The following is a 98812-nucleotide window of genomic DNA, read 5'->3' as shown; positions in this document are numbered from 1 at the left end:
AGGTCGTCAAATCGTGATTTCCTTCTTGGCGGAATTGTCGCTATCCGAACTCCGCCATAACAGTAATGTAATGCTCACGTAATGGTGGCGATACTTGGAGTCTGGAAGGTTCTGTCGAATGTTTTTTAGTGGGTGAAATAACTTACGTGTCGCGGGTTGTTATTCTGGTTTCTTATTGATTCGGAAATATTGGATTACCAATGTTGAGTTGTTCTTTTGTATGCAAAAGAACCTAATGGCCGCCGAATCCATTTCCAGAGGAATAATGAAATGACTGCTGTTTCCATTCTCGGCGCAGGACACTGTGGCTGTGCCTTTGTCGCAGATCTCTCCCATCGCGATATTGATACGCTGTTATATGCGCATCCACAACACAGTGGCAATCTCGATAGTATCGAGGCCGCAGGTGGATTGACCTCGTCCTTGGCGCCCGATAGTCGTGTTCAGCCGCGGTTGAGCACGTCCATGGCCGAGGCCCTGGCGTTCTCCCGCTATCTTGTTGTTACTGTTCCTGCTTATGGCCATATGACCATCATCGATGAATTGGCTGAATTCGATTTGAGCCGGCATGTTGTCATTTGTATTACCGGCAACTTCTTTAGTCTCGTCGCACGAGGCAAACTGAATGCCAGGGCAATCATTGAAACCAGTACATCTCCCTATGCCTCGCGCTTTGATGGCGGCCATGTGCGTATTACGGGAATAAAGAAGCTTCTTCCCGTCGCTTCCCTGCCGGTGGCGCTTGATGCAACTGTCCGGCGCGATATCGAGGCGTTATTTCCGATGCCACTGGACTGGCGGGACAATGTGCTGGAAATCGGGCTCTCCTGCGTTACCGGTGTCATTCATCCGGTACCGGCGTTAATGAACGCGGGCTGGATCGAAACTTCTGGCGGAAACTTCTACTTCTACCGGGAAGGTATATCGGCCTCGGTCGGCAAGGTGGCCGAACAACTCGATCAGGAGCGGCAAGGTATCGCACGTGGTTTTGGTCTGCACACCCGCTCAGTGGTGGACATTCTCAATGGTTTTTATGGCCGTTCATTCACCAGTTTCAACGAGTTCGCCAGTAATTCGCCTGAGCACAATGCCTTGCACATGGCGCCGGACCATATGCGTCATCGCTTCGTTTCCCAGGATGTTCCCTATGTGCTGGTGCCCTGGTTCGAGTTGGGTCAGCAGATTGGGGTGGACTGTTCGATGATTGGCTCGATCATTCGGCTGGCCTCCGCGGTCAACAACACCGATTACCTGGCCCAAGGCCGTAATCTTCGCGCTCTTGGCCTGGAGAACGTCTCGCGGGACGACATTCTCGCCAGTGTTGGAGCGGAAAGCGCAGCGCTATGAGTGCGGTCAGGCGCGCGATTATCTGCAAGCTGGTTTCAGCGCTGTTGATTGCCGGGATATACGGCTTGATCAAGGGCCTGGGACAGGATTATCCGGTGGGACAGATCCTGTTCGTACGTAATCTGTTCGCCTTGATCCCTATCCTCCTGTTGATCCACTGGCTCGGGGAGTGGGGTGCTCTGCGTACCCGCAATGTCGGGGCACATTTGCGCCGCTGTACCTTCGGCACCGCTTCGCAGGTGCTCTGTTTCGCCGCGGTGGGTTTGTTGCCATTGGCCACGGCCACCGCGCTGACGTACACGGCGCCTCTGTTCATCGGCCTGTTTGCAATGTTGTTTCTCGGCGAGTCGGTCAGCCGTGGCAGATGGCTGTCTTTGCTGTGCGGTTTTCTCGGTGTCTATCTCATCGTGCTGCCGGGCGCGGGCAGTGTCGAGCCGGGTGTGCTGATCGCTCTGGCGGGCGCTGTGGCCACGGCCGCCGCCCTGCTTTCCATCCGCACCATGTCCGGTGAAGAAAAGGGCAGTGCGGTGGCGTTTTACTTCACGGTGTTCGGGGCTGTAGCGGGGGCGTTGTCGCTATGGTTCGACAGCGTCGTGCCTTCCCTGGAGGAGTTGCCGGTGCTGGTGGCGATCGGGTTGCTGGGCGGCGCGGCGCAGATTCTGCTGACGTTCGCCTACCAGAATGCGCCCGCCACACTGATAGCACCCTTCGAGTACTCGACCCTGGTCTTTGCCAGCCTGATCGGATTCCTGGTCTGGGCCGATGTTCCGGCTGGCAATGAGCTGCTGGGCATCGCGGTAATCGTCGGCGCGACGACCTGGCTGACCCTGCGCGAGCGCAAAGTTGGAGCCTGACTGAGTGCGGGAAGACCTCGTTGAAAAACGCCGGTTCACCGAAACCTTGCTTTTCATTCCCCTGTCCGCTGCGATAAATTAGCGCAGCTCCTGTGCTGATGAGGGTTACTCACCGACAAGTCAGCCAGTTGCTGGTCAACGCCGGAATCATGATGTTCCGCTTGATGGAATTACCCATCACCTACATTTTTTGAAAGGATGTAATTAATGTACGCAAAGCTTCTCGCGGCAGCACTCGTCTTCGCCGCTCCTTTGGCGTGTGTGGCTGCTACCTCTGTCACAATCGACGCTAATAGCAATTGCCTTTCCAGTCCGTTTGGCCCGGTAACACATGGCACGCCGGTAAAAATTCAGCTTGCTCCGGGTCGCTATGTTTTTTCGCTGGTATCGAACAGCATGAGTTGTTCAAACGGCGATCTGTCGGGAGGCTGCCTGGCTGATACGGTGTTCTTGCAGGGCTGGGGGAGCGCGCGGTGGGGGGCTTTGGTCACGGCCAACCCGTCTGTGGTCGATGTGCCACAAGCCAACATGACGCTCTATGCCTATATTGGTGATGACGGTTGCTCCAATAACACAGGAACGGCAGTGATATTGATTCAAACGGCCAGCTAACAAGTAATCGGTAATGCCGTTCATGTGCAGGCGGGTGAACATGCTCTGCACATGACGGTTGAGGTTACAGTCCACACTGCGCCGCTCCACGGTGCGTGCCCGCCCAGCATCAGCCAAACATCACTTGGCGTTTGCGCATTGTCCGGCGAATCTCCCCGACTCCACTCCCGTGTATCGCATCGCCTGAGCGGGCGGCGCTGCAGGCCGGCGACTTGTCCAGCCATACCCGGCTACCGTACGTCGATCAGGACGTCGTGATGCTCTGAGCGATCTTCGTCGACAGGAGCGGGGCACCATCGCCCTCGGGTAGCAGATGGTCGTAGTCGCCAAAGTGTTCGTCGACGAAGTCAGCGTCGGCGTAGCAGTCGAGGATGTTCATGTTGAAGCCGGGGCGCAGGCAGTCCATCAGCTGCTGCAATTCGAACGCGCCGCGGAACAGATGGGGCGAGTCCGGGCCGGCGACGGCCTGGTAATCGCGGTGCATCGGTGGAATCACCAGGAGCACCCGGTGACCGCGTTCGGCGGCCAGCATCAGCAACTGAGCCAGGTACTGATTGCCATCTTCCTTGCGGTTGAGCCGCAGGTGATCCTCGACCCGCTGTTGCACGCTGTAGTCTGCTGGCATGAAGCCTTTCTGGTGTTGCGGCAAAAAACCGGACTTCCCGCCGAGTGTGTCGTCGATTGCCTCCAACCTGCCTTCCAGTTGGGCAGCAATCTCCATCAGTTGCGTATCGTCATAGCGTTGCCCAAGCCGGAACACTTCGTTCATCAGCGGTGCCAGGGTCTTTTCGCTGGGTGACTGCTCCAGCACGTTGCCCGGCGAGAAGAGTGAGTAGAAAACGATCAGCGTATCCAGGCTTGGTGCCTGGCTGGCGGCGTACTGGTAAAGCGCGAGGGAGTGGCGAAAATCCTGGGAGCGGCTGCACAGGTTGAACGCGCCGGGGCAATACGCTGGATCGAACGCGAAGTCGCCGTGGGAGGACCCGAGGGCGAGACGGGTGATGCTGTGTTTTTCCTGTTGGAACATCGCCCGCTTGGCGGCGAAATAAGCGATCAGTGCTGGAAAGGGATTGCTGTTGTCCATCAGCTTTTCTCGGTGGAATAGGTATCGCGCACATGTTCGACGCTCGGGAAATGCTCGGTAATGAAACCACGTTGCATCGACTTGTGCTGGGTGAAGGGATACTCGCGCTCGATGAATGTCGGTTCGCTGGCATTCTCGTAGCGGCCGCTGATGGAGATGCGGATCCGCTCGTCACCTTCGCGGGAAGAGCGATGAATGGTGAAATTCGACATCAAGCACACGCCGCCCTTGCCGACACAGACAGGTATGAAGTCTTCGTCGTTGAAATGCCGGTCATCGACCCGCAGCACATGTTGTTCCTGGGTGCCGCTGAGCAGCCCCTGCAAATGGCTTTTCGGAATGACTTCCATGGTGAACAGCCTGGCGTCGATGTCCATGAACGGAATCCAGGTGGTGATAGTGTCCAAGCTGCCTTGTACCGAGGTCCAGTCCTGATGGACATCGAAGCCCTGGTAGCCGCCGGGGATAACCAGTCGTTTCGACATCAGGTGCAACACCGGGGTGGTCTGGAACAACGGGGTGCTGATGCCCAGATCGGCGGTGGCATCGCGCAGACGCTCGGCCGCCATCAGGCGATAGACACCATAGAGTTTCGAGCACATGCGCAGGGTGGCAAGGTACAGCGGAATGCTCGCGCTCAGCAGAGCGGCCATGTTCCGATGCAATGCATCCAGGGTCGGCCCGCTCGCGATGGGCAGCGACAGGCGCTCCAGTTGTTGGGCGAACGAAAGGTTGAAGTGCTCCAGCGTTTCATCGAGGTGCCGCGGGTCGAAAATATCCTCCGCCACCAGATAGCCGTTTTCCTTGTAAAAGCGGATTTGACCTTGATCAAGAATCTTGCCCATCTGCCCGGAGTCCTATCTCGTTACACCAGTGACAATGTTAAGGTGGGCGCAGTATACACAGCCCGTTACACAGGCCCTTTTGACCTGACTCATTTTTGAAGACCTTGGAGACCACGATGCAGAAAGTTGTGATTTTCGGGGTTCTGGATACCGCGCAACTGGCGCACTACTACCTGAAAAAAGACCCTACGGTGGAAGTCGTCGCGTTCACCGTGAATGAGCGCTATATCCCGGAGTCGAAGTTGTTCGAAGGGCTGCCGGTAGTGCCGTTCGAATCCCTCCAGGACTATTTTCCGAGTACCGAATACAAGCTCTTCGCCCCCATGACCGGACGCAAGATGAACCGTCTGCGCGAGTCGGTCTATATCCAGGGCAAGGACAAGGGCTATGACTTCATTTCGTATGTCAGCCCGAATGCCACGGTCAATGACAATGTCATCGGCGAGAACTGCTTCATCCTCGAAGACAACACCCTGCAACCGTTCACGACGATCGGCAACAACGTGGTGATGTGGAGTGGCAACCACATTGGTCACCATGGCGAGATCAAGGACCATGTGTTCTTCGCCTCCCATGTGGTCCTCTCCGGGCACTGTCTGGTCAACGCGTATTCATGGTTCGGGGTCAACGCGACCATCACCAACAACTGCACCATTGGCGAAGGCACCTGTGTCGCCATGGGCGCATTGATTTCCAAAGACACGCAACCCTGGCAGTTGTATATCGGCGCGCCCGCGCGGGCGGTCAAAAGCAGTCAGGAACTGGATTTTTAGAACATGGCCTGGAAAAAACTCGGTAGAACCTTCGATCCCGATATCGACTGGGTCGGCTCCCATGCCCAGGTGCCGACGGCACTGGTGCTGGACGATGTCATACGGGTGTTCATTTCCACCCGCAATGCCGCGGGGAAAAGCCTGTGTTACGCGGTCGACCTGGACAAGCAGGACCCGCGCAAGGTCGTCGCCCGCCACCGCGAGCCGTGCCTCGGTTTCGGCCTGCCCGGCACCTTCGACGACGAAGGGGTGATGCCCAGCTACGCGGTGAAGAAGGACGGTCGTACCTACCTGTACTACAGCGGCTGGAACCAGCGTCTGACGGTGCCGTACCACAATGCCATGGGCGTTGCGGTCTCCGATGACGACGGGCTGCACTTCGAGAAGCTGTTCGAAGGCCCGATCATGGACCGTACCGCCACCGAGCCTTACCTGGCCGTGACGCCCACCGTGCTGTACGACGAGGGGCTGTGGAAGATGTGGTACGTCTCCGGCACCCGCTGGCTGGAGGTCAACGGCAAGTACGAGCCGCTGTACGTGATCAAGTACGCCGAGTCGAAGGACGGTTACGAATACACCCGTTTCCCGCAGCAGTGCCTGGCGTCGCGTTTCGAGACCGAGGCGTTCTCCCGTCCGTGCGTGATCAAGGAAGACGGCCTGTTCAAGATGTGGTTCTGTTCCCGGGCGTCCGAGGACTACCGCAACGGCGCCGGCTCTTACCGAATTCGCTACGCCGAATCCGTCGACGGCAAGACCTGGACCCGCTTCGATGACGATGGCATTCCACCGTCGCAAGAGGGTTGGGACTCGCTGATGACTTGCTACCCGTTCATTTTCGAGACCGGCGGCAACAAATACATGCTGTACAACGGCAACCGTTTCGGCACCAGCGGCTTCGGCCTGGCGCTGTGGAGTGATGATGAGTAATCCGAATATTCAAGACGACGTCTACAAACTCGAATCCACCGCGTCGGACCTGCAGTACGCGTTCCGCGACAAGTTGCGTGACATGTTTCTCAACAGCCCGCTGTCCGATGACGACCTGCTGTTCAATATCGGCTTGTATACCCGCAGTTCGGTGTTGGTGAAGTTCATCGTGCTTAGTGACCTGTACAAGCGCTTCAAGCACATCCCCGGGATGATCTGCGAGTTCGGCACCTGGTACGGCCACAATCTCGTATTGCTGGAAAACCTGCGCGCGATGTACGAGCCATTCAACAAGCAACGGCAGATCGTTGGTTTCGATACGTTCGAAGGCTATTCCGCGCCGGGCGAAAAAGACCGCAAGGAAAGTGGCGTGTGGATCGAGAACTCCTATTCCACCGAGGCCACCTACAAGGATTACCTGAACGAACTGCTGCAGGTACACGAAGGCAATAACGTGCTCGGGCACAAGCGCGGTGTTCATTCGCTGGTCGCCGGCGATGTGTGCCAGACCGCGCCGGAGTACTTCAAGACCAACGCCTCGGCGATCGTTGCTTTCGCCTATTTCGACATGGGCCTGTACGAACCGACCCTGGCCGCGTTGAAGGCGGTCAAGCCGCACCTGGTCTCGGGCAGCGTTCTGTTGATGGACGAACTGACCTGGCCGGAATCGCCGGGCGAGGCCCTGGCTTTCAAGGAAGTGTTCCAGCCCGGTGAATACACGTTAGAGAAGTGTGAGCTTTACCCCTCCAAGTGCATCGTCACGATCAAGTAAGGACAGCCATGATTTCCATTGAGGAGTTCGACCAGCGGATGGCAGAACAGGGTTGGGTCATTTTTGAAAAGGCCATCTCCCTCGCCATCGTTGAGCAGATGAGTGATGACATCCACAAGGCCTACGCCATCTGTCGCGACTACCAGATCAAGAACGGCATCGACCAGGACACCAGCTACACGGTGCACCACCTGGTCGGCCAGTTCGACAGCTTTCTGGATTGCCTGAAGGCCTACCCGATCTACGCTTTCATCGAGCGTCACTTCGGCGGCCAGTTCATCCTCAATTCCTTCGGTGGCGCCATTAACACCCGCGACAGCGTGTCTTACGCGCAGCGGGTGCACCGCGATATCCGCTCCTACTCCGGGGAAACCACGCTGCTGCTGAATACTCTGGTGATGCTCGACGATTTCACCGCCGACAACGGCGCGACGTGGATGCTCTCCGGCTCGCACAAGGCCGAGGCCAAACCGAGCGACGAGTATTTCAAGGCGCATGCCGAGCAGGCCATCGCGCCGGCCGGCAGCATCCTGATGTTCAACTCCAACGTCTGGCATGCCGGTGGCAGCAATGAAACCGATGTGGTGCGTCGCTCGGTCACGCCGATGTTTTCCAAACCGTTCATGAAGCAGCAGTTCGACTACCCGCGAGCGCTGGGTTATGACCGCGGCCCGGACTTCGACGAGACGCTGCGCCAGGTCATCGGCTACAACGCGCGGGTGCCCGCCACGCTGGACGAGTGGTATCAGCCGCCGGCCAAGCGCATGTACCACTCCAACCAGGGCTGACCATGTCACGCGATCTGAACACCGAGTACCAGGACACGGAAAACCGCCTGTACGCCTACGACTTCGACTACATCCACCGCAACTACATGATCAAGGCGCTGGCTTGCCATTTCCGCCCTGGCAATGCGTTGGAGATGGGCTGTTATCACGGCGAGTTCACCAAGAAGCTGCTGCAGGTCTTTGATGACGTCACGGTGATCGAAGGCGCTTCGGACCTGATCGAGATCGCCCGGACCAATGTCGGCGAGCGCGCGACGTTCATTCTCGGCCAGTTCGAAGAGGTCGAACTGGAGCAGCGTTACGACAATATTTTCCTGATCCACACCCTCGAACACCTGACCGAGCCGCAGCCGGTGCTGAAGAAAATCCGCCAGTGGCTGGCGCCGGGTGGCCGGCTGTTCATCGTGGTGCCCAACGCCAACGCGGCGTCGCGGCAGATTGCGGTGGGCATGGGCATGATCGATTTCAACGCCGCGGTCACCGAGGGCGAGCGCACGCACGGCCACCGTTGCACCTACAGCCTCGACACCCTCGAACACGAAGCGCTGCAAGCCGGTTTCCAGGTGCCGCAGCGTGGCGGCATCCTGTTCAAGCCGCTGGCCAACTTCCAGTTCGACGCGGCCTACCGCGCCGGCATCATCGACGATGGGTTCTTCGATGGCTGCTACAAGCTGGGGATGAAGTACCCCGACCTCACCGCGAGTGTCTTCGTGGTCTGTGAGGCCTGAACCTCAGAGGTAATCGAAGGCCGCCAGGTGCGGCCTGATGCCTTCCGGTCCGACTTCCATCAACGCATCGATGATCGACAGGTACGGCGTGAAGCCTTCGCCGCGCTGCCGGTAGGGCAGCGCGCGCATGGCGATGAAGCGCAGGTCGATGCCCGCTTCGGTGAACGCCGCCGGGTCATACAATGCGCGCCCGCCCTGGGCGTTGATATAGGTCGTGGCCTGCTCCTGGCGACAGATATCGAGGATCCGCGCCTGCGCCGCCAACTGGCTGTTTTGGTAGATCTGGCTACTGGACACGATCCGCGTTTCCAGGCCCATGAAGCCGGCGAGGGTGCGCAACTGGTGGGTAAGGAATCCGGCCAGGTTGCTGTCCTCGTGGCTGAGGATCTGCTCGATCAGCGGAAACACCTCGTCGAAACAGGGCGCCTTGCGGTAGGCCATTTCGATGCTGCGCAGCAGGCGCCGTTGCCATTGCCCGGCGGGTGCGATTTCGATGTCGCGGATCTTGCGGTTCTGCGAGGCCTGCAGCAGCGGCAGGGTGATCAGGCCCGGCTCGTCGTTGATGAGGATCCGGTTGCGGTTGATCCAGCCACGGTTGATGTAGTTCACGTCGTCGTAGACCACGAAGCAGTCCGACGCGTGCAGGAGTTGCCAGTAGCCGATGTAGGGAAACAGGTACGGCTGCATGATCGCCAGTGCGGTCATGCAGCGGCTCCGGCGATAAGGCTGACGATGAAGTCCACCGTTTCGTGTTCCAGGTTCGGATAGATCGGCAGGCAGATCACCTGTTCCACCACCCGGTTGGCCACTGGCAGGTTGGCGGGGCTGGCCGAAGGTGCGTCGCAGTACATCGGCAGGCTGCTGATCAGCGGCTGGAAGTAACGCCGGCCATGGATGTTGTGGGCGGCGAGGTGTTCGAACAGGGCGTCCCGCGCCAGCGGATAGGCCGGTTCCACCAGGATCGGGAAATAGGCCTGGTTGCCGGTGTGTTCGCCGACCCCATCGATGCAGCGGATGCCCGGGACACCGGCGAGGCCATTGCGGTAGCGCTGGTCGATCTGCCGGCGCTTGTCCAGCGCCGCGTCCAGATGCTCCAGTTGCAGCAGGCCGAAGGCGGCGTGGATTTCGCTCATCTTGCCGTTGCTGCCGGTGTGTTCCACCGTGCTGCCGTCGCGGGACAGCCCGAAGTTCTTCAACTGGTCGATATAACGTTTGGTCGCCTCGTCGGGGCAGACGATGGCGCCGCCTTCGAAGGTGCTGAAGACCTTGGTGGCGTGGAAACTCAGCACCGACAGGTCGCCGTGCCGCAGCAGGCTGCCGGCATCGTCGCGAACACCGAAGGCGTGGGCGGCGTCGTAGATCACCTTGAGGCCGTGGCGCTCGGCGATCTGGCGAATCGCTCCGCTGTCGCACGGATGGCCGTAGCAGTGCACTGGCATGATCGCCGTGGTCTTGTCGGTAATCGCGGCTTCGATCCGCGCCGGGTCGAGGTTGAGCGTGTCGGGGTCGATATCGACGAACACCGGCTTGAGGTTGTTCCACAGTAGGGAGTGCGCCGTGGCGACGAAGGAGTAGGGCGTGGTGATCACTTCGCCGCTGAGCCCCGCCGCCTGCACCGCGGTAATCAGTGCCTGAGTGCCGTTGCAGAACAACGAGAGGTGCTCGACACCGAGGTACTCGCACAGGGCGGCTTCGAGGCGCTGGTGCACCGGGCCGCCGTTGGTCAGCATGCGCCGGTCCCAGATCTCCCGCAGGTAGGGAATGAAGGCTTCCAGGTCGGGAAGCGCGGGCTGGGTCACGAAAATCGGTTCCCTGTCGCTCATAGGCTGCGCATCGTCATGATGGTTTTCCGTGGTTGCCGGCGTGTGCCGGTCGACCTGTCTTTCGTCAGAGCCGTGCATGGCCCGGGATGTTCAGAGCGCTTTGTCGAATTCATGGCGGGCCCAGAAGCTGCGCATGATTTCCCAGCACCGCCGCGATTCGCCCTGAGCCGCGGCGCCGTACAACACCTGGCACTGCTCGCCGTGAATGCGGAAGCTGCTCAAGGGCTGGGTCAGGTACACCGTGTTGCCCTTCAACGCGAGGTTGAGGAAGATCGCCACGTCCGAGGCCCAGGCGATGGGTTGCTCGTCCACCGACATGAAGTCCGGGGTGACCTCGATCATGTCATCGCGCCTGAACATCACCGTGCTCGGCTCGCCGACGAAGTTGATCTGCGACAGCATCAGCGCGGTGCCCAGCGACAGCCCTTCGATCATCGAGTCAGCGGCCACCGGCGCCTGGGTCGCGGCGATATCCGGCAGTGGCGCGTCGTACTCGTCGATGCGCTGGCGCTTGGAGGTCACCAGGGTGATATCCGGGTAGTCACTGAAGCTCTTGATCATCCGCTCCACGCATTCGGGATCGAGCAGGTCATCGTCGTTGAGGAACTTGATGAACTCGCCGCGGGCCTCGTTCATGCAGAGCACATGGTTGAGGCGGCCGATGTCCTTGCCGGCGTCCGGGTTGCGCACGTAGCGGATGCGCGGGTCGAACTTGCCGTACTCGGCGGTGATGGTTTCGATGGCATCGGTGGGGCAGTCGTCGCAGACGAGGATTTCCAGGTTCCGGTAGGTCTGGTTCAGCGCGCTTTCCAGGGCCTGGTGCAGGTGTTGGGTCTTGTAGGTCGGCATGACGATGCTGACCAGTGGCTCGGCGTCCGCGGCCAACTGGCGCAGTGGCTTGCGGAACTCCAGCACCAGTTGCCCCGGCGCGGCGGATTCCAGGCCGCTGAGGGCCGGGTCGCTGCTCGCGCCTGGCGCGGTAACCGTCAGCGGCTCCAGGCCGACCATCTTGCAGATCCGCGTCAGTTCCGCTTCGTCGTAGGTCCAGGCCTGCTGGCGCAAGGCGTTGTTGAGGCGTTCGCCGCGGCCGATGCCCGGTGCCGAGGGATCGGGGCGGTCGCTGAGGTAATCGTCGATCAGGGCCTTGAGGTCGGTGGTGACCAGGCGGATCACTCCGCCCGGTTGCAGCACCCGGCGGCACTCATGCAGCAGGCGAATGCCCTGGTTGCGGCCGAGGCGTTCGAGCAGATGGGCACTGTAGATACCCGGAACCGTGCCGCGCTCCCACGGCAGGGCCTTGCCCTGTTCGAGGTGCAGGTCCGCGCCCGGTGCGTCCAGGTCGATATTGAAGAAGCCCTGGCGTGGGTGATCGGCGCAACCGAGGTTCAGGTAAATAGGGTGCATAGTCATCGCTTCGAATTTGGGCGTGGTGTTCAAAGGCCTGGACCCGTGGCTGCTTTCACGGGAAGGCGGTAATCACTGTGTCGGCAGCGAGCGCGGGTTCATGACCACGACAGCGGTTGCCGAGAGTATCTGATTTTCCGCCAGGCCTGACAGGCGCGGATCAACGAAGCTGTCGCCGCGACAGGTGATGGCATTTTGCTTGACGGCCGATGCGCCGGCCCTAGACTGGGCCGCATTCCAATGGGAGTCGGGTAGAGGGGCCAGGGTATGGATTCCAGGTTTTCCCGGGATGGCGCCGCGCGCCGCCCCGCGTTCTCACGTTTGCCGGTGCCGATCGACCTGGCGCCTTTGCTGGCGGCGCTGGCGGATCTCGATGAGCAACTGTGGCAAGGGCATTTCAACCAACGCTATTTCGAGGGCGACTGGAGCGGCATTGCGCTGATCTCCCCGGCGGATGCCACGGGTGAACTGACCCACGGCGACGGCCCCGCGGTCGAGCGCCAGCCCTGGGTGCGCGACCCACGCTGGCAGCAAGGCCTGCGCGGGTTGTCGGTGGACATCCGCAATGCCCGGCTGATGCGCCTGGGGCCGGGCGGGCATATTCACGAGCACCGTGACTATGACCTCGGCGGCCCGGACGCCGACATGCGCCTTCACGTGCCGCTGCTGACCCCCGCCGAGGTGGATTTCATGCTCGAAGGCCGGCGGGTGCCGATGCAGGCGGGCGAGTGCTGGTTTCTCGATCTCGACCGTCCGCACAGCGTGCAGAACCACGATTGCAGCCCGCGTATCCACTTGGTCATCGATTGTCGTCCCGGGCCCTGGCTCGACGCGGCGATCGACAGCGGGCTGGCCACCACCCCCGCGGCCGGGGTGGGGCGCTTCGCCCAGGCGTTCGCCGACTTCGCCCGCTGGCTGGAGCAGCACCCGCAGGCGAGCGCGACCTTGCAGGCGCTGCGCGACAAGGACGCCTTCGTCGAGCGGACGCTGACGCTGGCGAGCGAACAGGGCTTCATCTTTGGCCGTGACCAGGTGCGGTCGGCCATGCGCGTAGGACGTGCTCGCTGGAGTGATCAATGGAAAGTCTGAATTTGCAGGGCTGGTTGCCGATCAGCGTCTGGCAGGACGGGCCGGAATGGCGCGTGGACTGGTGCTGGTTTGGCCAGCAGCGGCTGGACCAGCCGTTTTTCCGCGACTCGGTGGACGATGCTTTGTCCCTGCCGTTCAACCAGGCGTTCCGCCGGCAGACGTCCCTTGCCGCGTTGAGCCAATGGCAGGCGGAGTGTCCGGGCGTGGCGCCGAGCGCGTTCGTCTATCACGCGTCGCGGTGTGGCTCGACCCTGATCAGCCAGATGCTCGCGCAACTGGACAGCCACGTGGTGGTGTCCGAGCCGCCCGCGCTGGACATCCTGCTGCGTGCGGAACTGCCCCACGAAACACGCCTGGCGGCGATTCGCGGCCTGCTCTCGGCCTATGGCCAGGTTCGCGGCGGGCAGGAGCGGGCGTTGGTGATCAAGCTCGACGCCTGGAACATCCGTGAGCGGCACTTGTTGCGTGAGTGCTTCCCCGAGGTGCCGTGGCTGTACCTGTACCGTGAGCCGCTGGAGATCGCCGTTTCCCATATGCGTCGGGGCGGGATGCAGATGATTCCCGGCATGCTCGGTTCGGCGTGGCTCGATGGTGACCAGGGCATGGGCGGGCGAGAAGACGAGATCGCCCGGCGCCTCGGCCTGATGCTGGCGGCGGGCCTGGAACACAGCCGTGCCGAGGGCAACCTGCTGGTCAACTACACCGAATTGCCGGGGAGCATGGGCGAGCATCTGGCGGGCTTTTTCGGTCTTGGCCGTGAGGACGCGCAGCTCGCCCTGCGGGCGGCCGGGCTGCACGCCAAGCAGCCGTCGGAAGCGTTCGTGCCGGACAGCCAGCGCAAGCGCGACGAGGCATCGGACGTATTGCGGGAACGGATCGAGTTCTGGACGCGACCGTCTTATGAGGCGCTGGAAGCCTTGCGTCTGGCGTCGCGCTGACGCGGGGAGGAACTCGCCTGCGTCAGCGCCGGGGCGGGTTCAGGGTTTCAGGTGGGCGACGATCTGGTCTTTGATCAGCAGGCGCTCTTTGCGCAATTTGGTGACCTTGTCATCCGGGCTGCCGTCCCGTTCGGCCTCGACCACTTCGCTGTCCTTGCTCAGGTAGTGTTGGTGCAGGCTGCCCAGGTGCGGGTCTTTTTTCTTGTGGTCCTCGAATGCTTCCCGGGTCAGTTGCAGGTCTGCGAGTAAATCGTGCTTAACCGGCATGGTTACGGTTCTCCTGAGGTTGAGGGCGTGAATCTTCAGGATAGTTGCCTTTGTCGGGATGGGTAGCTGGAGTAGGCTGTGGCTCTTTGTCCCGCCTCAGGAAACCGAAATGCCCCAACTGCATCTGGAGTACAGCGCCAACCTGCGCACCCTCGACACCGACAAAGCGCTGTTGCGCCTGAACAGTGCGCTGGTCGCCAGCGGCCAGTTCAGCGACGAGCTGGATATCAAGAGCCGGGCCGTGGCCCATGAGGTGTTCCGGGTCGGCATCGCTCCGCTGGAGCGGGCGTTTGTTCATGTGAAGCTGGCGTTGTTGAGCGGCCGCTCTCCGGAAATCAAACGGCAACTCTCCGCCAGCCTGCTGGAGGCGCTGAAGGATGTGGTTCCGGCCCAGGCGGGTGTGGATATTCAGTTGTGCGTGGAAATTCTCGATATCGATCGCGATTCTTATTCCAAAGTGCGTTTGCCTGCCTGACGTCAGCTAAAAAACAGCCGCTGTTTCTGAACCGCGGCTGAACGCACGGCGAGGATTAACAAAGCTTCATCCAGAACATTGTTTGTTCGCGCTTTTTTCACGGAAAATTGATGAATGGCTGCTTAAAGTTCGCCCGGTAAAAGGCGGGGCCGCAACGGTCTCGGCGGGGAACTCTACATAAGCGAAACGTCATGTTGAAAATAAAGTCGTTGCGTCCCGAGTGGGTGACGCTGTTTGCCAGTGTCTATCTGTTGCTCGGTTTCAACTCGGTCCTGTGGGCGCACGTTTCCACGGTGCTCCAGGGCGACACTCACGGGCTGCTGCTGCGGCTGGCGTTCGGCGTGTTGTTGCTGTGCGCCTTCAACTTCGTACTGACCGTGCTGACGTTTCGCAAAACCCTCAAACCGCTATTGGCGCTGCTGTTTATTGTCAGCGCCGGGGTGGCGTACTTCATGAATCAATACGGCGTGCTGATCGATATCGGCATGTTGCGCAATACCGTGGAAACCAACGTGACGGAAGTGCGCGATCTGCTGTCGCTGAAGTTGCTTGTTTATATTGTTTTATTGGGCGTGGTGCCGACCTTTATTTTGCTCAGGACACCCGTCAACTTCCGCAGTCTGCCCCGCGAGTTGTTGCGCAAGTTATGGGTTGGCCTGGCCAGCCTGTTGATCCTCGCGGCGGTGGCGATGCTCAACTATCAGGGCCTGGCCTCGCTGTTTCGCAATCACCATGAACTGCGCCTGATGGTCGTGCCGAGCAACTACATCGGCGCCTCGGTGAACTATGTACGGGAAAAAGTCGGCGGGGCGACCCAGTCGTTCCGCACGATCGGCGAAGACGCCACGCTGTCGCCGGCCTGGGCTGGCCATCCTCGCAAGTCGCTGACCGTGCTGGTGGTGGGCGAGAGTGCCCGGGCGGAAAACTTCGGCCTGCTCGGCTACAGCCGTGACACCACGCCACAGTTGGCGAAAGAGCAGGGCCTGGTGGCGTTCAGCAATGTCACCTCCTGCGGGACCGAGACGGCGGTGTCGGTGCCCTGCATGTTCTCCGGCATGACCCGCAAGACCTACGACGCCACGACCGCGAAAAACCAGGAAGGCTTGCTCGACATGCTCCAGCGCGCCGGCCTGGCGGTGTACTGGCGGGACAACCAGTCCGGTTGCAAGGGCACCTGTGACCGGGTGCACTTCGAGGATGTCAGCAACCTCAAGGAGCCGGGCCTGTGCGCCGACAGCGAATGCCATGACGAAATCCTCCTCAAGGACCTGGCCGCGCGCATCGACGACCTGAAGGAAGACACCGTGCTGGTCCTGCACCAGATGGGCAGCCATGGCCCGGATTACTACAAGCGCTACCCGGCGCAGTTCGAGCGCTTCACCCCGGTCTGCCACAGCAACGCGCTGAACCAGTGCGACCGGCAGAGCATCATCAACGGCTACGACAACACCCTGGCCTATACCGACCACGTGCTGGCCTCGCTGATCGACCTGCTGCGCAGCAAGCAGGACAAGGTGGACACGGCGATGCTCTACCTGTCCGACCACGGCGAGTCGCTGGGCGAGTACAACCTGTTCCTGCACGGCACGCCCTACATGGTGGCGCCGGAGCAACAGAAACATGTGCCGATGCTGGCCTGGTTCTCCGACAACTACCGCAGCAGCTTCGGCGTGGATGTCGACTGCCTGAAACAGGAGCGTGACCAACCGCTGAGCCAGGACAACCTGTTCCACTCCATGCTCGGCCTGTTGCAGGTGAAAACCGCCCTGTACAACCCGCAACTGGACCTGTTCGCCGGTTGCCGGCCGAAAGGGACTACCTCCTGAGTCGGATGCAAAAAGCCGCTTCGTCTGCTTCTCTTACAAACCATAGGGAGAGGGCTGTCGGGCGGTTTCCCGGCAGTGGCCTGTGCCGTATATACTGCGCGCCATTGTTCGTGGGAGAGCCTTGTGGCCATCGATATTCACTGGATTTCTGACGACCGCAGCCTGGCGGAGCATTGCCAGCAGTGGCGTCAACTGCCCTTCGTGGCACTCGACACCGAGTTCATGCGGGTCGACACCTTCTATCCCAAAGCCGGTTTGATCCAGGTCGGTGATGGGCAACGCGCCTTTCTGATCGACCCGCTGCGGGTCAACGACTGGCAGCCGCTGGCCGAACTGCTCGAAGATCCCGCCGTCACCAAGGTGCTGCACGCCTGCAGCGAAGACCTCGAAGTCCTCCTGCGCCTGACCGGCAGCCTGCCGGCGCCGCTGTTCGACACCCAACTGGCCGCCGGTTACCTCAACCTCGGCTTCTCCATGGGGTACTCGCGGCTGGTTCAGGAAGTGCTGGGCATTGAACTGCCCAAGGGCGAGACCCGCTCCGACTGGCTGCAACGCCCACTCTCCGAAACCCAGATCAGCTACGCTGCGGAAGACGCCGTGCACCTGGCCGAGTTGTACGTGCGCCTGCGTCCGCAGCTGAGCGACGACAAGAACGCCTGGGTGCTGGACGACGGCGCCGAACTGGTGCTGCAACTGCGCCGCGATGTCGATCCCTTTGAGCTGTACCGCGACGCCAAGCTGGCCTGGAAACTGTCCCGCGCCCAGTTGGCGGTGCTGCGCGAACTGTGTGCCTGGCGCGAGCGCGAGGCCCGGGCGCGTGATTTGCCGCGTAACCGCGTGGTGCGTGAGCACGCGCTGTGGCCGATGGCCCGGACCCAGCCGGACAACCTGGCGGCGCTGGCCCGTATCGAAGACATGCACCCGCGCACCCTGCGCCAGGACGGCGAGTTCCTCCTTGACCTGATCAAGCGCACCGGCAGCCTGCCGCCGTCCGAGTGGCCGCCGGCCGTGCCCGAGCCGCTGCCGATCGAAGCCTCGGCGCTGCTGAAACAACTGCGGGCCATCGGCCAGGCCGAAGCCGAGCGCCTGAGCATCGCCCCGGAGCTGATGCTGCGCAAGAAAACCCTCGAGGCGCTGCTCAAGAGCGGTTACCCCGACGGTCCTTACCAATTGCCTGATTCGCTGCGTGGCTGGCGCCGCGAGCGGATGGGCCAGGCGCTGCTGGACTGCCTGGCCACTGCTGGAGAAGTCTCGTGAAACGTATCTGCTCGATCTACAAAAGCCCGCGCAAGAACGAAATGTACCTTTACGTGCTCAAGGCCGATGGCCTGGCGCGCGTGCCCGAAGGGCTGCTGCCCGCCTTCGGCACGCCGCAACTGGCTTTTGACCTGGTGTTGAGCCCGGAGCGCAAGCTGGCCCGCGAAGACATCGCCAAGGTCCTGGAAAACCTCGACCAGCAGGGTTACCACCTGCAGATGCCGCCGCTCGAGGACGAGTACATCGAGCACCTGCCCGAAGAACTGCTGCGCCGCAACGATCCGGTCTGATCCCGTCCCCGTTTTCGTCTCCATGTGGCCAGCCGCCGTACGCTGGCCATCCCGCCGTTTTGCAAGGTTGTAATCGATATGCGCGTATTGATCGCCGAACAGGATCACGCCCTCTACACCCGTCTGCTGCGTGAGGCCCTGCCCGATCTCGAGATCCTCACCAGTGGCGATTCCGCCGAACTGTCGCGTCTGGCCGCGGATTGCCCGGTCTGGCTCGGTCAGCCGGACCTGTTGGCGACCTTGTTGCGCCAGGGGCACCGGCCGGACTGGGTGCAGTCGACCTGGGCCGGAATCACGCCGTTGCTGGCCCATGGCCTGCCCCGTGAATACCGCCTGACCCGCGCCGTGGGTATCTTCGGCCAGGTCATGGCCGAATACGTGCTGACCTACATGCTCGGCCACGAACGTGAAGTGCTGAGCCGGCTGATGAGCCAGGTCGAGCGCAAATGGGATGGCCGCCTCGGGCGCAGCCTGGAAGGGCGCCGGGTGCTGATCGTGGGCACCGGTGACATCGGTTGCCAGGTTGGCGAGTTCCTCGTGCCGTTCGGCGTTCACCTCTATGGCGTCGCCAGCCAGCCGCGTGTGTTGGCGCCGTTTATCGAAGTGGCGGGGCTGGACGATCTCGGCCGTCTGGTGGGCGAGGTGGACTATGTGGTCAACCTGTTGCCGGACACGCCGGCTACCCACGATATCTATGACGCTGCGCTGTTCGCCCGCTTCAACCCCGATGCGCTGTTCATCAATGCCGGTCGTGGCATGGCGGTGGTCGATGGTGACCTGGTCGACGCACTGACCAAAGGCCATCTGGCCGGCGCGGTGATCGATGTCTGCCGCCAGGAGCCGCTGCCGCGCAATCATCCGTTCTGGACGGCCCTGGGCCTGCTGCTGACCGGGCACAGCTCGGCGCCGACCTCGCCGGTGGCGATGGCGCGGTTGTTCGTGGAGAACCTGGGGGCGTATGGCGCGGGAGAGGCGTTGCGCGGGGAAGTGGATTTCGCGCGGGGGTATTGAGATCGGCATCGCTGCGGTTCGGTGCTCCGAACCGCAGCGATAAAGCGCTAATGCCTTACAGCGTAAAATCACCCTCGGCCGCCAGCTCACTCAGCGGGCGACGCGGGCTCGGCACTTCACGGGCTTGCAGGTACTCGGCCAGGGTCGCCTTGTCGCCCAGCTTGCCGATGGCAATGACCGCATGCAGCACGTACTCGTCAGGGATCTTCAGTTCCTTGCGGGTCAGTTCCTGATCGAAACCGGCCATGCCGTGGGTATGCCAGCCGCTCAGGCTGGCCTGCAGGGCCAGGTGACCCCAGGCGGAACCTGTGTCGAAGGTGTGCCACAGCGCCGGGGTTTCTTCGCTGGCGCCGGGGGCGGTGAAGGTGGTCTTGGACAACACGATCACCAGCGCCGAGGCATGCTGCGCCCAGCTACGGTTGAACTCGTTGAGCAGGCCCAGGTAACGCTCCCAGTTCGCGGTGTCGCGACGGGCGAAGAGGAAACGCCACGGTTGCGAGTTGTAGGCCGACGGCGCCCAGCGTGCGGCTTCGAGGAAGCTCAGCAGGGTTTCTTCGGCGATCGGCTCGGCGGTGAAGGCCCGCGGTGACCAGCGCTGGATGAACTGTTCGTTGATGGCGTATTCGGCAACGCGAGGATTGGCGCTCATGCGGGTTCCTGACAGGGGGGGTATGAAATGATTTGCAAAACTACGCCTGTCCTACACACCCTGACAAGCGGTCTGGCAAAGGCGAAGCACTCGTCCTAGACTGGCGCCGCTCGATAGAGCAGAAGAATTTTGAAACAGGATCACCGCGACATGCAGGCAACTCCCGAACCGTTCTGGACCCGCAAGACCCTCGATCAGCTTGATCGTCTGGAATGGGAGTCGCTCTGCGATGGCTGCGGCCTGTGCTGCCTGCAAAAGCTCGAAGACGAAGACGACAACAGCGTCTATTACACGCGGATCGCCTGCAAACTGCTGGACCTGAAGACCTGCCAGTGCAGCGACTACCCCAACCGCTTCGCGCATGTCCCGGACTGCATCCAGCTCACTCCGGGCAAGGCGGATCAGTTCAAGTGGCTGCCGCCGACCTGCGGCTATCGCCTGGTCAGCGAGGGCAAGGACCTGCCGCGCTGGCACCATCTGGTGTGTGGCGACCGCGAGCAGGTGCACAAGCAGCGCATATCACAATCCGGACGCATGCTCAGCGAGGAGAGCGTGGACGAGGATGACTGGGAAGACTATCTGATTTTCCGCGCCAGCTAAGGCTTGCTGTAGAGCCTGCTTTCGCGGTCATCGCATTCAAACAAGGAGTCGGGCGATGTCTGTGCGTCACCATCTGGCGTGGGTCGTGTTGTTGCTGGCGAGCAATGCCGCCTGGGCGAAAAAAGTCGATCTGGACTACCACGTGCGCTTGCTGCCGCAGACCGGGCAGGCCGAAGTGCGCGTGACCCTCGCCGACGGCGCGCAGGTCCGCAGCCTCGACTTCGACCTGGGCAAGGACGGCCTGTACAGCGATTTCAAGGCCGATGGCCCGTGGCAGCAACAGGCCGACAACCAGCGCGGTGTCTGGCGCCCGGCACCGGGCAAGGCCAGCCTGAGCTATCGGGTGCACCTCAACCATCGTTTGAAGAACGGCAGCCATGACAGCCGCCTGTCGTCGGAGTGGGCGCTGTTTCGCGGTGATGATCTGGTGCCGCCCGCGCGCCTCGACCAGCAGGACGGCACCGAACTGGTGGCGCGCCTGACGCTGGAATTGCCCGCTGGCTGGAAAAGCATCGAAACCGCCTGGCCGCGGGTGGGCAAGCAGCGTTTTCGCATCGACAACGTCTCGCGGCTGTTCGACCGCTCCACCGGTTGGATGCTGGCCGGCAACGTCGGCGCCCGGCGTACCCGGCTGGGCGACACCGAGGTCAGCGTCGCCGGACCTTTCGGCCAGGGGCTGCGGCGGATGGATGCGCTGACTCTGCTGACCTTCGTCTGGCCGCAATACCAGGCGGTGTTCCCGCGTACGCCGCCGAAGCTGCTGCTGGTCGGCGCGCGCGAGCACCTGTGGCGCGGGGCGCGGGCGGCGAACAACTCGATTTTCCTCAACAGCGCCACGCCGCTGGTCAGCGAAAACGGCAGCAGCCCGCTGTTGCGCGAGCTGGTGCGGGTGTTCGCGCGGATCAGCGACCGCGAGGGCAGCGACTGGATCACCGAGGGTCTGGCCGAGTACTACTCCATCGAACTGTTGCGTCGTGCTGGCGGTATCAGCGATGACCGCTACCAGGCGCTGCAAGCGCGGCTGAACAAGGAAGGCAAGGCGGTCACCAGCGTGCGTGGCGAACAGATCAGCGGCGCGACTATCTCCCGCGCGGTGCTGCTGTTGCAGGCGCTGGACCGGGAGATACGCTTGCACAGCCAGAACAAACGCTCACTGGACGACCTGACCCGTGCGTTGATGCGGGTGAACAGCGTGAGTACCGCGGAGTTCGTGCAGTTGGCGGAGAGTGTGTTGGGGCGGGAGTCAGAGGTGTTGCAGAGTTCGTTGTTGAAATAGTGTGGGTGTTGTCGGTCTGTGGGGATCTACATACCTAGGTTCTCAGTGCCGGTGCATCGCGAGCAAGCTCGCTCCTACAGGTCCGTGGGCGTTGCGATCGATGGATGATGTAGGAGCGAGCTTGCTCGCGAAGCGCCGTCAGCGATACAGCATTCAAATCACGGCTTGGGATTCACCAGCGACACATTCCCCGTCACCGTCGCTTCCCGCGTAGCCGCCTCGGCGCTTGCCTTCAACGCCTTCAACTCACTGCCGCTGCGCTCGATGCGCGAACGGATCTGGTCGAGGTCGGCGCGGCCGCGCTCCAGCAGGCTCTTGGCCGCGCAATGCCCGGTCACGCCACGGGCCAGCACCGCGCCGCCAATCGCCATCTGGATCAGGCCGAACAGGCCGCCGCGGCGCAAGCCCTTGCCCACCATCAGCACGCCGGTGGCCACGGAGCTTGCGCGCTCCCAGCCGTGGACGTTCTGTTCTGGCGTGCTCTGGAATGGCGTGCTCGGAATCTCGATCTTCTGGGACATGGACGATGCTCCTGTCGGGTACGTGATAGTCAGCAGACCGCCGGTGCGCGACCGGCGTTCCATCGGTGTGGCCGGTTACTTGAAGCGCGGGCCGGAGCGGGTGTTCAACCCCTTGGCCATGCGGTCGTAGAGCACCACGTTGACGGTGGCCGCGAGGTTCATGCAGCCGTTGGTCGGGATGTAGATGGTTTCTTCGCACCAGGCGCGGACGTCGTCGTCCAGCGAACCATCCTCGGGGCCGAAGATGTAGATGGCGCGATCCGGGTGGGTGTATTCCGGCAGCGGGCGAGCGCCGTCCACCAGTTCCACGGCGACCGGGGTGCAGCCCAGGGGAATGATTTTCTGCAGGTCGTCGATGCCGATCAGCGGGATGTCGTAGTGCACCCGCTTGGTGTCGGTGACGAAGTCGCGGGCGCGTTCATAGCGCTTGCCGGTGTAGAACACCGAGTTGACGCCATAGCAGCCGGCGGCGCGCATGACCGAACCGACGTTTTCCGGGGATTTGGGGTTGTACAGGCCAATGCAGCTGTACCGTTTGTTCGCCACGTGCCGGGCCCCTTCGCAAAAAAGCGCGAGTATACGGGGTCACCGGCATGGCTTTGTACGAAAAGTCGGACTTCAGTCCTTCTTCAGCAATCCGGCGAGCCCGGCGAACGGGTTATGGGTGGCCTTGGCGATGCTCGGGGTGCTGGTGGAGCCTTCGCTGAAGTACTGCTGGTCGGTATAGCGGGAGTGTTCGTTGTCGTGGCAGTACAGGCACAGCAATTCCCAGTTGGAACCGTCCTGGGGATTGTTGTCGTGGTTGTGGTCGCGGTGGTGGACCGTCAGTTCGCTCAGGCGCTTGCCGGCGAACTCACGGGCGCAGCGGCCGCAGACGTGGGGATACATTCTCAGGGCTTTCTGGCGATAGCCGCGCTCATCGTCGCGCTTGGCGTCGGCGAGAATGCGATCGAGCCGCGCGGTGGCGGCAGCGGAGGAAGAGGAAGTCATTTTTTATACCTGCTCGGGCTTGTTACGGTTTTGACGCCAGTTTAACGCCACTACTCGCGCCTGGGCAGGCAAACTGCTGCGCGGCGGAGTAGCCTGTAGTGTAGAACCTCGACCAGGAGCCCCCCATGCGTCTGACGAGTATCCTGCTGTGCTGGGCCAGTCTCGCCACGGCCCAGGCCGCCGACCTGCAACCGCGGGTCATCGCACCGGTGCCCGGCGCCCCGGGAACCGCGACCCCGACGCCGTATCCGCAGGTGTCGCCGCCTGTCGTGCCGCGCGCCGGTTCCGGCAAGCCGGGAGCGCCATTGTTACCGCCCGTGCCGCTGCCCGCGCCGCCGAAGGATCAACCCTTGCCCGGGTTGTCCCCGGATGCCGGCAAGGAGCGGGCGAAAGACGGCTAGACCTGTTGCGACAAGCGTTGACCATCGAGCATGCGCAACCGCTTGGACAGGGCCACGGCCAGCGCGCGGATGATTTTCGCGGCGATTTTCGGCGCGTCGTTGAGCATTTTTTCCAGCGAGTCCTTGCCCAGGCTGAGCAACTGGCAATCGCTGGCGGCCAGGCACGAGGCCGAACGCCGCTCGCCGTCCAGCACGGCCATTTCGCCGAAGGCGCGGCCCTTGCGCAGGATGGCGATTTCCACTTCGCGGCCGTCGGCGTCGGTCTTGCGTACCGATACCTGGCCGTGAACGATGATGCACATGAAGGTGCCGGCATCGCCTTCGCGGAATATCTCCTGGCCCGCGTCCATGCTGCTCAGGGCGAAATAGCCGGCGGCGGCGAGGAAGTCGCCGGGCAGGAGCTGGTCGAACAGGCCGCAGTCCATCAACAGGTCGCGGATTTCGTTGGTGAGGAAGGTGGCTTCAGGCATCGCGTTCCGTCTTTCTTGTTGTCGAGTTGTGGTGATCGCACCGCGACTGGCGTCGCGGTGCAAGCTCTGACAACGGAAAACGCGATTTACACCACATCCAGCTCATTCAGGATGAAGGCATATTCCAGCGCCACGTCGCGCAGGCCCTGATAACGCCCGCTCATGCCGCCGTGGCCGGCGCCCAGTTCGGTCTTGAGCAGCAGGGGATTGTCGTCGGTGCGGGTCACCCGCAGCCGCGCCACCCACTTGGCCGCTTCCCAGTACTGCACGCGGCTGTCGTTGTAGCCGGCGATCACCAGCATGGACGGGTAGGCCTGGGCTTTCACGTTTTCGTACGGCGCGTAGGCCTTGATCCGCGCGTAAACCTCCGGTTCCTGCGGGTTGCCCCATTCGTCGTACTCGGTGACGGTCAGCGGCAGCTCGGGGTCGAGCATGGTGTTGAGCACATCGACGAACGGCACTTCGGCGATGGCGACCTTGAACAGTTCCGGGCGCTGGTTGAGCACCGCGCCGATCAACAGGCCACCGGCGCTGCCGCCGCTGATCGCCAGTTGCCCGGCACTGGTCACCTGCTCGGCGATCAGGTGTTCGGCGCAGGCGATGAAGTCGTCGAAGGTGTTCTGCTTGTGTTCCTGCTTGCCGGCGCGATACCAGGCTTCACCCAGCTCGCCGCCGCCGCGCACGTGGGCGATGGCGAAGGCCACGCCACGCTCCAGCAAGCTCAGGCGGGCATGGGAGAACCACGGGTCGAGGCTTTCGCCGTAGGCGCCGTAGCCGTACAGGTACAGCGGCACCGGACGGCCGAGGTCTTCGCGGCGCTGCACCAGGCTGATGGGGATGCGCGTGCCGTCGCCGGCGGTGGCCCAGAGGCGGCGGCTGACGTAGGCGTCGGCATCGAACGGGCCGAGCACCGGAGTCTGCTTGAGCACGGCCTGCTCGCCCGAGGCGAGGACCAGTTGACGCACCTGCGCCGGGCGGTTCAGCGCCTCGTAGCGCAGGCGGATGCGCGGGCTGGTGAATTCCAGGCTGTCCTGCACGTACAGGCTGTAGGCGGCATCCGGCAATTGCACGCGGTAGACCGGCAGCCCCGCCGGATGCACTTCGATGATCGGCAGACCGCCTTCGCGCAGGCTCAGGGTCAGGGCGCTGGCGTTGAGGGTCAGGCCTTCCAGCATGATGTCGTCGCGGTGCGGGACCAGGACCTGCCAGTCGGCGCGGCTCGGTACCGCGCCGCTTGGTGCTTGGAACAACGCGAAGTTGATGCCGTCCTGGTTGCTGCGGATGAACCAGCGCCACTCGCCGTCGAGCTGGCCGTGGTCGGGGTAGTACTCGTGGCCTTCGACCCGCGCTGCCAGGCAGGTGAAGGACTGCTCCGGGGTGTTGGCGTCCAGCACCCAGGCTTCGCTGGTGGTCTTGCTGTTGAGCAGCAGGATCAACTGGCGCTCGGAACTGGCCCGGTAGCAGTGCAGGAAGAAACGCCCGTCGGCTTCTTCGAACACCGCCTCGGCGTCCGCGCTGCCCAAGCGGTGGCGGTACAGGCGGAAGGGCCGGTGGGTGTCGTCCAGTTCAGTGAAGAACAGCGTCTGGCTGTCGTTGGCCCAGGTCATGCTGCCGTCGCAGTCGTCGAACGGCAGTTCGCGGATTTCGCCGCTGGCCAGTTCCTTGACGTACAGGGTGTAGATCTCGTCGCCGCTGGTGTCGAGGCTGTAGGCCAGGCGCTGGTGGTCGGGGCTGACGTTGAAGGCGCCGAGGCTGAGGAAACCGCCGTCGGCGAGGGCGTTGGGGTCGAGCAGCAGTTCTTCGCGGTCCTGGTCGACGCTGTTCGAGTCGTCTGCCGGACGCGGGCAGCGATAGTGCCGCGGGTATTCGTCGCCCGCCGTGGTGCGGGTGTAGTACAGGTACGGGCCCCAGGGCGAGGGCAGCGACAGATCCGTTTCGAGGATGCGGCCCTTGATCTCTTCGAACAATTGCTCGCGCAGTTGCGCCTGGTCGGCCAGTTGCGCCTGCTGATAAGCGTTCTCGGCTTCCAGGTAGGCCATGACCTCCGCGGCGTCGCGCTCCTGTAGCCAGGCGTAGGGATCCGGTCCGTCGCCCTGGCGGGCGATCGGTGCAGGGGAAGCGTTGGCGGTAGCGGACATGGGGTTCTCTTGGCTGGGGGGCGCCTGCGCGCGGAAAAGCCGTTATCATAAGCGCCTGTTTGCCTACCTTTCCACGGACGCCATGACCGAAAACGACTATCTGTTCGCCTGGGGCCTGTACGCCCTGGCCGCCCTGGGCTGCCTGTGGGTGGGTTTCCGCATCACCGGCTGGATGTGGCGCTGGCTGCGCGAGCCGCTGCGGGTGTTGATGGCGGTGCTGCTGCTGACCCCGACCATCATCGACCCGGTCAAGGAGCTGTTCGCCCCGGCCATCGCCATTACCGCCCTGGACATGCTGTTCAAGGTCGGCAACAACGTCTGGCGCGCTGCTTCCGATCTGGCCATGTACGGCATGATCGCCTTCGCCCTTTACCTTATCTTCGTCGCCATCCGCCTGCCGCTGGAGGCCCGCGCCCGTGCCCGTCGCGAGCGCGCCGAAGCCGCCGCCAAGCGTGATGCCGACGAAGTCATGGCCGAGCCTGTTACAAGTGCCAGCCGCTACCGCGAGGAGCCGCCGGAATTGCCGCCGGGCGGCCCGCGCCAACGTCTCGAACCGCGTCTGTAACGCCTGGAGCGACCCGAGCAATGTGTGAACTACTGGGCATGAGCGCCAACGTCCCCACCGATATCGTTTTCAGCTTTACCGGGCTGATGCAGCGCGGCGGCCGCACCGGCCCGCACCGCGATGGTTGGGGCATCGGTTTCTATGAAGGGCGCGGCCTGCGGTTGTTCCAGGACCCGGCCGCGAGCTGCGAGTCGGAAGTCGCCAACCTGGTGCAGCGCTACCCGATCAAGAGTGAAGTGGTCATCGGCCACATCCGCCAGGCCAACGTCGGCAAGGTCTGCCTGTCCAACACCCACCCGTTCGTCCGCGAACTGTGGGGGCGCAACTGGTGCTTCGCGCACAACGGCCAACTGGCCGAGTTCAACGGTCAGACGACTTTCTACCGGCCCATCGGCGACACCGACAGCGAAGCGGCCTTCTGCGACCTGCTCAACCGTATCCGCGAAGCCTTCCCGGAGCCGGTGGAGGTGGAAGAACTGATTCCGGTGCTCGAACAGGCCTGCAACGAATACCGCGGCAAGGGCGTGTTCAACTGCCTGCTCAGTGATGGCGACTGGCTGTTCTGTTTCTGTTCGACCAAGCTGGTACACATCACCCGGCGCGCGCCGTTCGGCCCGGCCCGGCTCAAGGATGTCGACATGATCGTCGACTTCCAGGCCGAAACCACCCCCAACGACGTGGTCACGGTCATCGCCACCGAGGCGCTCACGGAAAACGAAACCTGGCACCGCTACGAGCCCGGCCAATGGGGCCTGTGGCGGCGCGGCGAATGCATCGCACGGGGTCAGGCCCGCTAAGGAAAGGCGTCATGCTCAGAAGCTACCTGCGATTGATCCTGTTTACCTGCGGTTTGCTGCTGGGGGTGCAGATTCCCGGCCTGATCAACGATTACAGCCAGCGGGTCGAGGCGCATCTGCTGGAGTCGCGCGAGGGCCTTAAAGGCTTCGAGCAAACTGCGCAGCGCTTCTTCAAGGGCGATTTGCAGGCGCTGGTGCGGCACTACCGCGCCAGCGACGACCCGGTGTTCCAGAGCGATGCCAACAGCATCGACAGCCTGCTCAGCCGCAACCAGATGCTGGAAAGCGAATGGCAGGCGCTGCAGAGCGGTTGGCTGAGTCGCACCCTGCACGTGCTGACGCGCCCGGACCCGGCGATCCGCGAAGAAACCCTCAAGGGCTACAGCTACCAGATCCTCCTGACTCCCGAAGCCGGGGCCTGGGGCCTGGGCTGCGCGGTGCTGCTGGCGCTGCTGATCGAGAGCCTGTTGCTGCTGGTCGGCTGGGTCATCATGGGCGGCCGGCGGAAAGCTGTGCAGCCAAGCTGGCGTTGAACCGTTAAACCGGAGGCCCGTGTGAGTCGTCTGCTCCTGAACTGCGACATGGGCGAAAGCTTCGGCAACTGGACCATGGGTCTGGATGCCGAGGTCATGCCCTTCATTGATTGCGCCAACATCGCCTGCGGTTTCCACGCCGGCGACCCCGGCATCATGCGCCAGACCGTGGCCCTCGCGGCGGCCAACAAGGTGCTGGTCGGTGCCCATCCCGCCTACCCGGACCTGCAAGGCTTCGGCCGCCGGTCCATGGCCTGCAGCAACGAGGAAATCCGCGACCTGCTGCATTACCAGATCGGTGCGCTGGACGGCATCTGCCGGGTCCAGGGCACCCACGTCGCCTACGTCAAACCCCATGGCGCCTTGTACAACGACATGATGGCCAACCCGGACACCCTGCGCGCCGTGCTCGAAGCCGTCTCCGCCTACGACTCGACCCTGCCGCTGATGCTGATGGCTACTGCTGACGATAGCGCGGCGCAGGCGCTGGGCGACGAACTGGGCGTGACGCTGTGGTTCGAAGCCTTCGCCGACCGCGCCTATGACGCTGCCGGCCGGTTGGTGTCGCGGCGCCTGCCGGGGGCGGTGCATCACGATCCTGCCCTGGTACTGGAACAGGCCCTGCGCCTGGCCCGCGGCGAGCCGCTGACCGCCAGTGATGGCAGCGCGGTGCGGCTGCGGGCCCAGACCCTTTGCGTGCACGGCGACAACCACAGCGCGGTGGCGGCGGTACGGCAGATCCGCGAGGCGCTGGACGCCCTGGCCACGCCATGAAGCTGCGCGTCGAAGTGGTCGCCATCGATTGCCTGATGGTCCGTCTGTTCGATGCCATCGACGAAGCCAACATGCCCTGGATGCTCGCCGCCAGCCAGCGGCTGCGGGCTGTGTTCGGCGAGCGGCTGGTCGACCTGGTGCCGTCGTACACCACGCTGATGTTGCAGTTCGACCTATTGCAGTGCTCGCCGCGAGAGGCGCGCAACCTGATCGACAACGCCCTGCGCGATCTGCAGCCGGACAACGGCGCGGGCGGGCGGCGGCTTGAGATTCCGGTGTGGTACGACGCCAGTGTCGGCCCCGAACTGAGGGTGCTGGCGGCCCGTTGCGGCGTGTCGGAGGACGAGATCATCCGCCGCCACAGCGGTCGCGAGTATCAGGTGTTCGCCCTGGGTTTCGCGCCGGGCTTCGCCTTTATGGGCCTGGTGGAGGAATCCCTGGCCTCGCCACGGCTGCCGACCCCGCGCAAGCGCGTGGCGGCCGGCAGCGTCGGTATCGCCGAGCGCCAGACCGCGGCTTATCCGGCGCTGTCGCCGGGCGGCTGGAACCTGATCGGACGCACCCCCGCGCCGTTGTTCGACCGCCAGCGCGACGGCTACAGCCTGCTGCAGCCCGGCGACCGCGTGCGTTTCGTGGCCATCACCCACGCTGAATTTCTGGCCTTGGGCGGGGACGACACCCCGCTGGAGGAACAGGCATGAGCGTACTGACGGTTGAGGCCAGCACACCGCTGTGCCAGTTGCAGGACAACGGCCGTTTTGGCGTGCGTCACCTGGGCGTGACCCAGGGCGGGGCGCTGGACTGGGTATCGGCGCGCTGGGCCAACTGGCTGCTGGACAACCCGGCGCAGGCGGCCGTCATTGAAATCACCCTCGGCGGCTTTGCTTTGGTGGCCGAGGCGGATTGCTGCCTGGCCCTGACCGGTGCCGATCTGGATGCCCGGCTCGACGAACAACCCCTCAAACCCTGGCGCAGCTTCACCCTGCGTCGGGGTCAGCGCCTGCGCTTCAATCAGCCGCTGCATGGCGCCCGCGCCTATCTTGCCGCGCCGGGCGGCTTCGCGGTGCCGCAGGTGCTGGGCAGTTGCGCGACGGTGGTGCGCGAAGGGCTTGGCGGGCCGGATGGCGAGGGGCGGGCGCTGGTCAAGGGCGACAGACTGGAATATGCCGGGCAGCCGACGGGCCGCGGCGAGGTGCCGCTGGTGTTACGGCCTGCGTTCGATGGCGAGCCGCTGCTGGATCTGGTGATGGGCGCGCAACTGGGCGAGTTCAGCGGGCAGAGCCTGTTCGACGCCTTCAACCGTGACTGGACGCTGGACAGCCGGGCCGACCGCATGGGCATTCGCTTGCTGGGGCCGGCGTTGCAGTATCAGGGCCAGCCGATGATTTCCGAGGGCATTCCGCTGGGCGCAGTGCAGGTGCCGCCGGATGGGCAGCCGATTGTGTTGCTCAATGACCGGCAGACCATTGGCGGGTATCCGCGGCTGGGTGCGCTGACGCCGTTGGCGCTGGCACGGCTGGCGCAGTGCTTGCCGGGGGAGAGGGTGCGGTTTCGGGCGGTGGTGCAGGAACTGGCGTGGGCCGAGATGCGGGATTGGCTCAAGAGGTTTGTTTGAGCTGAGGGCCGCATCGCTGGCTTGCCAGCGATGCGGCCCCAAAGAGCAACAGAAATTACTTGGACAAAAACCTCATCCCTTCCTCCAGCCCCCGCAACGTCAGCGGATACATCCGGTCCTCTACCAGCTCGCGCATGATGTTGGTGGAGGCGGTGTAGTTCCAGGTGTCCTTCGGATACGGATTGATCCAGATGAGCTTCTTGAATTTCTCCATGAAGCGCTGCATCCACACGTAACCCGCTTCTTCGTTCCAGTGCTCGACGCTGCCACCCGGCTGGGTGATTTCGTAGGGCGCCATGGCCGCGTCACCGACGAACACCACTTTGTAGTCGGCGCCGTACTTGTGCAGCAGGTCCAGGGTGGAGGTGCGTTCGGAGGTCCGCCGCAGGTTGTTTTTCCACACCGATTCGTACACGCAGTTGTGGAAGTAGTAGTACTCCAGGTGCTTGAACTCGGTCTTGCAGGCGGAGAACAGTTCCTCGCAGGTTTTCACGTGGGCATCCATCGAGCCGCCGATATCGAACAGCAGCAACAGCTTCACCGTGTTGCGCCGCTCCGGACGCATCTGGATGTTGAGCAAGCCGGCGTCGCGGGCGGTGTGGTCGATGGTGCCGTCGATATCCAGTTCTTCCGCGGCACCCTGGCGCGCGAACTTGCGCAGCCGGCGCAGGGCCAGCTTGATGTTGCGGGTGCCCAGTTCGACCTGGTCGTCGAGGTTCTTGTACTCGCGCTGGTCCCAGACCTTGACCGCTTTGCCCTGGCGCTTGCCGGCGTCGCCGACGCGGATGCCTTCCGGGTTGAAGCCGCCCGAGCCGAACGGGCTGGTGCCGCCGGTGCCGATCCACTTGTTGCCGCCGGCATGGCGTTCCTTCTGTTCTTCCAGGCGCTTCTTGAACTCTTCGATCAGCTTGTCCAGCCCGCCGAGGGACTGGATCTGCGCGCGTTCCTCGTCGGTCAGCGAGCGCTCGAACTCCTTGCGCAGCCAGTCTTCCGGAATCAGCGCTTCCAGATGCCGGTCGAGGTTTTCCAGGCCCTTGAAGTAGGCCGAGAAGGCGCGGTCGAATTTGTCGAAATGGCGTTCGTCCTTCACCAGGATCGCCCGCGACAGGTAATAGAACTCGTCCATGTCGGCGAAGGTGACCCGCGCCTTCAGCGCATTGATCAGGTCGAGCAGTTCACGCACCGACACCGGCACTTTCGCCGCGCGCATTTCATTGAACAGGTTGAGCAGCATGGCATTCGCCCCCGTTGGCTCAGCGGTTGCCGCGACGGCTCATGAAGGCCAGGCGCTCAAGCAACTGCACGTCCTGTTCGTTTTTCACCAGGGCGCCGGCCAGCGGCGGAATGGCCTTGGTCGGATCGCGCTCGCGCAGCACCGCTTCGCCGATGTTGTCGGCCATCAGCAGCTTGAGCCAGTCCACCAGTTCGGAGGTGGACGGCTTTTTCTTCAGGCCCGGCACCTTGCGCACGTCGAAGAACACGTCCAGCGCTTCGCTGACCAGGTCTTTCTTGATGTTCGGGTAGTGGACGTCGACGATCTTCTGCAGGGTGTCGCGGTCGGGGAAGGCGATGTAGTGGAAGAAGCAGCGGCGCAGGAAGGCGTCCGGCAGTTCCTTTTCGTTGTTCGAGGTGATGATGATGATCGGGCGCTGCTTGGCCTTGATCGTCTCGTCGGTCTCGTAAACGTAGAACTCCATCTTGTCCAGTTCCTGCAACAGGTCGTTGGGGAACTCGATGTCGGCCTTGTCGATCTCGTCGATCAGCAGGATCACCCGCTCTTCAGCCTCGAAGGCCTCCCAGAGCTTGCCTTTCTTCAGGTAGTTGCGCACGTCGTGGACCTTGTCCACGCCCAGTTGCGAGTCGCGCAGGCGGCTGACCGCATCGTATTCGTAGAGGCCCTGGTGGGCCTTGGTGGTGGACTTGATGTGCCAGGTGATCAGCCTGGCGCCGAAGGATTCGGCCAGTTGCTCGGCGAGCATGGTCTTGCCGGTGCCCGGCTCGCCCTTGACCAGCAGTGGCCGCTCCAGGGTGATCGCCGCGTTGACCGCCAGTTTCAGGTCGTCTGTGGCGACGTATGCGCTGGTGCCTTCGAACTTCATGTGCCCATCCTCAATTGCGGATGCCAAGGGGCATGGCCCTGGCGGAAAATTGTCATGCGCGACTATAACGTGCGTCCTACGAGACTGGGAACGCAGACGGCCCATTCAGTCTCTGAATGGGCCGTCACTCAATGACTCAGTCAGACTTGGGCGGCGAGCGCTCATATCGTGCGCTGAAGGCCTGGATAAAGCCGTTGCGCAGGATCTGCAAAAACGCCTCGAAGGCGCTGATATCGCTCTGGTGCACGCTGCCGGAAAGCTCGACGCGGGTGGCGAACTGGTTTTTCGGCTGGTTCTTCAGCACCGTTTCGCTGGCGCCGACCAGCGCTTCCCAGATCGAGCGGAAGAAGTTTTTGTCCTTGTTTTCGACGTCCTGCTGCCAGTTGAACACCTCGACATCCCGCAGCAGCGGCTTGATGTAGCCGCTGAGTTTGCCTTTCTGCGCCCGGGCTTCGATCACCAGGTCACCGTGGCCGGCGTTGAAGTCGAACTTGCCGTAGGCGCTGGCGAAGTCATTGAGGCGGCGCAACTGGATATCGGTGGCACGCAGGCGGAATTCGAAGTCTTCGAAATTGCTCAGCGGGTCGAACGTCGCGGTGCTCTCCACGGCGGCGTCGCCCAGCAGCCGGGCCTTGCCTTCGAAACTGGCGTCGCGGCGGCCTTCCTTGTCCACCACGTTGGTCAGGTTGTGGATGCTGGCGTTGAGCTGGGTGGCCTTGAGCGAGACGGGCGGTTTGGAATTGAAGTTGCGGAAGGTCAGGGTGCCGTCCTGGATCAGCACTTCGTTGAGGGTGATCGGCAGGAGTTTTTCCAGTTGCTGGCGCCAGTTGGTGCCGCGACCGGTCTGCGAGGCCTGCTTGTTGCCGCCATCGACGAAGTTGAGCTCGGGCTTGAGGAAGGTCACCTCGGCGACCACCGCATGGTCGTGCCACAGCGAATGCCAGCTCACCGACAGGTCGATCAGTGGCGCGTCGAGCAGCGGCACCGGCACCTTGCCGCTGGTCTTGACGATGGTCAGGCCGTTGATTTTGTAGGCGCCGCGCCACCACGCCAGGTCGACATCGGCGACCTGGCCGCGGTACTCGCCCATGTCGGCGAGCTTGCCATTGAGGTAGTCGCGCACCAGCCAGGGCAGGGACAGGTGCAGGGCGAGCAGCAGCAGGATCAGGCTGGCCAGGCCCACCAAGGGCCAGCGGTAGCGGCGTTTCATCGGCGTCTCCCGGATGCGCATGAAGGGTTGACCGCCGTCAAGGCCGCGGAGTTCGGCCGGGGTAGACGCACCCCCATGGCAGGCTTACCCTTGAGCTTTTCGCTCGGTGCCAAAAGGACCTCCTGCCATGAGCCGTATCTTCGCTGACAACGCCCATTCCATCGGCAATACGCCGCTGGTGCAGATCAACCGCATCGCCCCGCGCGGGGTCACCATCCTGGCCAAGATCGAAGGGCGCAACCCGGGTTATTCGGTCAAATGCCGGATCGGCGCGAACATGGTCTGGGACGCCGAAAGCAGCGGCAAACTCAAGCCGGGCATGACCATCGTCGAGCCGACCTCGGGCAACACCGGTATCGGCCTGGCCTTCGTTGCCGCCGCCCGTGGCTACAAGCTGGTGCTGACCATGCCGGCGTCGATGAGCATCGAGCGCCGCAAGGTGCTCAAGGCCCTGGGCGCCGAACTGGTGCTGACCGAGCCGGCGAAAGGCATGAAGGGCGCCATCGAGAAGGCCAACGAGATCGTTGCCAGCGACCCGTCGACCTACTTCATGCCGGCGCAGTTCGATAACCCGGCCAACCCGGCGATCCACGAGAAGACCACCGGCCCGGAAATCTGGAACGACACCGATGGCGCGGTTGACGTGCTGGTGGCGGGCGTCGGTACTGGCGGCACCATTACTGGCGTATCGCGCTACATCAAGAACACCCAGGGCAAGGCCATCCTCTCGGTGGCCGTGGAGCCGGTGGTTTCGCCGGTGATCACCCAGGCCCTGGCTGGCGAGGAAATCAAGCCGAGCCCGCACAAGATCCAGGGCATCGGCGCCGGGTTCGTGCCGAAGAACCTCGACCTGTCGATCGTCGATCAGGTCGAGTTGGTCAGCGATGACGACGCCAAGGCCATGGCCCTGCGCCTGATGCAGGAAGAAGGGATTCTGTGCGGTATTTCCTGTGGCGCGGCAATGGTTGCTGCGGTGCGCCTGGCCGAGAAGCCGGAAATGCAGGGCAAGACCATCGTGGTGATCCTGCCGGACTCCGGTGAGCGGTATCTGTCCAGCATGCTGTTCAGTGATCTGTTCACCGATCAGGAAAACCTGCAGTAAGCGATGGGCATACCGCTAAATCCTGATCTCCGGCAAATCCACGATCCCGCCGTTGTTACATAATCCTCAAAACTCTCTATCAGGCCCCGGTTGTTTTTACCGGGGCCTGTTCGGTTTATCATGGACGATTTCCGGCGCCGAGCCTGAACGAAAATTCCAGGAGTGATGCATGACTTTTTCCTTCGTCGCCAAGGCTGGCGTACTGCTGTTGTTCTTCGGCAGCGTCCTGTACGTGCACCTGCGCGGCAAGGCACGCCTTCCCGTGCTGCGCCAGTTCGTCAACCATTCGGCCTTGTTCGCGCCTTACAACTCGCTGATGTACCTGTTCTCCGGCGTACCGTCCAAGCCGTACCTGGACCGCGAGCGCTTCCCCGAGCTGGATGTGCTGAAGAACAACTGGGAAACCATCCGCGAAGAGGCCATGCACCTGTTCGACGAGGGTTACATCCGTGCCGCCGAGAAGGACAACGACGCCGGTTTCGGCTCGTTCTTCAAGAAGGGCTGGAAGCGTTTCTACCTGAAGTGGTACGACAAGGCCCTGCCTTCGGCCGAGCTGCTGTGCCCGAAGACCGTCGAGCTGGTCAACAGCATTCCCAATGTGAAAGGCGCGATGTTCGCCCTGCTGCCCGGCGGCAGTCACCTGAACCCGCACCGCGACCCGTTCGCCGGTTCCCTGCGTTATCACCTGGGGCTGTCCACGCCAAACTCCGATAACTGCCGGATCTACGTCGACGGCCAGCCCTACGCCTGGCGCGACGGTGAAGACGTGATGTTCGACGAAACCTACGTGCACTGGGTGAAGAACGAAACCGAAACTACCCGGGTGATCCTGTTCTGCGACGTCGAGCGTCCGCTGAGCAGCCCGTTCATGACCCGCGTCAACCGCAAGGTCAGTGCGTTCCTTGGCCGCGCCACCGCGCCGCAGAACACCGATGACGAGCGCGTCGGCGGGATCAACCAGGCGTATGCCTGGAGCAAGAAATTCAGCAATGTCATCAGCGCCCGGGTGAAGACCTTCAAGCGCGCCAATCCCAAGGCCTACCGCGTGATGCGGCCGGTGCTGGCGGTGGTTGTGGCTTATCTGCTGTATCGCTGGTTGTTCTGATTTCAATCGCTGGCAAGCGGCGCACCGCTTGCCAGCGAGAGTGTCTTGCGCCATTAAATGGCCACGGTTATAGTCCTCAGCACTTCATCTCATCCGAAGACCTCTTCATGTCCTCCACCCCACTCACCACCGTATTCGCTACCGCGCCCGACGCGGTCGTGGTTGTGCGTGCGCCGGCGGTCATCAGCCCTCCTTCACCTGTCAGCAGCGTCGTTGTGGTGGTAGTGGCCTGATCGGCCCATATCCCATCCCGATCTTCTGAGTGCGGCCCCTCCGGCCGTTCGGCTTACTTGCCCGAATACAGGTGGCAAATTCATGTCTGTTCTTTCCAAAGCATCCGTGGCCTCGGCGGCTACCACCAGCCTGTTCGTCCTGCTCTGGAGCAGTGGCGCGATCGTTTCCAAACTGGGATTGGCGCAGGCCACGCCCTTCGCTTTTCTGTTGCTGCGCTTTCTCATCGCCCTCGGCGGTCTGTTGTTGCTCGGGCCGCTGCTCAGGCTGCGCTGGCCCCGTGAACCCGCAGCCATCCGTCAGGCGCTGATCACCGGTGCGGTGCTACTCGGCGCCTACCAGATCTTCTACCTGCTGGCGCTGGACCTGAAGGTCACGCCCGGCGTCATGGCCACGGTCATGGGCGTGCAACCAATCCTCACCGTCGCGCTGATGGAACGGCAACGTTCGTTCCGTCGGCTGTTCGGGTTGTGCCTTGGTCTGGCCGGGCTGGTGCTGGTGGTCTGGCAAGGGCTCGGCCTGGGCGGGATCTCCCTGGCTGGCATGGGCTTCGCCTTGCTGGCGCTGGCGAGCATGACCTTCGGTTCGATCATGCAGAAACGCATCACCCGCGATCCCCTTGGCACGCTGCCGTTGCAGTACCTCGCCGGCCTGTTGCTGTGCGCGTTGTTTGCGCCGTTCCAGCCGCTGGCGGTGCAGCCGGGCGCGCAACTGTGGGGCTCGTTGCTGTGGATGGGCCTGGTGGTTTCGGTGCTGGCGACCCTGTTGCTGTACCGGCTGATTGCCCGGGGCAATCTGGTCAATGTGACCAGCCTGTTCTACCTGGTGCCCGCGGTCACCGCGGTGATGGATTACCTGATCTTCGGTAACCGTCTCGCCGCGCTGAGCCTGCTGGGCATGGGGCTGATCGTTATCGGCTTGTTGTTCGTGTTCCGCCAGCCGGCGCGGGCTTGAGCACCAGCCACAGGGCCAGGCCGATCAGCAGCCCGCCGTAAAGGTGCGCCGTGGAGATCGGCTCGTCCAGCAGCCAGGCGCCCCAGAGCACGCCGAATGCCGGGATCAAGAAGGTCACGGTGGAGGATTTCACCGGACCGATTTCCGTGATCAGGCGGAAGTACAGGATGTAGGCGAAGGCGGTGCACAGCAGGCCCAGGCCCAGCAGTGACAGCCACACCGGCCATCCGCCCCAGCTCGCGGGTGGCTGGGTGGCGACGCTCCAGATGAACAGCGGCGTCAGCAGGAGGGTGGCGCCCATCATGCTGCCCAGCGCGGACAAACGGCTGTCGAGGCCGCCGCGCTGGTCCAGCCAGCGCCGGGCGAGAAAGCCTGACAGGCCGTAACAGGTGGTGGCACCGAGGCAGGCGAGGGCGCCCTGCATCAGCTTCAGGTCGAAGGCCACCGGCCCGGCACCGCTGAGAATTCCCACGCCGAGCAGACCGAGGAAGATCCCCAGCAGCTTGGGCAGCGTCATGGTTTCCTGGAAGAACAGCACGCCGATCAGCACGCCCATCAGCGGCGTGGTGGCGTTGAAGATCGCCGAGTAGCCGGCCGGCAGCACCTGCGCGGCCACCGCGTAGAGCGTCGCCGGAATCCCCGAGTTGATCATTCCGAGCATCAGGGCGACCTTGAACTTGCCCTGGAAATCCCAGCGCACCCGCATCAGCGCGAGGATCACCAGCAATCCGGCGCAGGCGATCGACACCCGGAAAAACGCCGTCGGCACGGTGCCCAGCACCGGGGCGATGATGCGCATGAACAGAAAGCTGGCGCCCCAGACGGCGGCGAGGATCAGCAGACGGGACAAAGCGATGGGGCTCACGGGACTCTCCGGGCAGAAACGGGGGAAGGAGTGTAAGGCATAAGCCGGGGCGATCTCGTCCGCTTTCTTGCGGGCTGAATCCGTTCATGCCGGTTAATGTCGCCCAGTGCGCAAAAACGCCTGTTCGCGATGCTGGCAGAGTGATTCCGATTTGGCTGATCCGCCCCTGTGCAGCGGCCTGCGCCGCGGTTACTCTCAGGCTTTCGTCCTTTGTGCCAGAGGTCCAGATATGCCCCAGCAATGGCCGGCCGCCGATATCGCCCGGATGATCCTCGAAGGTTTCGACAACTACCGCGAGCACTTCCGCCAGATCACCGTCGGTGCCCGCGAACGTTTCGAAAAAGCCCTCTGGCAACAGATCCAGAGCGCCGCGGCGGCGCGGATCAACCTCTACGAGGAGAAGGTCGCCGAGGTCAGCGCCCGCCTGCACGAGGGCTTCGACGCCGAGGTGCTGCTGGATGTCTCGTTCTGGCCGCTGGTGAAGAGCGCCTACATCAACCTGATCGACCCGCGTCTCGACGATGAGCTGTCGGAGACCTGGTACAACTCGATCTTCTGCAGCCTGTTCAGCCACGACCTGATCAGCGACGGCTGCATGTTCATCCACACCACCCGGCCGTCGCTGCGCGCCCATGAACGTGCAGCGCAGACCCGCGTCTATCGCCCGGACGGGCAACTGGCCGGGCTGCTCGGGCAGATTTTCAACGACTACCGCTTCGATGTGCCCTACGCCGACCTGCCGGGCGACCTGGCCCGCCTGGAAGCGCAATTGCGCGACAACCTGCCGGACTGGGTGTGCAAGGACCCGCAATTGCAGATCGAGCTGTTCTCGCCGGTGCTCTACCGCAACAAAGGCGCGTACCTGGTGGGGCGGATCTTCACCCAGGACGAGCAATGGCCGCTGGTGATCCCGCTGCTGCACCGCGAAGGCCATGGCATCGAGATTGACGCGCTGATCACCGACGAAGCTGATGTGTCGATCATCTTCTCCTTCACCCGCTCCTATTTCATGGTGGATGTGCCGGTGCCGGCGGAGTTCGTCGGCTTCCTCAAGCGCATTCTGCCGGGTAAACATATTGCCGAGCTGTACACCTCGATCGGGTTCTACAAGCACGGCAAATCGGAGTTCTACCGGGCGCTGATCAACCACCTGGCCAGCACCGACGACCGCTTCATCATGGCGCCCGGCGTGCGCGGCATGGTGATGAGCGTGTTCACCCTGACGGGCTTCAACACCGTGTTCAAGATCATCAAGGACCGCTTCTCGCCGTCGAAAAGCGTCGACCGCGCCACGGTGATCGAAAAGTACCGCATGGTGAAGAGCGTCGACCGGGTAGGGCGTATGGCCGATACCCAGGAGTTCGCCGATTTTCGCTTCCCGGTGAGCAAGTTTGACCCGGATTGCCTGGCCGAACTGCTGGAAGTGGCACCCTCGACCGTGACCCTGGAAGGCGACACGGTGCTGGTGCGTCACTGCTGGACCGAGCGGCGCATGACCCCGCTGAACCTGTACCTGGAAAACGCCACCGATGCCCAGGTCCGCGAAGCGCTGGACGATTACGGTCTGGCGATCAAGCAACTGGCGGCGGCGAACATCTTTCCCGGCGACATGCTGCTGAAGAACTTCGGCGTCACCCGTCACGGCCGGGTGGTGTTCTACGACTATGACGAAATCACCCTGCTCACCGAGGCCAATTTCCGCCGCATCCCGGCGCCGCGTTTCCCCGAGGACGAGATGTCCAGCGAGCCCTGGTATTCCATTGGCCCGCACGACGTGTTCCCCGAGGAGTTCCCGCCGTTTCTCTTCGCCGATATGGGCCAGCGCCGTCTGTTCAGCCAGTTGCATGGCGAGCTGTACGATGCCGAGTACTGGAAAGGCCTGCAGGACGCGATCAGCGCCGGCAAGGTGATCGATGTCTTCCCGTACCGGCGTAAAGGCCGCGAAGAAATGATCGCCTGACGGACCGCTTCAGCTTTTCAGGCACTTCAGTTCACTGAAGTCGCGCCGCACCTGGGCCAGCCGGCTGTCCAGGTGCTGGCGCTGTTGAGCGCTGCTCTGCGCCATCAGGTCCACCAGCAAGCTGCGCAATTGCTCTTCGGTGTTCTGGAAGGCGACGCGGTATTCCGGGGTCCAGAATTGTTCGCGGTTTTTCAGCAGATCACCCAGGCGCGGCTCGAAGTTGTCGCTCTGGCGCTGGTCCATCAGGTTGCTGAATTCGTTCTGCCAGTGAGCACGGTTGGCGATCCAGGCGCGGTTCTGCTCGCCCAGGCTCGCCGACCAGGCGGCGACCCGTTCTTGCTGCTGTGGACTGAGGCCGCCGAACCACGGCGACAGGCGTTTCTCCATCCGTTCACCGCGCTGCGCGATCTGTTTCGATAGCGGTGTTTTCACGTATTTTGCCTGCCGCTCACGGATATCTTCCGCAAAGCTCTGGCGCATTTCGCGGACCTGCTCGTCGTCCATGCCCTTGAGCAACTGCGCCGCCGACGGGGTGATTTGCTCGGCGACCCGGGCCACGGCCTGACGGGCTTCCTGGGTGCGCTCCTGCAAACCCTGATCGGTGACCTGATCGTTGGCGACCATGCCGCGAATGCGGTCCATCCAGTCCAGATAGCCGGGCAGTTGGGTTTTGCAGTGCCAGGCCAATTGCTGCTTGAGGCGCTCGTTGAGCCAGCTTTTCTGCTGGCGGTTCATGTCCAGGTAATCGCTGAGGGACCAGGGCACCAGCACATCGAGGTTGCGGTAAGCGAGGTCCAGCCGGGTGCATGACAGCAGAAACAGGCTGGCGACGATCAAGGCAGCGGGGCGCAGGCAGCGCAGTAGACGAGCGGACATAGCGAGTCCCTTCGGTTGGCATCCTTACTGGGTATAGAACAGGTCTTCCCATACCGGTTCAACCTGATGTCCTTCAACAAGGAAAGCGCTGATCTGTCGGGCGATTCCCATGGTTCGGGTGTAGAATGCGCGGCTCGCAACGAGGATTTTCGGACATGGCTTTAGTTGGGCGTTACAACACCTTGCAGGTGGTCAAGCACACGGACTTCGGTCTGTACCTGGATGGCGGCGCGGATGGCGAGATTCTTCTGCCCAACCGCTATATCCCCAAGGACACGCCCAGTGAGGTCGAAGACTGGCTGAACGTCTTTGTCTATCTGGACAGCGAAGACAAGCTGATCGCCACCACCGAGAAGGCCAAAGTGCAGGTGGGCGAGTTCGCCAGCCTCAAGGTCATCGAAATCAACAGCATCGGCATCTTCCTCGACTGGGGCCTGCCCAAGGACCTGCTGATGCCGTACTCCGAAGAAAAGCGCCAGATGCGCGCCGGTGAGTACTGCGTGGTGCACGTCTACCTCGACCGCCGCACCCGCCGCATCACGGCCACCGCCAAGCTGGACCGCTACCTGGACCAGACGCCGGCCAACTACCGGGTCGGCCAGCAGGTTGACCTGCTGGTGGTGGAAGAGAGCCCGATGGGCTTCAAGGCCATCATCAACAACAAGCACTGGGGCCTGATTCACAAGAACGAAGTGTTCAAGTTCCTGCGTTCCGGCAAGCAGGAAAAGGGCTACATCAAGGAACTGCGCGCCGACGGCAAGATCGCCCTGAGCCTGCAGCCCATCGGCCAGGACGCCGCTCTTGGCCTGCACGAGCAGATCCTGGCGAAGCTCAAGGCTTCCGATGGCGTGCTGCCGCTCAACGACAAGAGCGATCCGCAAGTGATCAGCGACATGTTCGGGGTCAGCAAGGGCAACTTCAAAAAGGCCATCGGCGCCTTGTACAAGAGCGGTCAGATCGTTATCCACGACAACCGCATCGAGCTGGCCTGATCAGCGTTGGCGATAACCGGAGAAGTCCAGGTTGTCGCCACCGGGCCGCAAGTCACGCAACAGCGAGTCACGGTCGGCCGACAGCGCAAGGCTGATGGTCGCGCGGCGTTTGCCGGCGTTACGCACTTCCATCTTCTCCTGGTGCGTGCGCAGGTCGCGCACCGGCACTTTCAGGTGCTGCAGATTGTCAGTCTCGGGGGTGTGCAGGAGCAGGTTGACGAACTCACTGTTCTTGCGCAGCCAGGCCACCGGGACATCGAACCACCACAGGTTGCGCTTGCTGTCGAGCACCGCGAATAGCGTGTTGTCGCTGTTCAGCATGGGTTTTTCCAGCGCCTGGTTGCGCCGGGCGATGGCGGTGGGTTTATCGAGTTTCATGCAGGTTTCCTACGGGTGACGCTTGAAAGGTCGGATATTGTGCTGGCAATGCTGTGAAACATAAAGCGACCGCTTTGGTTCTCAACGCCCTCTCTGAACTTTTTCCAGAAATGATGTCAATTTGATTGCGCAAAACCAGCGTCGACAATTGAAGTCGCCTTATTTAGTGCCAGGCTGGTCCCTGGTATCGCCATGGAAGAAAAAGAAATGCGGGTACTCATCGCTTTGCTGTTGATGTTCAGCGGGTATGCCAATGCCAGTTGTGGAACGATCAGCGACTCCGATCAACGGACGTACTGCTATGCCAAGACGGGGAGTGGCAGTTGCGGAACCATCAGCAACTCCGATCTGCGCACGCAATGCTATGCAGAGACCGGTAACGGCAGTTGCGGCACCATCAGCGACAGCGATCAGCGTACGTACTGCTATGCCAAGACGGGGAGCGGCAGTTGCGGCACCATCAGCAACTCCGATTTGCGCACGCAATGCTATGCCGAGACCGGTAACGGCAGTTGCGGCACGATCAGCGACAGCGATCAGCGTACGTACTGCTATGCCAAGACAGGGAGCGGGAGTTGCGGGACCATCAGCAACTCGGATCTACGCGCCATGTGCTATTCCGAGACCCAGTGAGCCTTCGGGCGAAAAATAAATGAAACTCTGCGCTTCGCTCGCTACTCAACCAACATGTCAATTCTGACGTTCCCTTCCAGGAGAAATCCCATGAGTGGCACCAAAGATAAAGTCAAAGGCGTGGCCAACGAAGCGGTCGGCAACATCAAGCAAGGCGTCGGCAAGGCTACCGACAATGATCGTCTGCGCGCTGAGGGCAAGGCCCAGGAACTCAAGGGCGAAGCCCAGCAGGTGGCCGGCAAGGTCAAGGATGCCGTGAAGAAGCCTTGATTGCTGTAGCTGTCGGAAAGCGGCCATCTTCGGGTGGCCGTTTTTTTGTCTGCAGGATTGAATCGCGACCATCTGCGTGGGGTCTATTAGACTGTTTTGTAACTTTTCCCAATTTCGACCCGGGAACCAGTGCTTCGGGCAGCGAAAGGAGACGCCATGATTCTTCCCCACTTGCGCGGGATTCCACTACACCGCGTGCTGGTGCGTACGGTCAGCGAGTTTCTCGATGATGAGATGTCCACCTACGCCTCGGCACTCGCCTACCAGATGCTGTTCTCGTTGTTCCCCTTCCTGCTGTTTCTCATTGCCCTGATCGGTTTCCTGCACCTGCCGGACTTCTTCTCCTGGCTGCGCCTGCAGTCGGAGCTGGTGCTGCCGCCGCAGGCGCTGGAACAGGTCAACCCGGTGATCGACCAGTTGCAGCAATCCAAGGGCGGCTTGCTTTCGGTGGGTATCGTCATCGCCCTGTGGACCGCCTCGGCCGGCGTGCGCCTGATGATGAGCGCGATGAACGCCGCCTACGACGTGGCCGAAGGCCGTCCGGTGTGGAAGCGCATTCCGCTTTCGATTTTCTACACAGTCGGTATTGCCGGCATGCTGCTGGCGGCTGCGGCGCTGATGGTGCTGGGGCCTCAGGTCATGAGCTGGGTGGCGTCGCAAATCGGTATGGAAGAAATCATCGTCACGGTGTGGACGGTGCTGCGCTGGCCGGCCATCGTGATTCTGATGATGGTGGCGGTGGCGTTGATCTACTACGTGATGCCCGATGTGAAACAGGAATTCCGCTTCATCACCCCCGGCTCGGTGCTGGCGGTGGTGGTGTGGATCATCGCCTCGCTGGGCTTCGGTTACTACGTGAAGACCTTCGCCGACTACAACGCGATGTACGGCAGCATCGGCGCGATCATCGTGCTGTTGCTGTATTTCTACATTTCTGCGGCGGTGTTGCTGCTTGGTGCGGAAATGAATGCGGTGATCGAGCACATGTCCGACGAGGGCAAGGACCCGGGGGAAAAAGAACCCGGTGAAAACGCTGCCGAGCATGATAAAAAGCATGTTTCCGGGCTGGGGCGCGATCATTCCCTGGCTCCCGAGGCAGAACCTGTCAACCGAGCCCCCCATGATTCATGACATTCTCAAGATGGGCGATGAGCGCTTGTTGCGCATCGCCCCGCCGGTCCCGGAGCATATGTTCGGCAGCGCCGAACTGACGCAACTGATCGACGACATGTTCGAAACCATGCGCCATGTCGGCGGTGTCGGCCTGGCCGCGCCGCAGATCGGTGTCGACCTGCAACTGGTGATCTTCGGCTTCGAGCGCAGCGAGCGTTACCCGGATGCCGAACCGGTGCCGCAGACCATCCTGCTCAACCCGGTCATCACGCCGATGGGCAGCGAACTGGAAGAGGGCTGGGAAGGTTGTTTGTCGGTGCCGGGTCTGCGCGGCGTGGTCAGCCGCTACAAGGGCATCTACTACGAAGGCGTCGACCCCGATGGCCAGCCGATCCGCCGCACCGCCGAAGGCTTCCACGCCCGGGTGGTGCAACATGAGTGCGACCACCTGATCGGTCGCCTCTACCCCTCGCGCATCCACGACTTCAGCCGCTTCGGTTACACCGAGGTGCTGTTCCCCGGGCTGGATCCGGCCAGCGACGACTGATCCCGCGCCATCGCCAGCAATGGCTTGCTGCGTCGGTAGCGGGCCAGGCGTTCGGCAAGGGCGGCCGGCAGCGTTTCATCGACGACGAAACCGAGCCGTTCATAGAACGCCCGCAGATCCGGATGACAGAACAGCCAGATGAAGCCTTCGGCATTCTGGCTGGCCTCGTCGATCAGGCGTCTCGCGACCTGCTGCCTGCGCCAGTCCGGCGCGACCAGCAGGCCGGTCAGCCACTGACCGCCCGGCACCGCTGTCAGGTTCAGCGCGGCGATGATTTCACCCGCCCGGGCGACCCAAACCACGCTGTTCTCGTTGGCGCGCATTGGCGAAGCATGGCGTTTGTAGAATTTATTCAGCAGCGGCCGCTCGGAGGTACTAAGCAGGCTGCACGGGATCGGGCTCGGGTTTTGCACGGGGCGAGGGCTCTGGCACGGGCGTTTGCGCTGAGCGCAAAGCGTTGCCGGCAGGTAAGGATCGGCGATTATTGTTGCGAAAACGGTAACAGTGAATGTCAGGCTTCGCGATTCAACGAAGTTAGCAGATCAGTAAACTGAGCGCATCCCCAGTAAACAACTTCTACCGGGATCGGTACTTCGTGTTATGTCCACTTATTGATATAACAACTTCTCCGCGCCACCTCGGCACATGAAGTCAATCTGTTCGCTCGATTGCTTTAAAGGCCCAACTCTCATGAAAGCATTAATTGCAGTTGCACTGCTTGCCGTTTCTTCGTTCGCTCTTGCCGACCAGACTGCACAGCCCGCCGTTGAGCAATACAGCTACGGCACCAAGCTGGATATCGCCAAGGTCATCAGTCTGTCGAATGTTCCGAATGTCTGTGAAGTGGTACCGGCGACCATGGTCTACGAAGATCATCAGGGCCAGCGCCACACCGTCGAATACCGGGTCATGGGTGACGGTTGCAGCCAGGGTTGAAAGTTGCACTTGGTTGATTCAAAGCCCCCGTTTGAACGGGGGCTTTTTATTGTCTTGAGTTTGCACTTGTAGACGGTTTATTAGTGTGGCTTCGATAACCAATCAGGTTCTTTCCCGCTCCAGCAACTGCTGTTTGCGCGCCACGCCCCAGCGATAACCCGACAGGTTGCCGTCGCTGCGCACGACTCGATGGCAGGGCACCGCCACCGCGATGCTGTTGGCCGCGCAGGCCTTGGCCACGGCGCGAATCGCCTTGGGCGAGCCGATGCGTTCGGCGATCTCGGCATAGCTGGCAGTGCTGCCCACCGGAATATCCCGCAACGCCTGCCAGACCCGCTCCTGGAACGCTGTGCCGCGCAGGTCCAGCGGCAGGTCGAGGCCGATCGCCGGCGCTTCGACGAAACCCACCACCCGCGCCACCAACCGTTCGAACGCGGCATCGGCGCCGATGAAATGGGCCTTGGGGAATTTGTCCTGCAGGTCCTGCAGCAGCGCCTGCGGGTCGTCACCCAGCAGGATCGCGCAGATGCCCTTGGTGCTTTGTGCGACGAGTATTGCGCCCAGCGAGCACTGGGCGATGGCGAAGTGGATATCGGTCTTGGCGCCGCCATCCCGGTAGGTCGCCGGTGTCATGCCGAGGCGGGCATTGCTGGATTCGTAGAAGCGGCTGTTGGAATTGAAACCCGCTTCGTAGACCGCCTCGGTGATGGAGTCGGCACGCTGCAGGTGCTGGCGCAGCTTTTGCGCGCGGTGCGCCGTGGCGTAGGCCTTCGGCGTCAAGCCGGTGGCGCGCTTGAACACCCGGTGGAAATGGTACGGGCTCATGTTCACCTGCTCCGCCAACTGCTCCAGGCTCGGTTCGGTTTCGGCCTCTTCAATCAGCTTGCAGGCCCGGGCGACCTGGGCTGCGTGTTGCCGCGCCAGGTCGTTCTGGTCGGTGCCGCGGCGTCGGCTTGGTCGGTAGCCGGCGGCTTCGGCTTCGGCCGCAGTGGCGAAGAACTCGACGTTTTCGATGCGCGGCCGGCGCGCCGGGCTGGACGCGCGGCAATAGACGCCGGTGGTGCGCACGCCGTAGACGAACGACGGGTCGGCGGCCGGGTCGCGGGCGAGCAGGGCTTGCCAGCGTGGATCGGATTCGCTGACCGTGGGTTGGGTTTTAGGGCGCATGTTCTTCCTCCGAAAAGCCGGGGCCTGTCCATCAATGGCAGCAAGCCAACTGCTGACGCTGGATCACAGTCTAGAAATCCCCGGACCACGGAAAACTCCGCTGCTTGCTTTCGAATTCACTTTGTCGGCACCCGCCATAAATACCACGCCGCCACCGTGCGGTAGGGGCTCCAGGCCGTGCCCAGTTCCTGCAGGTGCTTGCGCGTCGGTTGTGCGGCCAGTCCCTGCAGGCGACGGTAGCCTTCGCGCACGCCGAAGTCATCGACCGGCAGGATGTCCATCTGTTCCAGGGTGTAGATCAGCAGCATTTCCACGGTCCAGCGGCCGACACCGGGCAGCCGGGTCAGGCGTTCGATCAGCACTTCATGCGCCAGTTGCCGGGCCTCGTCGTGATCCGGCACCAAACCGTCCAGCCGCGCCTGGGCGACGGCCTGTACGGTGGTGATCTTGCGCCCGGAAAATCCACAGGCGCGCAGTTGCTCCGGCGTGGTCGCCAGCAGTTGCGCGGGGTCGGGAAACGTTGAATCCGGATAGAGCGCGAGAAAACGCGCGAGGATCGCCTCGGCGGCGCGGGCATGCAGTTGCTGATAGGCGATGGCGCGGACCAGCGCCTGATAAGGATCGCGGGTCGGCAGTGGGGTGTGCAGGCACGGGCCGATGGCCGCGATGTGCGCGGCCCAGGCCGGGTCTTGCTGGCTGAGGTGGGCGGCGGCCTGGGTGTAGAAGGTTTCGAGTGACGTCATGAGGGATCCGTTTCCGTAACAGCGGCTTGAGTGTAGGAGGGCGGGCGCGGCTGTCACTCCGGATCCTGCGCGGCGAATTCGTCCAGCACCTGCGCAACCCGTTCCAGCGCCTGTTTCAGCTCGGCCCGGCTGCGGGCGGCGGTAAGGCTGACGCGGATCGCCGGCACCTGGCCCTGCTTGACCGCGAACACCTGGGCGGGCACGACTTCGACGCCCTTGGCCCGGCAGGCTGCGGCCAGCACTTCGCCCGGACGCGGGCCGCTGACCCAGACATGCGGCGACGGCGTGGCCTGAAGCGCCATCGCCGGGCCCAGCAGCCTGGTCGCCAGGCGCCAGCGTTGATTGACCTCCTCGCGCTGCCAGGCGAGCTTGCGCGCGGCGGTGCCGTCCTCGATCCAGCGGCAGGCGATCTGCAGGACCAGCGGGGCGATGGGCCAATGGGTGGCCTGGGAATACGGGTCGATGCGCTCCAGCAACGCCGCATCGCCGACAATCCAGCCCAGGCGCAGGCCGGCGCAGACGGTCTTGGACAGGCTGCTGACCAGCAACCCTCGCGGGCCCAACAGCGGCAGCAAGGGTGGCTGGTCGCCCAGGGCGCCGTAGACATCGTCCTCCACCAGCAACAGGTCCAGCCGTTCCACCACCGCTGCGATATCGCGACGACGTTGTTCGCCCATGCAGGCGCCGGTGGGATTGTGCAGCGCCGGCGTCAGCACCAGCACCCGGGCGCCGCTGGCCCGGGCGACGCGGTCGAGGTCGTCGGGGAGAATACCTTCGTGGTCCATGGCGACGCCGTGCAGCGGCAAGCGCAATTGCCGGCAAGCAGCCTTGATCCCGGGAGCGGTCAGCGCTTCGACCATCACCGCTTCGCCGGGCTGGCAGAACGACAACAGCACACTGAACAGCCCCTGCTGAGCGCCACCGCACAGCAGCACCTGCGCGGCGGTCAGGTGCAGTCCGCGCTGCGACAACCAACTGGCACCGTGCACGCGACCGAGCAGCAACTGTTCGGCGCCGAGGTAGTGTTCAAGGGTGTGGCTTGGGTTTTGCTGCAGCAACTCGCGCAGGGTCCGGTCGAAATCTTCGCTGTCGGTATCGACCACGGGCACGTTGGTCGACAGGTCGATCTGCGAGCTACCGTTGTCCCGCTGTTTGAGGCGGAACAGGGTGGCCTCCTTGCTGCCGGCGAGCACGTAGGTGCCGCGACCGACCTCGCCGGACACCAGATGCCGCGCCGCCGCCTCGCGATAGGCCTGTTGCGTGGTGCTCGGGTTCAGGCCCAGCGCCCAGGCCAGGCGCCGCTGCGGTGGCAGGCGGGCGCCGACCTGAAGCTCGCCGCTTTCGATGGCGCGGGCGATGGCGGCGACCAGGGCCAGGTAGCGGGGTTGTCCGTCGTCGGGAAGGCTGGGGATCCACATGTTTTATTGTCGGCCATGCAATATAAGGTTTTACCCATACAATGCGCGGCCACTAGGATCGGGTCAAATCCCCTGACCCGAGGTGTTCCATGTTCGATCTGCCTGCCTTGCGCGAAGCCGCCCGCCTGGTCCACGCCCAGGTGCCCGCCACCCCGCAGTACGCCTGGCCGCGGCTGGCCGAGCGGCTGGGTTGCGAGGTCTGGGTCAAGCATGAAAACCACACGCCCACCGGTGCCTTCAAGGTGCGTGGCGGCTTGCTTTACGTGCAGTCTCTGCATGGCCGCTCGCCGGCCGTGCGTGGCCTGGTCACCGCTACGCGCGGCAACCACGGCCAGAGCATGGCGCTGGCGGCGCGCAATGCCGGGTTGCCGATCATCATCGTGGTGCCCGAAGGCAACTCCCGGGAAAAAAACGCAGCCATGCGCGCCCTTGGCGCCGAGCTGGTGGAGCACGGCAGCGACTTCGACCAGGCCAGGGCCGAGGCCGCGCGGCTGGGACACGTGCATGGCTACGAGAGCGTGCCGCCGTTTCACCCGCAACTGATTCGCGGCGTGGCCACCTATGCGCTGGAACTGTTCGAGGCGGTGGCGGACCTGGATGCGGTCTACGTTCCGATCGGCATGGGCTCTGGCATCTGCGGGTTGATCCGTACCCGTGATCTGCTCGGGCTGAAGACCGAGATCATCGGCGTGGTCTCCACCGAGGCCGATGCCTTTGCCCGCAGTGTCGAGCAGGGCCGCATCGTCACCACCGAAACCGCCGACACCTTCGCCGACGGCATGGCCTGCCGCATTCCGCAGCCGGAAGCCTTCGACATCATTCGCGAAGGCGCGGCGCGCATCGTCCGGGTCAGCGACGATGAAATCGCCCGGGCCATCCGCATCTACCACGAAGACACCCACAACACCGCCGAAGGCGCCGGCGCGGCCGGCCTTGCCGCATTGCACCAGGAACGCGAGCGGCAAAAGGGGCGCAAGGTGGCGGTGATTCTCAGCGGCGCGAATATCGATCGGGAGCAGTTTGCGCGGGTGTTGGCGGGTGACTGAAAAGTCTTGAATGGATCTCGACGGAAAGAGTGCTATCTTGATTTGATAGCATCCGCGAATGAACAATCGACATCGCAAAACCCTCGAAACCCTCTTTCGGTCACCCACCAGCAGTTCGCTGGTGTTCGCAGATATCGAAGCCTTGATCGTCTTTCTAGGTGGCTCGGTGCATGAGCGTGAAGGGTCGAGGGTCAAGCTGGTGCTGGGACTGCAGCAATGGCGCTGCCACCGGCCCCATCCCGGCAAGGAGGCCAGGCGTTATCAGGTTGAGGAGGCCCGGGAGTTTCTCCTGCGGGCAGGAGTTGAACATGAGTAGCATGAGTTACAAGGGCTATGCGGCCCGAATCGACTATGACGCCCGCGACGATATCTTCGTCGGGCGTGTCCTGGGTGTGCGGGACATCATCAGTTTCCACGCCAGTTCCGTTAGTGCGCTGCACGAGGCGTTCCGGCTGGCGCTGGAGGATTACCTGAGCGATTGCGAGGAGCGCGGGGTCGCGCCGGAAAAACCGGCTTCCGGCAAAGTGATGCTGCGCATCCGCCCGGAAGTGCACGCTGCCGCAACCATCGCCGCGCAGAAAGCCGGCAAGAGCCTCAATCAGTGGGCCGATGAGGTGTTCGAGCAGGCCGCTCTGGTCTGATCCGCGCGCAATTTCTTCCAATACATCCCCCACCAGATCCGTTTTAATGCCGGCTGCCTTTTCCTGTAGCCGGTAGCGGATCGTTCATGCCTTTTTCCAACGGATTTCTTCTGAGCCTGTCGCTGTGCCTGGACATTGGCGTGGCCAATATCGCGATGATCACCCTGGCCATGCAGCGTGGCTTCTGGCAGGGCATGTGGCTGGGCCTGGGTACCTGCGTCGGCGATCTGCTCTACGCCCTGGCGGCGCTGGCCGGGATGACCGTGCTGTTGCAGTTCAGCGCCGTGCGCTGGGTGCTGTGGGTTGGCGGTTCGCTGCTGCTGGTGTGGTTCGCGGTGAAGATGTTGCTGGCCGCGATCCGTGGCGATGCGCACCTGGACACCGAGGCCAAGGTGGTGCGCGAGTCGCCCTGGCGGGAGTTTTTGCGCGGGATCTTCCTGGCCATGTCGTCGCCCAGCGCAATTCTCTGGTTCGCCGCAGTGGGCGGTGTGCTGATCTCTCGCTCCGGCGCCGGTGGGCCGGTGGAGGCGGGGGTGTTCCTGAGCGGCTTCTTCAGCGCCGGGGTGCTCTGGTGCGTGACGCTGTGCGGGGTGGCCAGCCACGGTGGGCGATTGCTCGGCGACCGCTTGTTGACTTGGTCCTACCTCGCTTCGGCGGCGATCTTCTGCTACTTCGCGGTGTACGTGATCGTTTCCGGCTACCGCGAATTCATCCTCGCGCCGACGCTCTGAACGCCTGCCAGTAACTGTTCGGGGTCACGCCCATGACCCGGCGGAAGGCGTTGATGAAATGGCTCTGATCGTAGAAACCCAGGGCGTCTGCCACCTCCGCGGGATGCAGGCCATCACGCAAACGTCGTCGGGCTTCGCTCAGGCGCAGTTGCATGTGGAACTGCAGGGGCGCCAGTCCCGTGGCTTTCTTGAAGCAGCGCACGAAGTGGTATTTGCTCAACCCCGCGACCGCCGCCACCTCTTCCAGTGCGAGCTTTGCTTGCGGGGTGTCACGCATGAGCTGCATGGCCAGGCGCAGTGAGCCCGCCTGTTCGATGGCTGGCGCCGTCGGTTGTTCGAGCAACTGGGCGAGCAGGGCCAGTAGCGCTTCTTCCTGATACGCCGGTTCGCCGGCGTCCGCTTTGGCGAAGTCGACAATGGCGTGGTACAGCACCGTGTTGTGCAGCACACCCTGGGCGAAGCTCAAGCTGTCATCAAACTGTTGCAGATTGTTGTCCCTGGCGATGTGGCGCAGGGCGTCCGGGTCCAGGTGCAGGCTGATGTATTCGACACCGTCCTCGGCGAACTCCGAGGCCTGCACCGCCAGCGGGTTGTACAGCGTGACACTGCCGGGCGGCACTTCCAGGGTCTGGCCGTCCAGCCAGATGCGCTCGTTGCCGCGCAGGTTGGCGCCGAGCACATATTCGTCGTGGGTATGCCGCTCGAAGCAGGCCGAACTGGCCCTGACCCAGGACGACTCGACCAGGCCGAAGGCTTGGAGTGGCTGACTGATTAATGCCATTTGGCAGGTTTCCCCGAGTATGCAACGCGGCTACGCTAGCGGAGTGCCATTAGGCGCGGCAACCCATAATGCCGCCCGTCATGGATCTTTATGAATTGACCTTGTGAGGCATGGATATGTCGACCCAAATGGAAGCCGGGTTTGCTCCCGCACGATTCGAACATGGGCGGTCATTCACCATCGCCGGTTTTGGCGAGCGCTACACCCAACAGACCAACAAAAGCATTCCCGCGCTCTGGGAGCGCCTGGCACCGCAAATCGGCAAGATCCCGGGCCAGATCGGTGACGAGACCTACGGCGTGTGCTGCAACTTCGATGGTCAGGGCGGGTTCTTGTATATCGCTGGCGTCGAGGTGCGCAGCACCAGTGTCCTGCCGCCGTATTTCACCTGGCACACCCTGGCGCCGCAGCGTTATGCGGTGTTCGAACACCGTGGCAAGGTGAGCGGCCTGGGCCACACCTTCGAAAAAATCTGGAAACAGTGGTTGCCGGCTTCCGGTGAGCGCGCCGCCGAGGCGCCGGAGTTCGAGCGTTATGGCGATGATTTCGATGCGGAGACTGCCAGCGGGCTGGTAGAAATCTGGATCCCGCTGGAGGGCTGACACACGGCCAACCTGTCGTCCCAAGCGGCGCTGCAGCGAGCGCCGCTTGCGGGAGGGCGTCAGCCGAAGGTGATCGGCGGCGGGCTGACCAGATCGACGGTCTGCTGTTTGCGCGGGGCGAGGATCTCGGCTTCGCCGTCCACCACCAGCTCTTCGTTCTGGTTGAACACGCGGGTGGCGATGCGCACGCGGAATTTCGGCAGTTTTTCGAGGATTTCCAGGCGCACGGTCAGCGTGTCGCCGATCTTCACCGGTTTCTGGAAGCTCATTTGCTGGCCCAGGTAGATGGTGCCGGGGCCAGGCAGTTCGCAGGCCACCGCCGCACTGATCAGCGCGCCGCTGAACATGCCGTGGGCAATGCGCTCCTTGAACATGCTCTTGGCCGCGAACTCGGCATCCAGGTGCACCGGGTTGTGGTCACCGGACATCGCGGCGAACAGTTGGATGTCACGTTCTTCGACGGTCTTGCTGAAGCTGGCGGTCTGGCCGACTTCGAGGGATTCGTAAGGCGTGTTGGTGACCTGGGTCATTCGTGGTGCTTCCTTCAGGGCGCGACGGGGGCGGGCAGTATTACTCGCTGCGGGCTGGCCGGCCAAGGGCCAGGGTCTGTTCCAGCCAGTCGATAAGCTGCGCGGTAACCTCGTCGCGGTTGGTTTCGTTGAGCAATTCATGCCGTGCCCGCGGATAGAGTCGCAGTTGCACGTGCTGGTTCCCGGACAGGCGCAGGGCGCCGGTCAGATCTTTCAGACGCTTGCCGGCACTCACCGGATCACATTCACCGCCCATGACCAGAATTGGCAGGTTCGGATCGATCTGCGCGAGGTTGGCGTGGCGGCTGATGTGTTCAAGGCCGGTGAGCAGGTCGATCCATAACCGGTTGCAGCAGCGGAAGCCGCACAGCGGGTCGGCGACGTAGCGGTCGACTTCGGCGGGGTCGCGGCTGAGCCAGTCGGAGGCCGTGCGGGTCGGCTTGAACGCCTTGTTGAACGAACCGAACGACAGCCATTCGATCAGCGCGCTGCGTCCTTGCGGGCCCTGACGCCAACTCTCCAGACGAGCGATCTGCCGCGCCGCACGGTAGAGCGCCGGAGGCTGGAAGTTCGAGCCGCTGAGCACCGCGCCTTGCAGGCTGCCGCTGTGGTGCAGCAGGTACGCCTGGGCGATGTAGCTGCCCATGCTGTGACCGAACAGAAATACCGGCACGCCCGGATACTGCTGGCCGATGTGTTGACTGAGCAGACCCAGGTCGTTGACCACGGCATTCCAGCCATTTTCACGGGCGAACAGGCCGAGGGTGCCGAGTTCGGCAGTGCGGCCGTGGCCGCGCTGGTCATGGGCGTACAGCGCGAAACCGGCACTGCTCAGGGCCTCGCCGAGGCGCTGGTAACGACCGGCGTGCTCAGCCATGCCGTGGGCCAGCAACACCACGGCGCGGACCGGTGTAGTCGGCAGCCATTGGTGGACATACAGGCTGCAGTGATTGCTGGCCGGCAGCCAGAAGGCGTCGTGGAACATGGCGGATTTCCCTGTGCGGATCGCGGGTGCAGCTACTGTATAGCCTATAGCCAGCGCCTGGATCGAGCCACGCGGGGCGCCGAGATTCACACAATCAATGACGGTCCTTGGCGTATTTGCCGCCTGTGGCGGAGCTGCTAACGTCGGCAGAATGCCGTTTTGCAAGCAGGCAACCGGCCCCGTCAAAGGCTCAGGAACGAGGACAATAATAAATGCACGCCGATTTCTGGAACGACAAGCGCCCCGAGGGCGTCCCTTCGCAGATCGACATGAGCACCTATAAATCGGTGATCGAAGTGTTCGAGCGCTCCTGCAAGAAGTTCGCCGACCGTCCGGCCTTCACCAACCTGGGCGTGACCCTTACCTATGCCGAGCTGGACCGTTATTCCGCGGCCTTCGCCGGCTGGCTGCAGCAGTACACCGACCTGAAGCCGGGCGATCGCATCGCGGTGCAGATGCCCAATGTCCTGCAATACCCCATCGCCGTGTTCGGCGCGTTGCGCGCCGGGCTGATCGTGGTCAACACCAACCCGCTGTATACCGCTCGCGAGATGCGCCACCAATTCAAGGACTCCGGCGCCCGCGCGCTGGTCTACCTGAACATGTTCGGCAAGCTGGTGCAGGAAGTGCTGCCCGATACCGGCATCGAGGTGCTGATCGAGGCGAAGATGGGCGACATGCTGCCTGCCGCCAAGGGCTGGCTGGTCAATACCGTGGTGGCCAAGGTGAAGAAGATGGTCCCCGCCTATCACTTGCCGCAGGCGTTGCCGTTCAAGCAGGTGCTGCGCCAGGGCAGGGGCCATTCGCTCAAGCCGGTGCAGTCGAACCACGAGGACATTGCGGTGCTGCAATACACCGGCGGCACCACCGGCGTGGCCAAGGGCGCGATGCTCAGCCACGGCAACCTAGTGGCGAACATGCTCCAGGTGCTGGCGTGTTTCTCGCAGATCGGTCCTGACGGGCAGAAGCTGCTCAAGGACGGCCAGGAAGTGATGATCGCGCCGCTGCCGCTGTACCACATCTATGCCTTCACCGCGAATTGCATGTGCATGATGGTCACCGGCAACCACAACGTACTGATCACCAACCCGCGCGACATTCCCGGCTTCGTCAAGGAACTGAAGAAGTGGCGCTTCTCGGCGCTGCTGGGGCTGAACACGCTATTCGTTGCGCTGATGGACAACCCCGGTTTCAAGGACCTGGATTTCTCCGCGCTCAAGGTCACCAACTCCGGCGGCACCGCGCTGGTCAAGGCCACTGCCGAGCGCTGGGAGCAGATCACGGGCTGTCGCATCGTCGAAGGCTACGGCCTGACCGAAACCTCGCCGGTGGCCAGCACCAATCCTTACGGGCAACTGGCGCGCCTCGGCACGGTGGGCATTCCGGTGCCGGGCACGGCGTTCAAGGTCACCGATGACGACGGCAACGAGTTGCCGCTGGGCGAGCGCGGCGAGCTGTGCATCAAGGGGCCGCAGGTCATGAAAGGTTACTGGCAGCGTCCTGAGTCCACCGCCGAATCCTTCGACGGCGAAGGCTGGTTCAAGACCGGCGATATCGCGGTGATCGATCCGGACGGCTTCACCCGCATCGTCGACCGCAAGAAGGACATGATCATCGTCTCGGGTTTCAACGTGTACCCGAACGAAATCGAAGACGTGATGATGGCGCACCCGAAGGTCGCCAGTTGCGCGGCCATCGGCGTGCCGGACGAGCGTTCCGGCGAGGCGGTGAAGTTGTTCGTGGTCGCGCGCGAGGGCGGCGTCAGCCTGGAAGAGCTCAAGGCCTACTGCAAAGCCAACTTCACCGGCTACAAAGTGCCCAAGCACATCGTGTTGCGCGACTCGCTGCCGATGACGCCGGTGGGCAAAATTCTTCGTCGCGAGTTGCGCGAACCGGCTTGAGCAGCTACAAGCTATAAGCTGAAAGCGGCAGGATAGAGCGGTTTGTCGCACTATCCTGCGGCTTGTTATTTATGGCTTTTACTCGCGCCTAGAATCTTTACTCTAAATATGACCAATGATTATTCATGAGTCATTTTAGTGACCAGTTGGGCCGCTTTAGCTCTAGGCGACCCCTGGTAAAGCTGCTACTCTCGGCGCGCTTCTGATCAATCGGTTTGCAATAAACCGACATCAAATATCAATAATAATCGCATCGACGCGGTGAAGAATTCGCTGTGCTGGAGGAGTGGGCTTCCATGATTGAAAACTTTTGGAAGGATAAGTACCCAGCCGGGGTTGCCTCGCAAATCAATCCTGATGAGTATCCGAATATCCAAGCGGTGTTGAAGCAGTCCTGCCAGCGCTTTGCCGATAAACCGGCATTCAGCAACTTGGGCAAGACCCTGACTTACGGCGAATTGTACGAGTTGTCCGGTGCCTTTGCTGCTTATCTGCAGCAGCACACCGACCTGCAACCCGGCGACCGCATTGCCGTTCAACTGCCGAACGTTCTGCAATACCCTGTCGCGGTCTTTGGCGCCATGCGCGCCGGCCTGATCGTGGTCAACACCAACCCGCTCTACACGGCGCGGGAAATGGAACATCAATTCAACGACGCGGGCGTCAAGGCGCTGGTGTGCCTGGCGAACATGGCGCACCTGGCCGAGAAAGTCGTGCCCAAGACCCAGGTCAAGCACATCATCGTCACCGAGGTCGCCGACCTGCTGCCACCGCTCAAGCGGCTGCTGGTCAACAGCGTGATCAAGTACGTGAAGAAGATGGTGCCGGCCTATCACCTGCCTACCGCCGTGAAGTTCAACGACGCCCTGGCCAAGGGGCGCGGCAAGTCGGTCAAGGAAGCCTCGCCGGCCCATGACGACGTTGCCGTCCTGCAATACACCGGCGGCACCACCGGCGTTGCCAAGGGCGCCATGCTGACCCACCGCAACCTGGTGGCCAACATGCTGCAGTGCAAGGCGCTGATGGGTTCGAACCTCAATGAAGGCTGCGAAATCCTCATCACCCCGCTGCCGCTCTATCACATCTACGCCTTCACCTTTCACTGCATGGCGATGATGCTGATCGGTGGTCACAACATCCTGATCAGCAACCCGCGTGACCTGCCGGCGATGGTCAAGGAACTGTCGAAGTGGAAGTTCAGCGGCTTCGTCGGGCTGAACACCCTGTTCGTTGCCCTGTGCAACAACGAAGGCTTCCGCGCTCTGGACTTCTCGGCGCTGAAAGTGACCCTCTCCGGCGGCATGGCCTTGCAGTTATCGGTCGGCGAGCGCTGGAAAGACGTGACCGGTTGCGCGATCTGCGAAGGCTACGGCATGACCGAGACCAGCCCGGTAGCGTCGGTCAACCCGGCGCAGAACATCCAGGCCGGCACCATTGGCATTCCGGTGCCCTCGACCCTGTGTCGGGTGGTTGACGATGCCGGCAACGAGTTGCCGCTGGGTGAAGTGGGCGAGTTGTGCGTCAAGGGCCCGCAAGTGATGAAGGGCTACTGGCAGCGTCCGGATGCCACCGCCGAAATCCTCGATGCCGAAGGCTGGTTGAAGACGGGTGACATCGCGGTTATCCGGCCGGACGGCTACATGCGGATTGTCGATCGCAAGAAAGACATGATCCTGGTGTCCGGCTTCAACGTGTACCCCAACGAGCTGGAAGATGTCATGGCGACCCTGCCGGGTGTGCTGCAATGCGCGGCTATCGGCGTGCCGGACGAGAAGTCGGGCGAGCTCATCAAGGTGTTCATCGTGGTCAAGCCGGGCGTGACCCTGACCCGCGAGCAGGTGATGGAGCACATGCGTGCCAACGTCACCGGCTACAAGGTGCCGCGCTTCGTCGAGTTCCGCGATACGTTGCCGACCACCAACGTCGGCAAGATCCTGCGGCGCGAGCTGCGGGATGAAGAGTTGAAGAAGTTGGGTCTCAAGAAGATCGCTTGATTCAAATCCTTCGCGAGCAAGCTCGCTCCTACACTGTAGGAGCGAGCTTGCTCGCGAAGAGGCTTCAGCGCAATTTCTCAAGCATCTGGTAGTACCACATCCCCGCCGCCAACAGCGGATTCCCCAGCACATCGCCCAGCGGCACGCGCACATGCGAGCAGCCGGCGAAGGTGTCGAATTTCTCCAGTGTCCCGGTAATCGCCTCGGCCATGATCTCGCCCATGATGTGGCTGCTGGCAACGCCATGCCCGGAATAGCCCTGGCAGTACCAGACGTTGTCCGACAGCTTGCCCAGTTGCGGAATGCGGTTGACCACGATGCCCATGGCGCAACTCCACTGGAACTCGATCGGCACGCCTTTCAGCGCCGGGAACGTGCGCTCAATGCACGGCCGCAGTTCGCCGGCGATATCCCGTGAGTCGCGACCGGAGTAGTTGGCGCCACCGCCGAACAGCAGGCGGCCATCGGCGGTCATGCGGTAGTAGTCGAGGACGAAACGGCAGTCGTACACCGCCAGGTCGTGCGGGTTGATCTGCCGCGCCAGGTCACCCAGCGGCGCGGTGGTGACGATGCCGCCCATGGCCGGGAAGATCTTGCCCTTGAGTTGGCCCGGCTCGAGCTTGTGGTAGACGTCGCCGGCCAGCAGCACCTGTTTCGCGTTGATCCGACCCTGGGCGGTGACCACTGCCGGGTTCGCGCCATGGACGATGTCCAGCACCTCCGAGTTCTCGAAGATCAGCGCGCCCAGGCTGTGGGCGGCGCGGGCTTCGCCCATACACAGGTTGAGCGGGTGCAGGTGCAGGTTGCGCAGGTTTTTCAGCGCGCCGAGGTACAGCGGCGAATCCAGGTGCTGGCGCATGCCTTCGCGGTCCAGCAACTGCACCTGATCGCCCATGCCGCGCCGCTCGGCTTCTGCGGCGAAGGCGCGCAGTTCGGCCATGTGCGACGGCTTCATCGCCGCGTGCAGGTGACCGTGCTTGAGGTCGCAGTCGATGCCATAGCGCTGCACCCGCTGCTCGATGATCTGGTGGCCGCGAAAGCGCAGGTGCCAGATGAAATCATCGACGTCATCGCCCAGTTTGCCGCGCATCTGTTTACGCATCGCTTCATCGCCGGACAGGCTGCCGGTGACCTGGCCGCCGTTGCGCCCGCTGGCGCCCCAGCCGATGCGGTTGGTTTCGACGATGGCGACTTTAAGGCCGCGCTCGGCCAGTTCCACCGCGCTGGCAACGCCGGTGAAGCCGCCGCCGATGATCACCACATCGACCTCGACCGTGCCTTGCAGGGTCGGGTACTGGGTCGGGTCGTTGAGGCTGGCGGTGTAGTAGGACGCGGCGCGCTGCGCGGTACGCGAGTTCAAAGCTGCATTCATGATTCGGATCCTTGGCGGAAAAAGAGAAGTCGGTTCAGGCCTGGGTCAGGTACCAGCGCCAGTCCTGTTCGCCGACTTCGGCCATGAACTGGCGGTACTCCGCGCGCTTGACCGCCAGGTACACGCCGAGGAACTCGGCGCCCAGGGTGTCGCGGGCCCAGGCCGAGCGTTCCAGCGCGGTGAGCGAGCTGAGCCAGTCGGTGGGCAGCAGTTCGGTAGCCTGGGCGTAGCCGTTGCCTTCCATCGGCGCGCCGGGGTCGAGCTGCAAGCGCAGGCCGTGATGGACCGCGCCGAGCAGGGCGGCGGCGGCCAGATAAGGGTTGGCGTCGGCGCCGCAGATGCGGTGTTCGATATGCCGGGTCGGCGCCGGGCCGCCGGGCACACGCAGGCTCACGGTGCGGTTGTCGATGCCCCAGGTCGGCGCCAGCGGCGCATAGCTGTTGGCCTGGAAGCGGCGGTAGGAGTTGGCGTTGGGGCAGAACAGCAGCAGCGAATCGAGCAGCGCATCGAGCATGCCGCCCACGGCCTGGCGCAACAGCGGGGTGCCGGCCGGGTCTTCGCTGGCAAACAGGTTGTTGCCGTCAGCATCGGCCAGGCTCACATGCAGGTGCATGCCGGTGCCGGCCAGGTGGTCGAACGGCTTGGCCATGAAACAGGCCTGCATGCCGTGCTTGTGCGCCACGCCCTTGACCAGCCGCTTGTAGCGCACCGCCTGGTCCATCGCCAGCAGGGCATCGCCGTGTTCCAGGGTGATTTCCACCTGGCCGGGGGCGTATTCCGAAATCGCCGTGCGGGCCGGAATGCCCTGGGCCTTGCAGGCGGCGTAGAGGTCAGCGAGGAAGGGTTCGATCTGTTCCAGTTCACGCAGGCCATAGACCTGCGTGCTTCGCGGTCGCCCACCGTCGGCGTCCAGCGCCGGTTGCGGTCGGCCTTGGTGGTCGCGCTTCTGGTCGAGCAGGTAGAACTCCAGTTCGCAGGCCATCACCGGGTGATAACCCTCGGCCTTGAGCGCGTCGGCCACCCGCACCAACACGTGGCGAGGATCGGCGATGGTCGCCGGCAGGCCCTCGCTCGGGTGCATGCTGACCTGCACCGCCGCCGTGGGAATCTGCCGCCACGGCAGGCGCACCAGGCTGCCTTCCAGCGGATAGGCGCGGCAGTCGATATCGCCGACATCCCAGACCAGCCCGGAGTTTTCCACATCTTCGCCGTGCAGGGTCAGGCCGAGGATGGTGCTGGGCAGCGGCCGCCCGCTTTCGTAGACCGCCAGCAGTTCCTCGCGGTGCAGCAGCTTGCCGCGAGGCACGCCATTGGCGTCGAGGATGAACAGTTCGAACATCTCGATATCGGGGTTGGCGGCCAGGAATGCCCGGGCCTGTTCTACAGGGGCAAAGTGCATGGGTGCTCTCGCTTGCGCCATGGCAGCGCACAGGACCGGCCGCGCAACGGCGGGCGGTCATCGACGGAAAGGCCGGCGCACGGGCGCGGCCGAGGAATCGGTCAGGAGAGCGTGGTGTCTGGCGGGCGGGCGTGGCGGCAGTGCCACAGCGCCCAGAAGGCGAGGATCACATTGAACAGCGGGTTTTCACCACGGCGGGCCCGCACCTTCGGGAACGAAGGGGCCTGGTTGGGACGGGGTACGGCGGCGGGTGAAGTCATGCAGCGATACTCCCACGCCGTCGAAGGTTCATTAAATTGGCGTTTGTATACCTTCAGTCCTGCCGGGACTAAACAATCGACCGTTCCCCGTGAGCCGTGCCGAGGCGGGGCAAATCTGCGACAATCGCCGCCCAACCAAAGCCGATAAGTCCAGGCAGGGCCCACCTGCCCCTCGAAAGACCTCATGACTGACCAGAACGCCGCCATCGGGCAACTGTTGAAAAATATCGACCACGCCATGATTGCCGAGCGCCATCGCCTGCGCCGGCAATTGCACGAGCTGCGCAAGCGCCCGGACGAGGCAAAGCTTGCCCAGTGGGCTGCGAAGGTCCAGGCCTCCTGCGATCAGGCCGCCGCACGCCAGGCCAGCATCCCGCGGATCCGCTACGACGACAGCCTGCCGATTGCCGCCAAGCGCGACGAAATCAAGAAGCTGGTGGCGGAAAACCAGGTGGTGATCATTGCCGGCGAGACCGGCTCGGGCAAAACCACCCAGTTGCCGAAGATCTGCCTGGAGCTGGGCCGTGGCCAGTTCGGCCAGATCGCCCATACCCAGCCGCGCCGTATCGCGGCGCGCAGCGTCGCCGCCCGGGTCGCCGAGGAAATGGGCACGCCGCTGGGCGCGCTGGTCGGTTACCAGGTGCGTTTCGAAGACCAGAGCGACGCCAATACTCTGGTCAAGCTGATGACCGACGGCATCCTCCTGGCCGAAACCCAGCACGACCGCTTCCTCGAACGCTACGACACGATCATCGTCGACGAAGCCCACGAACGCAGTCTGAACATCGACTTCCTGCTGGGCTACCTGAAAACCCTGCTGCCGCGCCGTCCCGACCTGAAAGTCATCATCACCTCGGCGACCATCGACCTGGAGCGCTTCTCCAAGCACTTCAACGACGCGCCGATCATCGAAGTGTCCGGCCGCACCTACCCGGTGGACACCTGGTACCGCCCGCTGACCAGCGAGCAGGACGAGGAGGGCAACCGCGTCGAGGACGACCTGACGGTGGACCAGGCGATCCTCGCCACTCTCGATGAAATCGCCGCCCATGAGCGCAGTGTCGGCAAAGGCCCGGGCGACGTGCTGGTGTTCCTGCCCGGCGAGCGCGAGATTCGCGACGCCGCCGAGATGCTGCGCAAGGCGCAGTTGCGCCACACCGAGATTTTGCCGTTGTATGCGCGGCTGTCGCCGGCCGAGCAGCAGCGCATCTTCCAGTCCCATCCGGGGCGTCGCGTGGTGCTGGCGACCAACGTCGCGGAAACCTCGCTGACGGTGCCGGGTATCCGTTATGTGATCGACAGCGGCACCGCGCGGATCAGCCGCTACAGCTACCGCGCCAAGGTCCAGCGCCTGCCGATCGAGGCCGTTTCCCAGGCCAGCGCCAACCAGCGCAAGGGCCGTTGCGGCCGGGTCGAGCCGGGCATTTGTGTGCGCCTGTACAGCGAAGAGGATTTCAACGCGCGGCCGGCTTTCACCGATCCGGAAATCCTGCGCACCAACCTCGCCGCGGTGATCCTGCAGATGCTGCACCTGCGCCTCGGCGAGATCGACGCGTTCCCGTTCATCGAGCCGCCGGATGGCAAGGCCATCAGCGACGGCTTCAACCTGTTGCAGGAGCTCTCGGCGGTCAACCGCGAGAACCAGCTCACGCCGCTGGGCCGCCAATTGGCGCGGCTGCCGGTCGACCCGCGGCTGGGCCGCATGCTGCTGGAAGGCGCCAAGCAGGGCAGCCTGCAGGAAGTCTTGATCGTTGCCAGTGCGCTGTCGGTGCAGGATCCGCGCGAGCGGCCGCCGGAACGCCAACAGGCCGCCGACCAGGCCCACGCGCAGTGGAAAGACGCGGATTCCGACTTCGCCGGGTTGGTCAATCTCTGGCGTGGCTTCGAGGAGCAGCGCCAGGCGCTGACCGCCAGCCCGCTGCGCAACTGGTGCCGCAAGAACTTCCTCAATTACCTGCGCCTGCGTGAATGGCGCGATGCCCATCGCCAGCTCGCGCTGATCTGCCGCGACCTGCAACTGAGCATCAACAAGGAGCCGGCGGATTTCCCGCGGCTGCACAAGGCGATCCTCTCCGGCCTGCTTAGCCAGATCGGCCACAAGGCCGAGGAAGGCGATTACCTCGGTGCGCGCCAGCGGCGCTTCTGGATTCATCCGTCTTCGGGCATCGGCAAGAAGCGTCCGCAGTGGCTGATGACCGCCGAACTGGTGGAAACCACCAAGCTGTACGCGCGCATGGTGGCGAAGATCGACTCCGACTGGATCGAGCCGCTGGCCGGGCACCTGCTGAAGAAAAACCACTTCGAGCCGCACTGGGAGAAAAAGCGCGGGCAGGTGGTGGCGTTTGAGCAGGTCACTCTTTACGGGCTGATCGTGGTGGGCCGGCGTGCGGTGCACTTCGGACCGATCGATCCGCAGATGTCCCGCGAACTGTTTATCCGCGAAGGCCTGGTGGGCGGCGAGATCAACTCCCGGGCCAAGTGCCTGGCGGCCAACAAACGCCTGCTGGAAGAGCTGGACGAGCTGGAAGCCAAGGCCCGCCGTCGCGACATCCTTGCCGACGAAGAAACCCTCTACGCCTTCTACGAAGCGCGGCTGCCGGCGGAGATCCACCAGACCGCCACCTTCGACAGTTGGTACAAGGTCAACAGCCAGAAAGACCCGCAGTTGCTGATCATGCGCGCCGAAGACGTGCTGGCCCGCGAGGCCAGCGAAGTCACCGCCGCGCAGTACCCCGACACCCTGCGCCTGGGCGACCTGAGCCTGGCGCTGAGTTATCACTTCGAACCCAATCATCCGCGCGATGGCGTCACCGTGCGGGTGCCGGCGCCTCTGCTGCCGAGCCTGCCGGGCGAGCGCCTGGAATGGCTGGTGCCGGGGCTGCTTGAGGCCAAGTGCATCGCCCTGGTGCGCAACCTGCCGAAGGCGCTGCGCAAGAACTTCGTGCCAGTGCCGGACTTCGTCAAGGCGGCGCTGTCGCGCATGACCTTCGCCGAGGGCTCGCTGCCCCAGGCGCTGGGCCGCGAGCTGCTGCGCATGACCGGCGCGCGGGTCAGCGACGAGGCCTGGGCCGAGGCGGCGGAGCAGGTGGAAAACCACCTGAAGATGAACCTGGAAGTGGTCGATGGCGAGGGCAAGTTCCTTGGCGAAGGCCGCGACCTGGCCGAGCTGACCGCGCGTTTCGCCGCCGCCAGCCAGGCTGCGCTGGCCGTGCCGCAGTCGGAAAAGACTCAGAAACCGGTGGAAGCCAAGGTCTTCAGCAAGGTCGAACAGACCGCGCAACAGAAGATCGCCGGGCTGTCGATGACGGTCTATCCGGCGCTGGTGGAGGAGGGCGGCACGGTCAAGGAAGGGCGTTTCTCGACCCAGGCCGAAGCCACGTTCCAGCACCGCCGCGCCTTGCAGCGCCTGCTGTTGCAGCAACTGGCCGAGCCGGCCAAGTTCCTCCGCGGCAAGCTGCCGGGCCTGACCGAACTGGGCCTGCTCTACCGCGAGCTGGGCCGGGTCGAGTCGCTGGTCGAGGACATCCTGCTGGCCAGCCTCGACAGTTGCGTGCTGGAAGGCGAAAGCACCTTGCCCCGCGACGGCGCCGCGCTGGCCTCGCTGGCCGAGCGCAAGCGCGGTGACTGGAGCGAGCACGCCGAGCGGCTGGCGCGGCTGGTGCTGGACATCCTCAAGCTCTGGCACGGCCTGCAGAAACGCTTCAAAGGCAAGATCGACCTGGCCCAGGCCGTGGCGCTCAACGACATCAAGCAGCAACTGGCCAATCTGGTGTATCCGGGCTTCGTCCGGGAAACCCCGGGGGTGTGGCTCAAGGAACTGCCGCGCTACCTGAAGGCGGTGGAACTGCGCCTGGAGAAACTGGGCTCGCAAGTGCAGCGGGACCGGGTGTGGAGCGGCGAACTGAGCAACTGCTGGGCGCAGTACAAGGCCCGCGCCGACAAGCATGCCCAGGAAGGCAAGCGCGACGAGCAGTTGCAGTTGTACCGCTGGTGGCTGGAGGAATACCGCGTCTCGCTGTTCGCCCAGCAACTGGGAACCAAGGTGCCGATTTCCGACAAGCGCCTGGCCAAACAGTGGAGTCAGGTGGACGCCTGATTACGCTTCCCACACTGTTCCGGGTTGTCGTCTGACAGAGGCCAACCCGGCGCAGTTGTGGCACACTTGGCGGCATTTCCCGCTGCCCCGGCGCTGTTCCGACGGGGTGGCCGACAACCCAACACTGCGTAATGCCCCTGGCGTCGGGGTCATTGCCTGTACGAGTTGGCACCTTGGTGCCAGCTCGCCGAACCGAACAGGCCGTTGCCCGGCTGGCAATGGCCCCGAACAGAGGATCGACCGTGCATAACGTCGTCATCAGCGGCACTGGCCTGTACACCCCGGCCAACAGCATTTCCAACGAAGAGCTGGTGGACTCTTTCAACGCCTACGTCACGCAGTTCAACGCCGACAACGCCGAAGCCATCGCCCGCGGTGAAGTCGAGGCCCTGGCCGAGTCCAGCGCCGCCTTCATCGAGAAGGCTTCGGGGATCAAGAGCCGTTACGTCATGGACAAGGACGGCATCCTCGACCCGCAACGCATGAGGCCGCGCTTGCCCGAGCGCAGTAACGACGAACAGTCGATCCTCTGCCAGATGGGCGTGGCCGCCGCCGAACAGGCCCTGGCCCGTGCCGGCCGGACTGCCGCCGATGTCGATGCGGTGATCGTTGCCTGTTCCAACCTGCAGCGCCCTTATCCGGCCGTCGCCATCGAAATTCAGCAAGCGCTGGGCATCAAGGGCTTTGGCTTCGACATGAACGTCGCCTGTTCCTCGGCCACCTTCGGCATCCAGGCCGCGAGCAACAGCGTGCAATTGGGCCAGGCCCGCTCGGTGCTGGTGATCAGCCCGGAAATCTGCACCGGCCACCTGAACTTCCGTGACCGCGACAGCCACTTCATCTTCGGCGACGCCGCCACTGCTGTGCTGGTGGAGCGCGCCGACCTGGCGACCTCCGAGCACCAGTTCGACATCGTCAGCACCAAGCTGCTGACCCAGTTCTCCAACAACATCCGCAACAACTTCGGCTTCCTCAACCGCGCTGCGGAAGAGGGCGTCGGTGCGCCGGACAAGCTGTTCGTCCAGGAAGGCCGCAAGGTGTTCCGCGAGGTTTGCCCGATGGTCGCCGAGCTGATCGGCCAGCACCTTGCGGAAAACAACCTCAACGTCAGTGACGTCAAGCGCTTCTGGCTGCACCAAGCCAACCTGAGCATGAACCACCTGATCGTGAAGAAACTCCTGGGCCGTGATGCGCTGGAAGAAGAGGCACCGGTGATCCTCGACCGCTACGCCAACACCAGCTCGGCCGGCTCGGTGATTTCCCTGCACACCCACCAGGACGACCTGCCCAAGGGTGCGCTGGGCGTGCTCAGCTCGTTCGGTGCGGGTTACTCGATCGGCAGCGTGATTCTGCGCAAGCGCTGATCCGCCGCGAGGCCGAAAGACCAAAAACGCCCGATCCGGGTTACCGGATCGGGCGTTTTTTATCCTGGTGTAATCTTCATGCGATGAAGGCAAAGTGCCTTTAATGGCTCGCAAAGCCCCGGAAACCGGGCGTTTTGCATATGCCTATTCGAAGTAAAAAAGTTCCCCTGTCACAAAACATTTATATAAAAGCCACTGATCTGAAATAACCCCCCGCCAAGATTCCTCCCCAGCACAAGTGGCCTAAGCCGCGTGTTTTTTCAACGTAATCAAGACCATAAACGTTAGGGGAGCTTCATCGATGATCCGTAAGCACTTCGCAGGTTTCGCAGCCAGCGCATTGGCAATGGCCGTTACCGCCCAGGCTTTCGCGGGTACCGTGACCACCGACGGCGCCGATATCGTAGTCAAGACCAAAGGCGGCCTCGAAGTCGCTACCACTGACAAGGAATTCAGCTTCAAGCTGGGCGGTCGCATCCAGGCGGACTACAGCCGCTTCGACGGTTTCTACACCAACAACGGTAACACCGCTGACGCCGGCTACTTCCGCCGCGCCTACCTGGAACTGGGCGGTGTGCTCTACACCGACTGGGCTTACCAGATCAACTACGACTTCTCGCACAACTCCGGTGGCGACAACCGTTCCGAAGATGGTTACTTCGACGAAGCCTCGCTGGCCTACAACGGCTTCAAGCCGGTCTCGATCAAGATCGGTCGTTTCGACCCTGAGTTCGGCCTGGAAAAAGCTACCAGCTCCAAGTGGGTGACCGCTCCTGAGCGTAACGCCGCGTACGATCTGGTTGACTGGACCAACGGCCACAACGGCGGCCTGGGCATCCAGGCGTCGGGCAACGCCGGCGACTCGCTGTACGGCTCCTTCGGCGTATTCGCCAAAGACGCCACCAACGCCGACAAAGACGGCGACAGCACCAAGCAGTTCAACCTGCGCGCTGTCTTCGCTCCGATGCACGATAGCGGCAACGTTCTGCACTTCGGCGTCAACCTGGCCCAGCGCGACCTGTCCGACACCTCGTTCGACGGCCGTATCCGCAGCCGTCTGGGCATGCGTGGCGTGAGCACCGACGGTGGCCAGGATGCCGGCACCAACGGCAACCGCCTGACCCTCGGCGGCGCCAACAACACCCCTGCCGGTGCCTACGACACCGACCGCGCACTGGGTCTGGAAGCTGCCTTCGCTACCGGTCCTTTCTCGGTACAGGGCGAATACATCAAGCGTAAGGTCGAAGCTGACGCTGCCGCTTACCAGGACATCAAGGCTGACGGTTACTACGCTCAGGTTGCCTACACCCTGACCGGCGAAGCCCGTGCCTACAAACTCGGCAAGTTCGACAGCATCAAGCCTTCGAACAAGCAGATCGGTGCCTGGGAACTGTTCTACCGCTATGACCACCTGAGCGTCGATGACGACAACGGCGCCTTCGCCAACGTCAGCGACATCGAAGCCAAGGTGCACAACCTGGGTCTGAACTGGTACGCCAACGAGTCCATCAAGCTGAGCGGCACCTACGTCAAGGCCAAGGTCGACAACGCCCAGAACGCCAATGGCGACGACGATGGCGACGGCTTCGTAGTTCGCGCGCAGTACGTGTTCTAAGCAGCAACGCTCCTTCATCCGTTAAATTTCAGCCCCACTTCGGTGGGGCTTTTTTTTGCTCGACGATTAGGCCTCTGATACTCAACAGAGAATCTTCTTTTCTGCCCGCCAACCCGGCACACTCCACTCCATGCCGATCCTGACCCTGAATCACCTCGCCGATCTCGACGCCGCCACCTGGGATGCCCTGGTTCCCGGTGACCAGCCGTTCCTGCGCCACGCTTTTCTCACCAGCCTGGAAGACAGCGGCAGTGTCAGCCCGCGCACCGGCTGGACGCCGTCCCATCGCATCCTCACCGCCGCCGACGGCGCGCTTCTGGCGGCCATGCCGGCCTACGTCAAAACCCATTCCTTCGGTGAGTACGTGTTCGATCACGGCTGGGCCGATGCCTGCGAGCGGGCCGGTATCGGTTATTACCCGAAGCTGCTCTGCGCCGTGCCGTTCTCGCCGGTGGGCGGGTCGCGCCTGCTTGGGCCGCCAGAGGCGCTGTCCGGTTTGCTCGATGAGGTAGAGGAATCGTTGCTGGAACAGGGGCTGTCCAGCCTGCATGTGAATTTCACCGATGATGCCAGCGACGACGCCTTGCGCCACCGCGAAGGCTGGCTGGAACGTCTCGGTTGTCAGTTCCACTGGCGCAACCAGGGTTACCGGGATTTCCAGGATTTCCTCGACGCCCTCAGTTCGCGCAAGCGCAAGCAGATGCGCAAGGAGCGCGAACAGGTGGCGGGGCAGGGCATCGAGTTCCGCTGGTACTGCGGTGCCGAGTTGAGCGAGGCGCAGTGGGACTTCGTCTTCGCCTGCTACGCCAATACCTACGCAGTGCGCCGGCGCGCGCCGTATTTGACCCGTGCCTTCTTCAGCCTGCTGGCCGAGCGCATGCCCGACGCCATTCGGGTGGTGATGGCGATGCAGGGCGGGCGCGAGGTGGCGATGGCGTTCAGCCTGGTCGCGGGCGACAGCTTCTATGGCCGCTACTGGGGTTGCCTGGCCGAGTTCGACCGGCTGCATTTCGAAACCTGTTTCTACCAGGGCATGGACTACGCCATCGCCGAAGGGCTGCAACGCTTCGACGCTGGCGCCCAGGGCGAGCACAAACTGATTCGCGGGTTCGAGCCGGTGATCACCCGGTCCTGGCATTACCTGCTGCATCCCGGCCTGCGCACGGCGGTGGATGATTTCCTGCGTCAGGAACGTGTCGGGGTGCTGGCTTACGCCGAGGAAGCCCGTTCAGCCTTGCCGTACCGACAGGGCTGAACGCGGCGGTCGTCAATCGACGCCGACGAAACCGCCGGTCTGGTGATGCCACAGCCGCGCATACAGCCCTTGATGCGCCAGCAACTCGGCATGGCTGCCCATCTCGGCGATGCGGCCTTTTTCCAGGACCACCAGACGATCCATCCGCGCGATGGTCGAGAGGCGGTGGGCGATGGCGATCACGGTCTTGCCCTCCATCAGGGTTTCCAGGCTTTCCTGGATCGCCGCCTCGACTTCCGAGTCCAGCGCCGAGGTCGCCTCGTCCATGATCAGGATTGGCGCGTTCTTCAGCAGCACGCGGGCAATGGCGATGCGCTGGCGCTGACCGCCGGAGAGCTTCACGCCGCGCTCGCCGACATGGGCATCGAAGCCGGTGCGGCCCTGGGCATCGGTCAGGCTCGGAATGAACTCCTCGGCCCGCGCCCCGCGTACTGCGGCCCATAGTTCTTCATCGGTGGCGTCGGGCTTGCCGTACAGCAGGTTGTCGCGGATCGAGCGGTGCAGCAGCGAGGTGTCCTGGGTGATCATGCCGATCTGTCCGCGCAGGCTGGACTGGGTGACCTGGGCGATGTCCTGGTCATCGATGAGGATGCGCCCGCCTTCGAGGTCGTAGAGGCGCAGCAGCAGGTTGACCAGGGTCGACTTGCCGGCGCCGGACGGCCCGATCAGGCCGATCTTCTCGCCGGGGCGGATGTCCAGGTCGAGGTCGCTGATGATCCGGCTGCCCTTGCCGTAATGGAAATCGACGTGCTCGAAACGCACCGCGCCGCGCTCGACTTTCAGCGCCGGCGCGTCGGGCCGGTCGGTGATGCTCACCGGCTGGGAGATGCTCTGCAGACCGTCCTGGACCATGCCGATGTTTTCGAAGATGCCGTTGACCACCCACATGATCCAGCCGCTCATGTTGACGATGCGGATCACCAGACCGGTGGCCAGGGCGATGGCGCCGGCAGTGATCAGCGATTGGGTCCAGAGCCACAGGGCCAGGCCCGTGGTGCTGACGATCAGCAGGCCGTTGAGGCTGGTGATGACCACGTCCATGCTGGTGATGACGCGGCTGGCCAGTTGGGTCTTTTCGGTCTGTTCGCGAATCGCTTCGCGGGCGTACTGCTGTTCGAAGTCGGTGTGGGCGAACAATTTGAGGGTGGCGATGTTGGTGTAGCCGTCGACGATGCGCCCCATCAGCTTGGAGCGGGCGTCGGAGGACACCACTGAGCGCTCTTTCACCCGCGGCACGAAGTAGTACAGCGCGGCGATGTAGCAGGCGATCCAGGTCAGCAGTGGAATCATCAGCCGCCAGTCCGCCTCGGCGAACAGCACCAGTGAGCTGATGGCGTAGATCGATACATGCCAGAGCGCGTCCATGGCCTGCACCAGCGAATCGCGCAGCGAGTTGCCGGTCTGCATGATGCGCTGGGCGATGCGCCCGGCGAAGTCGCTCTGAAAGAAATTCAGGCTCTGCTTGAGCACATGGGTGTGGTTTTGCCAGCGGATCATGCTGGTCATGCCCGGGCTGATGGCCTGGTGCACCAGCAGGTCATGCAGACCGACGAATACCGGCCTGAGGATCAGCGCCACCACTAGCATCCAGGTCAGTTCGCCCGCATGTTCACTGAACAGATTGACGTTGGGCGTGCCCTGGGCGAGGTCGATGATCCGGCTCAGGTAGCTGAACAGCGCCACCTCGATCAGCGCCACGATCAGCCCCAGCACCATCAGTACCGCGAACGTCGGCCAGACCTGACGCAGGTAATACAGATAGAAGGGCAGGACCGTGGTGGGCGGCGCCGCGGTGGGCGCCTCGCGGAAGATGTCGATCAACTGCTCGAAACGACGGAACAGCATGTAGAAGGTCACTCCTGTTTGAGGGCTCGCGCACCGCCCGCGGGTCACATCCCTGTGACACGGCGATCAATCGATGCGCTTGGCCGATTTGATGAACACCGGATCGGCGGGCACGTCACGCATGCCTTTTTTGACGGTGGTCGGCGAATTGACGATCAGGTCGACCACGTCCATGCCTTTCACCACTTTGCCGAACACCGCGTAGCCGGCGTCGCGGCCGGGATCGAGCATGGCGTTGTCGACAACGTTGATGAAGAACTGGCTGGTCGCCGAGTTGGGGTTGGAGGTGCGGGCCATGGATAGCGTGCCGCGGGTGTTGTGCAGGCCGTTGCTGGCTTCGTTGCGGATCGGGTCCTTGGTGTCTTTCTGCACCATCTGCTCGGTGAAGCCGCCGCCCTGGACCATGAAGCCCGGAATCACGCGGTGGAAGATGGTGTTGTTGTAGAAGCCGCTGTCGACGTACTGCAGGAAGTTCTTGGTGCTGATCGGCGCCTTTTCCGCATTCAGCTCGATTTCGACCTGGCCGAAGCTGGTGTCCATCAGCACATGAGGATTTTTTTCCGCTGCCATCAGGCTGCTGGCAAAGGCGACCGAGCAGGCGGTCATGAGGATTTTCTTCAGCATGAACTCAATGATCCTTGAGAGGTGGTTGGCGCCGCAGCGAGAAACTGCAGCAGGGTCTGGTTGAAGTGGTGTGGCTGGTCCAGCGGCGTAGCGTGCCGTGAATCGGCAATGACCGCCAGTCGTGCCCCGGGAATCAGGCCGACGTAACGCTCCTTGAGCGCCACCGGGGTGTAGTCGTGGTCCGCGCTGATGACCAGGGTGGGACAGTCGATCCGCCCCAGGCGTTCCTCCACGCCCCAGCCGACGATGGCGTCGAAACTGGCGAGGTAGGCGCGTTTGTCGTTTTTCGCCCAGCGCTCGGTCATCTTGCGCCGCAGCTCGGCCTGCTCCGGTTTGGGGAACAGCCGCGCGGCGAGGCCCTTGCCGATGGTCCTGAGGCTGAGCACACGGGCCAGAGTCCAGCGCTTGGCCCACTGCCAGTAATCGTCTCGGCTGCGCACTTTCACTGCCGGCGCGCTGTTGACGATGGTCAGGCTGCGCAGCCAGCCGGGGTGGTCCACGGCGAACTGGAAACCGACCATGCCGCCCATGGACAGTCCCACCAGATGCACCGGGCCGGTGTGCAGGTGTTCCAGCAGGGCCATCAGGTCGGCGCTGAAACCGGCGATGCTGTAGGACTCGCGGGGTTTGTCGGAACGGCCGTGGCCGCGCAGGTCGAGGAGGATCACGCGGTAATCGGCGGCCAGCACCGGGACCTGGAATTCCCAGTCCTGGCAACTGGAGCCGAGGCCGTGCAGCAAAACCAGGGGGTCGCCCCGGCCATATTCTTCGTAGTGCAGTGTGCAACCTTCATGTTCGAAGTAGGCCATGGGCGTTACCTGTCAGGCTTGGGCGGGAGCGGCGAAGGGCACGTCCAGCGGCGCGGTATCGAAGTTGCGCAGCAATTCGATGAGGATCTGCGTGGCCGGGCCCAGGGGCTTGTCTTTGTTGGAGTAAAGGTAGAACAGTGGATGGCGGCTGCCACCCTGATCCAGCGGCAATGGCTTGAGCACGCCTTCGCGCAGCTCGCGTTCGATCAGGTGGCGCGGCAGCCAGGCGAAGCCCAGGCCGCTGCTGACGAAGGTGGCGGCGGTGGCCAGGCTGCCGACGGTCCAGCGCTGTTCGGCGCCGAGCCAGCCGACATCGCGGGGCTGCGAGCGGCCGGAATCGCGGATCACCACCTGCAACTGGCTTTCCAGGTCCTGGAAGTTGAGCACCCGGCCCAGGCGGTGCAGGGGATGCTCGGGGTGAGCGACGGCGACGAACTCCACCGCGCTCAACTCGGCGCCGAGATAGCCGGCGATGCTGAAACTGCTGATGGCCAGGTCGGCGATGCCTTCGTGCAGCACCTCCTCGACGCCGGACAGCACTTCTTCGCGCAGGCGCACCCGGCAGCCGCGGCTTTGCGGCATGAACGCGCTCAGGGCGCGGACCAGGCGAGCGTTGGGGTAGGCGGCGTCCACCACCAGGCGGACCTCGGCTTCCCAGCCCTGCTCCATATGGTGGGCGAGGTCTTCCAGTTGGCTGGCCTGCTTGACCAGTTGCCGCGAGCGGCGCAGCAACACGCCGCCGGCATCGGTGAGCACCGCCTTGCGCCCGTCGATCCGCAGCAGCGGCACCCCCAGTTGGTCCTGCATCCGCGCCACGGTGTAGCTGACCGAGGATTGCGAGCGGTGCAGGGCTTCGGCGGCCTGGGCGAAGCCGCCGTGATCGACCACGGCTTGCAGGGTCCGCCACTGATCCAGGGTAACGCGCGGCGCTTTCATCTTCGGCTCCTGTTGTCCTAAGCTGCGCTCTTTGCGTGGAGAGCGCCGTATGAAGAAAAGTTGTCTTGCCTTGCTGGCCTTGCTTCCGCTCACGGCGCTGGGGGCCTATCCCATTGATGTGGAAAAGCACCTGGAAAGCGGCATCAAGATCGATACCACCACCTATGACACCGCTTACGACATGGGGTCGATCACCCTGAACAACTACGGCGACGTCGCCGCGCAGTGCAAGCTGACCTTCCGCAACGGCCCCGAAGCGCCGCGTGTACGGCGGGTGCAGGTGCCGGCGAAACAGAGCGTCGACAGCAACGTCAAATTCAACCGCGAGATTCTCAAGCTGCGTATCGCGGTGGACTGCAAAGCGCAATAAACAAATTAACTGATAGATTTAACCGAGTTTTTACGCTTTTTTATCGATAGGTCAATCATTAATCTTGCCTCCATCGACTTAGCGACCTTGCCGATGGAGGCAACCTTCATGTCCCGCGTACTGATCATCGAAAGCAGCGCCCGCCAGCAGGATTCGGTGTCCCGCCAACTGACCCGCGATTTCGTCAGCCAGTGGCAAGCCGCCAACCCGTCTGACACGATCACCCTGCGCGACCTGGCGGTGAATCCTGTGCCGCACCTGGATGCCAACCTGCTCGGTGGCTGGATGAAGCCCGAAGCCCAGCGTAGCGCTGACGAACTGCAGGCCCTGGCCCGCTCCAACGAATTGACCGACGAAGTACTGGCCGCCGACGTGCTGGTGCTGGCGGCGCCGATGTACAACTTTGCCATCCCCAGCACCCTGAAAGCCTGGCTGGACCATGTGCTGCGCGCCGGGATCACCTTCAAGTACACCGAAACCGGCCCGCAAGGCCTGCTGACCGGCAAGCGCGCCTATGTCCTGACCGCCCGCGGCGGCATCCACGCCGGTGCTTCCAGCGACCATCAGGAACCTTACCTGCGCCAGGTGCTGGCCTTCATCGGTATCCACGATGTGACCTTTGTTCACGCCGAAGGCCTGAACATGGGCGGCGACTTCCACGAAAAGGGCCTGAACCAGGCCAAGGCGCAACTGGCTGCGGTGGCGTGATTCAACTGTTTTTCCCTGCCTGACACCCCTTTTTGCTCCTTTGGGTGTGCTGCCCGGTCGATGCTTCGCGCTCGACCGGGCTTTTTTATGGGCGTTTCGGGCCGAACCGCAGCGATGAGGTCCTTGACCACACCGCCCAAACCAATCCCGACAATTGCACCCGGATACCCCAACCCGCTAAGGTCGCCGCCTTGATCCCCGAGAGGCCGCCATGCACTACCTATTGATCGTCGCGCTGATCCAGGCGTTTTCCTTCAGCCTGATCGGCGAATATCTCGCTGGCCATGTCGACAGTTACTTCGCCGTGCTGGCCCGGGTCCTGCTGGCTTTGCTGGTATTCCTGCCGCTGACCCGCTGGCGCCAGGTGGAGCCGCGTTTCATGCGCGCCATGCTGCTGATCGGTGCGCTGCAGTTCGGTATCACCTATGTCTGCCTGTACCTGAGCTTCCGCGTGCTGACAGTGCCGGAAGTGCTGCTGTTCACTATCCTCACGCCGCTGCACGTGACCCTGATCGAAGACGCGCTGAACCGTCGCTTCAACCCGTGGGCGTTGATCGCGGCATTGGTGGCGGTGGCCGGCGCGGCGGTGATCCGCTTCGACAGCATCAACCCGGACTTCTTCATCGGTTTCCTGCTGCTGCAACTGGCCAACTTCACCTACGCCGCCGGCCAGGTCCTGTACAAGCACCTGATCGCGCGCCACCCCAGCGACCTGCCGCATTACCGGCGCTTCGGCTATTTCTACCTGGGTGCCTTGCTGGTGGTGCTGCCGGCGTTCCTGCTGTTCGGCAACACGCAGCATTTGCCCACAACCGACGTGCAGTGGCTGGTGCTGCTGTTTCTCGGGCTGTGCCCGACGGCGCTCGGGCTGTACTGGTGGAACAAGGGCGCTTGCCTGGTTTCCGGCGGCACCCTTGCGGTGATGAACAACCTGCATGTCCCGGTGGGGTTGCTGCTCAACCTGCTGATCTGGAATCAGCACGAGCCGCTGGGACGGTTGTTCATCGGCGGGGCGGTGATTCTCGCGTCACTGTGGCTCAGCCGGCTCGGCACCCAACGCCCGCTGCTGGCCGGGAAGACTGGCCGGTAGCAGGCCGGCGCGCAGGTCGTTGCCGCTGGGCTGCTGGTACAGGCTCAGGCCGAACTCCGGCAGCACCGCCAACAGGTAATCGAAGATATCGCCCTGGATTCGCTCGTACTCGGCCCACACCGTGGTGCGGGTGAAGCAGTAGATTTCCAGCGGAACACCCTGCGCGGTGGTCTGCATCTGGCGGACCATGCAGGTCATGTTCGGCTGAATGTCCGGGTGGCTTTTCAAGTACGCCAGGGCGAAGGCGCGGAAGGTGCCGATATTGGTCAGCCGGCGGCGGTTGGCCGACAGTTCCGCCACCTGGCCCTGGGCCTCGTTCCAGCTATGCAGCTCGCTGCGCTTGCGTGCCATGTAGTCGGTCAGCAGGCGCACTTCGCCCATGCGCCGCTCTTCCTCGGCGGTGACGAAGCGCACGCCGCCGGCATCGATGAACAGGCTGCGCTTGATCCGCCGCCCGCCCGATTGCTGCATGCCGCGCCAGTTCTTGAACGACTCGCTCATCAGGCGCCAGGTGGGGATGGAGACGATGGTCTTGTCGAAGTTCTGCACCTTCACGGTGTGCAGGGTGATGTCCACCACGTCGCCGTCGGCGCCGACCTGGGGCATTTCGATCCAGTCGCCGACCCGCAGCATGTCGTTGCTGGTCAACTGCACGCTGGCGACGAACGACAGCAGGGTGTCCTTGTAGACCAACAGGATCACCGCCGACATCGCACCCAGGCCCGACAGCAGCAACAGCGGCGAGCGGTCGATCAAGGTGGCGACGATGATGATCGTGCCGAACACGTAGAGCACCATCTTCGCCAGTTGCACGTAGCCTTTGATCGAGCGGGTGCGGGCGTGTTCGGTGCGGGCGTAGATGTCCAGCAGGGCATCGAGCAGGGCGCTCAGGGCGAGCACCAGGAACAAGATGGTGAAGGCCAGCGCCACGTTGCCGAGGAAATGCTGGCTGGTGGCGCTGAGTTCCGGCACCAGCTTCAGGCCGAATTGCACCACCAGTGACGGCGTCATCTGCGCCAGGCGGTGGAACACCTTGTTTTGCAGCAGGTCGCCAAGCCAGAGCAGCGCCGATTGGCGGCTCAGCAGCTTGATCGCGTGGAGGATGAGAAACCGCGCCACCCGCCCCAGCACCAGGGCGATGACCAGCAGCACCGCCAGGCCGAGCGCGGCGTGCAGCAGCGGTTGTTGGTCGAGGGTGCCCCAGAGGTCGAGGGCGTTTTGCCAGAACTGTTGAATAGCCATGCGCTGCGGAAATTCTCCGTAACCTTTTAAAAGAAGTGCCAATTAGAACGAATGTACCGGGCCTGCGGCAAAAAGAAATTCGGCTCGGGCGCCGGAAAACGTTACCCTATGTGGCTGAATTTCCGCTCATGCCCGAGGTTACATCCGTGTTTTCCCAATTCGCCCTGCACGAACGCCTGCTCAAAGCCGTGGCCGCACTGAACTTTGTCGAGCCTACCCCTGTGCAGGCGGCCGCCATTCCCTTGGCGCTGCAAGGGCGCGACCTGCGGGTCACGGCGAAAACCGGTAGTGGCAAGACCGCCGCATTCGTCCTACCGCTGCTCAACCGTCTGGTCGACCTGAACCAGAAACGCGTCGAGATCCGCGCACTGATCCTGCTGCCGACCCGCGAGCTGGCCCAGCAGACCCTGAAGGAAGTGGAACGTTTCTCCCAGTTCACCTTCGTCAAGGCCGGGATGATCACCGGTGGCGAGGACTTCAAGGAACAGGCCGCGATGCTGCGCAAGGTGCCTGACATCCTGATCGGCACCCCGGGCCGTCTGCTGGAGCAACTGAACGCCGGCAACCTGGATCTGAAACACGTGCAGGTGGTGATCCTCGACGAAGCCGACCGCATGCTGGACATGGGCTTCTCGGAAGACGTCGAGCGCCTGTGCGGCGAGTGCCCGAACCGTCAACAGACCCTGCTGTTCTCCGCCACCACGGGTGGCGCCGGTCTGCGCGACATGATCAGCAAGGTGCTGAAGAACCCTGAGCACCTGATGCTCAACAGCGTCAGCCAGCTCAACGAAGGCACTCGCCAGCAGATCATCACTGCCGATCACAATCAGCACAAAGAGCAGATCGCTCAGTGGTTGCTGGAAAACGAGACGTACCAGAAGGCGATCATCTTCACCAACACCCGGGTCATGGCCGACCGCATCTACGGTCACCTCGTGGCCAAGGACATGAAGGCGTTCGTGCTGCACGGCGACAAGGACCAGAAAGACCGCAAGCTGGCCATCGAACGCTTCAAGACCGGCGGCGCCAAGGTGCTGGTGGCGACTGACGTGGCTGCCCGTGGCCTGGACGTCGACGGCCTGGACCTGGTGATCAACTTCGACATGCCGCGCAGCGGCGACGAGTATGTGCACCGTATTGGTCGTACCGGTCGTGCTGGCGCCGAAGGCCTGGCGGTGTCGCTGATCTGCCACGGCGACTGGAACCTGATGTCGAGCATCGAGCGCTACCTGAAGCAGACCTTCGAGCGTCGCACCATCAAGGAAGTGAAGGGCACCTACACCGGTCCGAAGAAGGTCAAGGCGTCGGGCAAAGCGGTTGGCGTGAAGAAGAAAAAGACCGACAAGAAGGGCGACAAGAAAGCCGTGGCCAAGCGCAAGCCGACGGCCAAGCCGAAGCCTAATGCACCGCTGACCAGCTCTGATGGCCTGGCGCCGCTGAAGAAGCGCAAGCCGGCTGCTGCGGCGGAGTAAGGCTCAAGGGTCTCATCGCCGGCTTCCCGGCGCTGAGACCCTCAAATTTTCCAGCACCCTCACGTTTTCTTCTCGGCCTCCCGCAATTCCTGCAGCCGCTTGTCGATCAACTGACATTTGTCCGGCAAATCACTGGCCTCCGTGCCCAGCTTCATTCCCTGCAACTCCTCGTTGATTTCCTTGGCCTTCTGCGGGTTCTGCTCAGTCAGGCGGGTCACTTCCTTGGCCAGTTCCTCGCGTTTCTCCGTGGCTTCTTCCAGCGTGCATGCCCAGCTCGGCAGGGCGAACAGCAGGCTGGCGGTGGCGGTCAGCATCATCAGTGTCTTCATGGTCGGGCCTCGTTATCCATGGCGGGTGATGTTCCCGGTTGAGGGGCGCGCCATCGGGAAAGTTCAGTCGAACCGTGGCGCATGCGGCCGGTCACAACCTTACATACCCCCACCGAGGCCGCACCCATGAGCACCGTGTATGACTGGGACCTGATCGAACGTCTGCTGCATGAAGTCCAGAACAGTGCCGGACACAACTTCACCCCGCGCCCCTACGCCGAGCAGCACGCCGCGCAGCTTGCCGCCGATGGTGACGCGGTGCCGGACCTCGACCACCTCAAAACCCGCGCCTGCGACTATGAGCGGCTGCTGGTGGAACGCGGCTACATCGTCAGCCGGCCCGAAGAGGAGGGCGGCAATGGCGAGAACTTCGTCCTGACCGAGCGTGGTTCGCGGTTGTTGAGCCTGATCGACAGCAGCATTCCCGGCAACGATCACCCGCGCCAGGTCCTCGATGAGCAGGCCGATGCGCTGGACGAAGCGACCTTCGACGAGGTGGCCTCGAAGGCGCAGATTGCCTGAGCGAGTCAGACATATCTGGTAATAGCTGACGACAACCATCAATAATTGGCGCCAATTCTTCGCTGCCAAGAGGTTGTCATGCCATTGCCAGAAGTGGGGTGCCGCCAATGAGCGCACCCCGTCGCGATCCCGATGCCTTCGCCTTTCAGGTCATGCTGGGGCTGTGCCTGATCTGGGGCGTGCAACAGGTGATGGTCAAATGGGCCGCCGCCGATGTCGCCCCGGTGATGCAGGCGGCGACCCGTTCAGGGATCGCCGCGTTACTGGTGGGCCTGCTGATGTGCTGGCGTGGCGGCTGGGAGCACGTGGGCACCACCTGGCGCGCGGGGCTGCTGGCGGGCGCGTTGTTCGGGATCGAGTTCCTGTTCATCGCCGAGGGCCTGTCGCTGACCTCGGCGGCGCACATGTCGGTGTTCCTCTACACCGCGCCGGTCTTCACCGCCCTCGGCCTGCATTTCATGCTGCCCAGCGAGCGCCTGCGGCCGCTGCAGTGGCTGGGCATCCTGCTGGCCTTTGGCGGGATTGCGTTGGCCTTCGCCGGCGGTATTTCCCTGGATGATCTCAACGGGCCGATGTTGCTCGGCGATGCCTTCGGTGTACTCGCTGGCGCGTCCTGGGGCGCCACCACGGTGGTGGTGCGCTGCTCGCGGCTGTCTGAAGCGCCTGCGACCCTTACGCTGTTCTATCAGTTGGCGGTGGGCTTTGTCGGTCTGCTGTTGATCGCCGCCTTCAACGGCAAGCTGACCCACGTCAGCCTGACGCCCATCGCCATCGGCAGCGTGCTGTTCCAGGCGCTGGTGGTGTCGTTCTTCAGCTACTTGACCTGGTTCTGGCTGCTGCGCAAATACCTGGCGTCCAACCTTGCTGTGTTTTCCTTTATCACGCCGATCTTCGGCGTGACCTTCGGTGTGCTGTTGCTGAACGAACCGCTGAGCCTGAACTTCGTGATCGGCGCGCTGTGTGTGTTGCTCGGCATCGTCATGGTCAGCGCCGAGCAGTGGCTGCGCAGGCGTCTGCGTTCGTTGCTGGGGCAGCGCTAGAGGGTGGTTGGGTAATACGGGTACAGAGACGCCGCTGTCGAGGAGAGCCCCTGAACCTCTCCACTGCGCTGTACTATTTCTGCCCGCAGCGCGGACGGCAGCAATTGAAAGTGGATTTGTTGTTCTGCTCTGATTCTCTGGGCGTTGTTGGCAAGCGCGTCGGCTTTTCCTCCGTAGTCCAGAGCGGTCCATTCACTCCTTCGAAAACGGAGCGGTGATGCTCGTTTATGGCACTGATCAGAGCCTGTCAGGTGCGGGTGAATGACGAGTATGGGCGTTCTGATAGGTTCCAGGCCGCCAGTTCAGGACGCCCGCCAGCAACAGACCGGCGCCAGCGACCAGCAGCGCCGGTTGCAGGCTGCCGGCGAACAGGTTGCTCAGCGCCGCCAACAGCGGCCCGCCGAGCTGACCGATGGCGAAGCAGGCGGTCAGCAGGCCGGCATTGCGTTGGGTAGCGTGGGGCGCCAGTTCCCGCGAGCGCTGCATCACCAGTTGCATGCAGGCCAGGAACGGCGTGCCGCAGAAGATCACCCCCAGTGCCAGCCCCGGACCGTCGCCCATCAGGCAGGCGAACACACCGATGGCCTGCAGCCACAGTGTCACCCTCAACCAGCGCGAGGTGCTGCCCGGCCGTGGCCGGCGCAGGCTCAGCAGCATCACCCCGACCGCGGCCGCCAGGCCGAAGCCGGGCCAGAACAGGTCGGCCATCCACTGCCCGTGAAAGCGCGCGCTGGCCATCTGCGACATGAACGTCGCGGGGATTATGTAGCCTATGCCGTACAGGCCGTAGATCAGGCCCAGCAGCGGGATGCCCCGCGAAGGCGTGGCGGCCAGCGTCGGTGCCGGCGTGGTTGGCGCGTTTTCCGGTTGCGGCAGCATGGGTCGCACGGCCAGCAGCATGACCAACGCGGCAGCGGCATAGATCAGCCACAGCGGCGCCGACCCCAGCCCGTACAGGTTCGAAAACAGCGCCAGCAGCCCTGTCAGCATGATGCCCAGGCCGGGACCGGCGAACACCAGGGCGCCCAGTCGCGGCAGGTTGCTGCGCGCGGCGAGGGGTTGGCTCAGGCTGGTGATCATCACCATTACCCAGGCGCTGGCCACGCCGGTGCCGAAACGCAGCAGGGCGTGGGTGATAAAGCTGTCAGCCCAGAACGACAGCACCGTCAGCAACACGCACAACCACAGCCCGAGGTTGAGGCGCAGCCGCACTTGTTGTGGGCGGCGGGCGAGCATGGCGTCCAGCGCGCCAAGGAAGTAGCCGAGGTAGTTGGCCGCAGCGACCAGACCGGCGGCGGTCAGGCTCAACTGGCCTTCGCCGACCAGGTGCGGCAGTTGCGGGGTGAGGGCGAAACGGCCGATGCCCATTGCCATCATCAGGGCAACGAAGCTGGCCAGGAGGCGCAATGTCGGCGACATGTCCGGTATTCCTCTGCAAGGCGGGTGATGCGTTCAGACTACCGGGGGTTGCTTTTCTGAAAAATTGAATAATGATGAGCAACTTGTTCACTTTTAGAGAACGGCTATGGAACTGAGCCAGTTGCGCATCTTTCAGGCGGTCGCCGAGACCGGTTCGGTGACCCGCGCCGCCGAGCAATTGCACCGGGTGCCGTCGAACCTGTCGACGCGTTTGCGTCAGCTCGAGGAGCAACTGGGCGTGGAACTGTTCCACCGCGAGCGTCAGCGTCTGCAGTTGTCGCCGGCCGGCAAGGTGTTGCTGGACTACGCCGGGCGCATGCTGGCGCTGCACGACGAGGCGTTCGCGGCGGTGCAGGGCGGAGAACCGGCCGGCGAGTTCATCCTCGGCAGCATGTACAGCACCGCGGCAATTCACCTGCCGGGGTTGCTGGCGCGGTATCACCGGACCTATCCGGCGGTGAACCTGCAGGTGCAGACCGCGCCCAGCGGCGAGCTGCTGGAAGGGCTGCTCGCCGGTCGGCTGGACGCTGCCATGCTCGATGGGCCGCTGTCGCTGGCCGGTCTCGACGGCGTGCCGCTGTGCGAGGAAACTCTGGTGTTGATCACCGAGTCGGACCATCCGCCCGTGCGCAGCGCACGGGATGTGACGGGGCGTGCGGTGTTCACCTTCCGCAAGGGCTGTTCCTACCGCATGCGGCTGGAGGCCTGGTACGCCCATGATCACGCGGCCATGGGCCGGGCCATGGAGATCGAGTCCTACCCGAGCATGCTGGCCTGTGTGGTGGCGGGTTCCGGGGTGGCATTGATGTCGCAGTCGATGCTCGACAGCCTGCCGGGGCGCGAGAACGTCGCGGTGCACCGGTTGCAGACGCCTTTCGATCTGGCGACCACCTGGCTGGTGTGGCGGCGGGGCATGCGCGGGGCGAATCTGGATGCCTGGGTGAACCTGCAGGAAGAGGGGCGGGAAGGACCGCCTGTCGGAACGGCGCTCAGCGCTTGATGCAGGTCACGGGTGTAGGAATTTACGCAAGCGATTTGTAGGACTTGAGGCTATGATTGCTAGGAAACATCGTAGCCAAACTGGATTGGACGATGACCCTCAAGGGGGAATTATGAAAAACCTGATGATGAACTGGCTCCATGACCTCGCTGTTGCCTTGGGCCTGATCCCGCCGATGCAACCGGTACCGATCCCCAGCGACGACGAGAAGCGCAAGCGTCAGCCTCGACGTTGAAGTATTCAGAGGCCCCATCGCTGCGGTTCGGCGCCCCGAACCGCAGCGATGAGGCTCTTCATCCCAAAGAAAAAGGGCCTGCTTTGCGCAGGCCCTTCTTGTTTCAAGCCAGTTTCGCCGCATTCACTTCCGAGCGGGACATCAGGCTGACCACCACGAAGCTCACCAAGGCGATCGCCAGGCTGTAGTAGATCGGGGTGTTCGCGTCCATGCCGTCCTTGATCATGAACACCAGCGCGGTAACGAAGCCCAGCGCCATGCTGGTGATCGCGCCGCGAGTGGTGGCGCGTTTCCAGTAGATGGCGCCGATCAGCGGCACCAGCATGCCGCCCACCAGCAGGTTGTAGGCCAGGGTCAGGGCGCTGATCACGTCTTCCACCACCAGGGCGATAGCCAGCACGGCCAGGCCGGTCAGCAGGGTGAACAGGCGGTTGATCGACAGGCTCGACTGTTTGCCGCCGCGCAGCCGTGGCAGCAGGTCTTCGGTCAGAACGGTGGACGCAGCCAGCAGGCCGGCACTGGCGGTGGACATCATTGCCGCCAGCGCAGCAGCGATCACCAGTCCGCGGATGCCGTCAGGCAGGGCGGATTTGACGATGGCGGCGAAGGCGTTGTTGGCGTTGCCCAGGTCTGGCAGCAGCACGTGAGCGGCCATGCCGATCACCGCGCAGACCAGGCCGTAGATCACGCAGTACACGCCTGCGGTGGTGCCGGCGTATTTGGCGACCTTCTCGTCACGGGCGGTGAACACCCGCTGCCAGATGTCCTGGCCGATCAGGATGCCGAAGAAGTAGATCAGGAAGTAGGTGATGATCGTGTCCCAGCCGATGGTGGTCAGGCTGAAGCTGGACGCCGGCAGCTTGGCTACCAGTTGATCCCAACCGCCAACGCGGTACAGGCAGATCGGCAGCAGGACGAACATCAGGCCGACGGTCTTGATCACGAACTGGACGATGTCTGTCAGGGTCAGCGACCACATGCCGCCGATGGTCGAGTACACCACCACCACGCCGCCACCGAGCAGGATCGCACTCCAGAACGGCAGTTCGAACAGCACTTGCAGGACGGTGCCGATGGCCAGGGTCGAGGTCACGCCGATCATCAGCGCGTAGGCCAGCATGATCACGGCGCTGGCCTGACGGGCCATGGGGTTGTAGCGCTTTTCCAGCACCTGGGTGACGGTGAAGATGCGCAGGCGCAGCAGCGGTTTGGCGAGGAACAGGTTCAGGGCGATGATGCCCAGGCCCAGCGCCGCGCACAGCCAGAAACCGGAAATACCGTGCACATAGCCCAGTTTCACGGTGCCGACGGTGGACGCGCCACCCAGTACCGTTGCGGCCATGGTGCCCATGTACAGGCTCGGGCCGAGGTTACGGCCGGCCACGAGGTAGTCCTCGTGGGTCTTTGCCTTGCGCATGCCGTACCAGCCCAGTATCAGCATGCCGGCGGCATAAATCAGTACAACGAATATGTCCAAGGCCATGGGTGTCTCCAATTATCTTTTTTATGTGAGATCAATCTCGCGGTCGGGTAGGCCGCCGCGGGTCATTCTTCGTAGTGCGGCCCGTTCTTCACGGGCCGCCGTCATGGCTCCTGCCTGATATCTTTCCTTGCCTTGGCTATTAGCGACGTGCAACGCCGGGCAGAACGCAGAGCATTTCGTAAAGCAGGTTGGCGCCGAGCAACGAGGTGTTGCCGGTGGTGTCGTAGGGCGGGGACACCTCGACCAGGTCGCAGCCGATCAGGTCGAGGCCCTGGCAGCCACGGATCACTTCGATCGCCTGGATGGTGGTCAGGCCGCCGATTTCCGGGGTGCCGGTGCCGGGCGCCCAGGCCGGGTCGATGCCGTCGATGTCGAAGGACAGGTACACCGGGCCGCCGCCGACTTTCTCGCGAACTTCGGCCATCAGCGGTTCCAGCGACTTGTGCCAGCACTCTTCGGCCTGCACCACTCGGAAGCCCTGTTTGCGGCTCCAGTTGAAGTCTTCAGCGGTGTAGCCCTGGGCGCGCAGGCCGATCTGCACCACGCGGTCGCAGTCCAGCAGGCCTTCTTCGACGGCGCGGCGGAAGGTGGTGCCGTGAGCGATTTTCTCACCGAACATGTGGTCGTTGACGTCCGCGTGGGCGTCGATGTGGACCAGGCCGATCTTGCCGTGCTTTTTGTGCAGGGCGCGCAGGATCGGCAGGGTGATGGTGTGGTCGCCGCCGAGGGTCAGCGGGATGACATTGTGTTCGACGATGGTGTCGTAGGCCTCTTCGATGATGCGCACGGCGTCGAGCAGGTTGAAGGTGTTGATCGCCACGTCGCCGATGTCGGCCACCGACAGCGAGTCGAACGGGGCGGCACCGGTGGCCATGTTGTACGGACGGATCATCACCGACTCGGCGCGGATCTGCCGCGGGCCGAAGCGGGTGCCGGAGCGCAGGGAGGTGCCGATGTCCAGCGGCACGCCGATAAAGGCGGCGTCGAGGCCGGCGGGACTTTGCAGGTGGGGCAGGCGCATCATGGTTGCGATGCCGCCGAAGCGCGGCATTTCGTTGCCGCCCAGTGGTTGGTGCAGGATCTTGTCCACGGTTTCGGGCCTCATCGGTTCGATTGTTCTAGTTGTTGAAACCTGTTCTCAACACCGGCCAGCCAGCCGAAAGTGCCCTGGAACAGTTGCAGTGCGGCAAAGTCTGCAAAAGGTAGTGCCGTAGAAGAATCGCTACAGGCAAATACTTAGTTCAGGTTTTTCTGAACTATCGCTGGGAGCGGGGTTAGACTGTCGCCATTTCCGACCTGCGGACCTCCGTTTTCATGGCCTCGAACCTGCCCGATCTGAAGCTGCTGCGTATCTTCGCCAGCGTGGTGCGCCACCAGGGTTTCGCCAATGCCCAGCGCGACCTCAACCTCTCCACGTCAGCCATCAGCACCTACATGAGCCAGCTCGAGGCCGCCCTCGGCATCGTGCTGTGCCATCGCGGCCGTGGCGGCTTCAGCCTGACCAGCAAGGGCGAGCTGTTTCACCAGGAGACCTTGCGTCTGCTGGCCGAGCTGGACGGTTTCGAGCAATACGCGGCGGCGCTCAAGGGCGAGCTGCGCGGCACCCTCAACCTGGGGGTGATCGACTCCACCGTGGGCGATCGCGCCTTGCCGCTGGCCGAAGCCATCGGCGCTTACAGCCAGGAACATCCGGCGGTGCACCTGCATTTGTCGGTGTCCAGCCCCTACGAGTTACAACTGGGCGTGCAGGACAACCGCCTGGACCTCGCCATCGGCGCCTTCTCCACGCGCATGAGCGGGCTGGTTTACCAGCCGCTGTACCGCGAGCAGCACTGGCTGTATTGCAGTAACCGTCACCCTCTGTTCAGCGAGCGGCGGATTCCCGAGCAGGTCATCACCCAGCAACGGATGGTCGGACGCGGCTACTGGAGCCAGGCGGAACTGGCCCGGCACGGTTTCAAGCACAGCGCTGCGACGGTGGAAAGCATGGAGGCGCAGTTGATCCTGGTGTTGTCCGGCGCCTATATCGGCTACCTGCCGGAGCATTACGCCCAGGCCTGGGCCGATAAAGGCGACTTGCGGGTGCTATCTCCTGCGACCTTCGGTTATCAGGCGCCGTTCTCGATGATCATCCGCCGTGGTCGCAGCCGTGAACCGCTGATCCAGACCTTCCGCGACCTGCTGCGGGCGCAACTGACGCCAGCATGAGGCGAACGTCGGCGAAAATTACTTTGCGCGGGTGGTAAAAAGCACTACGAAAGCGTTAATGCTCTGCTACTACTTTTCTTGCCGTGATGAAACTTCCTCCCCACCTTGTTAGCAGGGAACGCCCAAGATGCGCATGAATTTGCCCGTCACTGAGCAGGAAAGAACCTTCCCCCAAGAGCAGCGGCTGATCTCCACCACCGACCTGAATAGCCGCATTACCTATTGCAACGATGCGTTTGTCGCCATCAGCGGGTTCACCCGCGACGAGCTGCTCCACGAGCCCCATAACCTGGTACGCCATCCCGACATGCCGCCCGCGGTGTTCGCCCATATGTGGGAGACCATCAAGGGGGGAAAACCGTGGATGGGCGTGGTCAAGAACCGCGCCAAGAACGGCGACTTCTATTGGGTCAGTGCCTATGTCACGGCCATCTACGAGAACGGTCGGATCAGTGGCTACGAGTCGGTCCGCTCGCTGCCCAGCCGGGATCAGGTGCAGCGCGCCGCGGCCTTGTACGAGCGCTTGCGCGCCGGGCGCTCACCCACCTCCTGGGCGGCGCGCACGCTGGATGTGCTCGAACATGGCTGGCCGTTGGTCGGTGCTGGCGTGGTATCGGTGATCGCCTACCTGGCCTTGCCGCAATACGCCGCTCTCGGAGTGTTAATGGCTAGCTTGCTGTCGGCCTGGTTCCTGCTGGAAAACCGCCAGAGCCGGGTGATCCGCCGTACCCTGGCCGAGCACCCCAAGGCGTTCACCAGCCCGCTGGTGGCGCTGACCTACAGCCGCAACCTGGGCCTGCAAGGGCAACTGGACCTGGCCATGATCAGCGAGGAAGCGCGCCTGCAAACGGCGCTGACCCGGCTGGTGGATGCCGGCGTCAGCGTACGAACGCGGGCGTCGCAGTCGTCGGATTTGTCCGGTGCCCAGGCGCAGATGCTCGATCGTCAGCGCAGCGAGACCGATCAGTCGGCGACGGCTATCGCGCAGATGGCGGCGACCATCCAGCAGGTGACCCAGAACGTGCAGAACACCGCGCACGCGGCGTCCGACGCCGACGAGCTGACCCGTCAGGGCAGCACGCTGGCGCAGCAGAGCTTGCGGGCGATGAGCAGCATGGCGGATGCGGTCAACGATATCGGGCAGGCGGTGCACGCCCTGGCCGAGCAGACTCAGTCCATCGGCAGCGTGGTGGACGTGATCACCTCGATCGCCGAGCAGACCAACCTGCTGGCCCTCAATGCCGCCATCGAAGCGGCACGGGCCGGCGAGCAGGGACGCGGCTTCGCCGTGGTCGCCGACGAAGTGCGCTCGCTGGCCCAGCGGACCCGGACTTCGACCGAGGAAATCCACCAGATCATCGCCTCGCTGCGTGCGGGTGCCGATCGGGCGGTGACCAGCGCGAACAAGGGCGGGCAGATCTCCCGCGACAGCGTGCACAGCGTCGAGGCGGTGCAGGTGGCGCTGAGCGGGATCAGCGAGGCGGTCAGTCGTATCACCGGCATGAGCCAGCAGATCGCCACGGCCTCCGAGCAGCAGAGCCATGTGGTGGAAGACATCAACCAACAGATCGTGCGCATTGCGCAGTTGTGCGATCACAGTGCCGGCCAGGCCAGGCAAGGGGCCGAAATCAGCCAGGAACTCGAACGCATGGCCGAGTACCTGCACGACCTGGCCGAACGGTTCAACCGCTAGTCGTATTGTCCTGCCCACAGGGATGTGGGTCTTTTCCGGGACTGCTGTGGCACACTTTGTCCGCCCAGGAGAACCCGATGTCCAGAATCCAGTGCGAGCGCTGTCAGCGTCCGCAGTCCCGTTGCCTTTGTCCCTTGATTCCGTCGCTCGACAGCCGCACCCGCGTGGTCCTGTTGCAGCACCCCGATGAAGTCCGTCATGCCCTCAATACCGCGCGCCTTGCCGCCCTTGGCCTGCGCAATGGCGAGTTGCGGGTGGGCGAGGTGTTCGAGGGGCTGGCCGAGCTGATTGCTGCGCCGGGGTATCGGGTGGGCTTGTTGTTTCCCGGTGAACAGGCGCAGCCGTTGCGGGCGTATGGCGAGGATCCGGATCCGCGTCCCTGGTTGCTGATCGTGCCGGACGGCACCTGGCGCAAGGCGCGCAAGCTGCTCTACCTGAATCCGCTGCTGGACGCATTGCCGCGAGTGACCCTGGCCTGTGTCCAGCCTTCCCGCTATCGGCTGCGCAAGGCGCCGGAAGCGGGTGCGTTGTCGACCATCGAGGCGGTGACCCAGGCGCTGAATGTGCTGGAAGGGGAAGGGCGTTTCGATGAATTGCTCAGGCCTTTCGATGCGTTGATCGAGGGGCAGATTGCGGCGATGGGGCGGGAAACGTTTGAGCGTAATCATTTGCGCTGATTTGTGAGGGCTAGACACCGCATCGCGAGCAAGCTCGCTCCTACAGTTCATTGCACCATGCCGTGGACAGTGTAGGAGCGAGCTCGCTCGCGATGGCCCTCAGCAACCCAGCCATTCCTCAGGTGAAGTCTGTGGTCGGGATCGCCTTCGCGGGGATGGGACCACTGACTAGCGTTCCCGCAACGCCTCCGTCCGCGCCTTCAGCACCGGCTTCAGCAAGTAATCCAGCACGCTCTTCTCGCCGGTAATGATGTCCACCGTCGCCACCATCCCCGGGATGATCAGCAGCGGTTTGTTGTCCCCGCCCAAATGATTTTTGTCGGTGCGCACCTGGATCATGTAGAAGGCGTTGCCCTTGTCGTCGGTGACGGTGTCGGCGCCGATCAGTTCCAGTTTGGCCTTGAGCCCACCGTAGATGGAGTAGTCGTAGGCGCTGAACTTGACCATCGCGCTCTGCCCCGGATGCAGGAAGGCGACATCCTGTGGCCGGACCTTGGCTTCGATCAGCAGGTTGTCTTCCAGCGGCACCACTTCCACCAGGTCGCTGCCGGGCTGGACCACGCCGCCGATGGTGTTGACCTTGAGCAGCTTGATGATGCCGTGCACCGGTGACACCACGGTGGTGCGGTTGACCCGGTCGTCGATGGCGACGCTGGTGGCGGTGATTTTCGACAGGTCGGTGCGTTTTTCGTTGAGTTCCTTGGCCGCTTCGGAGCGGAAACCCGCCTCGGATTCTTCGATCTTGCTCTTGATTTCCGCCACGGCCGATTCGGCCCGGGGGATCGCCAGGCTGGTGGCGTTCATCGAGCCGCGGGCTTCCACCGCGCTGCGTCTGAGGCGGAGGATTTCCACCGGCGAAATCGCCCCGGTTTTCACCAGCGGCGTCGACATGTCCAGCTCCTGCTGCAGCAGGGCCAGGCCAGAGCGGTACTGGTCCAGCTTGGAGCGGAACTCGGCCAGTTCCTGGGTCTTCTGCCGAAGTTGTTCGTTGAGGGTCTGCTTCTCGCTGTTCAGGCGGCGCTGGCGCGATTGGTACAGGGCCATTTCGTCCTCGGCCACTTGCGGCGCCTTGCTGCGCACTTCCGGGGACACCTGGAACGGCTTGCCCTCGGTCTCGGCGGACAGCCGCTCGACCTGCGCGGTAAGGGCGTAGCGGTCGGCCTCGCTTTCGCCCTTGTTGGAGCGGAAGCGCGTGTCATCCAGGCGCAGCAGGGTGTCGCCCTTGTTCACCATCTGGCCTTCGCGGACGAAAATCTCGGTGACGATGCCGCCTTCGAGGTTCTGGATCACCTGCACCTTGCTCGACGGAATCGCCTTGCCTTCGCCGGTGGTCACCTCGTCGAGCACGGCCACCTTGGCCCAGACCAGCGCAACTAGCAGCAGCGTCGCCGCCAGCCACACGGTGAGCCGCGAGCGGCGCGGGGAGTCCTGCAGGGTGGCGTTCGTCAGGTCCGGCAGGTACTCGTGCTCGGCGGTCTTGTTGAAACTCTGGAAGTAGCTGCGTAGTGCGGACATCTCGCACCTCTGTGTAGGACTAAAGGGCTTGACCGATACGGCCCTTGCGCAGGGCGTCGATCACCGCATCCTTGGCGCCGTCGGCAACGATCTTGCCGTTGTCCAGTACCAGCAGGCGGTCAACCAGGCTGAGCATCGAGGTGCGATGGGTGACCAGCAACAGGGTTTTGCCCTCGATCCAGCCGTGCAGGCGATTGCGCAGTTGTTCTTCGCTGCTGTTGTCCATGTGGCTGGTGGGTTCGTCCAGCACCATGATCGGCGGCTCCAGCAGCATCGCCCGGGCCAGCAGCACGGCCTGGCGCTGGCCGCCGGAGAGCAGTTGGCCGCGCTCGCCCAGCGGACGGTCGAAGCCGCGCGGGTGTTGCCGGGCCAGCTCGCTGACGCCGGTCAGTTCGGCGACTTCGAGCATCCGCGCGTCACTCACGTAGCGCGCCCCCAGGGTCAGGTTGTCGCGCAGGCTGCCGGCCAGCAGCGGCAGGTCGTGGGCGACGTAGCCGAGTTGCTGGCGCAGATCGGTAATGTCCAGTTGGCGCAGGTCGAGGTTGTCCAGCAGGATCTGGCCTTCGTCCGGCTCGTAGAAGCCCATCACCAACCGCGCCAGGGTGCTCTTGCCCGAACCGCTGCGGCCGATGATGCCGATACGCTCGCCCGGCTTGACGCTGAAGCTGACGTTGTTCAGCGCCGGCGCGGTTTGCCCGGGATAGCGGAAGCTCACCCGGCTCACTTCCAGCGCCCCTTGCAGGCGGGTGTGCTCCAGCGGTTGCTGGTCGCTGCGACGTTCCTGCGGCAGGGCCATCAGGGCGTCGGTGCTGCGCATGGTCAATTGCGCCTGTTGATAACGAGTGATCAGCCCGGCGATCTGCCCCAGCGGCGCGAGCACCCGGCTGCCGAGCATGTAGCAGGCGACCAGGGCGCCGACGCTGAGGCTGCCGGCGATGATGCTGTAAACCCCGGCGACGATGGTGGCCATCCCGCAGAACTGCTGGATGAACAGCGTGCCGTTGGTGGCCAGGGCCGAGAGTTTGCGGGCGTGGACGTCCAGTTGGGTGAGGGCGCCATGGGTGCTTTCCCACTGGTACTGGCGCTCGCTTTCGGCGCCGCAGGCCTTGAGGGTTTCCAGGCCGCCGAGGGTTTCGATCAGCAGTGCCTGGCGCACCGCGCCGAGGCTCAGGCTTTTCTGCACGGTGTCGCGCAGGCGCACCTGGATCAGCAGGGCGAAGACGATGGTCACCGGGAACGCGATCAGTGGAATCATCACCAGCCAGCCGCCGAGCAGGCCGATAACCGCGAGCATCAGCACCACGAAGGGCAGGTCGATAACGCTGGTCAGGGTTACCGCGGTGAGGAATTCGCGCAGGCCCTGGAAGTCGTGGATGCTCTGGGCGAAGCCGCCGATGGTGGCCGGGCGGGCTTTCATCGACATGCCGGTGATGCGTTCGAACAGGGTTGCCGAGAGGATCATGTCGGTCTTCTTGCCGGCCTGATCGAGCAGGTGCGCACGGACCACGCGCAGCACCAGTTCGAACAGGGTGCCGATCAACAGACCGATGACCAACACCCAGAGGGTCGAGGTGGCCTGGTTCGGCACCACGCGGTCGTAGGTCTGCATCACGAACAGCGGCACCATCAGGCCCAGCAGGTTGATCAGCAGGCTGGCCAGCAGGGCGTCGCTGTACAGCCAGCGGGATTGTTTGAGGGTGTCGCGAAACCACGCATTGACCCGCGGCACCAGCGGGTTGCGCAGGTCTTCAAGTTCATGCCGGGGGCGGGCGAAAAGGACCTGGCCCGCGTAGGCCTCGTCCAGTTCCTGACGGCTGACCCACTGCTCGCCGCCGTCGGCTTCGCAAGGCAGGATCAGCGCCTGATCGCCCTCTTTCCAGCGCTGCAGCACCGCGCAACGGCCATCCTTGAATAGCAGCAGTACGGGCAGGTTGAGCGCGGAAATCGCGCCCAGCTCACGGCGTAGCACGCGCGCCTGCAAGCCGGCACGCGCCGCCGCGCGCGGCAGCAGATCGACGCTCAGGCGTTGTTGCGGCAGCGGCAGGCCGCTGCTCAGGCTGGCGCGGCTGGCCGTGCAACCGTGCAGCTTGCAGAGAATCAACAGCCCATCGAGTAACGGATCATCGAAACTCTGGCGTTGGTCCGCCGAGTTCGCCGGTTGCATGCTGGTCACAATGGCCTACTCCTCAGTCGAGGCGGCGGAAAATACTCAACGCATTTCAGGCAACCGCGCGTCGGTCTTGACGTCGCTCTGGGCGACGGCTTCAGGCGGCAGCGAGATTTTCTGCTTGCTCAGCAGTTCGCCCATGTTGGCCAGCAGCCGATAGCCGGAGAACTCCTCGATGTAGCGCACTTCGACGTAGCGCCGGTTGGCGTTATACAGCTCGTTTTCGCTGTCGAGCACGTCGAGCAGGGTACGTTGGCCGAGGCCGAACTGGTCCTGGTAGGCCGCGCGCACACGGGTGGTGGTCTCGGCGTACTGGCGGGCCGATGGGGTCTGTTTGGCAGCGTTCTGCAGGGCGTTCCAGGACAGCGACAGGTCCTCGGTGAGGGTGCGCAGCGCGTTGTTGCGGATGTCCATGGCCTGGTTGATCTTGTGCGCGTCGGACTGCAGGCGGGCTTTGTCGCTGCCGCCGCGGAACAGGTTGTAGGTCATCACCACGCCGGCGTGCCAGTCGGTATTGGCATGCCCGGGCTCGCCGCCCAGGTTGTTGTTGGCGGCGGTGGACAGCTCGGCGTCCAGGCGCGGGTAGAACGGCGACTTCGCCACTTCATATTGTTGCTCGGCAGCCTGGATGTCGGCCTGGGCCGATTTCAGGTAGGGGTTGTTCGCCAGCATGTCCTGGCGAGCGTCGACCAGGCTTGTGGGGATTTCGCCCTTGATCGAGGGCGGGGCTTCCAGCTCGTCGGCGGTGCGGCCGGTGACGCTGAAGAAATTCGCCTCGGCATCGGCCAGGTCGACTTCCGCGGTGTACAGGTTGTTTTCCGCCAGTGCCCGGCGGGCGGTGGATTGGTCGAGGTCAGCGGTACTGCCGACGCCGCGCTCGCTGCGCAGGCCGATCTGATCGTTGACCCGCAAGTGGGCCTGCAGGTTGTTCTTGGCCAGGGTCACCAGTTCGCGGCGCTTGAGCACTTCGAGGTACACCTCGATGGCGCGCAGGGCGATGGTCTGCGAGGTGGCTTGCAGGTAGTAGGCGCGGGAATTGACCACCGCCTCGGTGCGGGCCACTTCATTGGAGGTGTTGAAACCGTCAAACAGCATCTGCCGCAGGCGCAGTTCCGACTGGGTGTAGTTCAGGGATTCCTTGTTGTGGTTGCGCGTGCCGTCGGCATTGATACCGCGGGTGTTGGTGTTGTCCGAGCGCTCACGGCCGTAGCCGGCGACCAGATCGACGCTCGGGTAGTAACCACCGCGAGCGAACTTCACATCTTCATCGGCGGACAACCTGCTGTTTATTCCCGCCTTGGCTTCCGGGTGGTAATCCACCGCGCTTTGCACTGCTTCCTGCAAAGACATTGCCTGGGCATTGGCACAGGTCATGGCCAGTAAAACTGCACTGGTGAGGGGGGTCAAAACGCGCATGGGTTACTTCTCCCTGAGTTTCATTTTTAGGTGCTGCATCGCCAATAAAATGACGAAAAATTGAGTTCAAACCGTTTCAGGCTTGTAACAACAGAGCTAAGAACATTTGCACGCAAAGCTAAGAAGAAATTTTCATAAGGGTTATGCGAAAAAAAACTTATGCGGTCTAAGGAAACCGGCACATTGTTTAACCCACGCGCCACGTATACCGGGCGCTGAAGCGCTTTTTTACTGGCGTCAGAAAGTTTTCAGATGGTTTTTCGGCATAGGGCATGGAAAGAGTGGAGGGGAGGGGAAACACCGCAAATCTTGGCGACGGAAATTTGGCGCAAGGCCAGTTGCCAGTAGGTGTTCTCTATCCGCTGCGGCGACATCGATCGGGATCGTGGATTTCCCCTGGAATCCCCCGGTCCTGATGGTCGCGGGTACTTCGAACCGGGCGCTGATTGATGTGGCCCGCACACGAGATGCCACGCACTTTCCTGCAGAACTCGGCGGTGGAGGAGTGGGTACATGGCTCAGTCAATCGGTGTGGTCAGCAAGGTGGTCGGTCTGGTGTTCGCGGTCGCGAGTGACGGAACCCGGCGGGCATTGGTCGAAGGCGATCGCCTGTTCGTCGGCGAACAACTGGAGACCGGCGCGGCTGGAGCGGTGGCGGTCCACCTGGCCAACGGCGGGGAACTGACCCTGGGCCGCGACAGCAGCCTGACCCTCTCCAGCAACCTGCTGAACCATCACGCGCCTCACGTGCAAGCCCCGGATGTCGTGACCCCGACTGAAGCGCAATTGAGCGACGTCGAGAGACTCCAGCAAGCCATCGCCGCCGGGGGCGACCCGACCCAGGATGCCGAGGCGACCGCCGCCGGCCCGGGCAACGGCGCGCCCGGTGCGCTGGGCGGCGGCCACAGCTTCGTGCTGTTGACCGAAGTGGGCGGCCGGGTCGATCCGGTCATTGGTTTTCCCACCGCCGGCTTCAACTTCCAGGGCGACCTGGTGGACCTGCGCACCGGTGATGTGACGCACGACCAGCCTTTCGCTCCCTTGGTGAACAACCCCATCAGCCTGAATGGCCTGGCGGTGCAGGGCGGCGAGGTCATCGTCAACGAAGCCAACCTGCCACTGGGTTCGGCGAGCAATGCCGGGGCCCTGACCCAGGGCGGAACCTTCACCGTGGTCGCGCCGGATGGTGTCTTCAACCTCAATGTCGGTGGCGTGAATGTGCTGACGGCCGGTGTTGTCACAGGTGTAGGACAGTCCTTCACCACCGGTACAGGCAACGTCCTGACCATCACCACCTACGATCCGGCCAGCGGCACCGTCGGCTACACCTACACCTTGACCACCGCCGGCAGTTCGCTGGGCGAGAGCATCCCGGTCACGGCCAGTGACAGCAATGGCGATGTCACCAGCGGCAGCCTCGATGTCACCATCCTCGACGATGTGCCGCGGGCGGTGGACGACACCAATGCCTCGGTGGCCACGGAAGCCTCGACGGTGCTGACCGGCAACGTCCTGCCCAACGATATCCAGGGCGCCGATCGCACGCCCAATCCGATCATTCCGGGGACGTTCACCGGCACCTACGGCACGCTCGTACTGGCGGCGGACGGCTCCTACACCTACACCCTGAATCCCTCGGACCCGGACTTCATCAACCTTCACGGTGGTGGTCACGCGACCGAGACCTTTACCTACACGCTGACCGATGCCGATGGCGACACCAGCAACGCCAACCTCGTGCTCAACATCACCAACCTGGATGATCCGGTGGTGCTGGGTGGGGTGGGGACCAATGCCGGAGCGATCACCGTCTTCGAGAAAAACCTGAGTACCGGCAGCAGCCCGGATGCGGCCGCGCTGACCCAGACCGGCAGCTTTACCGTCACCGCGGCGGATGGCCTGCAGACCCTGAGCGTGGGAGGTATCAACGTTATTTCCGGCGGCGTGGCGGTCACTTTCCCGCAAACCGTGACGACACCTCTGGGCAATACCCTGACCGTCACCGGCTACAACCCGGGCACCGGCGTGGTGACCTACAGCTACACCTTGCTGGACAGCGAAACCCATCCGGCTGGCAACGGCGCCAACACCCTGACGGAAAGCTTCACCGTAGTTGCCAGCGATACCGATGGCAGCTCCAGCACTGCCAACCTGAACGTGCTCATCGTCGATGATCAGCCTGTCGCGGTGGCGGACAGCAATGCGTCGGTCGCTACCGAAGTATCAACGGTGCTGACGGGGAATGTGCTGACCAACGACATTCAAGGCGCCGACCGGGTAACCGGACCGATTACTGCGGGCACCTTCACCGGCACCTACGGCACGCTCGTACTGGCTGCGGATGGTTCCTACACCTATACGCTGAATCCTGCCGATCCGGACTTCTTCAATCTGCATGGCGGCGGGAATGGGACCGAGACCTTTGCCTACACCCTCACCGATGCGGATGGCGATACCAGTACTGCCAACCTGGTGCTGAACATCACCAACCTCAACGATCCGGTGACGCTGACGGGCCTGGATAGCGCCGGCGGCGAACTGAGTGTCTACGAGAAGAACCTGAGTGATGGCAGCAGCCCGGATGCCGGGGCATTGACGCAGACGGGCACCTTCACCATCAGTGCGCCGGATGGCCTGCAGACCCTGAGTGTCGGCGGCATCAATGTGATCAGCGGCGGCGTGGCGGCCGGCTTCCCGCAATCCACCACCACCTTGCTCGGTAACACCCTGACCGTCACCGGCTACAACCCGGGCACCGGCGTGGTGACCTACAGCTACACCCTGCTGGATAACGAAGCGCATCCGAATGCCGGCGGCACCAACAGCCTGACCGAAAGCTTCAGTGTTATCGCCACCGATACCGATGGCAGCAGCACCAGCGGCAGTATCGACGTGAACGTTGTTGACGATGTGCCGACGGCTGCGGCGGATACCAATGCATCGGTTGCTACTGAGGTTGCCACGGTCCTGACGGGGAATGTGCTGACCAATGACATTCAAGGGGCCGACCGGGTTACCGGACCGATCACAGCGGGCACCTTCACGGGGACCTACGGCACGTTGGTTCTGGCTGCGGATGGGTCTTACACCTACACGCTGAATCCTGCGGATCCGGACTTCTTCAATTTGCATGGTGGCGGTACTGGCACTGAGACCTTTGCCTACACCCTGACCGATGCGGATGGTGATACCAGCACTGCGAATCTGGTTCTGGATATCAAGAACCTGAACGATCCAGTCACTCTCAATGGCCTCGATGCTGCGGGTGGTGAGCTGACGGTTTACGAGAAAAATCTTAGCGACGGCAGCAACCCGAACACGCCGGCATTGACCCAAACCGGCACCTTTACCGTCACCGCTCCGGATGGTTTGCAGACCTTAAGCGTGGGCGGCATCAACGTTGTTTCTGGTGGTGTGGCGGCTGGTTTCCCACAAACCGCCACGACGCCTTTGGGCAATACGCTGACCGTCACCGGCTACAACGCAAGTACCGGCGCGGTGACCTACAGCTACACCCTGCTGGATAACGAGGCTCACCCAAACGCTGGCGGCATCAACAGCCTCACCGAAAGTTTCACCGTCACCGCGACGGATACCGATGGCAGCACCAGCAGCGGCAGCCTCGACGTGAACATCGTCGACGATGTGCCGACGGCTGCGCCGGATACCAATGCGTCGGTTGCTACCGAGGCGGCGACGGTATTGACGGGGAATGTGCTGACTAATGACGTTCAGGGCGCTGACCGAGTTGTTGGACCGATCATCGCGGGCACCTTCACGGGGACCTACGGCACGTTGGTTCTGGCGGCGGATGGTTCTTACACCTACACGCTGAATCCTGGCGATCCGGATTTCTTCAATTTGCATGGTGGCGGTACGGGTACCGAGACGTTTGCCTACACCCTGACCGATGCGGATGGCGATACCAGCACTGCGAATCTGGTTCTGGATATCAAGAACCTGAACGACTCAGTCACCCTCAACGGCCTCGATACCGCGGGTGGTGAACTGACGGTCTACGAGAAAAACCTCAGCGACGGCAGCAACCCGAACACACTGGCACTGACCCAAACCGGGACCTTTACCGTCACCGCTCCGGATGGTTTGCAGATTTTAAGCGTGGGCGGCATCAACGTCGTTTCTGGTGGTGTAGCCTCCGGTTTCCCACAAACTGCCACGACTCCGCTGGGTAACACGCTGACCGTCACCGGTTACAACGCAAGCACCGGCGTGGTGACCTACAGCTACACCTTGCTGGATAACGAAGCCCATCCAAACGCTGGCGGCATCAACAACCTGACCGAGAGCTTCACGGTCACCGCGACGGACACCGATGGCAGCACCTCCAGCGGAAGCCTCGATGTAAACATCGTCGACGACGTACCAACCGCTGCGCCTGACA

General features: G+C 63.1%; 96 protein-coding genes and 2 pseudogenes. 58 read left to right on the top strand and 40 right to left on the bottom strand.

Features of this window, described 5'->3' with window-relative positions:
• Positions 1-270 precede the first annotated feature (270 nt).
• The 3 genes from NTD88_RS12910 (at position 271) to NTD88_RS12900 (ending at position 2813) form a co-directional block, all read left to right on the top strand.
• A complete protein-coding gene (locus tag NTD88_RS12910; RefSeq protein ID WP_218241202.1) occupies positions 271-1347 on the top strand; it encodes an NAD/NADP-dependent octopine/nopaline dehydrogenase family protein in 1077 nt (358 codons plus the stop codon).
• On the top strand, positions 1344-2201 hold the full coding sequence (locus NTD88_RS12905; RefSeq protein WP_262155326.1) for a DMT family transporter: 858 nt from the start codon (positions 1344-1346) through the stop codon (positions 2199-2201). Before NTD88_RS12910 ends, NTD88_RS12905 begins: the two co-directional genes overlap by 4 nt.
• A 207-nt stretch (positions 2202-2408) precedes the next feature.
• Positions 2409-2813, top strand: coding sequence for a hypothetical protein (locus NTD88_RS12900; RefSeq protein ID WP_262155325.1), 405 nt, complete (start codon positions 2409-2411; stop codon positions 2811-2813).
• A gap of 244 nt (positions 2814-3057) precedes the next feature.
• Here the strand turns inward: NTD88_RS12900 and NTD88_RS12895 are convergent, their stop codons facing one another.
• On the bottom strand, positions 3058-3897 hold the full coding sequence (locus tag NTD88_RS12895; RefSeq protein ID WP_262155324.1) for a hypothetical protein: 840 nt from the start codon (positions 3895-3897) through the stop codon (positions 3058-3060).
• Entirely contained in the window at positions 3897-4742 is an 846-nt protein-coding gene (locus NTD88_RS12890) for a phytanoyl-CoA dioxygenase family protein (RefSeq protein WP_262155323.1), read from the bottom strand. The genes NTD88_RS12895 and NTD88_RS12890 overlap by 1 nt, the downstream gene beginning before the upstream one ends.
• Before the next feature lie 116 nt (positions 4743-4858).
• On the opposite strand from NTD88_RS12890, the gene NTD88_RS12885 reads away from it, so the two are divergent.
• Genes NTD88_RS12885 through NTD88_RS12865 form a run of 5 tightly spaced genes read left to right on the top strand, consistent with a single transcriptional unit; the run spans position 4859 to position 8730 of the window.
• Positions 4859-5515, top strand: a complete 657-nt coding sequence (locus NTD88_RS12885) for an acetyltransferase (RefSeq protein ID WP_095153933.1) — start codon at positions 4859-4861, stop codon at positions 5513-5515.
• A gap of 3 nt (positions 5516-5518) precedes the next feature.
• Positions 5519-6442: a hypothetical protein gene (locus tag NTD88_RS12880; protein ID WP_262155322.1), complete on the top strand. Its 924-nt coding sequence runs from the start codon at positions 5519-5521 to the stop codon at positions 6440-6442.
• Entirely contained in the window at positions 6435-7214 is a 780-nt protein-coding gene (locus NTD88_RS12875) for a class I SAM-dependent methyltransferase (RefSeq protein WP_262155321.1), read from the top strand. The genes NTD88_RS12880 and NTD88_RS12875 overlap by 8 nt, the downstream gene beginning before the upstream one ends.
• 8 nt (positions 7215-7222) lie before the next feature.
• Entirely contained in the window at positions 7223-8002 is a 780-nt protein-coding gene (locus NTD88_RS12870) for a phytanoyl-CoA dioxygenase family protein (protein WP_262155320.1), read from the top strand.
• Between the two features lie 2 nt (positions 8003-8004).
• Positions 8005-8730: a class I SAM-dependent methyltransferase gene (locus tag NTD88_RS12865; RefSeq protein WP_262155319.1), complete on the top strand. Its 726-nt coding sequence runs from the start codon at positions 8005-8007 to the stop codon at positions 8728-8730.
• Positions 8731-8733: 3 nt separating this feature from the next.
• On the opposite strand, the gene NTD88_RS12860 is transcribed toward NTD88_RS12865, so the two are convergent.
• From NTD88_RS12860 to NTD88_RS12850, 3 genes are all read right to left on the bottom strand, one after another.
• The gene (locus NTD88_RS12860) at positions 8734-9435 is read right to left on the bottom strand and encodes a WbqC family protein (RefSeq protein ID WP_262155318.1); all 702 of its coding nucleotides are present in this window, start codon (positions 9433-9435) and stop codon (positions 8734-8736) included.
• A complete protein-coding gene (locus NTD88_RS12855) occupies positions 9432-10553 on the bottom strand; it encodes a DegT/DnrJ/EryC1/StrS family aminotransferase (RefSeq protein WP_262155317.1) in 1122 nt (373 codons plus the stop codon). Before NTD88_RS12855 ends, NTD88_RS12860 begins: the two co-directional genes overlap by 4 nt.
• 90 nt (positions 10554-10643) lie before the next feature.
• Positions 10644-11957 carry a glycosyltransferase gene (locus NTD88_RS12850; RefSeq protein WP_262155316.1) on the bottom strand — a complete coding sequence of 438 codons (1314 nt, stop codon included), beginning with the start codon at positions 11955-11957 and terminating at the stop codon, positions 10644-10646.
• 267 nt (positions 11958-12224) lie between these two features.
• Between NTD88_RS12850 and NTD88_RS12845 the strand changes: the two genes are divergently transcribed.
• Positions 12225-13046 (top strand): aspartyl/asparaginyl beta-hydroxylase domain-containing protein, encoded by an 822-nt coding sequence (locus tag NTD88_RS12845; RefSeq protein ID WP_262155315.1) that lies wholly within the window; start codon positions 12225-12227, stop codon positions 13044-13046.
• Positions 13034-13984: a sulfotransferase family protein gene (locus NTD88_RS12840; RefSeq protein WP_262155314.1), complete on the top strand. Its 951-nt coding sequence runs from the start codon at positions 13034-13036 to the stop codon at positions 13982-13984. The genes NTD88_RS12845 and NTD88_RS12840 overlap by 13 nt, the downstream gene beginning before the upstream one ends.
• A gap of 39 nt (positions 13985-14023) precedes the next feature.
• Here the strand turns inward: NTD88_RS12840 and NTD88_RS12835 are convergent, their stop codons facing one another.
• Positions 14024-14251 carry a hypothetical protein gene (locus tag NTD88_RS12835; protein WP_262129170.1) on the bottom strand — a complete coding sequence of 76 codons (228 nt, stop codon included), beginning with the start codon at positions 14249-14251 and terminating at the stop codon, positions 14024-14026.
• Between the two features lie 109 nt (positions 14252-14360).
• On the opposite strand from NTD88_RS12835, the gene NTD88_RS12830 reads away from it, so the two are divergent.
• The 5 genes from NTD88_RS12830 to NTD88_RS12810 all read left to right on the top strand — a co-directional run bounded on the left by NTD88_RS12830 (position 14361) and on the right by NTD88_RS12810 (position 19110).
• On the top strand, positions 14361-14726 hold the full coding sequence (locus tag NTD88_RS12830; protein ID WP_095153924.1) for a 5-carboxymethyl-2-hydroxymuconate Delta-isomerase: 366 nt from the start codon (positions 14361-14363) through the stop codon (positions 14724-14726).
• Between the two features lie 191 nt (positions 14727-14917).
• Positions 14918-16552 (top strand): phosphoethanolamine transferase, encoded by a 1635-nt coding sequence (locus NTD88_RS12825; RefSeq protein ID WP_262155312.1) that lies wholly within the window; start codon positions 14918-14920, stop codon positions 16550-16552.
• Between the two features lie 123 nt (positions 16553-16675).
• Positions 16676-17809: a ribonuclease D gene (gene rnd, locus NTD88_RS12820; RefSeq protein WP_095153922.1), complete on the top strand. Its 1134-nt coding sequence runs from the start codon at positions 16676-16678 to the stop codon at positions 17807-17809.
• Positions 17806-18099, top strand: coding sequence for a YcgL domain-containing protein (locus NTD88_RS12815; RefSeq protein WP_095153921.1), 294 nt, complete (start codon positions 17806-17808; stop codon positions 18097-18099). The genes rnd and NTD88_RS12815 overlap by 4 nt, the downstream gene beginning before the upstream one ends.
• A gap of 78 nt (positions 18100-18177) precedes the next feature.
• A complete protein-coding gene (locus tag NTD88_RS12810) occupies positions 18178-19110 on the top strand; it encodes a D-2-hydroxyacid dehydrogenase (RefSeq protein ID WP_095154333.1) in 933 nt (310 codons plus the stop codon).
• Between the two features lie 55 nt (positions 19111-19165).
• On the opposite strand, the gene NTD88_RS12805 is transcribed toward NTD88_RS12810, so the two are convergent.
• Positions 19166-19759 carry a nitroreductase family protein gene (locus tag NTD88_RS12805; RefSeq protein ID WP_095153920.1) on the bottom strand — a complete coding sequence of 198 codons (594 nt, stop codon included), beginning with the start codon at positions 19757-19759 and terminating at the stop codon, positions 19166-19168.
• A 150-nt stretch (positions 19760-19909) separates the two neighbouring features.
• Here NTD88_RS12805 and NTD88_RS12800 point away from each other — a divergent pair, with 150 nt between their 5' ends.
• Together NTD88_RS12800 and NTD88_RS12795 are read left to right on the top strand one after the other, a co-directional pair.
• Positions 19910-20359, top strand: coding sequence for a YcgN family cysteine cluster protein (locus NTD88_RS12800; RefSeq protein ID WP_262129173.1), 450 nt, complete (start codon positions 19910-19912; stop codon positions 20357-20359).
• A 61-nt stretch (positions 20360-20420) separates the two neighbouring features.
• Positions 20421-21635, top strand: a complete 1215-nt coding sequence (locus NTD88_RS12795; protein ID WP_410017276.1) for a hypothetical protein — start codon at positions 20421-20423, stop codon at positions 21633-21635.
• Between the two features lie 158 nt (positions 21636-21793).
• Here NTD88_RS12795 and NTD88_RS12790 read toward each other — a convergent pair whose 3' ends face one another.
• From NTD88_RS12790 to NTD88_RS12780, 3 genes are all read right to left on the bottom strand, one after another.
• Positions 21794-22156 carry a DUF2892 domain-containing protein gene (locus tag NTD88_RS12790; protein WP_262155310.1) on the bottom strand — a complete coding sequence of 121 codons (363 nt, stop codon included), beginning with the start codon at positions 22154-22156 and terminating at the stop codon, positions 21794-21796.
• A gap of 75 nt (positions 22157-22231) precedes the next feature.
• On the bottom strand, positions 22232-22702 hold the full coding sequence (locus tag NTD88_RS12785) for an RNA methyltransferase (RefSeq protein WP_075806095.1): 471 nt from the start codon (positions 22700-22702) through the stop codon (positions 22232-22234).
• Between the two features lie 72 nt (positions 22703-22774).
• On the bottom strand, positions 22775-23146 hold the full coding sequence (locus NTD88_RS12780; RefSeq protein ID WP_095153916.1) for a YajD family HNH nuclease: 372 nt from the start codon (positions 23144-23146) through the stop codon (positions 22775-22777).
• 125 nt (positions 23147-23271) lie between these two features.
• On the opposite strand from NTD88_RS12780, the gene NTD88_RS12775 reads away from it, so the two are divergent.
• Complete coding sequence (locus tag NTD88_RS12775; RefSeq protein WP_262129175.1) at positions 23272-23547, top strand: hypothetical protein; 276 nt, start codon at positions 23272-23274, stop codon at positions 23545-23547.
• Here the strand turns inward: NTD88_RS12775 and NTD88_RS12770 are convergent.
• Both NTD88_RS12770 and NTD88_RS12765 read right to left on the bottom strand, forming a co-directional pair.
• Positions 23544-24017, bottom strand: coding sequence for a cyclic nucleotide-binding domain-containing protein (locus tag NTD88_RS12770; RefSeq protein WP_175651333.1), 474 nt, complete (start codon positions 24015-24017; stop codon positions 23544-23546). The two genes, NTD88_RS12775 and NTD88_RS12770, sit on opposite strands and share 4 nt — an antisense overlap.
• Before the next feature lie 86 nt (positions 24018-24103).
• Positions 24104-26155, bottom strand: coding sequence for a S9 family peptidase (locus NTD88_RS12765; RefSeq protein ID WP_262155309.1), 2052 nt, complete (start codon positions 26153-26155; stop codon positions 24104-24106).
• Between the two features lie 82 nt (positions 26156-26237).
• Between NTD88_RS12765 and NTD88_RS12760 the strand changes: the two genes are divergently transcribed.
• The 6 genes from NTD88_RS12760 to NTD88_RS12735 are packed head-to-tail and all read left to right on the top strand — an operon-like array spanning position 26238 to position 30439.
• On the top strand, positions 26238-26720 hold the full coding sequence (locus NTD88_RS12760) for an MFS transporter (RefSeq protein WP_095154330.1): 483 nt from the start codon (positions 26238-26240) through the stop codon (positions 26718-26720).
• 20 nt (positions 26721-26740) lie between these two features.
• The gene (locus tag NTD88_RS12755) at positions 26741-27517 is read left to right on the top strand and encodes a class II glutamine amidotransferase (protein WP_262155308.1); all 777 of its coding nucleotides are present in this window, start codon (positions 26741-26743) and stop codon (positions 27515-27517) included.
• A gap of 11 nt (positions 27518-27528) precedes the next feature.
• Positions 27529-28050 carry a DUF2937 family protein gene (locus tag NTD88_RS12750; protein ID WP_262155307.1) on the top strand — a complete coding sequence of 174 codons (522 nt, stop codon included), beginning with the start codon at positions 27529-27531 and terminating at the stop codon, positions 28048-28050.
• Between the two features lie 21 nt (positions 28051-28071).
• Positions 28072-28824: a 5-oxoprolinase subunit PxpA gene (locus tag NTD88_RS12745; protein WP_262155305.1), complete on the top strand. Its 753-nt coding sequence runs from the start codon at positions 28072-28074 to the stop codon at positions 28822-28824.
• Positions 28821-29525 carry a 5-oxoprolinase subunit PxpB gene (pxpB, locus tag NTD88_RS12740; RefSeq protein WP_262155304.1) on the top strand — a complete coding sequence of 235 codons (705 nt, stop codon included), beginning with the start codon at positions 28821-28823 and terminating at the stop codon, positions 29523-29525. Before NTD88_RS12745 ends, pxpB begins: the two co-directional genes overlap by 4 nt.
• On the top strand, positions 29522-30439 hold the full coding sequence (locus tag NTD88_RS12735) for a biotin-dependent carboxyltransferase family protein (protein ID WP_262155303.1): 918 nt from the start codon (positions 29522-29524) through the stop codon (positions 30437-30439). The genes pxpB and NTD88_RS12735 overlap by 4 nt, the downstream gene beginning before the upstream one ends.
• A gap of 55 nt (positions 30440-30494) precedes the next feature.
• Here the strand turns inward: NTD88_RS12735 and NTD88_RS12730 are convergent, their stop codons facing one another.
• The 3 genes from NTD88_RS12730 to NTD88_RS12720 all read right to left on the bottom strand — a co-directional run bounded on the left by NTD88_RS12730 (position 30495) and on the right by NTD88_RS12720 (position 33748).
• Positions 30495-31673 carry a vWA domain-containing protein gene (locus tag NTD88_RS12730; RefSeq protein WP_095153907.1) on the bottom strand — a complete coding sequence of 393 codons (1179 nt, stop codon included), beginning with the start codon at positions 31671-31673 and terminating at the stop codon, positions 30495-30497.
• Positions 31674-31692: 19 nt separating this feature from the next.
• Entirely contained in the window at positions 31693-32538 is an 846-nt protein-coding gene (locus NTD88_RS12725) for an AAA family ATPase (protein ID WP_095153906.1), read from the bottom strand.
• Positions 32539-32674: 136 nt separating this feature from the next.
• A complete protein-coding gene (locus tag NTD88_RS12720) occupies positions 32675-33748 on the bottom strand; it encodes a DUF748 domain-containing protein (protein ID WP_262129182.1) in 1074 nt (357 codons plus the stop codon).
• 127 nt (positions 33749-33875) lie between these two features.
• On the opposite strand from NTD88_RS12720, the gene cysK reads away from it, so the two are divergent.
• The 3 genes from cysK (at position 33876) to NTD88_RS12705 (ending at position 37140) form a co-directional block, all read left to right on the top strand.
• Positions 33876-34850, top strand: a complete 975-nt coding sequence (gene cysK / locus NTD88_RS12715; RefSeq protein ID WP_262129183.1) for a cysteine synthase A — start codon at positions 33876-33878, stop codon at positions 34848-34850.
• 169 nt (positions 34851-35019) lie between these two features.
• Complete coding sequence (locus NTD88_RS12710; protein ID WP_095153903.1) at positions 35020-35955, top strand: aspartyl/asparaginyl beta-hydroxylase domain-containing protein; 936 nt, start codon at positions 35020-35022, stop codon at positions 35953-35955.
• Positions 35956-36270: 315 nt separating this feature from the next.
• Entirely contained in the window at positions 36271-37140 is an 870-nt protein-coding gene (locus NTD88_RS12705; RefSeq protein ID WP_262155302.1) for a DMT family transporter, read from the top strand.
• Here NTD88_RS12705 and NTD88_RS12700 read toward each other — a convergent pair.
• On the bottom strand, positions 37097-38005 hold the full coding sequence (locus tag NTD88_RS12700) for a DMT family transporter (protein ID WP_262155301.1): 909 nt from the start codon (positions 38003-38005) through the stop codon (positions 37097-37099). The genes NTD88_RS12705 and NTD88_RS12700 overlap by 44 nt on opposite strands.
• Positions 38006-38234: 229 nt before the next feature.
• Here NTD88_RS12700 and aceK point away from each other — a divergent pair, with 229 nt between their 5' ends.
• A complete protein-coding gene (aceK, locus tag NTD88_RS12695) occupies positions 38235-39965 on the top strand; it encodes a bifunctional isocitrate dehydrogenase kinase/phosphatase (RefSeq protein ID WP_262155300.1) in 1731 nt (576 codons plus the stop codon).
• A 9-nt stretch (positions 39966-39974) separates the two neighbouring features.
• Here aceK and NTD88_RS12690 read toward each other — a convergent pair whose 3' ends face one another.
• Complete coding sequence (locus tag NTD88_RS12690; RefSeq protein ID WP_095153899.1) at positions 39975-40841, bottom strand: DUF6279 family lipoprotein; 867 nt, start codon at positions 40839-40841, stop codon at positions 39975-39977.
• Positions 40842-40996: 155 nt separating this feature from the next.
• Here NTD88_RS12690 and NTD88_RS12685 point away from each other — a divergent pair, with 155 nt between their 5' ends.
• Positions 40997-41833, top strand: a complete 837-nt coding sequence (locus NTD88_RS12685; protein ID WP_095153898.1) for a S1 RNA-binding domain-containing protein — start codon at positions 40997-40999, stop codon at positions 41831-41833.
• Here the strand turns inward: NTD88_RS12685 and NTD88_RS12680 are convergent, their stop codons facing one another.
• Positions 41834-42211, bottom strand: coding sequence for a hypothetical protein (locus NTD88_RS12680; RefSeq protein ID WP_095153897.1), 378 nt, complete (start codon positions 42209-42211; stop codon positions 41834-41836).
• Positions 42212-42403: 192 nt separating this feature from the next.
• Here NTD88_RS12680 and NTD88_RS12675 point away from each other — a divergent pair, with 192 nt between their 5' ends.
• The 4 genes from NTD88_RS12675 to def all read left to right on the top strand — a co-directional run bounded on the left by NTD88_RS12675 (position 42404) and on the right by def (position 44774).
• Positions 42404-42844: a hypothetical protein gene (locus tag NTD88_RS12675; RefSeq protein ID WP_371864259.1), complete on the top strand. Its 441-nt coding sequence runs from the start codon at positions 42404-42406 to the stop codon at positions 42842-42844.
• A gap of 90 nt (positions 42845-42934) precedes the next feature.
• Positions 42935-43114 carry a CsbD family protein gene (locus tag NTD88_RS12670; RefSeq protein ID WP_262155299.1) on the top strand — a complete coding sequence of 60 codons (180 nt, stop codon included), beginning with the start codon at positions 42935-42937 and terminating at the stop codon, positions 43112-43114.
• A gap of 156 nt (positions 43115-43270) precedes the next feature.
• A complete protein-coding gene (locus NTD88_RS12665; RefSeq protein ID WP_262129188.1) occupies positions 43271-44245 on the top strand; it encodes a YihY/virulence factor BrkB family protein in 975 nt (324 codons plus the stop codon).
• Positions 44235-44774 (top strand): peptide deformylase, encoded by a 540-nt coding sequence (def, locus tag NTD88_RS12660; protein ID WP_095153893.1) that lies wholly within the window; start codon positions 44235-44237, stop codon positions 44772-44774. Before NTD88_RS12665 ends, def begins: the two co-directional genes overlap by 11 nt.
• Here def and NTD88_RS12655 read toward each other — a convergent pair.
• Complete coding sequence (locus tag NTD88_RS12655; RefSeq protein WP_262155298.1) at positions 44726-45187, bottom strand: GNAT family N-acetyltransferase; 462 nt, start codon at positions 45185-45187, stop codon at positions 44726-44728. The genes def and NTD88_RS12655 overlap by 49 nt on opposite strands.
• A 277-nt stretch (positions 45188-45464) precedes the next feature.
• Here NTD88_RS12655 and NTD88_RS12650 point away from each other — a divergent pair, with 277 nt between their 5' ends.
• The gene (locus NTD88_RS12650; protein ID WP_262155297.1) at positions 45465-45710 is read left to right on the top strand and encodes a DUF2790 domain-containing protein; all 246 of its coding nucleotides are present in this window, start codon (positions 45465-45467) and stop codon (positions 45708-45710) included.
• A 102-nt stretch (positions 45711-45812) separates the two neighbouring features.
• Here the strand turns inward: NTD88_RS12650 and ada are convergent, their stop codons facing one another.
• From ada to NTD88_RS12635, 3 genes are all read right to left on the bottom strand, one after another.
• The gene (gene ada, locus NTD88_RS12645) at positions 45813-46877 is read right to left on the bottom strand and encodes a bifunctional DNA-binding transcriptional regulator/O6-methylguanine-DNA methyltransferase Ada (protein ID WP_262155296.1); all 1065 of its coding nucleotides are present in this window, start codon (positions 46875-46877) and stop codon (positions 45813-45815) included.
• Positions 46878-46993: 116 nt separating this feature from the next.
• The gene (locus NTD88_RS12640; RefSeq protein ID WP_262155295.1) at positions 46994-47620 is read right to left on the bottom strand and encodes a DNA-3-methyladenine glycosylase family protein; all 627 of its coding nucleotides are present in this window, start codon (positions 47618-47620) and stop codon (positions 46994-46996) included.
• Between the two features lie 53 nt (positions 47621-47673).
• Positions 47674-49038, bottom strand: a complete 1365-nt coding sequence (locus NTD88_RS12635; protein WP_262155294.1) for a PLP-dependent aminotransferase family protein — start codon at positions 49036-49038, stop codon at positions 47674-47676.
• Positions 49039-49127: 89 nt separating this feature from the next.
• Between NTD88_RS12635 and NTD88_RS12630 the strand changes: the two genes are divergently transcribed.
• The 4 genes from NTD88_RS12630 to NTD88_RS12615 all read left to right on the top strand — a co-directional run bounded on the left by NTD88_RS12630 (position 49128) and on the right by NTD88_RS12615 (position 51456).
• Positions 49128-50084: a threonine dehydratase gene (locus NTD88_RS12630; RefSeq protein ID WP_262155293.1), complete on the top strand. Its 957-nt coding sequence runs from the start codon at positions 49128-49130 to the stop codon at positions 50082-50084.
• A gap of 58 nt (positions 50085-50142) precedes the next feature.
• A complete protein-coding gene (locus tag NTD88_RS12625; protein WP_262129193.1) occupies positions 50143-50400 on the top strand; it encodes a type II toxin-antitoxin system HicA family toxin in 258 nt (85 codons plus the stop codon).
• Positions 50393-50725 carry a type II toxin-antitoxin system HicB family antitoxin gene (locus NTD88_RS12620; protein ID WP_262129194.1) on the top strand — a complete coding sequence of 111 codons (333 nt, stop codon included), beginning with the start codon at positions 50393-50395 and terminating at the stop codon, positions 50723-50725. Before NTD88_RS12625 ends, NTD88_RS12620 begins: the two co-directional genes overlap by 8 nt.
• An 86-nt stretch (positions 50726-50811) precedes the next feature.
• Positions 50812-51456 (top strand): LysE family translocator, encoded by a 645-nt coding sequence (locus NTD88_RS12615; RefSeq protein ID WP_262155291.1) that lies wholly within the window; start codon positions 50812-50814, stop codon positions 51454-51456.
• Here NTD88_RS12615 and NTD88_RS12610 read toward each other — a convergent pair.
• Positions 51434-52237, bottom strand: coding sequence for a helix-turn-helix domain-containing protein (locus NTD88_RS12610; RefSeq protein WP_262155290.1), 804 nt, complete (start codon positions 52235-52237; stop codon positions 51434-51436). The genes NTD88_RS12615 and NTD88_RS12610 overlap by 23 nt on opposite strands.
• 116 nt (positions 52238-52353) lie before the next feature.
• On the opposite strand from NTD88_RS12610, the gene NTD88_RS12605 reads away from it, so the two are divergent.
• Positions 52354-52839 carry a GyrI-like domain-containing protein gene (locus NTD88_RS12605; RefSeq protein ID WP_410017274.1) on the top strand — a complete coding sequence of 162 codons (486 nt, stop codon included), beginning with the start codon at positions 52354-52356 and terminating at the stop codon, positions 52837-52839.
• A 59-nt stretch (positions 52840-52898) separates the two neighbouring features.
• On the opposite strand, the gene NTD88_RS12600 is transcribed toward NTD88_RS12605, so the two are convergent.
• On the bottom strand, positions 52899-53369 hold the full coding sequence (locus NTD88_RS12600; RefSeq protein ID WP_095153881.1) for a MaoC family dehydratase: 471 nt from the start codon (positions 53367-53369) through the stop codon (positions 52899-52901).
• A gap of 40 nt (positions 53370-53409) precedes the next feature.
• Positions 53410-54354 carry an alpha/beta hydrolase gene (locus tag NTD88_RS12595; RefSeq protein ID WP_262155288.1) on the bottom strand — a complete coding sequence of 315 codons (945 nt, stop codon included), beginning with the start codon at positions 54352-54354 and terminating at the stop codon, positions 53410-53412.
• A gap of 212 nt (positions 54355-54566) precedes the next feature.
• Between NTD88_RS12595 and fadD2 the strand changes: the two genes are divergently transcribed.
• Both fadD2 and fadD1 read left to right on the top strand, forming a co-directional pair.
• A complete protein-coding gene (gene fadD2 / locus NTD88_RS12590; RefSeq protein ID WP_262129199.1) occupies positions 54567-56255 on the top strand; it encodes a long-chain-fatty-acid--CoA ligase FadD2 in 1689 nt (562 codons plus the stop codon).
• A gap of 296 nt (positions 56256-56551) precedes the next feature.
• On the top strand, positions 56552-58249 hold the full coding sequence (gene fadD1, locus NTD88_RS12585; protein ID WP_095153878.1) for a long-chain-fatty-acid--CoA ligase FadD1: 1698 nt from the start codon (positions 56552-56554) through the stop codon (positions 58247-58249).
• A 64-nt stretch (positions 58250-58313) separates the two neighbouring features.
• Here the strand turns inward: fadD1 and NTD88_RS12580 are convergent, their stop codons facing one another.
• From NTD88_RS12580 to NTD88_RS12570, 3 genes are all read right to left on the bottom strand, one after another.
• A complete protein-coding gene (locus NTD88_RS12580) occupies positions 58314-59621 on the bottom strand; it encodes an NAD(P)/FAD-dependent oxidoreductase (RefSeq protein ID WP_262155286.1) in 1308 nt (435 codons plus the stop codon).
• Positions 59622-59655: 34 nt separating this feature from the next.
• Positions 59656-61020, bottom strand: coding sequence for a glutamine synthetase family protein (locus tag NTD88_RS12575; protein WP_262155285.1), 1365 nt, complete (start codon positions 61018-61020; stop codon positions 59656-59658).
• A gap of 101 nt (positions 61021-61121) precedes the next feature.
• On the bottom strand, positions 61122-61280 hold the full coding sequence (locus NTD88_RS12570; RefSeq protein WP_177454392.1) for a hypothetical protein: 159 nt from the start codon (positions 61278-61280) through the stop codon (positions 61122-61124).
• 184 nt (positions 61281-61464) lie between these two features.
• Here NTD88_RS12570 and hrpA point away from each other — a divergent pair, with 184 nt between their 5' ends.
• The 4 genes from hrpA to NTD88_RS12550 all read left to right on the top strand — a co-directional run bounded on the left by hrpA (position 61465) and on the right by NTD88_RS12550 (position 69610).
• On the top strand, positions 61465-65376 hold the full coding sequence (gene hrpA / locus NTD88_RS12565) for an ATP-dependent RNA helicase HrpA (protein WP_262155284.1): 3912 nt from the start codon (positions 61465-61467) through the stop codon (positions 65374-65376).
• 242 nt (positions 65377-65618) lie between these two features.
• Positions 65619-66740, top strand: coding sequence for a beta-ketoacyl-ACP synthase III (locus NTD88_RS12560; RefSeq protein ID WP_262155283.1), 1122 nt, complete (start codon positions 65619-65621; stop codon positions 66738-66740).
• A 301-nt stretch (positions 66741-67041) separates the two neighbouring features.
• Positions 67042-68355 (top strand): OprO/OprP family phosphate-selective porin, encoded by a 1314-nt coding sequence (locus tag NTD88_RS12555; protein ID WP_095153873.1) that lies wholly within the window; start codon positions 67042-67044, stop codon positions 68353-68355.
• Positions 68356-68485: 130 nt separating this feature from the next.
• Positions 68486-69610, top strand: a complete 1125-nt coding sequence (locus tag NTD88_RS12550) for a GNAT family N-acetyltransferase (protein ID WP_262155282.1) — start codon at positions 68486-68488, stop codon at positions 69608-69610.
• Between the two features lie 12 nt (positions 69611-69622).
• Here the strand turns inward: NTD88_RS12550 and NTD88_RS12545 are convergent, their stop codons facing one another.
• The 4 genes from NTD88_RS12545 to NTD88_RS12530 form a co-directional block, all read right to left on the bottom strand.
• Positions 69623-71455: an ABC transporter ATP-binding protein gene (locus NTD88_RS12545; RefSeq protein WP_095153871.1), complete on the bottom strand. Its 1833-nt coding sequence runs from the start codon at positions 71453-71455 to the stop codon at positions 69623-69625.
• A gap of 66 nt (positions 71456-71521) precedes the next feature.
• The gene (locus NTD88_RS12540; protein WP_095153870.1) at positions 71522-72079 is read right to left on the bottom strand and encodes a peptidylprolyl isomerase; all 558 of its coding nucleotides are present in this window, start codon (positions 72077-72079) and stop codon (positions 71522-71524) included.
• Positions 72073-72888 (bottom strand): alpha/beta fold hydrolase, encoded by an 816-nt coding sequence (locus NTD88_RS12535; protein ID WP_262129207.1) that lies wholly within the window; start codon positions 72886-72888, stop codon positions 72073-72075. The genes NTD88_RS12540 and NTD88_RS12535 overlap by 7 nt, the downstream gene beginning before the upstream one ends.
• 12 nt (positions 72889-72900) lie before the next feature.
• Entirely contained in the window at positions 72901-73824 is a 924-nt protein-coding gene (locus NTD88_RS12530; RefSeq protein ID WP_095153868.1) for a LysR family transcriptional regulator, read from the bottom strand.
• 49 nt (positions 73825-73873) lie between these two features.
• Here NTD88_RS12530 and NTD88_RS12525 point away from each other — a divergent pair, with 49 nt between their 5' ends.
• The 3 genes from NTD88_RS12525 to NTD88_RS12515 all read left to right on the top strand — a co-directional run bounded on the left by NTD88_RS12525 (position 73874) and on the right by NTD88_RS12515 (position 75992).
• The gene (locus tag NTD88_RS12525) at positions 73874-74194 is read left to right on the top strand and encodes a 3-phosphoglycerate kinase (RefSeq protein WP_095153867.1); all 321 of its coding nucleotides are present in this window, start codon (positions 73874-73876) and stop codon (positions 74192-74194) included.
• A gap of 108 nt (positions 74195-74302) precedes the next feature.
• Positions 74303-74902, top strand: a complete 600-nt coding sequence (locus NTD88_RS12520; protein WP_262155281.1) for an FMN-dependent NADH-azoreductase — start codon at positions 74303-74305, stop codon at positions 74900-74902.
• 211 nt (positions 74903-75113) lie between these two features.
• Positions 75114-75992, top strand: a complete 879-nt coding sequence (locus NTD88_RS12515) for a carboxylate/amino acid/amine transporter (RefSeq protein WP_262130172.1) — start codon at positions 75114-75116, stop codon at positions 75990-75992.
• Here NTD88_RS12515 and NTD88_RS12510 read toward each other — a convergent pair.
• A complete protein-coding gene (locus NTD88_RS12510; RefSeq protein WP_262155280.1) occupies positions 75930-77234 on the bottom strand; it encodes a mechanosensitive ion channel family protein in 1305 nt (434 codons plus the stop codon). The genes NTD88_RS12515 and NTD88_RS12510 overlap by 63 nt on opposite strands.
• Positions 77235-77380: 146 nt before the next feature.
• Between NTD88_RS12510 and NTD88_RS12505 the strand changes: the two genes are divergently transcribed.
• Positions 77381-78706 carry a DEAD/DEAH box helicase gene (locus tag NTD88_RS12505; protein WP_095154328.1) on the top strand — a complete coding sequence of 442 codons (1326 nt, stop codon included), beginning with the start codon at positions 77381-77383 and terminating at the stop codon, positions 78704-78706.
• A gap of 59 nt (positions 78707-78765) precedes the next feature.
• Here the strand turns inward: NTD88_RS12505 and NTD88_RS12500 are convergent, their stop codons facing one another.
• Positions 78766-79035: a hypothetical protein gene (locus NTD88_RS12500; protein WP_095153863.1), complete on the bottom strand. Its 270-nt coding sequence runs from the start codon at positions 79033-79035 to the stop codon at positions 78766-78768.
• A gap of 126 nt (positions 79036-79161) precedes the next feature.
• Between NTD88_RS12500 and NTD88_RS12495 the strand changes: the two genes are divergently transcribed.
• Together NTD88_RS12495 and NTD88_RS12490 are read left to right on the top strand one after the other, a co-directional pair.
• The gene (locus tag NTD88_RS12495; protein ID WP_095153862.1) at positions 79162-79557 is read left to right on the top strand and encodes a transcriptional regulator; all 396 of its coding nucleotides are present in this window, start codon (positions 79162-79164) and stop codon (positions 79555-79557) included.
• 107 nt (positions 79558-79664) lie between these two features.
• The gene (locus NTD88_RS12490; RefSeq protein ID WP_262155279.1) at positions 79665-80597 is read left to right on the top strand and encodes a DMT family transporter; all 933 of its coding nucleotides are present in this window, start codon (positions 79665-79667) and stop codon (positions 80595-80597) included.
• Between the two features lie 237 nt (positions 80598-80834).
• On the opposite strand, the gene NTD88_RS12485 is transcribed toward NTD88_RS12490, so the two are convergent.
• Entirely contained in the window at positions 80835-82016 is a 1182-nt protein-coding gene (locus NTD88_RS12485) for an MFS transporter (RefSeq protein ID WP_262155278.1), read from the bottom strand.
• Between the two features lie 106 nt (positions 82017-82122).
• Here NTD88_RS12485 and ptrR point away from each other — a divergent pair, with 106 nt between their 5' ends.
• Together ptrR and NTD88_RS12475 are read left to right on the top strand one after the other, a co-directional pair.
• Positions 82123-83016, top strand: coding sequence for a putrescine utilization regulator PtrR (gene ptrR / locus NTD88_RS12480; protein ID WP_095153859.1), 894 nt, complete (start codon positions 82123-82125; stop codon positions 83014-83016).
• A 112-nt stretch (positions 83017-83128) separates the two neighbouring features.
• A complete protein-coding gene (locus tag NTD88_RS12475) occupies positions 83129-83251 on the top strand; it encodes a PA1414 family protein (protein ID WP_256587674.1) in 123 nt (40 codons plus the stop codon).
• 103 nt (positions 83252-83354) lie between these two features.
• Here the strand turns inward: NTD88_RS12475 and NTD88_RS12470 are convergent, their stop codons facing one another.
• Together NTD88_RS12470 and speB are read right to left on the bottom strand one after the other, a co-directional pair.
• Positions 83355-84734, bottom strand: a complete 1380-nt coding sequence (locus tag NTD88_RS12470; RefSeq protein ID WP_095153858.1) for a sodium:solute symporter — start codon at positions 84732-84734, stop codon at positions 83355-83357.
• A 139-nt stretch (positions 84735-84873) separates the two neighbouring features.
• Positions 84874-85824 carry an agmatinase gene (speB, locus tag NTD88_RS12465; protein WP_095154326.1) on the bottom strand — a complete coding sequence of 317 codons (951 nt, stop codon included), beginning with the start codon at positions 85822-85824 and terminating at the stop codon, positions 84874-84876.
• A 224-nt stretch (positions 85825-86048) separates the two neighbouring features.
• Between speB and NTD88_RS12460 the strand changes: the two genes are divergently transcribed.
• From NTD88_RS12460 to NTD88_RS12450, 4 genes and pseudogenes are all read left to right on the top strand, one after another.
• The gene (locus NTD88_RS12460) at positions 86049-86942 is read left to right on the top strand and encodes a LysR family transcriptional regulator (protein WP_110973354.1); all 894 of its coding nucleotides are present in this window, start codon (positions 86049-86051) and stop codon (positions 86940-86942) included.
• Between the two features lie 127 nt (positions 86943-87069).
• Positions 87070-87351, top strand: a pseudogene (locus NTD88_RS29220) (PAS domain-containing protein); the annotation flags it as partial.
• A 309-nt stretch (positions 87352-87660) separates the two neighbouring features.
• Positions 87661-88635: pseudogene (locus NTD88_RS29215) on the top strand (methyl-accepting chemotaxis protein); the annotation flags it as partial.
• 77 nt (positions 88636-88712) lie between these two features.
• Positions 88713-89312, top strand: coding sequence for a tRNA-uridine aminocarboxypropyltransferase (locus NTD88_RS12450; RefSeq protein ID WP_095153855.1), 600 nt, complete (start codon positions 88713-88715; stop codon positions 89310-89312).
• A 168-nt stretch (positions 89313-89480) separates the two neighbouring features.
• Here NTD88_RS12450 and NTD88_RS12445 read toward each other — a convergent pair whose 3' ends face one another.
• The 3 genes from NTD88_RS12445 to NTD88_RS12435 are packed head-to-tail and all read right to left on the bottom strand — an operon-like array spanning position 89481 to position 94410.
• Positions 89481-90827 carry an HlyD family type I secretion periplasmic adaptor subunit gene (locus tag NTD88_RS12445; RefSeq protein WP_262155276.1) on the bottom strand — a complete coding sequence of 449 codons (1347 nt, stop codon included), beginning with the start codon at positions 90825-90827 and terminating at the stop codon, positions 89481-89483.
• 19 nt (positions 90828-90846) lie between these two features.
• A complete protein-coding gene (locus tag NTD88_RS12440; RefSeq protein WP_410017275.1) occupies positions 90847-92991 on the bottom strand; it encodes a type I secretion system permease/ATPase in 2145 nt (714 codons plus the stop codon).
• 45 nt (positions 92992-93036) lie between these two features.
• Complete coding sequence (locus tag NTD88_RS12435; protein WP_095153852.1) at positions 93037-94410, bottom strand: TolC family outer membrane protein; 1374 nt, start codon at positions 94408-94410, stop codon at positions 93037-93039.
• Between the two features lie 513 nt (positions 94411-94923).
• On the opposite strand from NTD88_RS12435, the gene NTD88_RS12430 reads away from it, so the two are divergent.
• Positions 94924-98812: retention module-containing protein (locus tag NTD88_RS12430; protein ID WP_262155274.1), on the top strand; the 3889-nt coding region annotated here is incomplete at its 3' end.

This window comes from Pseudomonas sp. 20P_3.2_Bac5 (assembly GCF_025466035.1).
GTDB lineage: Bacteria > Pseudomonadota > Gammaproteobacteria > Pseudomonadales > Pseudomonadaceae > Aquipseudomonas.
Note: the sequence above shows the minus strand (reverse complement) of the source record. Positions and strands in the feature narration are given on the sequence as shown.

Excerpts from the sequence above, each read along its gene's own strand:
- NTD88_RS12910 (WP_218241202.1), top strand. The coding sequence starts at position 271 with ATGACTGCTGTTTCCATTCTCGGCGCAGGACACTGTGGCTGTGCCTTT.
- NTD88_RS12905 (WP_262155326.1), top strand. The coding sequence starts at position 1,344 with ATGAGTGCGGTCAGGCGCGCGATTATCTGCAAGCTGGTTTCAGCGCTG.
- NTD88_RS12900 (WP_262155325.1), top strand. The coding sequence starts at position 2,409 with ATGTACGCAAAGCTTCTCGCGGCAGCACTCGTCTTCGCCGCTCCTTTG.
- NTD88_RS12895 (WP_262155324.1), bottom strand. The coding sequence starts at position 3,897 with ATGGACAACAGCAATCCCTTTCCAGCACTGATCGCTTATTTCGCCGCC.
- NTD88_RS12890 (WP_262155323.1), bottom strand. The coding sequence starts at position 4,742 with ATGGGCAAGATTCTTGATCAAGGTCAAATCCGCTTTTACAAGGAAAAC.
- NTD88_RS12885 (WP_095153933.1), top strand. The coding sequence starts at position 4,859 with ATGCAGAAAGTTGTGATTTTCGGGGTTCTGGATACCGCGCAACTGGCG.
- NTD88_RS12880 (WP_262155322.1), top strand. The coding sequence starts at position 5,519 with ATGGCCTGGAAAAAACTCGGTAGAACCTTCGATCCCGATATCGACTGG.
- NTD88_RS12875 (WP_262155321.1), top strand. The coding sequence starts at position 6,435 with ATGAGTAATCCGAATATTCAAGACGACGTCTACAAACTCGAATCCACC.
- NTD88_RS12870 (WP_262155320.1), top strand. The coding sequence starts at position 7,223 with ATGATTTCCATTGAGGAGTTCGACCAGCGGATGGCAGAACAGGGTTGG.
- NTD88_RS12865 (WP_262155319.1), top strand. The coding sequence starts at position 8,005 with ATGTCACGCGATCTGAACACCGAGTACCAGGACACGGAAAACCGCCTG.
- NTD88_RS12860 (WP_262155318.1), bottom strand. The coding sequence starts at position 9,435 with ATGACCGCACTGGCGATCATGCAGCCGTACCTGTTTCCCTACATCGGC.
- NTD88_RS12855 (WP_262155317.1), bottom strand. The coding sequence starts at position 10,553 with ATGAGCGACAGGGAACCGATTTTCGTGACCCAGCCCGCGCTTCCCGAC.
- NTD88_RS12850 (WP_262155316.1), bottom strand. The coding sequence starts at position 11,957 with ATGCACCCTATTTACCTGAACCTCGGTTGCGCCGATCACCCACGCCAG.
- NTD88_RS12845 (WP_262155315.1), top strand. The coding sequence starts at position 12,225 with ATGGATTCCAGGTTTTCCCGGGATGGCGCCGCGCGCCGCCCCGCGTTC.
- NTD88_RS12840 (WP_262155314.1), top strand. The coding sequence starts at position 13,034 with ATGGAAAGTCTGAATTTGCAGGGCTGGTTGCCGATCAGCGTCTGGCAG.
- NTD88_RS12835 (WP_262129170.1), bottom strand. The coding sequence starts at position 14,251 with ATGCCGGTTAAGCACGATTTACTCGCAGACCTGCAACTGACCCGGGAA.
- NTD88_RS12830 (WP_095153924.1), top strand. The coding sequence starts at position 14,361 with ATGCCCCAACTGCATCTGGAGTACAGCGCCAACCTGCGCACCCTCGAC.
- NTD88_RS12825 (WP_262155312.1), top strand. The coding sequence starts at position 14,918 with ATGTTGAAAATAAAGTCGTTGCGTCCCGAGTGGGTGACGCTGTTTGCC.
- NTD88_RS12810 (WP_095154333.1), top strand. The coding sequence starts at position 18,178 with ATGCGCGTATTGATCGCCGAACAGGATCACGCCCTCTACACCCGTCTG.
- NTD88_RS12805 (WP_095153920.1), bottom strand. The coding sequence starts at position 19,759 with ATGAGCGCCAATCCTCGCGTTGCCGAATACGCCATCAACGAACAGTTC.
- NTD88_RS12800 (WP_262129173.1), top strand. The coding sequence starts at position 19,910 with ATGCAGGCAACTCCCGAACCGTTCTGGACCCGCAAGACCCTCGATCAG.
- NTD88_RS12790 (WP_262155310.1), bottom strand. The coding sequence starts at position 22,156 with ATGTCCCAGAAGATCGAGATTCCGAGCACGCCATTCCAGAGCACGCCA.
- NTD88_RS12780 (WP_095153916.1), bottom strand. The coding sequence starts at position 23,146 with ATGACTTCCTCTTCCTCCGCTGCCGCCACCGCGCGGCTCGATCGCATT.
- NTD88_RS12775 (WP_262129175.1), top strand. The coding sequence starts at position 23,272 with ATGCGTCTGACGAGTATCCTGCTGTGCTGGGCCAGTCTCGCCACGGCC.
- NTD88_RS12770 (WP_175651333.1), bottom strand. The coding sequence starts at position 24,017 with ATGCCTGAAGCCACCTTCCTCACCAACGAAATCCGCGACCTGTTGATG.
- NTD88_RS12765 (WP_262155309.1), bottom strand. The coding sequence starts at position 26,155 with ATGTCCGCTACCGCCAACGCTTCCCCTGCACCGATCGCCCGCCAGGGC.
- NTD88_RS12760 (WP_095154330.1), top strand. The coding sequence starts at position 26,238 with ATGACCGAAAACGACTATCTGTTCGCCTGGGGCCTGTACGCCCTGGCC.
- NTD88_RS12755 (WP_262155308.1), top strand. The coding sequence starts at position 26,741 with ATGTGTGAACTACTGGGCATGAGCGCCAACGTCCCCACCGATATCGTT.
- NTD88_RS12750 (WP_262155307.1), top strand. The coding sequence starts at position 27,529 with ATGCTCAGAAGCTACCTGCGATTGATCCTGTTTACCTGCGGTTTGCTG.
- pxpB (WP_262155304.1), top strand. The coding sequence starts at position 28,821 with ATGAAGCTGCGCGTCGAAGTGGTCGCCATCGATTGCCTGATGGTCCGT.
- NTD88_RS12735 (WP_262155303.1), top strand. The coding sequence starts at position 29,522 with ATGAGCGTACTGACGGTTGAGGCCAGCACACCGCTGTGCCAGTTGCAG.
- NTD88_RS12730 (WP_095153907.1), bottom strand. The coding sequence starts at position 31,673 with ATGCTGCTCAACCTGTTCAATGAAATGCGCGCGGCGAAAGTGCCGGTG.
- NTD88_RS12725 (WP_095153906.1), bottom strand. The coding sequence starts at position 32,538 with ATGAAGTTCGAAGGCACCAGCGCATACGTCGCCACAGACGACCTGAAA.
- NTD88_RS12720 (WP_262129182.1), bottom strand. The coding sequence starts at position 33,748 with ATGAAACGCCGCTACCGCTGGCCCTTGGTGGGCCTGGCCAGCCTGATC.
- cysK (WP_262129183.1), top strand. The coding sequence starts at position 33,876 with ATGAGCCGTATCTTCGCTGACAACGCCCATTCCATCGGCAATACGCCG.
- NTD88_RS12710 (WP_095153903.1), top strand. The coding sequence starts at position 35,020 with ATGACTTTTTCCTTCGTCGCCAAGGCTGGCGTACTGCTGTTGTTCTTC.
- NTD88_RS12705 (WP_262155302.1), top strand. The coding sequence starts at position 36,271 with ATGTCTGTTCTTTCCAAAGCATCCGTGGCCTCGGCGGCTACCACCAGC.
- aceK (WP_262155300.1), top strand. The coding sequence starts at position 38,235 with ATGCCCCAGCAATGGCCGGCCGCCGATATCGCCCGGATGATCCTCGAA.
- NTD88_RS12690 (WP_095153899.1), bottom strand. The coding sequence starts at position 40,841 with ATGTCCGCTCGTCTACTGCGCTGCCTGCGCCCCGCTGCCTTGATCGTC.
- NTD88_RS12685 (WP_095153898.1), top strand. The coding sequence starts at position 40,997 with ATGGCTTTAGTTGGGCGTTACAACACCTTGCAGGTGGTCAAGCACACG.
- NTD88_RS12680 (WP_095153897.1), bottom strand. The coding sequence starts at position 42,211 with ATGAAACTCGATAAACCCACCGCCATCGCCCGGCGCAACCAGGCGCTG.
- NTD88_RS12675 (WP_371864259.1), top strand. The coding sequence starts at position 42,404 with ATGGAAGAAAAAGAAATGCGGGTACTCATCGCTTTGCTGTTGATGTTC.
- NTD88_RS12670 (WP_262155299.1), top strand. The coding sequence starts at position 42,935 with ATGAGTGGCACCAAAGATAAAGTCAAAGGCGTGGCCAACGAAGCGGTC.
- NTD88_RS12665 (WP_262129188.1), top strand. The coding sequence starts at position 43,271 with ATGATTCTTCCCCACTTGCGCGGGATTCCACTACACCGCGTGCTGGTG.
- def (WP_095153893.1), top strand. The coding sequence starts at position 44,235 with ATGATTCATGACATTCTCAAGATGGGCGATGAGCGCTTGTTGCGCATC.
- NTD88_RS12650 (WP_262155297.1), top strand. The coding sequence starts at position 45,465 with ATGAAAGCATTAATTGCAGTTGCACTGCTTGCCGTTTCTTCGTTCGCT.
- ada (WP_262155296.1), bottom strand. The coding sequence starts at position 46,877 with ATGCGCCCTAAAACCCAACCCACGGTCAGCGAATCCGATCCACGCTGG.
- NTD88_RS12640 (WP_262155295.1), bottom strand. The coding sequence starts at position 47,620 with ATGACGTCACTCGAAACCTTCTACACCCAGGCCGCCGCCCACCTCAGC.
- NTD88_RS12635 (WP_262155294.1), bottom strand. The coding sequence starts at position 49,038 with ATGTGGATCCCCAGCCTTCCCGACGACGGACAACCCCGCTACCTGGCC.
- NTD88_RS12630 (WP_262155293.1), top strand. The coding sequence starts at position 49,128 with ATGTTCGATCTGCCTGCCTTGCGCGAAGCCGCCCGCCTGGTCCACGCC.
- NTD88_RS12625 (WP_262129193.1), top strand. The coding sequence starts at position 50,143 with ATGAACAATCGACATCGCAAAACCCTCGAAACCCTCTTTCGGTCACCC.
- NTD88_RS12620 (WP_262129194.1), top strand. The coding sequence starts at position 50,393 with ATGAGTAGCATGAGTTACAAGGGCTATGCGGCCCGAATCGACTATGAC.
- NTD88_RS12615 (WP_262155291.1), top strand. The coding sequence starts at position 50,812 with ATGCCTTTTTCCAACGGATTTCTTCTGAGCCTGTCGCTGTGCCTGGAC.
- NTD88_RS12610 (WP_262155290.1), bottom strand. The coding sequence starts at position 52,237 with ATGGCATTAATCAGTCAGCCACTCCAAGCCTTCGGCCTGGTCGAGTCG.
- NTD88_RS12605 (WP_410017274.1), top strand. The coding sequence starts at position 52,354 with ATGTCGACCCAAATGGAAGCCGGGTTTGCTCCCGCACGATTCGAACAT.
- NTD88_RS12600 (WP_095153881.1), bottom strand. The coding sequence starts at position 53,369 with ATGACCCAGGTCACCAACACGCCTTACGAATCCCTCGAAGTCGGCCAG.
- NTD88_RS12595 (WP_262155288.1), bottom strand. The coding sequence starts at position 54,354 with ATGTTCCACGACGCCTTCTGGCTGCCGGCCAGCAATCACTGCAGCCTG.
- fadD2 (WP_262129199.1), top strand. The coding sequence starts at position 54,567 with ATGCACGCCGATTTCTGGAACGACAAGCGCCCCGAGGGCGTCCCTTCG.
- fadD1 (WP_095153878.1), top strand. The coding sequence starts at position 56,552 with ATGATTGAAAACTTTTGGAAGGATAAGTACCCAGCCGGGGTTGCCTCG.
- NTD88_RS12580 (WP_262155286.1), bottom strand. The coding sequence starts at position 59,621 with ATGAATGCAGCTTTGAACTCGCGTACCGCGCAGCGCGCCGCGTCCTAC.
- NTD88_RS12575 (WP_262155285.1), bottom strand. The coding sequence starts at position 61,020 with ATGCACTTTGCCCCTGTAGAACAGGCCCGGGCATTCCTGGCCGCCAAC.
- NTD88_RS12570 (WP_177454392.1), bottom strand. The coding sequence starts at position 61,280 with ATGACTTCACCCGCCGCCGTACCCCGTCCCAACCAGGCCCCTTCGTTC.
- hrpA (WP_262155284.1), top strand. The coding sequence starts at position 61,465 with ATGACTGACCAGAACGCCGCCATCGGGCAACTGTTGAAAAATATCGAC.
- NTD88_RS12555 (WP_095153873.1), top strand. The coding sequence starts at position 67,042 with ATGATCCGTAAGCACTTCGCAGGTTTCGCAGCCAGCGCATTGGCAATG.
- NTD88_RS12550 (WP_262155282.1), top strand. The coding sequence starts at position 68,486 with ATGCCGATCCTGACCCTGAATCACCTCGCCGATCTCGACGCCGCCACC.
- NTD88_RS12545 (WP_095153871.1), bottom strand. The coding sequence starts at position 71,455 with ATGCTGTTCCGTCGTTTCGAGCAGTTGATCGACATCTTCCGCGAGGCG.
- NTD88_RS12540 (WP_095153870.1), bottom strand. The coding sequence starts at position 72,079 with ATGCTGAAGAAAATCCTCATGACCGCCTGCTCGGTCGCCTTTGCCAGC.
- NTD88_RS12535 (WP_262129207.1), bottom strand. The coding sequence starts at position 72,888 with ATGGCCTACTTCGAACATGAAGGTTGCACACTGCACTACGAAGAATAT.
- NTD88_RS12530 (WP_095153868.1), bottom strand. The coding sequence starts at position 73,824 with ATGAAAGCGCCGCGCGTTACCCTGGATCAGTGGCGGACCCTGCAAGCC.
- NTD88_RS12525 (WP_095153867.1), top strand. The coding sequence starts at position 73,874 with ATGAAGAAAAGTTGTCTTGCCTTGCTGGCCTTGCTTCCGCTCACGGCG.
- NTD88_RS12520 (WP_262155281.1), top strand. The coding sequence starts at position 74,303 with ATGTCCCGCGTACTGATCATCGAAAGCAGCGCCCGCCAGCAGGATTCG.
- NTD88_RS12515 (WP_262130172.1), top strand. The coding sequence starts at position 75,114 with ATGCACTACCTATTGATCGTCGCGCTGATCCAGGCGTTTTCCTTCAGC.
- NTD88_RS12510 (WP_262155280.1), bottom strand. The coding sequence starts at position 77,234 with ATGGCTATTCAACAGTTCTGGCAAAACGCCCTCGACCTCTGGGGCACC.
- NTD88_RS12500 (WP_095153863.1), bottom strand. The coding sequence starts at position 79,035 with ATGAAGACACTGATGATGCTGACCGCCACCGCCAGCCTGCTGTTCGCC.
- NTD88_RS12495 (WP_095153862.1), top strand. The coding sequence starts at position 79,162 with ATGAGCACCGTGTATGACTGGGACCTGATCGAACGTCTGCTGCATGAA.
- NTD88_RS12490 (WP_262155279.1), top strand. The coding sequence starts at position 79,665 with ATGAGCGCACCCCGTCGCGATCCCGATGCCTTCGCCTTTCAGGTCATG.
- NTD88_RS12485 (WP_262155278.1), bottom strand. The coding sequence starts at position 82,016 with ATGTCGCCGACATTGCGCCTCCTGGCCAGCTTCGTTGCCCTGATGATG.
- ptrR (WP_095153859.1), top strand. The coding sequence starts at position 82,123 with ATGGAACTGAGCCAGTTGCGCATCTTTCAGGCGGTCGCCGAGACCGGT.
- NTD88_RS12475 (WP_256587674.1), top strand. The coding sequence starts at position 83,129 with ATGAAAAACCTGATGATGAACTGGCTCCATGACCTCGCTGTTGCCTTG.
- NTD88_RS12470 (WP_095153858.1), bottom strand. The coding sequence starts at position 84,734 with ATGGCCTTGGACATATTCGTTGTACTGATTTATGCCGCCGGCATGCTG.
- NTD88_RS12460 (WP_110973354.1), top strand. The coding sequence starts at position 86,049 with ATGGCCTCGAACCTGCCCGATCTGAAGCTGCTGCGTATCTTCGCCAGC.
- NTD88_RS12450 (WP_095153855.1), top strand. The coding sequence starts at position 88,713 with ATGTCCAGAATCCAGTGCGAGCGCTGTCAGCGTCCGCAGTCCCGTTGC.
- NTD88_RS12445 (WP_262155276.1), bottom strand. The coding sequence starts at position 90,827 with ATGTCCGCACTACGCAGCTACTTCCAGAGTTTCAACAAGACCGCCGAG.
- NTD88_RS12440 (WP_410017275.1), bottom strand. The coding sequence starts at position 92,991 with ATGCAACCGGCGAACTCGGCGGACCAACGCCAGAGTTTCGATGATCCG.
- NTD88_RS12435 (WP_095153852.1), bottom strand. The coding sequence starts at position 94,410 with ATGCGCGTTTTGACCCCCCTCACCAGTGCAGTTTTACTGGCCATGACC.